Here is a 94909-nt window from a genome sequence, read left to right on the forward strand (position 1 = left end):
ACCGCACCCGTGCTCTCCAACCCGTCGCAGCTCATCCACCTTGACCCGCAGGGGGCATCCACACATGACGGACGTGACCGGACCCTGATCGGTATGCGTCCGCCCTGGCGTTCCCCGCGCACGCGGGGATGAACCGGTGCGACGGCGACCTACTACCTCGATCGGGCCGCGTTCCCCGCGCACGCGGGGATGAACCGCGGTCTTCCTCAGACATGGCTCCCCTCGCGGCGCGTTCCCCGCGCACGGGGGGATGAACCGACCCAGGCGCCGCTGAATCTGGTCGGCCAGATGCGTTCCTCGCGCACGCAGGGATGAACGGAAGATAGTCTTCGGCGAGGTTGCGACCGTCCGGCAGGTCGGTGACGAGCAGATCCTCGAACGCCGCGCCCCAGACCGTGGTGGCGGCGTACTCGCCCAGCACGTCCGCGATGTCTGCCGGGTCGATGCCGGCTGCGGCGCACGCCTTGGCAGTGTGACGGTCCAGGCAGCGCGCCATCGGCTCGCGCCATTCTTCGCGCCGCGTCCAGGCGATCAAGCCGTCGAGGTTGCGGGGGGCTACCACGCCGTCGTCCCTGCCGAGGAACCCGACGGCAAAGGTGCCCGTGCTGCGGCGTGATCGGCAAGGGCGATGCGGCACCTTGGGGATGATCCCGACGGCTTCGCGTGCGAGGTCAATTGGAGGGGCGATCGGAATGCGAACTTCCGTGTCGAAGCCACAACGCAATCCGCTGCCAGATCAACGAGTTAAGCTTGTAGACTAAATCGGCCCAGTATCAAGGTCCGGAGAGAAGCCGCCCTCTGGAGAGCAAAAACGGCCCTCGTTCCGGGGGCGTAGTATCAAGGCCGGCGCGCAAGGGCGCAGGAAACCTGCGGCCTTCGGCGGCGGTGACCGGTCGGGAGAAGGGTTGCATACGCGGCGACTGGAGCAGCAGTGGGAACCCAGAATAGGAAAGTCTCTGGGCGGCGTGCGACAGATATTGATCGCCGCGGCGGTCGGGCAGACCTCCAGTGGTCGGAGGTTGAAGACCCCGTGCGTGCAACCACCGCCTGGTGGACGTGAGTGCGTACGCCAACCAACTGCCAGTCAACACTGATGCCGGCAGCCGCTTGGCGTATCCCTACCATGGGGATAGCATCAAATGCATGGACGGCAGGATCCACACCTCCCAGCCCGCAGTGGTGAAGCGCCTGAGGCGTGTCGAGGGACATCTGCGCAGCGTGCTCGCCATGATCGAGAGCGGGCGGCCATGTCTTGACATCGCGCAGCAGCTCCACGCGGTCGAGCGCGCGGTGGCGGAAGCGAAGCGCACGTTGATCCGCGACCATCTCGACCACTGCCTCGACACGACCGGCAACACCGCGGCCGAGCGCCGGGCGTCGATCGCCGAGGTCAAGGCGATCGCGCGCTACCTATAGCCGCGGACGGGATCGGGACCGATCTCATGTTCAGCCCTCTCGCTGATCGCACCTACCGCCATCTGTTCGCGGCGCAGCTGCTGTCGCTGCTCGGCACCGGGCTGCTGACCGTTGCCCTCGGCCTGCTGGCCTTCGATCTTGCCGGTGCCCAAGCCGGTGCAGTGCTGGGGACGGCTCTGGCGATCAAGATGGTCGCGTATGTCGGGATCGCGCCGGTGGCGGGCGCCTTCGTGCACCTGCTGCCGCGGCGGACGCTGCTTGTGCTGCTAGACCTGGTGCGCGCTGCCATCGCACTGGCCCTGCCCTGGGTCAGTGAAGTCTGGCAGATCTACCTGCTGATCGGCTTGCTGCAGTCCTGTTCGGCGGCGTTCACGCCGACCTTCCAGGCAACCATCCCCGACGTGCTCGCGGACGAGGGCGAGTACACCAAGGCGTTGTCGCTCTCGCGCATCGCCTACGACATGGAAGCGCTGACCAGCCCGGTGCTTGCAGCCGCGCTGCTCTCGGTGATCGGCTACCACTGGCTGTTCGCGGGCACCGTGCTGGGTTTCGCTGCCTCGGCCGCGCTGGTGGTCTCGGTTCTGCTGCCGTCGCCGCAGCCGCCAGCCCGCGAGGAAGGCCCGTGGGGCCGCACCACGCGCGGCGCGCGCATCTACCTGGCCACGCCGCGTCTGCGGGGGCTGCTGGCGCTGAACCTTTCCGTCGCCGCGGCCGGTGCGATGGTGATCGTCAACACCGTGGTGCTGGTGCGCGGCACGCTCGGGCTCGGCGATGCGTATCTGGCCTGGACGCTCGCGGCGTACGGCTTCGGCTCGATGATCGCCGCCCTTTCGGTGCCGCGCCTGCTGGAGCGGATCGCGGACCGCGCGGTGATGCTGGCCGGGGCCGCACTGCTGGCGGGCGGGATGGCGTTCGGCCCCACCGCGGCCGCAGCCTGGATCACCCTGCTGCCACTCTGGGCGCTGCTGGGCTTCGGCAACGGGCTGGTGCTGACGCCGACCGGGCGGCTGCTGCGCCGATCGGCCGAGGCAGGCGACCGGCCGGCGCTGTTCGCCGCGCAGTTCGCGCTGAGTCATGCGTGCTGGCTGCTGACCTATCCGCTCGCGGGGCGGCTTGGCGCGATTGCGGGCACGGATCTGACCTTCCTGGTGCTGGCCGTGCTCGCCGCCCTCGGCGCGGGGCTCGCTTGGTCCCTCTGGCCGGCCGGCGACGAGGCACCACGCGAACACGTGCACCTCGATCTGCCGGCGGATCATCCGCATCTGGCAGGCGCGGAACCGCTGCCGTCTGGCGGCTTCCGCCACACGCATCCGCCGCTTGCCGACGGGCTGCACCGCTCGGTCTCGGCCGCCTGACCGGCGCTGTTACTCGATGGCGATCTCGCCGGTCATGCCGTGCGCGGCATGGGTGCGTCGGTCTGCCGCCAGGATGCCGCAGCGCAGATCGGTGATGCGCCCGGTGGCGACGGGAACGAACCACCACTCGGCGGCGTGGCCGGGATAGACTTCGATCTCGCGGATCGCGCCCTTGACCTCGGCCAGCGTCACCGTCCGCCCGTCCGGCTGGCGCTGGGTGACCTGGACCTTTCGGGTGAAGACGCGGGCGGCGAACTCGTCGGAGGTGAAGTAGTGTGGATCCAGACTGACATTTCGCAGGATCAGGCGATACAGCTTTCCCGTTTCGAAGCGCATGCGGTTCGGCACGAAGGCGTGGGTTCCGTCGGCTCGGCCGAGCTCGACGACGATGTCGATCGGGGGCTGGTTCGCAAGGTCACCGACGGCTTGTGCTGACGCTGTCGTCAAGAGCAGGGCGCCAGCAATTGTGGCGGCGAACCATTGGCGGCGTGCAGGCATGGTCGATCTCCTCCCGTGGTGCTGCGTGCGGATGCGAATCAGACCCGTTCTGCACCTCCGGGCGCGGCCTCAGACGAACAGCGCGGTCAGGTACATCACCGCGAGGCCAGCGCCGATGCCGCCGAGACTGCTCGGTGCGGTCAGCGCGCTTGGCCCGTCGCGGCGCGCGATCAGGGCCAACACCTCAAGGATCACCTGGAGGATTGCGCCGGCGCCGATGCCCAGGCAGATCGCGACCCAGAACGGGCTGACCGCCTGCGCGCCGATCCACACCCCGGGCACGGCCGGCAGGCCGGCGAGCGCTGCGAGGCCGACGAAGGTGAGCGGGCGCGGCCGGCGGCCGACCAGCGGCGCGGCGATGCCGAAGCCTTCACTCACGTTGTGGATGGTGAAGCCGATCACCAGGAAAGTCGCGAGCGCGGCCTCGCCGGCGGCGATCGCCGCCCCGACCGCGAGCCCCTCGCCGAGATTGTGCAAGCCGATGCCGAGGGCGATGAACGCCGCCAGCGCCGCGCCCTCCGGCGCGCGGCCGCCGCGGCGGCCGATCATCGTCAGTGCGCCGGCGGAGATCAGCATGGTCACCCAAACCGCGGCCTGCGCGCGCAGCCGGTCGAGCGTGCCACCCGCCTGCTCGAGCCCCTCGCCCAGCGTGTCGAGGAACAGGTAGCCGAGCAGGCCCACCGTGACCGCGAGCACGAAGCGCAGGCCGGCGGCGCTCAGCGCGGCGAGGCCCGGATAGGCGAGCAGCCCGGTCGCCACCGGCGCGACACCGAGCAGCAGCCCGACCGTGGCCAACAACCAGAGCGTCGGCACGTCCCAGCGCGGGGTCGCGCGCGCCACCTCGATTGCATGCTCGAAGGTCACGCCGGTCGAGGTCACGAGGACGATCTGGTGCGCCTCGCCGTCCACCCATGGATACGGGATGGTGATGCGCGCGGTGCCCAGGCGGTCGACCGGGCCGGGCGGATCGATCGTGAAGCTGCGATACGCGCCGTCCACCTGCACCTGGGCGATCCGGACAGGCTGCGAACCGTCGGCCCGGACCGAGAGGGTGATGAGTCCAGGATCAAGCCGGGTCCGCTCGACCGTGACCTGCTCGACCGGCGGCGCACCTTCGGTCAGCCGTTCGAGCGGCCGGCCGAGGATGAGCAGCGCCAGGATCGCCGCGAGCACGACCAGCGGCAGCGTGAGCCAGCCGGCCGTGCGCCAGGGCGCGGGACGCGTCGCCGGAAGTGCTGCCGATGCGACGGCAGGACCAGCGTCGGGCGCCATCACACCACCTCGAAGTGGCTCATCCAGCCGAGCTCGGCGAACTCCGACTGGTGGGCATGGAACATGTAGATTCCGGGCTCGTGCTCCGACCAGTCGATCTCAAGGATGCCGCGCTGGCCCTGGCACTGCATGATCGTGTCGACCGTGCGCAGCGTGGGCGTCAGCGTCGTGCCATGATCGTAGTAGTCGAAGAAATTGCCGTGCAGGTGGAACGAGTTGATCGGGTCGAACTCGGTGATGTTGATCAGGTAGATGCGCAGCCTGCGCTGCCGCTCCACGCGGATCGGCCTCTGCTGGTAGGCGAATGCGACGGTGTTGACGGCGTAGACCTCGTTCTCCTCGTCGAAGTTCGTGTCGAAGCCGTTCATGCAGAGCATGATCTCCTGCCAGGCGGCGTTGCGTGCCGAGCCGAGCAGGCGGGACTCCGCTGCCCCGCGCGCCTCCGGATGGCGCGCGGGGTCGGGATCGACGATGAAGGCGCCATACATGCCCTTGTGGATGTGCCGCTTCAGCGGCAGGGCGTGACAGTGATAGAGGTGACAGCCGAACGGCTTCGCCTCGAACTCGTAGACGAAACGTTCTCCCGGCTGCGCCAGGCCGGCATAGGGCACGCCATCCATCCGCCAGGAATGGATGCCATGGAAGTGCATCGTGTGCGGATGCGCGCTGCCGTTCTGGAAGATGATGCGCAGCTTCTCACCTTCGGTGCAGCGCAGCGTCGGGCCGGGGATGCGGCCGTCGAAGGTCCAGGCCGGGAACATGACCTCCGGCGCAATCTCGACCTCGGTGTCCACCGCCGTGACCACCCACTCGCGCACGCGCGTGCCGTCGGGGTCGGTCACCACAGTGCCGACGTCCCAGTCGGTCAGGATCGCATGTGGATCGAAGCCGTTGCGCGCGTGATCGACGACGCCGACGACGATGTTGTCGCCCGCCATGCCCGACACGCCGTGCGGACCGCCATGGCCGGACGCGGGGGCCGCATGGTTCGCGCCGATCGCCGAGCGGATCGCGAACCCGGCCCCCGCCGGCGCCGCCACCGCTCCCGCCGCCGCTCCTGCGCTGAGCAGCAACCGTCGCTTTGGGACCGTCAGCATCGCCTGTCCTCCGCCGGCCGTTCTGTCCGCCAGGCTCTTCAGTCTGGCCAACGCTTTATAATTTAGTACCAACTAAGTTACACGATGCTCGTTAGGATGCAAGTCGCGCCAGAACCAGCATCGGGGACGATCGTGGCCGCCGCCGTCCGCAAGCGCAGTCTCCCTCCCGCCGACGACCAGGCGGCGCGCTTCGTCCGCCAGCGCGAGGCGGACCGCACCTCTGTGGCGGAGGACTATGTCGAGCTGATCGCGGATCTGCTGCGCGAGGACGGCGAGGCGCGCGCCGTCGATCTGGCGCGGCGGATGGGCGTGTCGCAGGCGACCGTCACCGCCACGGTCGGACGGCTGCAGCGCGACGGGCTGGTGGACACCAAGCCCTATCGCGGCCTGTTCCTGACGCCGAAGGGCCAGGCGCTCGCTGAGGCTGCGCGCCGCCGCCACGACCTGGTCGTACGGTTCCTGCTCGCAATCGGCCTCGACCCGGAGACGGCCGAGGCGGATGCCGAGGGCATCGAGCACCATGCGAGCGAGAAGGCGCTCGCGGCGTTCGCGCGCTTTCTCGCCGAGCGGGAGGAGGGCCGGTGAGTGGCGGCATGCTGTCGATCGGCGGACTCGCCCGCGCGACCGGGGTGAAGCCGACGACCATCCGCTGGTACGAAGCGGAGGGACTGCTGCCGCCGCCGGCGCGCACGGAGGGTGGGCATGGTGCCTATGGCCGCGCTCATCTCGACCGGCTGGGGTTCATCCGCCACGCGCGCGAGCTCGGCTTCGGCCTGCCGGCGATCCGGGACCTGCTTGGGCTGGCGGACCGGCCGGATGCGGACTGCGCCGCTGTGCACGCGATCACCATGACGCAGATCGACGAGATCGACGGCCGCCTGCGCGGGCTGCATGCGCTGCGCGAAGAGCTCAGCCGGATGGCGGAGCGCCGCCGGGGCGGGACGGTCGGCGACTGCCGTGTCATCGAGACGCTCGCCGACTTCGCGCACGGCCACTGCCAGGACTCCAGGCACGGCAGGCACCCCGGCGACGGCTGACGATCAGACGCCGCCGGGCGCACCCGCAGGTCTGGTCCTTCGATCGGCCGCGCGTCTCGGGACGGCTCCCAAGCGCGCAGGGCCGGCTGCTCGGGGCGCTGGCGCAGTGGCCAGATCGACAAGGATCGGGCAGTGGGGACGGTCATCGCCATGGCAGTGGGCGGCCAGGTGGGACAGCGTCGCCACCATCGCTTCCAGCTCGTCGATCTTGTGCTTCAGCGCCGCGACATGGCCGAGCGCGAGGCGCTTGACGTCGGCGCTGCGACGCGAGCGGTGGCGCCAGAGCGCGAGCAGCTCGGCGATGCCCTCCATCGTGAAGCCGAGGTCGCGCGCGCGCCCGATGAAGCGCAGCGTGTGCACGTCCATCTCTGTGTAGTGCCGGTACCCGGCGTCCGACCGGGACGCCTTTGCGATCAGCCCGGTCGCTTCGTAGTAACGGATCATCTTCGCCGAGACGCCCGACGCCTTCGCTGCTTCGCCGATAGTCATCATCCGATCCTCCTTTCTTGATCACGTCGCGCCCAGGGCGCGACGGCTCCGCGCAACCGCGTCCGTCTGCTCTGACACTCGGCCGGGCGTCCCAGCCCGCGCCGAGGCGAGCCGGACACGACGCAGGCGCAGTGCATTCGCGAGCACGAAGACGCTGGAGAGCGCCATCGCGGCTGCGGCCAGCACCGGCGAGAGCAGCATGCCGTTGATGGGATAGAGCAGGCCGGCGGCCACCGGGATCAGTGCGGTGTTGTAGGCGAAGGCCCAGAACAGGTTCTGCCGAATGTTGCGGATGGTCGCGCGCGACAGTGCCACCGCCTTCGGCACGCCGGCGAGATCGCCCGACATCAGGACCACGTCCGCAGCCTCGATCGCGATGTCGGTGCCGGTGCCGATGGCGATGCCGACATCCGCCTCGGCAAGCGCCGGCGCGTCGTTGATGCCGTCGCCGACGAAGGCGGCGCGGCCGTGGCGCGCCTTGAGTTGCCGCAGCGCCTCCACCTTGCCGTCGGGCAGCACCTCGGCGACCACCTCGTCGATGCCGACCGTGCGCGCGATCGCCTGCGCGGTGCGCGCATTGTCACCGGTGATCATCGCGATCTTCAGGCCGAGCGCATGCAACGCGGCGATCGCTGCGGGCGTCGTGTCCTTGATGGGATCGGCGACGGCAAGGATCGCGGCCAGCCGGCCGTCGATCGCGGCGTAGAGCGGCGTCTTGCCCTGATCGGCGAGCCGCGCGGCATCCGCGGCGAAGGCTGAGAGGTCGACGCCCAGGCGGGTCATGAACCGGTCCGCGCCCACCTCGACGTCTCTCCCGCCGACTATGGCCCGCGCACCAAAGCCCGGAACTGCCTCGAACGAAGTGGTCTCGGCGAGATCGACCGTCTCGGCCGCCGCGGCCGCCACGATCGCGCGCGCGATCGGGTGCTCCGACTTCGCCTCCACCGCGGCCACCGCGCTCAGCACCTCCGCCCGCTCGAATCCAGCAGCGGTGGTCAGGTCGGTCAGTTCCGGATGGCCCTTGGTGAGGGTGCCGGTCTTGTCCAGCGCGATGACCCGCACGTCCTTCAGGAGCTGCAGCGCCTCGCCGCGGCGGAACAGGATGCCGAGCTCGGCCGCCCGTCCGGTGCCGACCATGATCGAGGTCGGGGTGGCGAGCCCCATCGCGCAAGGGCAGGCGATGATCAGCACCGCCACCGCGTTCACCAGCGCGAAGGTCATCGCGGGGTCCGGCCCGAACGCCAGCCAGACGAGGAAGGTCGCCAGGGCGACCACCATCACCGCCGGCACGAACCACAGCGTCACCCGGTCGACCAGCGCCTGGATCGGCAGCTTCGATCCCTGCGCCTGTTCGACCATGCGGATGATCTGCGCGAGCAGCGTGTCGCCGCCGACCTTGGTCGCGCGGAACGCGAAGGCGCCGGTCTGGTTCACGGTCCCGCCCACCACCGCCGCGCCGGCCTGCTTCTCGACCGGCATCGGCTCGCCGGTGATCATCGACTCGTCGACGAAGCTCGCGCCCTCGATCACCTCGCCATCGACCGGAAGGCGCTCGCCGGGCCGGACCTCGACGATGTCGTCGGGACGCACGGCGGCCGCCGGGACCTCCTGAACGACGCCGTCGCGGCGCACGCGCGCGGTGCGCGGCTGCAGCCCAACCAGGCGGCGGATCGCCTCCGAGGTTCGCCCCTTCGTGCGCGCTTCCAGGAAGCGCCCGAGCAGGATCAGGGTGACGATCACCGCCGCGGCCTCGAAATAGACGTTCACCGTGCCCGGCGGGAGGAACTGCGGCGCAAACGTCGCGACCACCGAATAAGTGTAGGCCGCGCCGGTGCCGACGGCGACCAGCGAGTTCATGTCCGGCGCGCCGCGCAGCAGGGCGGGGAAGCCCACGCGGTAGAAGCGCAGGCCGGGGCCGAACAGGACCAGCGTGGCGAGCACGAACTGGACGAGCCAGTTCCCGTGCAGGCCGATCGTGTCCACCACCAGGTGGTGGATGGCGGGAACGAGGTGCCGGCCCATCTCGAGCACCACCACGGGCAGCGTCAGGACGCCGGCCATCACGACCGCGCGCCGCAGACCGGCCAGCTCCGCCGCGCGCCGCTCGGCCTCCGCGTCCGACGACGCGGCGTCCGCCGCGACCGGGGCGGCGTCGTAGCCGGCCGCCTCGACCGCGCGGATCAGCGCGCCGACCGCCACCGCGCCGCGCGGCACGGACACCGAGGCCCGCTCGGTGGCGAGGTTGACACTCGCCTCGATCACGCTCGGCACGCTCCGGAGCGCGCGCTCGACACGGCCGACGCAGGAAGCACAGGTCATGCCACCGATCGTGATCTCGACCGTCTCGCGCGGCACGCCATAGCCGGCCGCATCGATCGCGGCGACGAGAGCCGCCGGATCGGGGGCGCCGGCGAAGGACACCTCCGCGCGCTCGGTCGCCAGGTTCACGCTGGCCTCGGCCACGCCCGGCACCGCCTTCAGCGCCCGCTCGACCCGGCCGACGCAGGAGGCGCAGGTCATGCCCTCGATGGCGAGACTGACCGTCTCCGTGGCGGCGGGCCTCTGAGGAACGGCGTTCATCGCTGTCTCCGTGCGGTCATGGACAACCGAGGCCACAGATGAGGCTTCCCATCGTTGGAAGGTCAAGCGCCGATTTCGGTCCGCGCCGAGGGCTTGACCTTGCCACTATGGCAAGCCCCACATCGCTCCTGACACGCGTTCCAGACGGGAGAGCCCCGATGATCTTCTCTGTCAACAACATGACCTGCGGCGGCTGCGTCCGCTCGATCACCAAGGCGATCCAGGCGGCCGATCCGAAGGCCTCCGTCTCCGCCGATCTCGAGACGCGCCACGTCGCGGTCGAGACCTCGCTCCGCACCGACGAGATCCAGGCCCTGCTCGCCAAGGCCGGCTACGAGGCGCGACCTCTGGCCGGATAGGCGAACGGCGTCCTGCCGGTCTGGGCGGCGGGAGCTCCGGCCCGCTCGGTCGGCCGCCGCAGCAATACTTTGTCACGAGCGGGACACTGGGCCGTCGTGTGCGGGTGGTAGACAGCCCGCCGTTGTTGGCGTCGGGGCTGTTCGTCATGCCTCGCCGCGCTACCGGTCGGCCATGGTCTGCCAGTGGAGCCTGCGATCCCGCGGCAGAGAGATCGTGATTCCGCTCGAGGCAGCAGCATCCGCTCCGGCGCAATGTGACCTCGACGCTCCGTTCTCCGAGTAGGGCTCGCGATATGAAGGAACTCTCATGAGCACGTCGAATGTCGTTCTTTGTGCCCCGACGCGCACCGCGATCGGCACCTATGGGGGCACCCTCAAGGACGTCCCCGCAGCCGATCTCGGCGCGACCGTGATTCGCGCCTGCCTCGAGCGCAGCCGACTGAACGGCGGCGACATCGGCACGATCGTCATGGGCCAGGTTGTGCAGGCCGGAGCCAAGATGAACCCGGCACGTCAGGCGGCGATCAAAGCTGCGATCCCGGTCGAGGTACCGGCGATGACGGTCAACCGCGTGTGCGGTTCGGGTGCGCAGGCCATCGCGACAGCGGCGCAGGAGGTGATGCTCGGTCTCGTCCAGAGTGCGGTGGCCGGCGGCATGGAGAACATGGACCAGGCGCCGTACCTGCTGTCGGGCGGGCGCTGGGGCTATCGCATGGGTGACACGCAGATCTATGACAGCATGCTGCGTGATGGTCTCAACGACGCTTTCTCGGATCAGCACTCCGGCTCGGTGACCGAGGATCTCGTCGCCAAGTTCCAGATCAGCCGTGAGGCTCAGGACCGTTGGGCGTACCGATCGCAGAAGCGGTTCGGCGCAGCGCAGGCGGCCGGGAAGTTCGAGTCCGAGATCGCGCCGGTCGAGGTGCCGAGCCGTAAAGGTCCGCTCCTCTTCTCCAGGGACGAACACAACCGCCCGGACACCACCCCGGAATCGCTCGCCAAGCTGACACCTGCCTTCCGCAAGGACGGGACGATCACGGCGGGCAACGCGCCAGGGCTGAACTCGGGCGCGGCCGCAATGATCGTCGCTGATGCGGCTTGGGCCGAGAAGCGTGGCCTCGAACCGATGGCACGGCTGGTCGCCTACGGCATCGGTGCGGTGGAGCCCGGCCTGTTCGGGCTTGGGCCGCTGCCGGCGGTCCGACAGGCCTTGGAGCGCGCCGACTGGACGCTGGGCACGGTCGAACGCTTCGAGATCAACGAGGCGTTCGCCGCGATCGTGCTGGCGATCATCCAGGAGCTTGGCCTGCCCGAGGACATCGTCAACGTCGAGGGAGGTGCCATCGCGCATGGGCATCCGATCGGCGCGACGGGTGCGGTCCTGACGACCCGCCTGCTGCATGCGATGCACCGCGACAACATCCACCGTGGCCTTGTCACACTCTGCATCGGCGGCGGCCAGGGCGTGGCTCTCGCCCTGGAAGCCCTCCGCTGACAGGCCATGCAGGCGACAGGGGCGACGAGGCACAAGGCAGAGCCACTAGCGGAGACATACCCATCATGAGGACGACTGAGGTGGGCGCAGCTCGCGCCGTTCAGAAGCGGGCGTCGAAGGCGGCGGACGACACGGCGCTCGGGCAACCCGGATCCATCACGCTCCAAGACTTCGTCGCTTATCAGCGAGACGTCCTCGAGCGGACGGTTCTCTTCTGGGACGCGTTGCGCCAGCGAGCGAACAACATGATCGAGCATGAGCGAGCCGGTCTGCCGCCGCTCCTGGACTTCAAGTACGAGATACTGATGGATGGCCGGCAGTTCGATCGTCCCGCCAACTACGCGCTGCTCAAGATCACGGAGAGTGCCAAGGTTCACGCTGACGAGTGCGTCGACCCCGCCAAGCCGCCGGTCATCATCGTCGATCCGCGTGCCGGTCATGGTCCCGGCATCGGCGGCTTCAAGCGCGAATCCGAGGTGGGCATGGCGCTCGGTGAAGGCCATCCGGTCTACTTCGTGATCTTCTTTCCAGAGCCTGCGCCGGCGCAGACGCTGGCCGACGTGCTGCACGCGCTCCGACGTTTCGTCGAGGAGGTTGCGCGGCGCCATCCCGGCAAGCCGCCTGTTCTCTATGGCAACTGCCAAGCCGGCTGGGCTGTCACCCTCGTCTCGGCCGATTGCGAAGGCCTGGTCGGGCCTGCCGTGCTCAACGGCTCGCCCCTCTCCTACTGGGCCGGCGCGTCGGGCGTGAACCCCATGCGCCTGACGGGCGGCCTGTTGGGCGGCGCCTGGCTTGCCCATCTGGTGTCGGACCTCGGCGACGGCCGGTTCGACGGTGCATGGCTGGCCCAGAACTTCGAGCATCTCAAGCCGGAGAAGGCGATCTGGGAGAAGTACGCTCACCTCTTCGCGAACATCGACTCCGAGCGCGAGCGCTTCCTCGAGTTCGAGCGCTGGTGGAACGGGTTCTACTTCCTGAGCCGCGAGGAGATCCTGGCCATCGTCGAGAACCTGTTCATCGGCAACAAGCTGGAGCAGGGCCGACTCCGGATCTGCGACGGCTGCTGGGCGGATCTGCGACGTATCAGGAATCCTCTCGTCATCTTCGCGTCTTACGGCGACAACATCACGCCGCCGCACCAAGCGCTCGGCTGGATCCCGGTCGTCTACCAGGACACCTACGATCTCAAGCGGGCCGGGCAGCGCATCGTCTATCTGACCAACCCGCATGTCGGACATCTCGGCATCTTCGTCTCCGCGAGCGTGGCTCGCCTCGAGCACCGCGCGATCCTCGAGAACCTTGAGGAGATCGAAGCGCTGGCCCCGGGCCTGTACGAGATGAAGATCGATAACCCGTCGGGCGATCCGGACTGCCACAAGCCATCCTACAGCGTCCGCTTCGAGCCGCGGAGGGTTGAAGATCTCGAGACAGATCCGCCACGCATGGCGTTCGAGCGGGTGCGACAGGTGTCCGAGTTCAGCGAAGCCCTCTATCGGACATTCATCAGCCCGTGGGTGCAGGCGCTTGCCAACCCGTGGACCGCGGAGACCTTGAAGTGGCTGCACCCGATGCGCAGCAGCCGCTATCTGCTGTCCGAGGCGTTCAATCCGTGGATGCGCACTGTTGCCGCGCTCGCCGAGATCATCACGAATGGCAGGCAGCCGCTGCCGCAGGACCATCCCCTCCTGGTGCGTGAGCGTGCCGCCATGGGAGACGTCACTCGCGCTCTCGAGAAGGTTCGAGAAGGTCGCGATACCGTCTACGAGGGGACGTTCAGGCTCCTGTACGGCCCTTGAGAGTGCCTGACATGGGTCCGTCCGGTGGCTCAGGCGAGGGCGACATGGATGGCTGCACGCGTGCCCCACGCGTGGAATAGTTGATGATTCGGTCTGGGGCGCCAGTCCGGACATCGACAACACGCGCTCGGCCGGCGGCGTTTAGGTGGACCGGGCGATGAAACTGAACGAGACACTCGGCGTGGCCAGAAGGCCAAGTGCACAGTCGCCTACACGGTCCGGCGGCTCGACATCCAGCGGCGGGATGGCCGACCCGAGCCTCGCCCGATGCGTTGTCGATGGTGCGATCGCATTATGGCCTGCAACAATTTGTCATGCAGGAGACACGGCGCCGTCGCATCCGGTTGGTAGTTGCCGAAAGGGATCGGCCCGAGGGATGCTTGCCATGTTTCGCTGTACGGCCAACCGGCCTGTCATTGCACGCACAACGGCGCTCACTTCGTGCCCGGTGCCATGAGCACGGCATCGGACATCGACGCGCGGCGGGACCTTGCGGCGGAGGCGCACATCCTCGTGGTCGAGGATGACGGCGAGATGCGCGCGCTGATCGCCCGCTTCCTGCGCCAGAACGGCTACCGCGTCACCGCCGTGCGCGACGGCCGCGAGATGTGGGAGACGCTGGCCGGCGCGCCGGTCGACCTGGTGCTGCTCGACATCATGCTGCCCGGGCAGTCGGGGCTCGATCTCTGCCGTGCGCTCCGGGCCAAGAGCGGCGTGCCGGTGATCATGGTGACCGCGCGCGGCGAGGAGACCGATCGCGTGCTCGGCCTCGAGCTCGGCGCCGACGACTACATCCCCAAGCCGTTCGGGCGTGCCGAGCTGCTCGCGCGGGTGCGTGCTTTGCTGCGGCGGGCCCGCGGCGAAACGGGCACACCGCAGGCCGGAGCGAGCGGTGTGTTCCTGTGCTTCGCCGGCTGGACGCTCGACACGCGACGGCGCGAGCTGATCGCGCCGGACGGCACCAGCATCGACCTCTCTGGCGGCGAGTACGACCTGCTGCTGGCGTTCTGCGAGCATCCGCAGCGCGTGCTGTCGCGCGACCAGCTGCTCGACCTCGCGCGCAGCCGCAGCGCGATCGGCATCGACCGCTCGGTCGACGTGATGGTCAGCCGGCTGCGTCGCAAGATCGAGCCGACCGACGACAGCCCGGCCATGATCAAGACCATCCGCGGCGCGGGCTACATGTTCGTGCCCGCGGTGACCCGGAGCCGATGATCCGGCGCGTCGCGACGCGGCTGTGGCCCGACACGCTGGCCGCGCGGGTCGTGCTGGTGCTGCTTGCTGGCCTCACGCTGTTTCATCTGGGCAGTCTCTGGTTGCACCAGGCGGACACCGAGACGGCGCTCGCTGCGACGCAGGAGGCGTTGCTCAGCGAGCAGATCGCCGGCGCGTCGCGCGCCATCATGAGCGTGCCGGTCGATCGGCGCGCTGAGCTCGCGCGTGCGCTCTCGACGCCGAATCTCGATCTCCGCTGGGCCGCGGAACGGGCCTTGCCGATCGCCGCCCCTGCCGATCGTCGCATCGCGGGGTTCGCGGCGCGGCTGCAGGCGGTTCTCGCGGGCGGGCAGGGCGTGCAGGTGAGCCTCGGCCCCGCTTCCGGCGACGAGGTGCGGCGCGTGTTCGGACCGGGCCGCAGCGACGCGATCGCAGGCGCGATCGCGCTCGCGGACGGATCGTGGCTGAACCTGCGGGTCGTGCGGGGCGCCTCGGCGGGCGCATCGCAGCATGCCTCCCTGCTCTCCACCACCGCCATGGCCGGGGGCATCCTGATCGTCGGTTTGCTGGTGGTGCGCACCCTCAACCGCCCGCTGCGCCAGTTGGCCGAGGCGGCGAACCGGATCGCTACCCCCGCCGCGCCGCCTGCCGTCCTTCCCGAGGAGGGACCGCGCGAGGTGCGGAGCGCTGTCCAGGCGTTCAACCGGATGCAGGCGCGCATCGACCGGCTGATCACTGACCGCACCCAGGCGCTCGCCGCGGTGAGCCACGACCTGCGCACGCCGATCGCGCGGCTCAGGCTGCGCGCGGGTTTCCTCGAGGACGCCGAGACGCAGCACGCGATCGATGCCGATCTCGACGAGATGGAGGCGATGATCGACGCCACGCTCGCCTATCTGCGCGGGGAGACCGAGAGCGAGCCGCGCCGCCCGGCCGATCTCGCGGCGATCCTGGAGACGCTGTGCGACGCTGCCGCCGATGCCGGTCATTCGGTGCGGTGGACCGGCCCCCGGCAGGCGCGCCTGGTCTGCCGGCCGATTGCGCTCAAGCGCGCCTTCGCCAATCTGATCGACAACGCGGTGAAGTATGGTGGGGGTGCTCGTGTCTCGCTGGACGCGGATGCTGCGGCGATGACCGTGCGCGTGGAGGATGACGGGCCGGGGATCCCGGAGGAGGCGCTGGAGGCCGTGTTCGAGCCGTTCCGGCGGCTGGAGGACTCGCGCAACCGGGGCACCGGCGGGTCCGGCCTCGGATTGACGATCGCGCGCCAGGTGGCGGAGGCGCATGGCGGGACGCTGGTGCTGGAGAACCGCGCGGGCGGCGGGCTTGCCGCCACGGTTCGCCTGCCGCGCAGTTCGCCGGCAGGGGATCCGGTCCCGTGCTGAGAAGGAGGTCCATCCGATGACGATGAGTCTTGGCAGGCGGCACGTCCTGGCCGGGCTGGCGGGCGCACCGCTGGCCGCGGCCGGACCGGCGGCATGGGCGCAGGGCGGCCTGCCGCTGCTCACGGTCTGGCGCGACCCGAACTGCGGCTGCTGCGGCGGTTGGCTGGCGCATATGCGCACGGCCGGCTTCCCGGTGCAGGACAACGTCGTGCCCTCGCCCGCGCCGGCGCGACGGATGCTCGGCATTCCGGCCGATCTCCTGTCCTGCCATGCGGCGCAGGTGGGCGGCTTCGCGCTCGAGGGACACGTGCCGGCGGCGGCGGTGAAGCGACTGCTGGCGGAGCGGCCCGCCGGCGTGCGCGGCCTCGCCGTGCCAGGGATGCCGCTTGGCTCGCCCGGCATGGAGGTGCCGGGGCAGGCACCCGACACCTACGACGTGATCGCCTTCGATGCCGGCCAGGGCCGGTCGATCTTCATGCGCTTCCGCGGCGGCGAGCCGATCTGACGCAACGGCATGGAGCGGGTTCCGGATGCGAACCCGCTCCCGCCTCTCGATTGGGCAGTGCCGTTCACAACCCGCGCATGGACATTCCGCGCAGGTGCTCGCTCGTCAGCTCATCGGCGATGCGCTTCTGCTCGTCCGAGAGTGTACCGTAGAGCGACCCCATGGCCGCGGCGACCGCACGCGTCGCTTCGAGCCGTGCCGCCAGCAGTGCCGCCCGGCGCTCGAGCTGCGCCGGTGCCGCCGCGGGCTGCGCCGCCGCCTGCATCGCCTGGGCATAGGCCTGCCGGAGCCGGTCGGCGGCGGCCCGGGCGGCATCAGAGAAGGCGCTCCACTGCGGCGTCTGCGCGTCGGTGATGCGGAGTGCTGCGCGGACATAGGCGAGGTGCGCGTCGATGCGGTCGAAGTGCCGGAGGGCGTCCGCGCCCAAGGGGTCGCCCCACCGCCCCATCTGGCCCATCATGCCGGGCCCGCCCATCATCATGCCGGGCCCACCCATCATGCCGGGAGCGCCGGGAGGACCCATCCCCATGCCCCGACGGCGGCCGCCACGCCCATCCTCGTCCTCGACGTCCACGCGGATGCCGGGCCCGACGTTGATGATGACGTTCATCGGCGCACTGCCCGCGCCGTGGCGCATCATCATCATGCGCCGGCGCTCGCCCTCGTCGGGTCCGCCCATCATGCCGGGTCCGCCCATCATGCCAGGCCCACCCATCATGCCAGGCCCGCCCATCGTTCCGGGCATCGCCTGAGGCGGCGTGGCGGGCGACGGCGCCGCCTGCGCCGTCTGCACGCTGCCCGGATGGTGCGCGCTGTGCTCCTCGTCCGTCGTTGCAGCCTGCGCCATCGCCGCGGTGCCGACCAGGGTCGCGAAGGCAATCACGGTGAGCGAAGGGCCGGCCGTCCGTATGGTGCGTGTCATGGTCTTTCCCTTTCGTGCGAGGTGAAGTGGCCCGATTTGGTCAGGCCGGGATCCAGGTGATGCCGTTCGGCGCACGGCCGACCGCAAAGCGGCGCAGCACGGTTTGCGTCCCGACATCGATCTCGGCGACGGTGTCGTCGAACATGTTGGTGACGAAGGCGCGGCTGCCGTCGGCGCACACCACCACGCCGTGCGCGCCGCGGCCGGTCTCGATCGTGGCCGCGACACGCCCCGCCGCGACATCGATCACCGAGGCGCTGGTGCCCGGTGCGGCGCGCGTCCCCTCGTTGGCGACAAAGACGAACCGCCCGTCGGGCGTCGCGAAGACCTGCACCGGCCCCGGTCCGACGGGAATCCGCCGCACCACCTGGCGCGTCGCCGTGTCGATCTCGGCCACGGCATCCGCGCCGCGCAGCGAGACGAAGACGCGGCTGCCGTCGGGCAGGAAGCCGACCTGCACCGGCGAGGGTCCGGCCGCGATCCGGGCGACCACCTGTGCGCGTGCGACGTCCACCACCGATACGCTGCCGTCCTTCACGTTCGCCACCCAGGCCTCGCGCCCGTCCGGACTGAGGCGCAGCCCGTGCGGGTAGCCGCCGACCGGAACCGTCGCGCGGATCCGTTCTTCGCCGAGATCGACCACCAGCAGCGCATCCGCCCCGGCGTCGGTGATGAAGGCGCGCCGCGCGGCGGCGTCGGCGACGACATGGGCGGGATGGCGCCCGGCCGGGAGCGCGGCCGTCACGCGCGGGGCGCCGCCCGGCACGGGTTCCAGCAGGATCAGGCGGCCCGGATCGCCGGCGTGGCGGCCGCTGCGATGCCCGGCCTCGTCCGCGCCGACGGCGAGCAGCAGCCGGCCGCCCGCGGCCGCATCGACATTGTGCGGCGCGACCGGCATGCGGACCGACGAGACGCGCCCGCTGGCCAGGTCGATCGCGCTGATGCTCGCGTCGCGCTCGTTGGCGGTGAACACCGTGCCGGTGCCCGGCGCGGCGCGGGCACCGGCGGGCAGCAGCGGCATGACGGCCGCTCCGCCGGCAAGCGCGGCGGCGAGGGTGCGGCGTGTGAGGACGGACATAGTCGGAACTCCCATTGCAAGAGACGTGGCGAGCCTTGCGTGCGGGGATGTCGTCCGGATTGCGCAATCATGACAAAGGATGACAGCACCCGCTCCAGGAACAGGCTGACAGACCGCGAGAGTCCGTGCAGGCGCGGCTCAGCGGGCGTCTTGCGGTGACAGCGCGGCCGCACCCGGTCAGCCCGAACGTCGCGAAGACTGCCCCGCTCCCATGGTTGTGATGCCCGAGGCCGCGTGGACTCTCAGCCCGGAGAGCTGATGAGGTCATCGTGCCGGCTCATATCGACGTCGTTGGCTTGGCGCGTTGTGAGGCCGACCGATGCGAGCGGAAGTGTGCCCGGCCAGGGCAGCGGCGCTCGGTTGCGTCCACCCATGCGTTGAGCGAATCGCGGACGGATGACGCGTGCATGACGGTGAACCCGACCCCTCACTCTCGCGATGGTTCCGAGCCTGAGGCCGTCAGCGCCACCGCCGACGGGGTGCTTCTTGTCTACGATCCGCAATGCCCGGTCTGCGATGCGTACTGCCGGCTGGTGCGGGTTCGGCCGTCGGCAGGTACGCTGCGTCTGATCGATGCGCGCGCGTCGACGGCGATCATGGACGAGATCACGGCGGCCGGGCTCGACATCGACCAGGGCATGGTGGTCAAGGCGGGCGGGCGCCTCTACTACGGCAGCGAGGCGATCAACGTCCTTGCGCAGCGAAGTGATCGGTCGCGCATTTTCAGCAAGCTGAACTACTACGTGTTCGGATCAGGCAGGGTCGCGCGGGCGATCTATCCGACACTGCGGGCGTGCCGGAACGTCCTCTTGAAACTGCTCGGCCGTACCCGGATCAACAACCTACGCATACCCGGAAGCGACCGCTTCTGACGGCCGCACTGGCCGGCGGGACGGCCGGTCTGACTGATCGCTGCAACACTTTGTCATGAATCGCTGACGCGGCGGACACATGTCCGGGCCACCTTCCGCATACGCTGGATGGAAGGAGTCCCACATGCGCCGTTCGATCGTCGTTGTTGCCCTGCTTGCCGCCACTATTGGTGGTGGTGCCGGCTATGTCCTAGCGCAGAGTATGCCTCCCGGCCATCGCATGCCGGGCGGGCAGATGATGCAGGGGCAGATGCCCATGCAGCACGGGCAGATGCCGATGATGCAGGGCATGCAGCCGCGCGGGCCCGGTGCGGCCGCGCCGTCTTCGCAGGCGTTCGCGCAGGCCATGGACAAGATGCACCGCGACATGGCGATCGAGTACAGCGGCAACGCCGATCGCGACTTTGTCGCCGGCATGATCCCGCATCATCAGGGTGCGATCGACATGGCACGAGTCGTCCTTGAGCACGGCACGGACGAGGAAGTGCGCAAGCTGGCGCGGGAGATCATCTCCGCGCAGGAGAACGAGATCGCGCAGATGCGCGCGATGCTGCAGCGTCTACCAGCGCGCTGAACGTCCCAGCGTGTGGTCGGTGACGACTGGCTAGAGTGGCAGCACGGTAGCCGGCCGTCACCGACCGGCTACCGAAGCCGCGCCGGCGCGACGGGAAAGATGGCGCTCGTGGGTGCCGGTCGTTGTGTGGAAGGTATGGTTATTTGCTGATGGGCAAGGAAGGCACGGAGCTGATGCGCCACCCTGGAGCGCGGCCGTCGGAGCCAAAGTTCTGGTCGTCGCGGACCGACGCGGTCTTCACGATCTTCGCGGCCGTCGCCGCGACCTATCTGCTGTTCGAGCACTGGTCGCACGTTGTGCGCTGGCTTCCCCTCGGCCTGCTGGTGCTGTGCCCATTGCTGCATCTGTTCATGCACGGCAGCCATGGCAGCCATGGCAGCCACGGGGGTCATGATCGTGCCCGTCGAGATGAACAACCGTGACCACCACAGACGGATACGGGCTGTGGCTGTTCGCGGCCGCCAACGCCGCGTTGTTCATCGCGTTCGCCTTCAGCTTCGCGCGTCCGCTGACAGGTCGGGACTGGCGCAGCTTCGGTGCCTTCTCGGCGTTCATCGTCGCCCTGTTCGCCGAGATGTACGGGTTCCCGCTGACGATCTTCCTGCTGTCGGGCTGGCTGCAGACGCGCTGGCCCTCGGTCGACTGGTTCAGCCATGACGCCGGTCACCTGTCGGAAATGCTGCTCGGCCTCGGCGTCGACCCCCATTTCGGGCCGTTCCACATTGCCAGCACCGTCCTGATCCTCGGCGGCTTCTGGCTGGTGGCGGCCGCCTGGCCGGTGCTGTGGCGGGCGGTGCGGACGGGAACGCTCGCGACCACCGGCCCGTATGCCCGGCTGCGGCATCCGCAGTATCTTGGCTTCATCCTGATCATGACGGGGTTCCTGCTGCAATGGCCCACCCTCGTCACGCTCGTGATGTATCCCGTTCTGGTCGTCATGTACGTGGTGCTCGCCGTCCGCGAGGACAGGGAGGCCGCAGCCCGCTTCGGTGATGCGCATACGCGGTGGCGCGCCGAGGTGCCGGGGTGGTTCCCTCGCCTGCGCCGTCCGTCGATCCAGCACGCCACCCGGCTATAGCGGCACGCGCGCCGGCCGCACCGGCCCGGCATGACGACAGGTCAACTGATCAGGCTCCGGAGAACACATCGCATGTCACCCGCTGACGATCATCACACCCATCACGGTCATCATCGCCACCACGCCGGGTCTGAGCGTCCGGCGACGGGGAATCGGGACGGCGCCACGGCGCAAATCGGCCATGCCGCCCACGGCGAGGAGGGCCACGACCACGCGGCGATGGTGGCCGACTTCCGCCGCCGCTTCTGGATCTGCCTGCCCGCCACGATCGTCGTGGTGCTGCTCTCGCACCACATCCAGTCGCTGTTCGGTGTCCCTGGCATCATCGCCTTCCCCGGCGATCGCGCGATCGAGACGATCGTCGCGAGCTTCGTCTTCTTCTACGGCGGCTGGCCGTTCCTGACCGGCCTTCAAGGTGAGGTGACGCGCGGCAAGCCCGGCATGATGACGCTGGTCAGCCTCGCCATCGTCTCGGCCTATCTCTACTCGCTCGCGGTCGTCGCGGGCCTCTCCGGCGAGGTGTTCTTCTGGGAGACCGCCACCCTCATCCTCGTCATGCTGCTCGGCCACTGGCTCGAGGCGCGCTCGGTGATGGGCGCCTCGGGTGCCCTGCAGGCGCTGGTGCGGCTGATGCCCGCGACCGCGACGCGGCTCGGCGCGGACGGGCGGCAGGAGGAGGTGCCGGTCGCGGAACTCCATGCCGGCGACCGGGTACTCGTGCGCCCGGGCGCGAAGGTGCCGGTCGACGGGCACGTGATCGAGGGCGAGTCCGCGGTGGACGAATCGATGCTCACGGGCGAGTCCCGCCCGGTGGGCAAGCGCCCCGGCGACCGCGTCGTCGGCGGTGCCGTGAACGGCGAGGGCGCGCTCACCGTCGAGATCGACCGCACCGGGGGCGAGACCTATCTGGCGCAGGTGATCGCGCTGGTCGAGCGCGCGCAGGCCAGCCGGTCGCGCACGCAGGACCTGGCGAACCGCGCCGCCGGGCTGCTCACCTGGGTCGCCATCATCGTCGGCGGCGGCACCCTCGGTGTGTGGCTCGCGCTCGGCGCGCCGCTCGCCTTCGCGCTCGAGCGCATGGTCACCGTGATGGTGATCTCGTGTCCGCATGCACTCGGCCTCGCGGTGCCGCTGGTGGTGGCGGTCAGCACGGAGCTCACCGCGCGCAATGGCCTGTTGATCCGCGATCGCGCTGCGTTCGAGCGCGCGCGCAACCTTCAGGCGGTGGTGTTCGACAAGACCGGCACGCTGACCGAGGGCGCGTTCGGTGTCGCCGCGGTGGTGCCGCTGGTGCCCGACCGGAGCGAGGCGGAGATCCTGCGCCTGGCTGCGGGGCTCGAGAGCGCATCGGAGCACCCGATCGCCAAGGGCATCCTGCGCGGCGCGGCAGAGCGCGGTATCGATCCGCCGCGCGCGGACGGGTTCCGCAACCTGCCCGGCGAAGGTGCGCGCGCGACCGTGGACGGTCGCGAGGTCGCCGTGGTCAGCCCGGGCACACTGCGCCGCGCCGGCCGCGAGCCAGATGACCCGCGGTTGGTCGAACAGAATGCGGCGGGCCGCACGCTCGTGTTCGTGTTGGAGTCCGACCGGGTGATCGGCGCGATCGCGCTCGCCGACGTGGTGCGCGCCGAGAGCCGCGAGGCGGTGCGCCAGCTCAAGGCGCAGGGCCTGCGCGTGATGATGCTCACCGGCGACACCCGCGCGGTCGCCGAGCAGGTCGGGCGCGAACTCGGGCTGGACGAGGTGCGCGCCGAGGTGCTGCCGCATCAGAAGGCGGAGACCGTCGCCGACATCCAGCGAAGCGGGCTCTCCGTAGCGATGGTGGGTGACGGCGTGAACGATGCACCCGCGCTCGCGCAGTCCGATCTCGGCATCGCGATCGGCGCCGGCACGGATGTGGCAGCCGAAGCGGCGGATGTGGTGCTTGTGCGCAACGACCCGCGCGACGTCGTCGCAATCATAGCGCTCGCGCGCGCGACCTACGCCAAGATGGGCCAAAACCTAATCTGGGGTGCCGGCTACAACGTGGTGGCGATCCCGCTCGCCGCCGGCGTCGGGATGCCCTGGGGTGTGCTGCTCGGCCCCGCGCTCGGCGCGGCGCTGATGTCGCTCTCGACCGTCATCGTCGCCCTGAACGCGCGCCTGCTCGGCCGCCAGGGCGAGCATCGCCTCGCCGAGCTGCGCCGGAGCCTTGCAGCGACGCAGGACTGAGCATGGCGGGATTCAAACGCGAGCAGAGCCGCCGCGCCGTCTTCAAACGGCGGATGCTCCTGGTCGGTGCCGGGCAGGTTGCGCTGATGGGCGCGCTTGCCGGCCGGCTTTACCAGATCCAGACGATCGAGGGTGACCGCTATGCCGCGCTGGCGGAGGAGAATCGTGTCAGCGTACGCCTGCTTCCGCCGCCGCGTGGCCGGCTGCTCGACCGCTTCGGCAAGCCGCTGGCGACCAACCGGCAGAACTGGCGCGCCCTGCTGATCGCGGAGCGGACCGACGATGTCGCCGCAACCCTGGCCAATCTCTCGCTGATCGTCCCCTTGACCGAAGTGGAGCGGGCCAGGATCGAGCGCGAGCTGCACCGCCGACGGCGCTTCGTCCCCGTGGTGGTGCGCGAGTCGCTGACCTGGGAGGAGATGGCGCGCATCGAGGTCAACGCGCCGGACCTGCCGGGCATCACGACGGATGTCGGACAGAGCCGGGTCTATCCGGGCGGCGAGGCCTTCGCGCATGTCATCGGCTACGTCGCCGCACCGGCGCAGGCGGATCTCGACGGTGACCCGATGCTCGAACTGCCGGGCATCCGCGTTGGTCGGTCGGGCCTCGAGCGCGAGCACGACCAGGTGCTGCGCGGACGTGCCGGAACTGCGCAGCTGGAGGTGAACGTAGTCGGGCGTGTGATCCGGGAGCTGTCCCGCGAGGAGGGGACGCCCGGCCAGGATGTGACGACCACCCTGGATGCCGGACTGCAGCGGTTGGCAGCCGAGCGCATTGCGGACCAGACGGCGGCGGCGGTGGTGCTGGATGTGAAGAACGGCGAGGTCCTGGCGATGGCCTCGGCGCCGAGCTTCGATCCGAACCTGTTCGACGGCGGGATCTCCGCGGCGCAGTGGCGGGCCTGGACCACCGCGCATGGCGCGCCACTGATCAACAAGGCCGTTGCCGGTCTCTACTCGCCGGGGTCGACCTTCAAGATGGTGGTTGCGCTGGCCGCGCTGGAGGCGCGTGCGGTGACGCCGGGCGAGCGGATCGTCTGTTCCGGCGTGATGCAGCTTGGCAATGCGCGGTTCCACTGCTGGAAGCGCGGTGGCCACGGCCCCGTGGAGCTGCACGAAGCGATCAAGCAGTCCTGCGACGTCTACTTCTATGAGGTGGCGCGGCGCACCGGCATCGACGCGATCGCCGCGATGGCCAACCGCTTCGGCCTCGGCGTCGCCCCGGAGATCGAGCTTGCAGGCGCCAAATCCGGCCTGATGCCGACGCGCGCCTGGAAGCAGGCGAAGGTCGGAGCGCCGTGGCAGCCGGGCGAAACACTGGTGCACGGCATCGGCCAGGGCTTCATCCAGACCACGCCGCTGCAGCTCGCGGTGATGACGGCGCGGCTGGTGAACGGCGGCCGGGCCGTCAAGCCCCATCTGACGCGCGCCATTGACGGAAGGCTGCTGCGCGGCACCCAACCCGAGGACTGGCCGCTGATCGGCATCCCCGAGGCGCATCTGCAGCTGATGCGGCAGGCCATGGCGGCGGTGGTGAACGAGCGCGGCGGCACCGCGTTCACAAGCCGACTGCCGGCGGAGGTCGGCGCGGAGATGGGCGGCAAGACTGGTACGACTCAGGTGCGCCGCATCACCCTGGCCGAGCGCGAGCGGGGGCTGCGTCGCGCCGAGGACCTTCCCTACGAGTGGCGTGACCATGCACTGTTCGTCGGCTTCGCGCCGGTCGCGCAACCGGCTTATGCCTGCGCGGTGATCGTCGAGCACGGCGGCGGCGGCTCGGCGGTCGCGGCGCCGATCGCGCGCGACATCATGGCCGAGGCCCTATCGCGCGATCCGGCGCGGCGCACGACACCGCCGGAGCCTTCGTACCACACCGTCGCCGCGCGCCAGGAGAGCCGGCGATGACTGGTCGCGGAGGAGGGCATGCGGGGGAAGTCCGGCACGGCTGGCTCCCGGCGTTGCGCCTCTATGTCGTGGTGCTGGCCCCGCTGATGCTGGTCTGGGAGACGGCGCAGATGCCGCTCTACACGCTCTGGCAAACCGGAACGGTCGGCGAGATCACCTATGCCATCGTGCACTGCACGCTGGGCGACGCGCTGATCGGGCTGGCGGCGCTCACATGGGCGCTGGTGCTGGTCGGATCGCCGGAGTGGCCGCGCGCCCGCTTCAGGAGTGTTGCTACGGCGACCCTGGCGATCGGCCTTGGCTACCTCGTCTACAGCGAATGGGTGAACATCGAGCTGCGCGGCAGTTGGGCATACACCGACGCCATGCCGCGCCTGCCACCGTTCCGGACCGGCCTTGCACCCCTGCTCCAATGGCTGGCGGTTCCTCCGATCGCACTTTGGGCAGCGCGGCGAGCGTGCTTCCGGCGGGACCGGGTCGCGGAGACTGTCCGGTAAGCGGCACCGTAGCGTCCGCGCCGCGACACACTTTGTCGTAAACGCGCAATGTGCAAGCCAAGGTCGGAGGCCATTCTTCGCGTCAGGTAGCAAGCGAAGGCAGTGGCGATGGACCCGACGATCTCCCGACGCGCGTTCCTTTCCGGTGCCACCGCGTTGGCAGCGATCCCGTCCCTCGACAGCCGAAGCGCCTGGGCCGAGCAACCGCCCGTTCGCCTGCGCGCCACGACCCGGACGCTTGACGTAAACGGGCGTGCCGCAACCGTGCTGGGGCTGCTGCGTGACGATGGTCGCCATGGCATCGAGCTCCGGCCCAATGAGCGGTTTCGTGTGCGGCTGGTGAATGCGCTCGACGAGCCGACCATCATCCATTGGCACGGCCAGATCCCTCCGGTCGCGCAGGACGGCGTTCCCGATGCGCCCCTGCCAATGCTGGTCCCCGACGAGGCGCGCGACTTCGACTATGTCCCGCGGCCAGGCACCTACTGGATGCACGCGCACGTGCCCCCGCAAGAGATGCGCCTTCTGGCCGCACCGCTGATCGTGCGCACCGAGGAGGATCTGCGTGCCGATCGGCAGGAGGTCGTGATCATGCTGCACGACTTCTCGTTCACGCCGCTCGCCGAGCATCTCGCGCGGCTGAACCGGCTCGAGGGTCATGGCCCGGCGAACCCCCACGCCGGCATGCAGGGTATGGGCGGCATGGCCGGGATGGCGATGGACCTCAACGACATCGACTTCGACGCCTATCTCGCCAACGACCGAACGCTCAGCGATCCGGAGGTCGTCCGGGTAGAGCCGGGGGCACGCGTGCTGCTCCGCATCATCAACGGTGCCGGCGCGACGGTATTCTGGATCGACACGGGCCGCCTGCGCGGCGCTCTGGTCGCAGTGGACGGTGACGCGATTCAGACCGCAGTCGGTAGCAGGGTTGGCCTCGCCATGGGCCAGCGCGCCGACATCGTCGTCGAGATCCCGCGCGACGGCGGAGCGTTCCCGATCCTGGCGCTGCGGGAAGGCGCGCGTGAGCGGGCCGGTATCATTCTCGCCACCGCCGGCGCACCGATCCGCCGGATCGCGTCGCTTTCCGAACGGGCGACGGAGGCATTCGACGCGACCCAGGAGATGCGGCTCCAGGCCGCGCGCCAGCCGCCGCGACGCCGGCCGGACGTGACACACCGGGTCACCCTGGACGGAACGATGTCTCCTTATGTGTGGTCGATCGACGGCCGCCCGTGGGGCCGCCATCGACCGATCCCGATGCGCAGCGGCCAGCGGGTGGAACTCGTGATGGAGAACCGCTCCATGATGGCGCATCCGATGCATCTGCACGGCCATGTCTTCCAGGTGGTGCAGGTCGGTGACCATCGCTTCTCGGGCGCCGTGCGCGATACCGTGCACGTCCCGCCGATGACCCGTATTGCCATCACCTTCGACGCGGGTGAGGTCGCACACTGGATGTTCCACTGCCACCACATGCCGCATCTCGCCACCGGCATGATGACGGAGGTCGTGGTGGAGGGTTGACCTTCACCGCGCCAGGACGACACGGAAGCGCGTTCCTGTCGCGGCGACGCCGTCAAGAACGAGCCGGCGGCAGCGATCGGTGCTGTCGGCTGGTGCCGTTGGTCAGCTCACGACTGCCACGGCCCTCAGGCGTGACACAGTCATCGGCTGAAGTCGACAGCAATCTCGGCTCTGGCGTCACCGACGACGATGCCGAGACGCCATCGTCCCTCCATGGCCAGCATCCCCGCCGCTCGAAATAGGCCGGGTGACGTTGGCTCGGCGCGGGAGACGACGATGCCCATGTCGTGATCCACCATCGCCGTCTGGATCAAAGGGGGTGGCGTGATCGCCGCTGGCTGACCAGTCTGATCGGTGAAGCGCAAGGTAAGCTGGTACTCGCCGGTCTCGGCCAGCGCGATCTCCCCGTCGAGACGCCACAGACCCAATTGCTCCCTGATGATCACGGGGCGTGCGGAGGTTGGCCGTGGTGTCACGCCATCCGAGCGGCTTGCCACCGAAGGTCGCTCCCGCGGTCCCATGATGCCGCCCGCGACCAATACACCGACGATCGCGAGGAAGACGATCAGTATCCCGACCCCGACCCAGCGTGCGGCCATCGCGATCTCCCAGACTGTCGAGCGATGCGGCGCAGCGTTCCATCACCGATGGCTGGCGGCTCATCGGGCCGCATTCCCGCGTTCCGCTCTGGTTCGCAGCTCCTGGTACTGACGCTCGCGCTCCGGCCACGTGCCCTTGATGAAGGTCAGTACAGCGCGGATCTCGTCATCGGACAGGACGTTCTCGAAGCCCGGCATGTCGCTCTTGTATCCATCGACGATCGCGGCTGGCCCAAGCTTGGTAATCCGGAATAGCACTTCGTCGCCATGGTGCCAGGTGTGGCCGGATGCATCATGTGGAGGTGCAGGTAGGCGCCCGTCCGGCTTTCGCTGCTGCCAGCTTGGCTGTCCTTCCAGTCGAGCACCGTGGCAGGCTGCACAGAACTCCGCATAGAGGCGCACACCATCCATGGTTTGTGAGGCAGCCGTCGCACCATCAGTCCGCGAACCTGCCTCATCGCCCGCGGAGGAGAGTACGAGGTAGCCTCCAATCAGGACCGCGGGCGCGAGGCCGACCACGACGGCAAGCGTGATGTGAGAGGCTGGTTTCATCGCCGGGAATGGGAATCGCGTGATGCCATTGACGAGCCCACGGAAATGTCCGATATCGCAATGATCGGCAGCGCGCTCATGACACGCGGAGTGTCGCCATCATCCCGGCGGCCTGATGCTCCAGGATGTGGCAGTGGAACATCCAGTTTCCTGGGTTGTCCGCAACGAAAGCGATATCGGCGCTGCTCCAGGAAGGCACCAAGACCGTATCCTGCCACTCACGGCGCGGTGTCGCTCGGCCGTTCCGTGCGATGACGCGGAACGCGAGGCCGTGCAGGTGCATCGGGTGCGGCCACGCCGTGTCGTTGCGGATCGTCAGCACATAGGACGCAAGGCGACGCAACACTGCCAAAGGTTCGTGCGCATGCCGGTCTTGGGGGACTGCAATGCCGTTGATCGACCAGGCTATGCCACGGCGGAACAGCTCGCGAGCGTCGAACCGCTGCCCGTCGACCATCGCATGCGTCATGCGACCCATCATCCCGCCACCGAGCATCACCTCATGATGTTCCGCAGTAAGGAGATCAGGCTCCGAGAGCGGGTTGGGCGGCAGGGGCCGCGGAGGCGTTTCCCACGTGCGATCGCGCCGTGGAGAAGATGCGTAGGTGAGATCGAGAAGCCGATACGCGGCGCGCTCGTAGTAGGTGTCGAGAACACGGGTCTGGGAACCGGGGTCGCCATTCAAGTCCAAGACGAGGTCGATGCGCATTCCGGGACCAAGCACGATGCGGCCTCCTTCGGGACTGTGAGGCTCCGTTGGGTGCCCGTCGATCGCAACGACGACCGGCTCGTGATCCTCGAACACGAGACCGAAGATCCGCGCGTTCGCGACGTTGATGAGCCGAAGCCGCAGGCGTTCACCTGAGTGGACCTCAAAGCTCTCAGTAACCCGGCCGTTCACGGTGACCGTGTTGCCGATGCGGCCGCTGTGGGTGAGATCGCGCAAGCTGCCGAAATCGGCGCTGACCGACGCATCGGACATCAGGCGCCAATCGTCGAGCACCCATGTCACATCGCGATTGCACGGCAACGCATCTGGATCGTCCTCTTCGACGATCAGGGCTCCGTATAGCCCACGGCCGACCTGCTCTGCACTTCGAGCATGCGGGTGGTACCAGAAGGTACCAGCGTCCGGCACATCGAACTCGTAGAGGAAGGTTCCGCCGGGTGGCACAGGGGGCTGAGTGAGATGCGGCACGCCGTCCATGGCGTTCGGCACGCGCACCCCATGCCAGTGGATCGTCGTCTCCTGGGGCAGCTGATTCTCGAATTCGACGCGCAGCCTTGACGCCTGGCGAACCCGGATTTCTGGCCCCGGCACGCTGTCGCCATAGGTCCAAACGTCGGTGGCCGGATGGCTTGCCCCAACCAGCGCAACGCGGCTCGGGTGGGCCTTTAGTCGGATTGTCGCATCAGCCCGGGCGGAGCCCTGTGCACGGGCGGCAGTGGACAACCCGGCGGCGACAAACGAGCTGACAGACGCCGCATGTAGGAATGCTCGGCGTCCAAGGCCTGAGAAGAACGGGGTGGGTGCCATTGGTGCCATCCACAGTGGCCATCCATGACCGGTAGCGATGCCAGCCCGAGGTCACACACGGAGCCGCGCCACCGGCGCCTGGTCGTCAATCGATGGCAGATGGTCGCGGCGGCGGCGGATCGGGCGAGCTGGCCAAACCGTGGAGGAGGGCCACGATGAAAGGATGGGTTGGGGCCGGCCGAGGCGGGCCCAGGCTTATGAATGGCACAAATGGTAGCATGACGTGCACTGGCGCGCAGATCGCCTTGCACGTCGCTATGCCATCCGTTGATCGATCGGTCTGGTCGTCACGATGCTCGTGGCCTTGAGGACTGTGCGCTAGCAACGCGACAATACCGTTGGGCTGCCCCCCGTCGTTGGTCAGTGGCGCTGCGTGGGCAGGTTGGGGCTCGGCACTGACCGCGAGGGCTAGTGCTGCGAGAATCATCAACAGGCGCCGCACTCGCGACATATGGCAAGGCTAGATTCAGTCCGTGCCGACGTCCATGCCGGACACGGGCTTCTGATCTCCGTAGGCCGTGGCTATGGAGTGGTGCTGCTGACTGAGGCGCCCCAGGAGATGCGATCGGAAAGCTGTGCTGCCCAGGACGTGCGAAATGCCCCGCCGGCGCGTCCCGGATCGGGCTCCCAGCGCGCTCGCGCGCTGGGGTCCCGGAGACCGCCGGCGGGGCCATTGATGTGAACGGGCGGCGTCGCCGCCAGCGGATCAGACGAGCCTTGGCTTGACCACCTGTCCGAACAGCGTGCCGGCACCGAGATCGACGGTGGCGCCGCTGCGGTTCCAGGCGACGGCGGTGACGGTGTCTGAGGCGCCGATGGTGCCGAGGAAGACGACGGCGGTGCTGGCGACAGAGAAGCCGACCTGCACGGCGTCACCAGGCACCGCGCCAGCAACGGCGATATTGGTCTGGTGCGATGCCCCGGCGGCGAGGCTGGGTGGATCATAGGCGGCGGAGAACGGGATCTCGCGGCGCCCCCAGCCGTGCGTGGGCCCTGCGAGCACGGCGGGCGCGGCCTCCGGCAGGCCGTAGAGGCGCAGCGTCTCGAGCTCGATCTGTCCGTCGAAGCCGACGATGCCGATCTGGGCGAACGCGATCGCCGCACCGATCACGCGCACCGACTGGCGCCGGTTGAGCGAGGCATCCGCCATGCCGGCACTGGCGATCCACGCCTTCGCTGCCGCGTTCCAGCTCATGGTCGCGCCGGAGGCGAGCACGTTGGCGCTCGCGTCGGTGAGCAGGGTGTTGGCGGCATCGAAGCAGCGGACGAACAGCCGCCCGCCATCGGCACCACCGACCAGCCAGTGCGCGAGGGCGAACTCCCTGGCCTGGGAGGCATCGACGACGAAGACGAGGCCGCGGTTGGCATTGAGCAGCAGCCCGCTCGCGGTCGGCGTGAGGCCGCTGAGCCCGGCGAAGGAGACGCCCGCCAGGGTCGTGGCCGCGGTGGTGCCGGTCGAGACCACCGCGAGGCCTTCGACGCCGATATCGGTCGCACTCTCACGGTACGCGGCGCTGCGCAGGCTCGGCACCGCGGCGAGCAGCCGGACGTGGCGCGTCGCGGCGGCGCGGTAGCGCGTCACCACCGCGTTGCCCGCCCGCGTCGCCGTCGCGGCGTAGTCGATGCCGACGCCGTAGCCCTGGCTCGCCCAGGCGACGTCGTAGAGGCACTCGGTCGCGCCGGCGGTGTGCCGGGCGACCAGCGGCGAGCAGGCCTCCATGCGCACGCTGCGGGCGATCACGGCCGAACCGGAGGTCTCGTTCAGGAACGGGATCGCGACGTTGGCCCCGCTCTGGGCGAGCTCGAAGTTCGGTCCCTCGAAGACGTGGTGGTTGTGGTTGATGTAGGCGCCGGGCTCGGCGGAGAGCCGCACGCCGAAGCGGTCGCTCGCCGTGTTCACGCCCGAGGAGACTGCGAAATGCCCGCCGAGGTAGCGGATCGCGTTGTTCCAGGCGGTGTCGGTGGCACAGCGGATATCGAGGCCGATGTGGTTGTCCACCAGGCGGCCGAGATGCAGCGTGCTGTCCTCGCAGCCGCGCCCGTCGCCGAGGGAGCGCACGCCGATGGTGAAGCCCTGCGCCCGCCGCACCTCGATCCAGGAGGCGTCGAAGTTGCGCAGCAGGATGCCGATATCGGCCTCGGAGGACCAGTCGGACTGGACGGCACGGATCACGTCGAGCCCGGTCCAGAGCTTCTCGCCGTTGCGCGTCGCCCCGCCATCGCCGAGCGTGAGCACGGTGGCCGGCGCGGCGCCGGTGTAGCGCAGCGCGCCGTGCATGATCAGCCCGCGCGCGGCGCCACCGAGCCCCACCCCAGACGCGACGTTCCAGATGCCCTTGGGGATCAGGGCGATCTTGCCATCTGCGGCGGCGCGGTCGAAGCAGGCCTGCACGGCGGCGGTGTCGTCGGCCACGCCGTCGCCGATGCCGCCGAAGTCTGAAGGCGTGGGGTGCTCGCGGTCGCGCAGGTATTTTCCGAGTTCGGTCTTGGAGATGTGCTGGTCGAGCACGAGGATGTCGTCGATGCGCGCGGGCATGGCGTCTCCTCAGAGAGCTGTTGCAGTGATCGGGCCGGCGAAGCCCGAGACGTTGCCCTCGGCGGAGACCGAGCGGAGCCAGTACCAGCGCTCGTCGCCGGTCCCGAGGCCGGTGCGATCGAAGGGCAGCGCGGTCGGCTCGTCCGGCAGCTTCGTTGCCGCGGCGAGGTCGGCGGCCGCCGCCTCGAACACCTGGAGCTTCACAGCATCGGCCGGGAAGCCACCGTCGATGCGGATGCCGCCCGCAATCCCATCCGCAGACGGCGACGCGACGAGCGCCGGGGTCCCGGCCGTGCGCCAGGCGGAGACCGCACCGCTGGTCGAGCGCGCCCGCACGCGGAACGCGGTCGGCACGCTCGTCGGCACGGTCGCGCTCGTGGCGGTCAGCCCGGACGCAAAACCCTGCCAGAGCACGTTGCCCTGCGGCTGCGTCTCGAGTTCGTAGCCCGCGAGATACGCCGAGCCGACGGCTGCCCAGGAGACGCCGAGCGCGGCGAATGCCACGCCCTGCGGCGTTGCGACGATGATGGACGCCGGCGCCGCGATCACGCCCGGGTTCGGCAGCACGACGCTCGGGCTGTCGCCGGCCTCCCGCTCGTCCGTGCTGGCATTCCAGTCCCAGACGGACGGATCCTCCTCGGCGAGCGCCAGGTCCACCCCGCCCTCGGGCGCGAGCGACCAGCCGGTCACGCGGGCGGGAAACGACGGCATCCGGTCGAGCGCCACCGTCACGCCGTCCCAGAGGCGCAGGCGCAGCGCCGAGAGCTTCGCCGGGAACGCCACCGAGCGCTGGCGGCGGTTGCGCTCGAGCTCGATCTTCATCAGCCGCTGCACGGTGCTGACCGAGGTGGTGAGCGGGAACTCGAGGTCGCGGTAGATCGCCTCGCCGCCGTCCTCCGCGACGTAGTTGGACGCCAGCAGCGGCGGCGCGTCCGTGGGCTGCCAGTTCTTCGCCGGATCGACATGGACCGCGCGCACGCCGTTGAAGAGATCCCGCCGCGGCCGCGCGCTGGCGATCGTGACGTCGCCGCGCAAATCGTCCCCATGCAGCGTGGCCGCGGGCAGCGCGGGCGCGCCGGCATGGATGAAGAACCGTCCGCCCGAGACCACCAGGACGCCGGCCATCGCCGCGACCAGCTTGCGGGTGATCTCGATCTTGCCCTCGGCGAGCGAGAGCGTGCCGTTCACGGTGTAGCGCCGCTCATGCACGCCCGCGCGCGTGCCGACCAGCTCGTCGCAGACGTTCGCCGCGGCGATCAGCGATGGCAGGTCGATGTCGTGCCACGAAGCCTTCCACCCGAACGGAGCGGTCAGGTACCAGGCGAGGCAGAGCGCGGCGTTGTCCGTCCAACCCGTGGCGCCGGTCCGTGGATCGAGGATGGTGTCCGCACCGTCGACGATCGCGCTGACGTTGGGCGGGCCGGACGGGAAGGCAGCGTTCTTCAGCTTCAGCCGCACCGCGAGATAGGCGCGCCCGCGGCCGCGATGATCTGCGGTCCATTTGCCCGGGATCTCGGCGAGCAGGTTCGCATCCGCTGCCTGGTCCGGATCGCCGAGATGCCGGTCGATCCGCACCAGCCCGGCGAAGCTCGCGTCGGTCTCGGGCTTGTCGCCGAGATACGCGGTGCCGATCGCGCGCACCCGGTGCGCGGCCAGCACCACGACCATGTGGAAGAAGCCGAACGCGCGGCCCTCGTCGTCGGTGGCGGAGTGCAGGAACACGATGGGTCCGGAGACCTTGGCGCGGCCGAGCACGATGCGGTGCTCGGTGATCGGCTGGCGCAGCGACTGGGTGCGCCCGGCACCGGGGGCCGAGAAGTTGAGCGCGGCCAGCTTCGGCTTCGGCGCCGGCAGCACCGAGCGGCCGATCGCGCTGACCACGATCGCGGTGCCGGCAGCGGCGAGCGCGCCGATGATGCCGCCGCCCACCGCGGCCGAGACGGCGCCGGCCGCCACCACGGCGATGATCGGCACGGCCGCGGGCACTATCCGATTCTCCAGGCAATCGCGCAGGTGGTGATCGGCTCGCGCACCAGGCCGCGCGGGCCGACGAAGGCGACGCGCCCGGCATCGACCACGACGCCGAGACGCGCGGGCTCGCCCGCCAGGGCGATATCGCCCGCGCGCGCGAACAGCGGCGCGATGCGCGGGAAGCCGGCGCTGTCGGCAGACGCTTCCAGCACCGGCAACACACGGAACGACGGCCGCGCGCCCGTCACCGCCTCGACCGCGGCGAGCGCAAAGGCCGCGCAGGTCCAGCGCGGCGGATCGAACGGACGCGCCTCCGAACCCGACAGCAGCGCCGCCAGCCGCGTCGCCCAGCAGGGATGACGCATCACGTGCTGGGGAGACGGATCTCCGCCTCCTGCAGGGCGGGGACGAACTCGAAGAAGCGGTCGCCCGGGAACTCGGCCTGGTGGTCGGCATCGGTGTAGCGGCGCACCTCGGCGCGCTCGAGATCCACCAGCCGGCTCTCGCAGGCGAGCGAGACGCGCGGCTCGGCGCCGTCCACCACCTCGATGGTGTCCATCAGGCCCGCCCAGAGCGGGAACGGCTCCGCGGCCAGGGCACCGTGCGCGTCGAGCAGCGCGCCCCAGAGCCGCGCCGGGCGCAGCCGGTAGCCCTGCTCGGCGAGCGCGATGTCGACGACGTCCTGTGGCACCGGCGAGAGCACCAGCGTGACGCGCACCGCGCGCAGCTCCGCCGTCTCCTCGATCTCGCTCACCGCGCCCAGCGTGCCCACGCCGTCGAAGCTCATGCCGGCCCAGCTGAGGGGGCCAAGGCCGGACCAGACGCGGAACGGACCGGAGGTGAAGTCCAGCTCGCACAGGATGACGGGCGCGGCCTCGGGTGCTGCCGCAGACGCGGCCGTCTGCGGTGAGAGACGAGTCACGGCAGCGCCTCCTCGAGACGGATGGTGATCGCGGTGAAGCGGCCGGGCCGCGTCGGGTTCGCGGCCTCGTCGTCGGAGACCAGCCGCATCGGCACCGTGGGTCGCGTCAGCACGAGCGCGGTGTCCGCAGGCAGGTCCGCGCGCAGCGGCGGCGCGAGCGGGATCGTCGCCGTGCCGGTGCCGGACGCCACGGCCGTCTCGGTCGCCATGTAGAGCCGCCCCGCCAGGCCGAGATGATCGCCGGCGGCGAGCGCGACCGCGTCCGGATACCAGCCCTCGGTCTCGATCGTGAGCGCGCCGCGCAGCGCGCCGACAGCGAGCGATGGATTGCCCGAACCGACGATCAGCCCGGTGCCGTCGGTGAACAGCGTCTGGTCGTCGAAGCTGTACGGGCCGGGCGGCACGTCGCCCTGGATGCGCGGATCGCCGCTGCGGAACTCGCGGCGCCAGTCCCAGATCCGCACCGTGTTGACCGAGCCGGCGAGCGCGGCGAGCAGCCCTTCCAGCACGCCCGCGCGCACGCGGTCGAGCGGGTCGAAGGTCGCCTCCGCCACCCAGCGCGCGCCCTCGCGCCGCAGCGCCTGGGTCGTGCGCGTGAGCGGCGAGACGAAGCGCAGCGTGTTGTGCTGGAGGTAGAACACCAGCCGCGAGGGGCGCAGCAGCTCCGGCCAGGTGTACTCGGTCATGCGCGAACCGTGTCGTAGGCAGCGCCGCCGCGGCGGATCGCGTCCAGGGTGAGCGCCGAGGCCTGGCGCGCGATCTGCCCGGCCATCAGGCGCAGCCGCGCCTCGACGCCAGCGTCCGCACCGCGCGCATCGATCGCGACCGAGGTGTTGATCACCACCCCACCCGGTGCCGTGCCGTTCGGCAGCACCACACCGCTCTGCCGCGGCACGAACCATTCCGGCCCGCGCTCGCCGACGATGTAGGGCCGCCCCGCCACCACCGGCCCGCCCTCGGCGCGGAACAATCCACCGATGCCGGAGAACAGGCTGCTGAAGGAGAACCCCTCGAACACGCTGCCGATCAGGCTGCTGAGCGCGCCGCCGAGCGGCTCGGTGATGGTCCGCCGGGCGATGATGCGCGCGACGTCCTGGGCGAGGCCTTGCAGCACGCCCGAGAGCCGCTCGCCGCGCACGATCGCGTCCTCGAACGCGCTGCTGAACGCGAAGCCGAGCTCGCGCGCGGCCTCGCGCGCGTCCCTGGTGCGGTCCTCTGCTTCGCTCAGCGCCTTGAGCGCCGCCTCGGCCTCGCGCTGGATCGCTGTGTTGAACTGCTCCTGCGTCACCCCTTCCGGCAGGCCGCTGCGCTCGGCGCGTTCCGCCAGCCGGCCGAGCTCCTCCAGCCGGCGCTGGTACGCCTCGTAGGCGGTCTCGGTGCTGCGGATCAGTCGCTCGACCTCGCGCGTGACCGCCTGGCGTTCGCGCTCGGCCTCGGTGTTCTCCCGCACCGCCCGCGTCACCGCCCGCTCGCGCGGCTCGAGGCGCGCCAGGGCCGCGTCCCGCTCACGCACCGCCAACGCCGCCAGCCGGTCGCGCTCGGCCGCGTCGATCGCACCGGCACTGAGCGCCTCGTTGAGGGTGCGCACGCGCTCGCCATACTGCTGCTCGATGCGTGCGCGCCGGTCGACGTCCTGCGCCAGCTCGGCGATCTCGCGCGCGGCCCGCTCGCGCCGGGACTGCAAAGCGCGTTCCTCGGCGCGCTCGCGCTCCTCGATCCCCCGGAGCGCCGCGTCGCGCTCGGCCAGCTCGATCTCCGCGAGCAGGCCGATGTACTGCTGGCGCAGCTCGGCGAGGCGCTGCTGCGGCCCCACGCCCGTCTGGCCCATCGCGGTCGCCACTGCGCCACGCTGGATCGTGCCGCGCCGCGCCGGGGGAAGGAACTCGCCCGCCTCCAGCCGCGCGATCTCGCCCGCCAGCGCCTGCGCCTGGCGCCGCCGGTCCTCCAGCACCTCGGACGGCGAGAGCAGCCCGACCCCGCCGCGCACCCGGTCGAGCGCCTGCGCCGCGCCCGAGATGCCCCGCGCCAGCGCCGAGGTCAGCCCGACCGCCTGGTCGAGCTGGGCGAGGAAGTTCCCCGCTGCCGCCTCGAGCTGGCCGAACGCCCGGCCGAGCGTCAGCGGCGCGCGCTCGAACTCCGCATTGAGCCGCTCGCTCGCGCGCAGGAGTGCGGGGAAGATGCGCTCGGCGGTGAGCTGGCCTTCCGATCCCAGCTCGCGCAGCTGCCCGACCGAGACGCCGAGCTCCGCCGCCAGCGCCTCCGCGAGCAGCGGCATCGCCTCCAGCACCGCGCGCAGTTCGTCGCCCTGCAGCCGGCCCGAGGCCAGCGCCTGCGCGAGCTGCAAGGTCGCACTGCCGATCTCCTGCGCCGAGGACCCGCCGACGATCGCCGCGCGCTGCAACCCGCCGACGAGCTGCGCCACCTGGTCGCTGGTTGCGCCGATCGCCCGCGCCGCGATCGCGAAGCGCTGGAACGCGTCCACGCTCTCGGTGACCGCCACGCCGGTCTGCAAGGCGTTGCGGTAGAGCGTCTCGTAGAGGTCGCGGGCGCGCTCGATGCTGCCCGTGGCCTGCGTGAGCCGCCCGAGCGAGGCGGTATAGGCGTCGCCGGCCGAGACCAGCGAGCGCACCGCCTGGCCGAGCGCGAGCGCCCCCGCAGCACGGCGGGCGAAGTCCAGCAGGTCGAGCGCGCGCGAGGCACCCTGGGCGCTGTCGCGGATCCGGCCCAGGGACTCGTCGCCCGCGCGCCCGACGTCGCGCAGCTGCCGCTCGACGATCCCGCCGTCCACCAGCGACAGCCGGATCGACAGACGCCGCACCGCGTCAGTCATGCGGGGTTCCCTTCCGCATCGTCGCGAAGCCCTCGTCCATGCCCTCGCGGATCATCCCGAGCAGGGTCACGGCGACCCGCGTGTCCGCGCCGAGGCTCTCGGCGATGCGCAGCGCGGCGGGGACGTCGAGATGAGGGCCAGCGAAGCCAGAGACGAGGCAGAGCATCGCCGCCTGCCAGCACGAAGCGCCCTCGATCGTCGTGGGCGCATGCTGCGCGTAGGGACAACGCGTGAAGCAGTCGCGCCCGGTCGCGTCACAGCCGCGGCAGTATTCAGGCCCGCCGCCGCAGTGCCAGGCGGCGCGAGCCTTCAGCCGTTTCCCTCCGTGTCCACCGGGTCGGACCGGTTCACGACGCGGTCCCAGAAGGCGAGGAGCATGTCGTCGCGGTCCAGCAGCGCATCGAGGGCTTCCGGCGTGACCGCGAGCGGCGCACCGTCTGGGTCGCCCACGCCCTCCCACGCCAGCACCGCGTGGCGCGCAAGGAGTCGGGAGAGGATAAGCAGGTACAGCGTCTTGAACGCCGGCGAGTCCTCCGGCGCGCCTGCCTCTGCCAGCGCCTGCTTGGCCTTGTCGAGCGCCGCGCCCTCGGCCGCCGCCCGCACGATCCGATCGATCGGCCGCACGCGCAGCCGCACGCCCGAAGGCAGGTCAAGCCAGACCGGCTCGCAGGGAAGGTCGAGGGTGAGCATGGAAAGTCGGCCCTCCATGGGTTATGTATCTTGCGGAAACCAAGGATACCCACCGATGCCCGAGCCCATGCTCAAGGTCCCGGCGGCCGAGGCGCAGCGGAACTTCGGCCTCTATCAGGACAAGGCCCTGACCCAGCCTGTGGCGGTCACCCGCAATGGCCGGCCACGTGTCGTGATGATCTCGGTCGAGGAGTACGAGCGGCTGAAGCGGCGCGACCGGCAGGTCTACCGGACCGAGGACGCCCCACAGGAACTGGTCGACGCGATCCTCACTGCAAGGCCGCCCAGGGGGAGCAAGCGGTTTGACGACGAGATCCGCTAGGTTGGCACTGCCGGCCGTCGGCGACGTCATCCGTTACGCCTACCTCTGGAGTCACGAGCAGGAGTCCGGCCGCGAGGAGGCCTCGAAGGATCGGCCCGCGGCCGTCGTGGCGCTGGTGCGCGTCGCCGATGATCACCACGAGGTTGCGGTCATTCCGATCACCTCCTCCGCGCCGGATGATCCACGCGCGGCGGTCGAAATCCCGCCAGCGACACGAGCCCGGCTCGGGTTGCAGGAGGAGGCCTGTTGGGTCGTCGTCTCTGAATTCAATGTGTTCGCGTGGCCGGGGCCGGACCTGCGTCCCGTCACACCGGGGAGCAGCTCGGTCGTCTATGGCGCGCTGCCGCCCAAGCTGATGGCCCGCATCCGTGAGGCCTTCGCCGCGTGGCGGAAGGAGCGTCCACAACGGACGATCCGCCGAACCGAATGATCGTCACCCGTAGCTCTCGACGCCGTTCCTCAGCGTGACCGTCATCATGCGCCCGGCGGTGGCATTGTAGGCGGCGCGGAGGTCGAAGGTCGCCTGCACTCCTACCGGTCCCTGGATCGGCGTCTTGGCGAGCGAGAGATAGGCCTCGTGCAGGGTGACGGTAAGCCGGCGCGTGTCGCTGATGCGGTACTCGAACTCGAGCTCGATCGCGGCAGTGCCGGTGGCGTCGTCGAGCAGCAGCGTGTCGGCGAAGCGGTTGGTGACCTGGCCGGTGGCGCGCGCGAGGCCGGGATCGGCACCCTCGATCCTGAGGTCGTTTCGGATCGTGCGCACGACCTCGATGCCGTTGGCGAAGGTGAGCGAACCGCCGGTGATCTGCGCCAGTGCCGCACCGTTGCGCTTGATCGCACCCTGCGCCTTGTTGAACGCGGTGTAGGCACGCGTGGTGGGTGTACCTGCCGACGAGGAGCCAGAGCGTGTCGAGCCCTGGCCGATCAGGCCGAAGGTCGCGGTGGCGGCACCGGAGGGGGAGAAGTCGATCTCGAAGGTGTCCGCGCGCACGCCGGCGATCACGTCGAAGTTCGGCACGTCCGGATAGGCGAGTTCGATGCTGTTGGAGGGCAGCGATGCCACGCCACTGCCGAACACGTGCAGGAAATCAGGAGTGACGCCAGTCGTCGTGGGCGGCCCAAGGAGCAACCGCAGCCAGTCGCCGATGAACTCGAGGTCCACGGGCACCACGGCCTGGCCCTGCACGGTGACGATGTCGCGGAACGGCGGGGCGACGTCGCGGTTGGGGGCGAGGCCGATCACGTCGGCATCGATAAAGGGCTGCTCGGCGCCGAGGTCGCAGGAGACGAACGGCATGAGCCGCCAGTCGCCGGAGGGCGGCGCGCCGTACGCCGCCTCGACGGCCATGTGCAGCTTGCTGTTCGCGCCGATGGCACGCGGCATAGGAACCTCCGATGGTCAGGAGAGCGGCGTCTCGCCGGTGGTGAACCAGAGCGAGACGGGGATGGAGGCAGCGCGCACGGCAGCGGCCCCTTCGAACTCGAGGTCATCGAAGGAGGGGCTCTCGGGCTGCGCCCACTCGACCGCGCCGCCGAGCGTGCGATCCGCGGCGATCGCATCGGCGACGTCCACGAGCAGCGCGTCGAGCAATGCGGCGCGCGCCTCGGGCGATGCTCCAGGCGCTGCGACCACGATCTCGGCGACGTGACGCACCTGCCAGCGCAGCGGTGAGAGGATCGCGGTCTCCTCGACCGTCTCGCCGTCCTGGATCATCACCAGCCCGCCGGGGGCGATGCGCTGCGGCACGGTCTCGCCCCGCAGCACCTGCGGTGCAGGCGACCGCGACGCGAGTGCGGTCGAGATGGCGGCGTGCAGCGCGGCGACCGCCGCCTCGCGGCTGCTCACAGCCATCCAAGCACCTCGGCAGCCCAGCGTCCGAGCTCGTGGAACACCGCGAGGGCGACGAAGGCGACGAGCCAGCTCAGCGCAACGCCGCCAGCGAGAACCGCGAGGCAGACACGCGGCGAGAACCGGTCCGTCATGGCGCGATCACCTCCCACTCCCGCACGATCGCCGCCGGCAGGCGCGCGAGCGCCCGCTCGGCGGCACCGCGCACGTCGAGCCGCCTGGTGAGCTGCACCTGGGGCACGAGCAGGAACATCGGTACGAAGCCCTGGCGCAGCAGCTCGGCCTGCCACGCGGCAGCGCCACGGCGCCGGGCGGTGGCGACCGCAGCGAGCCCGCCGGCGATCAGCGGTGCGCGGCGGCGGCCAATACGCTCGCCACGCCGGACCGGCAGGCACCAGACGAAGCCCCGGCGGGAGCGGAACGGAAGCAGGAAGGCCTGCCGGCTCGCCACCATCTGCTGCGGCGTGACGCGCAGGCCACCACTGGCTCGGCCCCGCCGACCACCCACGGCGTTGAAGCCGGTCGGGATCGCCAAGAACCGGCCGCCACGGGCACGGATCAGCGCGCCGTGCTCGAAGGCATGGATGATATGGATGATGGTGGGCACCTTGCTCCAGACCAGGCCGGCCGCGTTCAGGCTCTCGCCGGTCTCGGGGAACACGCGCGAGCGCCAGGCATTGGCGATGCCGCGGCCGCGAGTACCGAAGGCGGAGACCACCTGTTCGCGCAGCTCGCGTTTCAGCCGATCGGTCTCACTGCGCACACCGCGCGTGACGGCACGCTCGCCCGCGCGGACCTCTGCCGCGAGGATCGTGGCCAGGCTGCCCGCGACCGCGGCAGCGAGCCGCATCAGCGAGGACCGCGCAGCGCGCTGGAGAGATCCCGCACTGCGTCACGGACGTCGTGCATGGCCTGCAGGGTCTCGCGCTGCAGGGCGATGATCTGCGCGTCCTTCTGCGTGAGCCGCTCCTCCATGCGGTAGTGCCAGCGCAGCAGCAGGCCGATGAAGAAGAAGCAGACCAGGACGATGACCGGGCTGCTCTCAACCAGCCGGCTGAGCAGCGCGATGTTGGTCTCGGTCATGTCCCGCATGTTCCGCGGATGCGTGCGCGCAACTCGCCGTAGTCCTCGATCATGCGCGCGAGCACAGAGTCAGGGGGCAGTGCGGCAAGCTCGTCGGCGGCACGCTGCTGCATCGCCGGGGAGTACGGCACGAGCGCGGGGCAGATGGGCCCGTCAGAACCGGCCGTCGCGCAGCCGGCGAGCAGCACCGTCGCCGCGATAGCGAGCCGCTTCCGCATCGGCCTTCTCCCTGGCTTCCGCCTCGCGCCTCAGCGCAGCACGTTCGGCGTCGCGCGCGGCGTCACGCCGGCCCTTCAGGTAGATCGTGCCCACGGCGGCGACGGCCGCCGCGAGCGCCGAGAACTCACGCCAGAACCGGCCGAGCAGCGCCCAGATCACAGGGCGATCCGCCGTTGCCGGCGCCAGCGCTGCCAGAGGAACCAGGCAGCGACGGCAGCGACCGCGCACGCCACGGTCCAGGGGCCGAGCGCGCGCAGGATGGCGGCGATACCCTCCGCGTGCGGCGCGATGGCCGCCGCGGCCTCGAGCACCGCCGTGGTGCCGAGCGCGGCAGCCGCTGTGCCAGCCGCCGCCTTCGCCGTGCCGCTGTGCGCGAGGCCCGGCTGCACCAGCCCGGCCATGCGTAGCCCCTCGGTGAGGGTGGCGTCGTCATAGGGCTGGCCGCCGAGCTCGACGCTGATGATCGCCTCGACCAGCGCCCGCATGGTCGCCGGGTCGTGCACGTCGATCACCGCGTCGCGCCCCACCCCCATCCGGCGCGCCACCGCGGTGACGTAGGCGTCCGTCGGGTTCTCATGGCCCGGCGCGTAGCGGCCGATGATCGCGCGCACCGTGCGGAGTCCGTGCCGGTCCTGGTAGGCCTGCAGCAGCACCGCCAGCGCGCGGATGCCGTGCTCGTGCGAGACGAAGCGGCAGAACCGGCCATCGCTCGGTGGATCATCGAGCCCGAGCCATTTGTTCGCCGGGCTGTGCTCGATGTTGCCGGGATTGCGGTTGCGGAAGCCGCGGCTCTTGCGCGGATCGGGTCGGCTCATGGCTCTCTCCGGCAGTACACGCGCCACGCCACGCCGATCGCATCGCGCTCGGCGTGGGTGACGACGAGGGTGTCGGGACCAAGGGCGAAGCTGTCGCCCGCGGCGAGGTCGGGGAGGTCCGCCACCGCGACCGTCAGCACGTCGGTGGCCTGGACCACGGCGGTGTCGAAGGCGGTCGCCACCCGGTCGGGCAACGACCGCACCACGCGCACGGCGACGGCTGGGCCTGCGCCGCCCTGGCGCCACTCCGCATCCACCCCAACATGCGGGTCGGCGAGGATGTCGCCGAGCGCCGCAGCAAAGACGCCCACCTCAGTTCGAGGAGAAGATTCGCACCGCCAGGCGCGGGCGCTTGTTGATCGGCAGGATCGAGGCCTCGGTCTTGACGTCGATCCCGGAGCCGTCGCGCCGCGGCAGCTGGCGCGCATAGATCGGCAGCCCGACCGTGTTCACGGTCTCGATCAGGTTCGCCGGCGCGCCGTAGGTGACGAAGGTGTCGAGCGTGCCGAGCGGGAACGCGATCCCCTCGCCCGCCGGCACCAGCTTCTCGGTGCCGCCGGTCGAGAGCGTCACCGTCGCGTTGTACTCCTCGAACACCACGCCGGAGAACGGGAAGCGCCGGCGCGTATCCTCGCGCAGCGGCTGCGCGCCCGTCGAGGCGTAGTACTTGTACGCCTCCTCGACCTTGGCGTGGCCGATCAGCTTGTCGAAGAACTCCGGGCTGACCAGCGCGTGCACGCCGGTCATGGTCTCGCCCTTCAGCTCCTCCTCGACCAGCCGCAGCAGGGTCCGCACCTTGGCCTGCACGCTGGTCGTCGCGGTGCCGAGCAGGAAGTCCACTGCGAGCTGGGTCAGGCCGAACTCGGTGAAGTAGTTGTAGAGCGTCACCCCGGCGCCGTCCTTGACGATGCCGCGCAGCGCGTTGACCTCCATGTACTCGCGCGTCTGCGCGTGCTTCACCCGCATGCGGGTGAGCTTGCGCTCCATCACGGTGGCGAGCGGATCGGCCGCATCGGCCACACCGAAGCCGCGCACGCCCTGGATGTCCTGGGGGGTGATGACGTCGTCGTGCGGGATCCAGGGCACGGTGAAGGAGCGCATCGAGCGGAGGTCGCGGTTGGCGACCGTGGCCGGCCCGCCGAGCGGCACGGTGGGGAGCAGGTTCAGCACGCCCTCGGCCTGCTCGATGATCACCGAGCGCTGGGTGACGCCGTCGAAGCGGAACAGGCCCATCTGCCCGAGGCGGGTGTAGACGTTGGGCAGGATGTTGATGGCCTGGGTCATCTCGGCGAGCGAGTAGCCGCCGGCGTCGAACGGATTGATGATGGCGACCATCGGTCGGCCTCCTGTGTGGGAAACAGATGCGGCGCCACGAGGGCGCCGCCGGGGGTCAGGCAGTGGGGGACGGACTACGCGGTGTCGCGCGGGACGACGCCGGCGGCGCTGAGCTCGGCGTGCTTGGCGGCGATCTCGGCGGGCTGGTCCACCGAGGCGTCGAACACCAGGGCACCCTTCGAGACGATCGCCGGGCCACGCGCGACCACCAGGCCGCTGCGGTCGCCGGCCGTGGCATCCACCGCCTCGATCAGCACCGCGACCGCGCTCTCGGCCCCTTCATCGCCGGTCACCGTGGCGGCGGGCGAGAAGCGGTAGATGCCGGAGGCGGTGATCCTGCCGAGCACGGCACCGAGCGGATAGTTGGTGCCGCCCTTCAGGGTCACGACCTCGCGGGTGTAGTTGCCGTTGAGCTCGTACTTCAGCAGGTCGCCGAGCGTCGGATCCTTGGTCAGAACGGGCATGGGTTGGGTCTCCTGATCAGCTGCGTGCTGCGGCGGCGCGCTCGCGCGCACGCCGGACGATCGGGCTTTCGTCGGCACTGCCCGGCTTGGGTGCGGCGGCGATCACCGCGCTCGCCTCGGCACGCGAGGCGAGCGTGTCGAGCACGGAGCGGCGCAGCACGTGGGCGGCGACGCCGCGTCGGATCGCATCTGCTGCATCGACCGTGACGCCGAGCCGCGCCGCCTGCGCCGCCACCTCGGCGATCTCCGCCGCCGCGGCACGCGCGGCGTCGTCCGGCGGTGCCGGCGCAGGCTCGGGCGGTGCAGCCTCATGCACCTCCTGCTGCGGCTCGTCCTGGGTCTCCGGAACGGGCGCGTCGTCGGGTTCGACCGGGTGCGTCATCGTCACTCTCCTGGCAGGGGTCTGGGTGGTGGCTCCACGCCGAGGGGCGGGTGCAGCAAGGGCGGTGGTCATGTCGGCAAGCACGGTCTCGATGGTGCCGACGCGGTCGGCGAGGCCGAGCGCGATCCCCGCGCGGCCGCGATAGATCGCCGCCTCGGTGGCGCGCACGGCCTCGGGTGTGAGGTTCCGGTTGCGCGCGACCAGGCTGACGAGCTCGCCGTACAGCGCATCGACGTCCGCCTGGATTGCCATGCGTGCCGGATCCGAGAGCGGCTCGTGCGGGTTCCCGTCCAGCTTGCGCGCGCCGGCGTGGATGAACGTCCAGGCGAACCCCGCCTTGGCATCGGCGCCGCTCTGATCGATGTGCGCGGCGACCACACCGATCGAGCCGACCTCGCCGGTCCGGGTGACGTAGATCCGCTCCGCCGCACTGGCGATCGCGTAGGCCGCCGAGGTCGCGCTCTCGCTCGCCACGGCCCAGAGCGGCTTGCCCACGGAGCCGCGCAGCGACGTGAGACGGTCGGCGAGATCGAACATGCCGGCGACCTCGCCGCCCGGGGAGTCGATCTCCATCACCACGCCGCGCACGGACGGATCGGCCAGCGCGGCCTCGACCGCCTCACCGATCTCGCCATAGACGGAGGCGCCGAACAGCTCGGTCAGCCAGTCGCCACGCGCGACCAGCGGACCCAGCACCGGTACCACGGCGATGCCGGCATCGCTGACGGCGTAGCCGCGACCGCGCGTCGCAATCTCCCCGGGAGGAGCAAGCGCCACACGGCCGGCGACCAGCAGTGTCTCGAGTGCGCGCGGCGCGATCGCCAGCGGCCGGCTCGCGAGCCGGAGCAGTGCAGCCTCAACGGTCATGCTGGATCCTCAGGCCGGCGGGGCGGTCGTTTCGTCTTCCGCAGGCGCCGGAGCCTCGCTCGGGGCGCTCGGCGCGGTTCCGAACACCAGCCTGAGGCGCTGCTCGCGGGCACGATCGGCGGCGATCTCGGCATCGACCTGCTCGGCGTCGTAGCCACGCTCGGCGAGCGCCTGGGTGCGGCTCTTCAGCCCGGCGATGATCTGCTCGATCTCCGCCCGCGCGTCCTTCAACGGGTCCACCCAGTCCCAGCGCGGCGGCAGCCAGGCACAGGCGACGTACTCCCGGCGCCGCGCCTCGTAGCCGGGCAGATCGAGCGCGCCCGAGACCACGGCTACGTCCATCCAGCGCGCCCAGACGCGCCGGCAGACCTGCCACACCATCACCGCGTGCTGGTACGCCTCGATGCGCCGGCGGAACTCGAGCAAGGCGAGCCGCGAGTTCGAGTAGTTCGCCTTCAGCATGTCGTTGGAGAGATAGGCGTAGGGGATGCCCAAGGCCGCCGAGACCTGAAGCAGCGTGCGGTACTGGAACGGCTCGTAGGTCTGGCCGACGTCGGCCGGTGCCGAGGTCTGGATCTCCTCGCCGGGCTCCAGCATCACCACCTGGCCCGGCTGCAGGTCCATGGTGCGCTCGCCATCGGCACCGTCGCTCTCGGCGACGTCGAACGGCTCGGCCGGTGCGGGGGTGGTGATGAACAGCGCGTGCATCGCCGCGACCTTCTTTCGGTCGAGCTCGGCGTCGTCGTACTGGTCGAGCAGGAACAGCTTCACGATCCCCGGCGCGAAGCGGGAGATGCCGCGCAGCTGGCCGGCATCGACCGGGTCGATCACGTGGATCACCTCCGAGGCCGGCACGCGCACGGTCTCGCCGGCTAGCCCGGGATCGGTGACGTCGCCGGGGTGGCGGCGCAGGAAGTGATAGGCGACGCGCCTTCCGATGCGGTCGAACTCGATCCCCTGGCGGATCGTGTTGCCATTGGCCGCCCGTTCATTCCGATGCAGCGGCAGCATCTCCGAGGGCAGCATCTGGATCTGTAGCGGCACCACGAGCCCGTCCTCGGGGCGGCGCGGGCGGAAGCGCAGGAACACCTCGCCGGCGATGAACACCTCGCGCGCGGCGCGGCGCTGCTGGCCGTAGAAGTCGGTGAAGCCCTCGGCGTCGCTCTCGTCGGTCCAGTCCAGCCAGATGCGCTGCACCGCGGCCTTCAGGGCAGAGTCGCCGATCAGGGACGACGGCTTGATGCCGTTGCCCACCACGTTGCCGGCCCAGGACTCGATGGCGTTGCTGGCATAGCCGTTGTTGCGCACCAGCCAGCGGGCGCGCGCGGTGATGTCCGGGCCGGCGGCGGCGATCAGGGTGTTGAGATGCGCGCGGCTGGGCTGGAAGTGGCGCAGCCGGCGGCTCGCCTCGCCGGCCTCGAAGCCACCGAGCAGCGCGCCGACGCGCCGGCGCCAGCGGGAGAGCGTGCCGAGCACGGTGACTCAGAGCCCCTTGCTCGCGGCGGTGCGGACGATGCGGCGCCGCGCGCCCGCGGAGGTGTCGGCGATGCGGCGTTCCAGGTCGGCGATCGCCGCCGCCATCTCGGCGTCGGTCGCGTAGGTGATGCGCCGTCCGTCGATATCGACCGTGCGCACGCCGCGCCAGCGCGCTTCCAGCAGCGCATCGCGCCGCACCGTCATCTGCTCCAACGTCATCGGCGACCTCAACGAAGGTAGGACGGCGTGAAGACACGGCGGCCGCGCGACGCACGACGGCGGAGCATGCCGGCAGAGGGCGGCACGGGATCGGCGGCATCCGTCTGTTCCGGTACCGGTGCAACTGGCCCATCCTCGGTTCCGTCAGCCGCCACCTGCGCCTCGAGGTCACGCCACGTCGCCTCGGTCCAGCGATCCGCCCCGGCGATCCACGCCGCGGCACGCGCATACACGCGGCAGTCCAGGACCTCGTTGCGCTCCCTCAGCTTCTGCCACTCCAGCCGGGCGAAGCCGCGCTTGGTGCGCACGCTCACCAGCTGCTCCGCCACCAGCTGCTTCACCCACTCCGCTTCCATGCCGCGCGGCAGGTGGACGTAGCCGGCGGGGTACACTGTGCCGGCCGCGAGCTCCTCGTCGGTGGGCCGGCTCAGCCGCAGGAAGCGATAGGTCTCGCTCTTGAACGTGGCGACGGCGACGGTCCAGAGCCGCGCACCGCGGCGCAGCTTGCGCCCACCCTCGGTCACATCGACGTAGCTCGGCCCGACGATCGGCGCGGCACGGTTGAACCCGTCCACGCCCTTCACCGGCACGACCTGGGCATGCCCGGCTCGGCGCGCCCAGGCATACACCGCCGGCGCCTCGTAGCCGGTGTCGATCGCGAGCTTCGCCAGCCCGAGCCGCGCGCCACTGGCGTGCGGCCAAGTGCGGCCGAGCAGTGCGGTCAGGCTCGCCCACGTGCCGGCGTGACGGGACCCCATCGAACTCTGTTCGATGGGAGCCCGATCGGGCCCGCCGTCGATGATGACGTGGTCGACGAACCAACTCTCGAGGCCACGGCCCCAGGCCCAGATCGAGACCTCGATGCGGTCGCGCTGCACGTCGGCGCCGGCCGTGAGGAACAGCGCGCCCGCCGGCACGATGCCGATCGGCCAGTCCTCGCGGCGCTCATAGAGGCGCTGCCAGTCCGGCGCGTCGCCGCTCTCCTGCCAGGTCTCGCCGAGCACCGTGTTCTTGAACGTCTTCAGATCCTCGGGCTTGCCCTGCGCGGCCTCCCAATCGCGCGCGATCTGCTCCCACGACAGCCACCCCACCGGCGAGTAGAGCGCCGAGATATGGAAGCCTACCGTGTGCGGATCCTCCGCGACCGCGGTCGGGCGCCACTCCCCGCCGGCGAGCATCGCCGTCTTGTGGTGCTCCTCGATCGCGCCGTCACACGACTCGCAGCGGTACGCCACCGACCGCGGATTGCCCTTCTCCCACCGCAGCCGCTCGAACGTCAGGACCTGCATCGTCCCGCACTGCGGGCACGGCACGAAGAAGCGGCGCTGGTCGGAGGCGAGGTACTCGCGCTCGATGCGCGACAGCCCGGTGATGGTCGGCGTCGAGACCAGGAAGGTCTTGCGGCGCCAGCCGAAGGTGCGGGCGCGGGCCTCGGCGAGCGCGATCGGATCGCCCTCGCCCTCGACGTCGCCCGGATAGGCGTCGATCTCGTCGAGGAACAGGAACCGCGCCGTCATCGAGCGCAGGCCCACGGCGCTGTTCGCCCCCGTCATCACCAGGATGCCGCCGGGGAACTCCTTCGAGAGCAGCGTGTTGCCGCTGTCGCGGGCGCGCGCCGGGGCGACGCGCTCGCGCAGCACCGGCGTCTCCTCGATCAGCGGGTCGATGCGCTGGCGCGAGAACCGCTTCGCCAGCTCGACCGTCGGCTGCACCGCCAGCACCGGCGCCGGCACGTGGTGCAGGATGTAGCCCAGCCAGTTGTTTCCCCCCTCCGTGCCGCCGGTCTGCGCCCCTTTCATGAACACCACCCGCCGGGCGGGATGCACCGCCGAGAGCGCGTCCATGATCGCGCGCAGATACGGCGTGCGGCTGGTACGCCAGGGACCCGGTTCCGAGGAGGCGCGGCTGCCGAGGATGCGGTGCCGCTCGGCCCACTCCGAGACCGTGAGCTGCGGCGGCGGGCGCAGCATCGCGCCCATGCGCCGCCGCACATGCTCACGCGTCCGGCTGCCGATCTCCGCCGAGACCTGGGGGGTCGAAGCGATCGGCGGCCTCCGTCAGCAACTCGGTGATGTGCTGCTGCAGGATGGTCTGCAGCAGGTGCGGATCGACGCCGAGCTCGGCGGCGATCACGCCGGCGACGCGCGCGGGCCAGTTCAGCAGCGCGTCGCGCATCGCCCCGGCGACCTCGTCGATCGTCGCATCCGCCTCGGCGACGTCCACCAGCCGGCGCTTGCTCTCGTCCAGCGCGAGCCGCTGTGCCTCGACCTTGAGCGCGAGCTGCGCGACCTTCAGCCGCGCGAACGGCGTGCCGTCGGCGGACGCGCTGCCGCCCAGCGGCGAGCGGCTCGGGTCCGCGGTCTCGACCAGGCGGCGGCGGGTCTTGTCGATGTCCCACTGCCCGTCCGGCTCGCGGGCGATACGCCCGGCACTCGCGGCCTTGCGCAGCGCCGTCTCGGTGATGCCGATGCGGCGCGCCGCCTCACGCGTCGACGGAGTCAGCTCTGGCATGGCGGCGACTCGGGCTCCGGGCGCCCATCGCGGCCTGCCGCGATCCTCCGCCGCGCGCGGTGATGGACGAGGATGCTGCTGGCGAGAGTCGAGAGGCGGATGGGACGATGCGCCGATCACACCGCCGCCCGCGATCTGCGAGCGGCGGTGCGGTCAGACGATCAGGACGGGCGGCCGCCGAGAGAAATATGGATCGCGCGCTGGATCACGTCCTCGTCGGTCTCGCCGGGCAGGCGCATCGCCTGGATGCGGTCCCAGGTGTCCTGTTCGATCGGCACCAGCCAGGTGCCGTCGGCCTGTCGCTGCCCGGTGGAACGGAACGTGCCGATGGTGATGCTCGCGATGGTCTTGTACGTCGCGTCGCTCATGCGGATCAGTGGCATTGGGGCCTCCATCACGGCGAGGGCCATTCCCCGCCGTGACGGACCATTCGCGCTGGTGCGCCGCGCAGCCAAGTTGAGTACGTGATCATAACATTGCGTTCTCGCCGAACGCAGCACCGCCGCCCGCGGTGCGCGAGCGGCGGCGTGGGAGTCGGAGATCAGGCCTCGCCGGGTTCCCAGCGCGCGAGCGCGCTGGGGTCCCGCGGCGGCGTGAAGGTGAACTCCGCCTGGCCGACGCGATTGCCGTCGCTGTCGTGCAGCGGGCGCGGCCACGCGCCGGCGAAGCCGAGCCGGTCCATCTCGTCGGCCAGCCGGCGCAGGATGCGCGCGATCTCCGCGGTCGGGCTCGCCATGAAGGCCGCGCCGTCGGTGCGGATACGCAGGAGGAACTCGCTCATCGTCCGCCTCACCCCGCGACCCGATAGACGGAGTAGGACCCCTTCGCGCCCTCCTTGTTGGGGCCGACCTGGCGCACCCGCTCCAGCACCTCGACGGTGATGCCCTTGCGCTTCAGCCCGGCGAGGAAACCGCGCACGGTGTGCGACTGCCAGCCGGTGGCGTCGATGATCTGGGCGATCGTCGCGCCCTCGGGCCGGCGCAGCAGGGCCAGCACCGCCTCCTGCTTCGTGCCCGCGCCCGCCGTGCGCGGCGCGGTGGGCTCGCGACGGGTGCGCGTGGTCCCGGCGAGGGCGACACGCAGCGCCTCCATCGGCCCTTCCAGGGCGGCGACGATATCCGTCTCGCGGTTCCCCTCGTCGTCCCAGGCGTCGAGCACCGCCTGGGCGGCGGCACGCAGGCCGCCCCGCGTTGGCGCCATCGTGGCCGCGGGGGGCGCCTCGGACTCCGTCCCAGCGGTGGTCGCCCCCGCCGCGTCCTCCGCGCCCGTGGGCGCCGTGTCGGCCTCGTCGGGCGGGTTGTTGTCCGGGCCCTCGATCAGGAACGGATCGACGCCCGCGCGCACGTCCTTCGGCACGTCCTCGCCGTAGGGCGAGTCATCATCGACGCCGATCGCGGCGAGCCCGGACGGCGTGATCGCGTATTCGGTCATGCCGAGCTCCGTCTTCACGTGCAGCACGTCCGGATCGCGCGAGACGCCGGTCAGTTCGGCGAGCAGACCGCGCTTCACCAGCGCGGCACACACCTTCTGCAGCGACGCGCCGGGCAGCCGCTTGTGCTTCGTCACCAACTTGTCCGGGCGCGCGGCGGCGGCGTTCAGGACCAGGAGGTGGGTATCGGAGAGTGCCATCGTTCGGGGCTCCTGTGTCGGGGCGGCCCCATGCCGCCCCTACCGCCCCGAGCCCCGCGGACCAGCGGCCCGTCGGGGCGGTGCGGGCGGGACCCGCGTCAGGTCAGGCGGCGGTGCTTGCCGGCGCGGATCTCCGCGATCCGTCGCTCCGCATCCGCGGCCGCCTCGGCGGCAGTGGCGAAGGCCCGGTCGCCGTCCTCGTAGCGGCTGGGGATGTGCGCGGCGGGGCCGTGGTCGACCTCCTGGTCGATCCCCCACACCCAGCCGTCCCGCGCCGGCTGCAACTCGATGCTGTAGCGCACCGTCGTCGTCTCCCTGCTCACTGCGCGTACTCGCCGCGGCGGTGACGGGTCCCCATCGCGGCTTGCCGCGATGGGATCCCGTAGGCGTCGGTGATCTGGCGGAGGCGGGTGTTCCAGTCCTTCAGCATCTCGGCGTGCTCCCAGACCACCGCCTCGGGGTCGGCGCCGAAGTGGTCCGCACTCATCGCCTGCAACTCCGCCACCAGGGCGTCGAACTCCGCCTTCGCCGCCATGAAGGCCTCCAGGCTCTTCTGCTGGTTGGCGGCTTCGCGGGCTTCCTGCTTCTCGGTCCGGGCCATCGCGATCTCCGTCTGGCGGGGGCCATTCCCCCGCGCGTGACGGACCATTCGCGCTGGCGCGCACACGAGCCAAGCGGAAGGCACGATCCGATGATTGCGATGATCAGGCCGCGTCGATCACATCATGATCCGCGCCGCGCGCGGCCGCGAGCTCCTGCATCACGGCGAGCGCACGTTGGAACGAGGCGCCCTCGAACTCCCGCTCGCCCTTGCCGCCAGGGCCGTAGCGACCGCCGGGAATGCGGAGCGTGATCAATTGCGAGGGAAGCTCTGCCTTCGCAAAGTAGCCGATGAGCCTCCGGTCCAACGCGACCAACGCATAGATGTCGAACTCATCATGGCGATACACGCGCGCTGCACCACGACCCGCCCGCCTGACGTTGAAAAAGTACGCGGGATTGGCGCGCATGCTCGGCTGAGGATGCCGCGGGTGAAGCGTCGCCTTCACCTGAACGCGGATCACGCGATCGCCGATATCGACGGCCAGATCGTAGGCCATGCCTTGAGCGGTGGGAAACGCTCGCCAGCCGCCGAGCAAGAGATCAGCGCAGACGAGATGCTCTGCAGCACGTCCAAGCTCAAGTTCATGGCTGACCTGCCGCACGGAGCCGGCGTGCTGTGGAACCCGCGGCGGCACCGCGAGCGGGAGTGCGCTCTGATCGAACAAGAGACCGAGCTCGCGCGTCACGCGGCCACATCCCGCCGACGCACCGTCGCGATGTCTTCGAATGTGCGGTCTTCCCCCGCCAGCACGGCAGCCTCGCCCGTGGCCTCCTGCCAGCGCTGCACCGCGACGTCGCAGTAGCCGGGGTCGATGTCCATCGCGAAGCAGGTCCGCCCGATCGTCTCGGCAGCGATGATGGTGCTGCCGCTGCCACAGAACGGCTCGTACACCGCGTCCCCAGGCCGGCTGTTGTTCAGCATCGGCCGGCGCATGCACTCGACCGGCTTCTGCGTGCCGTGCACGGTGGCGAGATCCTCGGCGCCGTTGCCGATCGACCACAGCGTGGTCTGGTCGCGCGCGCCCTGCCAGTGACCGGTCGCGCCCTTGCGCACCGCGTAGAGGCACGGCTCATGCTGCCAATGGTAGTCGCCGCGACCGAGCACCAGCCGCGGCTTGGCCCAGACGATCTGGCTGCGCACTGCGAAGCCGGCCGCCTCGAGGCTCTCGATCACGGTGCGCGCGTGCACGCCCGCGTGCCACACATACGCAACGTCGCCGGGGAACAGCGCCCAGGCCTCACGCCAGTCGGCGCGGTGGTCGTTGGCGACACGGCCGGTGCGCAGCGTCGCCGAAACGCCCGCCTCGTTGCGCCAGGACGGGTTGTAGTCCACCCCGTAGGGCGGGTCCGTGACCATCAGGTGCGGCTGCACGCCGACCAGCAGGCGGTCGACGTCGGCGGGATTGGTGGCGTCGCCGCAGAGCAGTCGATGCCGCCCGAGCAACCAGAGATCGCCGGGACGCGTCACCGGCTCGGTCGGCGGCTCGGGCGCCGGCGCATCGAGGTCGTTCTGCGCGAGGTCGTTGCCGATCCCGGCGTCCAGGCTGGCGAGCAGCCGGTCGAGCTCCATGCCGGAGAAGCCGAGCACGTCGAGATCGACCGCCGCCTCGTCGCGGATGCGCGCGATCTCGGCGGCGAGCAGGGCCTCGTCCCAGCCGGAGTTGAGCGCGATCTGGTTGTCGGCGAGGCGGAGCGCGCGCGCCTGCGCGGGCGAGAGGTGGCCGAGCCGCAGCGCCGGCACGGTGGCGAGGCCAAGCCGGCGTGCCGCCATCACCCGGCCATGGCCGGCGATCAGCACGCCCTCGGCATCGACCAGCACCGGATTGACGAAGCCGAACTCGGCGATCGAGGCGGCGATCTGCGCCACCTGCGCCGCCGAATGCGTGCGCGCGTTCTCGGCGTAGGGCAGCACCCGGTCGAGCGGGATGCTCTCGACCTGGAGGCTAGGCCGCATCGGCGAGGGTCTCGGCGCGCTCAGCCGCCACGGCGTCGTACTCGCGGCCGTCGCCCGCGAGCGTGACCGGCAGATCGGGATGCAGCATGCGCCAGCGCGCGATCGCGAGATCGACGTACTCGGGCGCGAGCTCGATCGCGCGCACGCGACGCCCGGTGCGCTGCCCGGCCAGGACCGTCGTGCCCGAGCCGGCGAACGGCTCGAACACCACCTCGCCCGCGTCGGTGTAGGCGCGCATCAGGAACTCCGGCAGCGCGACCGGGAACACCGCAGGGTGCTCGGTCTCGATCCCCCGCGCCTTGTGCCGGGTGATCCGCAGCACGCTGTCGGGGACGCGGAACGGCTGGATCGGCCGCCCCTCATGGGTGCAGCCGCTCATCGTCCCGTCGGCCCGCCGCAGCCCGGTCATGTGCAGCGGATCGCCCGCCCACTTGCAGGGCACGATCTTGTTCGCCTGCCGCGCCGTGCGGTTGAGGTGGAACACCAGCTCGAAGGCCGGTGCGAGCCGGCCGTTCCAGTCGCCCGGCAGGCCCGGCCCCTGGTCCCAGGCGTAGAGCGCGAAGCGGCGCCAGCCCTGGGCGCGCATCCACTCGAGCCAGCCACGCCAGTACGGCACCCACTCGCCATCGCGATGGATCAGGCCGAGGTTCACCAGCACCTGGGCGTCATCCGCCATGGCGGTTGGCAGGTGGCGGAACACGCCCTGCATCAGGGCGTCCCAATCGGAGACCCCACCGATGGTGTACTCGCGCTGGCTGCCATAGGGCGGCGAGGTGAACAGCAGCGCTGCCCGGTCGTCGGCTATCACGCGCGCCACGCTCGCCGCGTCCGTGCTGTCGCCGCACAGCAGCCGATGCTCGCCGAGCAGCCAGAGATCGCCCGACCGCGTCACGGATTGACGTGGCGCCTCCGGCTCGGCGTCCGCCGGGTCGTCCTCCTCGGTCCCCGCTGCGCCGTCGTCACCCTCCCGGACCGCGGGCGCCGACAGGGCCCCGGGCGCGTCGCCGTCGGTCACGGCCTCGCCAGCCGCCGCGAGGATGTCGTCGAGCTCCGCGGCCGAGAAGCCGAGCGCAGCGAGGTCGAGGTCCGGCGCCGCCTGCACTGCGGCCAGCGCCTCGCGCAGCAACGCCTGGTCCCAGGTCGCGTTCTCGGCGATGCGATTGTCCGCGAGCCGCAGCGCCTCCTTCTGCGCCGCCGAGAGATGCTTGAGCACGATCACCGGCACCCGCGCGATGCCGAGCGCGAGCGCCGCTTCGAGGCGGCCATGCCCCGCGATCAGCGTGCCGTGCTCGTCCACCAGCAGCGGGTTGGTGAAGCCGAAGGCCAGCATGCTGGCCTTGATCTGCTCGATCTGCGCCGCGCTGTGCACCCGCGCATTGCCGGGATGCGCGCGCAGTTCCGCCACCGGGCGCAGCACGATCTTCGCTGCCATCCAGGGGAGCTGCATCGGCACCATCCAGGCTGTGAAGGAGTGCGAACCACGTGCGAACCATGGCGGCCGCAGGTGCGAACCATGCGGCCCATGGTTCGCAGCTAACCGATTGAGATCACGCGGAAAGAGTGCGAACTGCGAACCATATTTTCAGACTGGCGCTAGGCCCGTCCGGCGCGCCCGCCCCCGGCATAAGGAACGGTGCCAGAAGGAACCATGTTTTCTGCGGCTTACCGAGCCGTCCGTTGCGCTAGCGTCTCTCGCCGTTCGTTCCGTGCTCCGAAGTGTCCAGGGTTCCTGCGGCTTTCCGGGAGGGCGTCGTTTCCGCTCCAACACGCGGGACTACGCTCACTCGAGTCCCGCACCCGATCCGTGCGCCCGCAGGCGCGACTTCACCGAGTAGCGACAGGGTACGAGATATGAGTTTCACTCGACAACACGACATTCTTTCGCGCGAGCACGTTTCTCTTCGCTCGCGAAGGATGATCGGGCGTCGCCACGCTGACGACGCCCGACGCGGACTCAACCCTTCGCCGCCTTGCGCTTCGCCTTCTTCGCGCCAGCGAGCGCCGCCGCCTTCAGCGCAGGGCTCGCCTTGAACCGCACCGTCGCGCCCGCCTTCACCTGCACCTTCTCGCCCGTGCGCGGATTGCGCCGCGTGCCCTTGGGCGTCTCGCGCAATACGAACGCACCGAAGCCGGGGATGGTGAACCGGCCGCTCGTGACGATCTCGTCGGTGATCGCGGTGATGATGGCATCGGCGAGGTGCCCGGCCGTGGCCTTCGGCATTTCAGCGGCCTCGATGATCACGTCCGTGAGGAACTGCTTCGACATAGTCTCGATTCTCCGTTACGGGGGCGCGAGGCATAGCGGAGCGGAGTGGCTTTGTCAGCCAGCCAATCTCCGCTCGATCCGGCGCATCAGACCGTAATGCGCAGCGAGCACGGCCAGCGCCGCGACCAGCATGCCCTGCGCCTGCGAGGTGGGGACGGGCCTGCCGCCCCAGCCCTGGCGCATCGCCCACTCGCGCACGGAGGTCTCGCAGCCGACCACGTGCCAGATGCAGGAGCCGGCCGGGCTGCCGGCGCCACCGAGCGCCGCCAGGGCACGGCCGACGCGTTGACGTGCCGCTGCCTGGTGCTCGGTGACGCTGTCGCCCGTGCTGCCCGGCAGGCGGATCAGCGAGCGCGCCCGCAGCGGATCGAGCGCGGCCAGCCGGAACTGGGTGCGGAAGATGCAGCCGGCCTCGTGCATCTCCGGCGTGATGGTCGCGTTCGCCAGCATCTGGCCGAGCGTGTCGATGGCGCGCCGCACGGCCACCGGCGTGCCGGTCTCGGGATCGGCGATGCGCTGCGGCTCGCTCACCGCGCCGTGCTGCAGCCGCCACGTCGTCGGCTCGTCGAGACGCGCCGGGCGTGCGGCCTGCTTCCCCTTACGCGCCATGACGGCCTCCGCGCGGCCGGGACCCCATCGCGCTGGCGCGATGGGAGCCGGCGCCCCAGCGCTTCGTCGCCTCGTTGATCAGCGCCTGGCGCAGCCAGGGATCGGTGACGTCGTCGATCGCGAGCGAGACCACGCCCTGCTCGCGCCACACGCGGCGACGGAGCGCGTCGAGCTCCGCCGCAGTGGTGGGGCTCGTCGCGCGATGCAGGCACGAGCGCGGCGGCATGGGAGCACCGGGGAGCATCAGGCGTGCCCTCCGTGGCTCTCGGTGGCCCAGAGCAGCAGCGCGATCGCGTCCGCCTCATTGTCGTCGGCGGGAGCGAAGCCGCGCGCGCGGATCGCCGCGATCATTGCCGCCTTGTCGGCATTGCCCCTGCCGGTGGCGAAGCGCTTGATCGTGCCGACCGGGACGCCCTCGTAGGGCACACCGCGCTGCTCGCACCACGCGGTGAGGAGGCCGAGGAAACCGCCATAGATGTGCCCCGCGTCGGTTCCCGCATGGGCTCGCACTTCCTCGAACACGACCCGCTGCAAGCCACGTGCGAGCCAGGCCATCTCGCCGAGCCAGCGGTGGAAGCGCAGGTAGCGCATGCCGCCACCTTCGAACCGGCTCGGCTTGAAGGTCATGGTGCCGGAGGTGATGCCGCCGTCGCGGGAGCGCAGCGCCCAGCCGGTGGTGGTGCCGAGGTCGAGGGCGAGCACGGCGCGGTGTGCGAGGGCGACAGGCAGCGGGGCGATGATGCCGCCGCTTGCCAGGGGCGCGCGCGGAGTCAGAGTCGCGAGAGCCATGATGGTCTCCGAGAGGGGATCGTCGTGGTGAGGGCGGCGACGGCGCGGTTCTTGGCGGAGCTCGCCGTCGCTGCCCGGCTGCTGGTGGGGTGTGGCGGATCGGGCGGATCACGGACGCGCCCCCTACGCCCAGGGTGCGGTGCGCGCGCGCCGCTGAGGCGCGCACGCGCACCCGCCGTAGGAGGATGGCTGAGCCATCTCACTCCTCGCGCGCGCGCAACGAGTGAGGCAGTCCAACACGCCCTCCGGATGGCGTTGATCTGGGCCTCGTTGATGACCGCCTCGCGGAGCCAGGGGTCGGTGATGTCCTGGATTGGGAGCGAAGCCACGCCCTGCTCGTGCCAGGCGCGGCGGCGAAGGGCCTCCATCTCAGGGTTCATCGTGACGCTGCGCGTGTGCTGATGCAGGCACGACCGCGGCTCGTGGGGGGAGCCAGGCCCAGTCATGCCGGCACCATCAGGACGTCGAACGACCCCGGCCTGCCCTTGCATGCCAGGATGGCTTCCGCGGTGGCCTCGTAAACCTCTACGCCGTGCGACCGTAGCCACGTGACCTTCCAATGCGGCGTCACGTTGGTCTTCACCACCTCCACCGCCGTCGTGACCTTCCCGCCCGCGATCAGCACCATGTCGCAGATGCAGATCAGCGCTCCCCACCGCTTGCGCAGCGTGGGGAGGGTGGGCTTCCGGCTGAACCCACAAGCGTCCCAGGCGGTCACGCCACCGCCACCCTCGGTGAACGGATACTCGACCACCACGCGGAAGGGCGCCGGCTCGCTTGCTTCGGCAGCGAAGGAGGTCAGCCACTTCGCCAAGCGGAGCTTTGCGCGGGTGTGCTCCGCGCTCTCGTTGATCTGCAGAGCACGGCGATGTCGACCGGGAGGTGCCATCTACGCAATCCCTCCGAGCGCGACAGAACCCCCGGCTATCTCATTGATATATATATTATTGTTGTTTCTGTTATTATGTAGCGGGGTGTCCTGGCCTGCACCCGCGCACGCGTGGCAGCGGGTCTTTCCCCCGCGCCCGCGCACGAAAGCACAGAACCCACAAAAGCCTGATTTCAAGGACTTGGAGGTAGGGCGCGGCGTTTCGTTATTCATCGCTGCCGGCCTCCTCCCCTGCCGGGTCCTGGGACGCCTGGACCAGCACATAGCGGGGGCCCGGCGGACGGCCGACCCCGGTGTAGGGCGGCGGTGCTGTCTCCATGACCACCCCGTTCGTCACCAGCGCGTCGATCACCTCGCCGAACTCGCGTGCGGTCAGCTTCAGCCCCTTGTGGAACAGGTCGCGCCGGCTGCACGGGCCGTGCTTGCTGATGATGTTGATGGCCTTGTTCAGCCGCTTCTCGAACTCGCTGTCGGCGAGGAAGCGTTGCGCGTCGCGGAGCACGGTCCTGGTGCAGTGCTCGGCCAGCGCCCAGCCCCAGGACAGCTCCGCCTCGGTGATCGCTGGATGCGCGGGGTTGCGGCTGATGGCGCAGATCAGCGCGAGCTTGCTGGCGTTCTCGCCGAGCCGGTTGACGATGGCGGCTTGCGGCGTGCCGGCCACCTTCGTTGCCCAGGCGTCCTCCTCGGCCAGCTTGCGGTCGTGCAAGACCTCGGCCGCGGCGGTCATCGGCACGGTGTAGGGCGCGGGCTCCTCGGTCGCCGTCATCGGCGCCACATGCACGTCTGGCAGGTTGCCTCGCGGCAGCGCATCGCCGTGCCCGCGCGCGATCGCTTTCAGCGCTTCGAGCAGTTCCGCCGGCGGCGTGATGATCCCTGCATCGCGGTTCCGCTCCGGCCGATCGGTGTCGGTGACGAACACCAGGAAGCGTGCGAGGGAGCCGTCCATCATCGCGCCGCCCTCAAGCGCCTTCCAGAATGTCGAGGGAGTGGTGGTGCCGAAGAAGCAGACGCAGGGCTGGTGGATGTCGACGCGGGGCGCGTCCTTCTTGTTGGCGTACTCCGTGCCGCGATAGATGCCCTTCGCCCGGCTGTAGAGCTTCATCAGTTCGGACCAGATGTCCGCTTTGTGCGCCGGGGCCCTGCCGCCCGTGACGGTGCCGAGGAACAGGCCGAACTCGTCGATCTGGAACAGCCGCGCCGGATGCTGCTCCAGGGCGGAGAGCATGCCGCGCCCCGAGGCGAGGTTCTCGCCGCCGAGGTAGTGATCCAGCTTCGCCAGATCGAAGCAGCGGCGGATCACCTCCGGCGCATGGTCCTTCCCGCCGCCGCTCTCGGCGACGGCCGCGACGTAGACGTTGGTGCGGAGGTCCGTGCGGGTGCGATACTTCCGTCCGGCCAGTGCCCCGACGGCACAGATGGCCGCGCCGAGGGCGAGGAAGGGCTGCGGCCGCAGCGCGGTCCTGCAGCACTCGTCGACGAGCATCTGCAAGACGCCGCCGGGCTGCATGATGTTGGCCGGAACGGGCAGCGGCTTGGCCTGCTGCTTGGCGCGGCTTGCGTACAGCGAGGACAGGAACGGTGCTGCGGGATGGATCGCGTTCTCGTGCGGCGTCAGCTCTGCCCTGGCGAGCAGCGCGGCCGCCGGATGCGGCTGCGCCATCTGGCTGGCCACGCTGCCGTTGAGGATCATCGCTGGCTCCGGCACCCAGCCACGATCGATCGCGAGCTGGTAGATCGTGCCCGCACCGACGCTGTGGGGCCGGAAGCCGGCCCAGCGGCGTTCCGGTGTGTCGGCGCGGCCGGACTGGCCGGATTTGCGTGATTGGCGCGACCAGTCGAGCCAGAGCTCGCGCCCGTCCTCGCCGAGCGCTGCCTTGATGGCGTTGCCGATGGTGATCCATTCGTTGCCGGGCAGGTCATGGTTCGGCAGCCAGGCCAGCGCCGCGGCGATCGCCTCGCGTGTGCCCTTGGGATCGCCCGGGCCATTGCAGGGCCGGCTCGCAGCGTCCTGGGGCAGCAGAGATGCCGTTCTGGCCTCGGCCGGCACGAGCGCGCTGGCGGCATCCAGGAAAGCGTGGCAGGCGGCTTCGTCCACCGCCGGCAGCCGATCGCGCGGCACGTCCAGCAGGCTCGCCTCCGGCCAGGCATAGGGCTGGCCGGTGTCGGGGTGGATGGCGTGGGCGACGAACTGCTGGCCGCGCGCCAGGAGCTCGATCGGGTGGCGCTTGCGGCCGGCAAACGCGCTCTCGGCGCGATAGACCAGCAGCCGCTTCGGCGCGCGGCCGATGCGCCAGCACGGCGTCTCGCCGAGCATGGTGGTGGCAAGAGTGGTGAGCTCGATCGCCAACGCGGCATCGAGGACGTCGATGTCGATGCCGACCACCGAACCGGTGGCGATGCCGATGCCGCAGCCAGGCCAGCGCGACCAGATCTCGATCTCGGCGCTGGTGGTCGCGCGGTCGCAGTGCCGGGCCCAGCCAGGATAGGGCTGCCACGCGCCGCCGCGGAACCGGCCGGGCACCTTGCTCGCCGGCATGATCGGGATCACCGGATAGCCGTTGTCGGCGAGGCGCGCGCCGTGCTCGGCCATGAAGCAGCGATCGGTCATGGCAGGGCCTGCCCCCTGTGAGGCAGAGCCAGATGCCGCCCCTGCTCCAGACGCCGCGCAAGCTCGTCCTGGTAGGCCGTGACGATCACCTCGAGCAGCGTCAGCCACTCCGCCTCGGTGAGCCGCGCGAGATCGGTCTTGCCGATGCTCTCCAGGTACTCGCCGGCCAGCGGGCTGGCGGCGGCGATCGCAGCGATCTCGTGCTCGTCGGGGTCAACCATGCCCCAGCTCCGGCAGAGCGCGTTCATGCAGCGCATGGAGCAGGCCGGCAGGATCGTGGAGGGCAGCACCAGCGGGTCGAACCAGCCGAAGCCGCGCGCGGTTCTGAGCCGACACGCGCTGCATCTCACCCGAACCTCGCCGCGGTGATCTCGGTGTATTGCCCGGTGGGGCGCACCTGGATGGCGACGGGCTGGCGCAGGGCGTTCGACGCCGCGAGCGCCTCGTCGACCGAGCACGGGACGGGCAGGTGCGGTGCGCGCCTCCGCCACCAACCGACCGCCTTCTCGCGCGGATAGCCGGTGTGCTGGAGGCAGACCCATTCGCTGTGTCGTGCCAGCCCGCATTCGTAGGTGACGCGCAGCGAGGGCGGCCTGCCGGGCTTCTCGTGGCGGGCGTAGCTGACGCCGGTGACGTCGCACCACGCCGCCTGGATCTGCGTCGAGAGCAGCGCGTCCGCCGCCGCCCGCGGTGCCACCTTCACCACCGGTGGCGGGAACTCGTGATCGCACGCGATGCAGCGCCGCACGCTGGCATGGTTGATGGTCTGGCATTCCGGGCAGACCTTGATCGGTGCCTCGCCGTCGCCGGCCGGCTCCTTCTTCCGCCCGTCCACCATGTCGATGGGGCCGTGCCGCGACGTGTTGCCGGCGAAGTCGAGAACGAGGCAGTCGTCCTTGCCCTCGGCGAGGCGGGTGCCCCGGCCGACCATCTGCACGTAGAGCCCGACGCTCTTCGTCGGCCGCAGCAGCGCGATCAGGTCGGTGCCCGGCGCATCGAAGCCGGTGGTCAGCACGTTGGCGTTGGTGACGCAGCGCAACCGCCCGGCCTTGAAGGCCGCGAGGATGCCGTCACGCTCCGGCGCTGGCGTGTCGCCGGTGACGGCCTCGCAGGAGATGCCGTGCTCGCGGATCGCGTCCCGCACGTGCCGCGCATGCGCGACCCCGGAGCAGAACACCAGCCACGATCCGCGGCCCTCGCCGTGCTGCACGATCTCGGCGACGGCGGCGCGCGTAACCTCGTCGCGGTCCACTGCCGCCTCGAGGTCCTTGGCGATGAACTCCCCGCCGCGCGTGCCCACACCCGCGACGTCGAGCTGGGTCTCGGTCTGCTTCGGCACCACGGGACAGAGATAGCCCTGCTGGATCATGTCCAGCACGGGCACCTCGTAGGCGATGTCGGTGAACAAGCGATCCTTGCCCTCATGCAGCAGGCCGCTGTCGAGCCGATACGGCGTGGCGGTGAAGCCGACGACCTTCAGCAGCCCGGCATTGATCTCGTTCAGCTGCGCGAGGAACGAGCGGTACATGCCGCTGTCGCTGCGTCCGAGCAGGTGCGCCTCGTCGATCAGCACCAGGTCGCAGCGCTGCACCTTGTAGGCGTGACGGTGGATCGACTGGATGCCGGCGAACAGGATCTGCGCGTGGATGTCGCGGCGGGACAGGCCGGCCGAGTAGATGCCGGCCGGCGCCTCAGGCCAGGCGCGAATGAGGGCCTGGAAATTCTGGGAGATCAGTTCCCGCTGGTGGGTCAAGACCAGCACACGCGTATCGGCGTAGGCCGCGATCGCCTCGCGGATGAAGCCGGCGATGACGACGCTCTTGCCGGTGTTATGGTGAACCGTGAAATCCGCGGTCAGGTAGAGATGATCGCCATCGAGGCTGAAGCCGAAGAAGTCATCCTCCGGCAGTGGCCGTAGATCGAATCCGGTGACCAGCGGGTTCTTCTTCTGGCGTCGCGGCGCAGCGCGTTTCCGTGCGACGCGGGTCGGGATCATGTCCGTGTCGCCGCTTATGGTGACGCGCCAGTAGGTGCCGCCGGATCCATTCTGATCGAACTTGCGACATGGCTGGCATGATGCGGCCAGTCCAAGACTGCGCGCGACGAACGTCACATCGCGGGCCAGCCTCTCCGACTTGCTGATGAAGTCGAAGCCGGTCCCGCCGAACAGATGCCCATCGGTGTCGAGAAGCCCCGCGAGGACACCGAGCCGGACATCCCTGCTGCCCAGCTTGTAGATGTCAGGGATGAACTTCTCGGCTGCGTTACGACCGGAGACGCCAAGCTGCCGCAGGATCGCAGTCACCCTGTTGGGCGTGCTGCGGCTCGCCTGGTCGTCGGCGAATGCGACCTGCCAGCATGTGGAGCGATCGTTCTCGCTCGCTCGGTATCGCAGACCGAGGCGCTCCATCTCGGCCCATAGGCCGTCCAGCACTTCGACGTCGGGACTGCTGATCGCCACCCCGTGGATGAGGCACCCATCGCCGAGCAGGGCGCCGAGTGCCCAAGCGTCAAGCTCCGGGGCGGGACGCGGAGGGAAGTCGATGGCCACACGCCGGAGCTTCCGGAGATGGCGCCACCACTTGGACCTCGTCAGGAACTCCCGCACCGTGATGTTGTCGATGCGTGTGCCGTCCTGTGCACAGCGATGCGGCTTTCCCTCACTCGTGGTGGCGAGGGACAGGATATGCCCTTCGTTGACCACGAACGGATCGCCGGCCCGCTTTGGTGTCACCCGCCACATGCGCTCTCTGCCGCGCGCGAGTGCCAGCACGCGGCGGGGCTTGCTGTCCGGACCCATGAGGCAGTCGCCCGGCGCGACGTCTTCGACGCGCTTGGTCGAGCCGTCGTGCATCAGGATCATGGTGCCAGCCGCATGGCAGCCGGTCGGCATCACCACGAGGGGATTGCCGGTGTTGCCGCCGAAATAGTCGTAGAGCGCGTCGATGGCGGCGCGCTGATAGGGGCGAAGCGAGAGGCTCATGCGGCGATGCCCAACGCCTCGGCATCGCCTCGCGCGAGCCACCGGCCACGGTGGCCGCAGCCGATACAGGTCAGGCCGAAGGCATGCGGACCGCTCCCCGGCCGCACGGCGTAGCGATCGCCGCCGCAGCGATGGCACGCGCCATGCGTGACGATGCGCGTCTCATCCGTCTCGGCCGGCACGCCATCCTGCCAGACGGTGCCATCGGGCAGCCGGTAGCTGACCCAGTCCTCACCGGCGTCGATCTGCTCGGCGGCAACCAGGTCAGGGATGAAGAGATGCGTGCCGCAGCCGGCGCGCTGCTCGTGCCGCGTCAGAACCTGCTGATGCCGGGCGCACTGCCAGGCGCCATGCGCGACGGGCGTGGCGTGCAGGCAGGAGCGGCAATGCCGGTCCGGCACCGCACCCGCATGGCAGACCGCGTGATGGTCGCAGAGCCTGCACTCCCACCAGGTCGGATCGTCGCTGATGCGCGCCGGCGGGCGTGCGGCGGCGATGATGCGCGCCGCCTTGGCCAGGATCCCCGCACCGGCCTCGGTGTCGTGGTGGATGCGCTCCTGGTAGAGCTCGTCGGTGTCCTTGCAGACCGCGAGATAGAAGGCGCGATCGAGGCCGGCGAGCTGCATGTAGGCCTGCATCTGCGCCCAGTGCAGCGGCTTGGCCGCCGCGACGCCCTCGGCTTTCAGCGCCGCGAACGATTTCACGCTGTGCGTCTTGAACTCGCAGACGTGCCAGGTCTTCGGCGCCTCAAGCAGCCCGAGCGCCACCGCGTCCATGCTGCCGCCGAAATGGCCGCTGGCGTCGCGCAGCGTCCACTGCCGGCCCGTCGCCGGATCGACGTCGAGCACCGTGACGCCGATGCGGCGGAGATCCGCCACGAAGCGCGCCTCGGCGAGGTGCCCGGTCTCGAACAGCCGCAGCAGCCTGCCCGCGTGGCGCGCCCGCGTCGCCCAGCGGAAGCTGTACCAGATCGCCCGCTCGCACGCGCCGCCGATCAGCGAGGCGCCGAGATGGTCGCGATAGCCATCGTCCGAAGCTGCCTCGTAGGCGGCATAGATCGCCTGGACGGTCGGGCTGGACGGCGCCGGCAGCGGAGCCATGCTCACCCCGCCCGACGCCAGGGCGGTGTCGCCGAGGCGGGAGGCGCGGGACGCGCCGGGGGCGGCGCGGCGGGCCGCGGCGCGGGAGCCGGGTTCGGCGCCGGCCGCGCTGGCGCGGCGCCGCCGAGCGCGGCATAGCCCTTCACCCGGTTCTGCTTCCGCTGCTCGTGCGGCGGCAGGTGCTTGTCGCGGCTGTCAGGCTCGACGGCGAGCGTCACCAGCAAGGGGCGGAAGTGCAGCTGCTCGCTGTCGCTCACCTGCATCTGCCCGACCGCATGGCAGATCGCCGAGAGCGTGCGCTGGGCGATCTCGACCGTCTGCTGGTTCGGGTTCACCAGATTGAGCTGGTCCCAGATCTTGCGGCCCTGGTGCGGCCCCTCGATCACGTCCAGCTCGAGCCAGAGGTACTGACCCGTGCCGGTGCGCGTCGCGCGCATCTCGCTGTTGACGATCTGCGCGGGATAGCGGCCGGGTGGCAGCAGCTCGAGGGGGGCGGCGGGAGCGACGCCGGTGGCGTCGAAGGTGTCGTGCAGCTGGGCCATGGATCAGCTCCGCGGGCTCGGGGTGGCGTCGGCGTAGAAGGGGACGGCAGCGGCGAAGTCCGGCCAGGAGAGCGGCAGCGTCTCCGGCAGGCCGAAGCGGTTCTTCGCCAGGAAGGCTGGGCGCTCGACGGTGTGCAGGAGCCGGTCGCCGCCGCTGACGCCGCGCACCACCTTCTTGTTGAAGCCGACCTCCGATTTCAGCGTGGTGACGCGATAGTTCGCGAACAGCACGGCATCGACGTGCTCCTGCACCAGCGCCGAGGCCCGCGCGTGCAGCTTCGGCTGGTAGCGGTCGTAGGGTTCGGTCTCCGGGCTGTCGAAGCGCCGGATCTCGGCATGGGCGATCATGATCACGCCCATGCCGCGCTCGTCGCGCAGCGCATTGATGCCGTCGAGGAAGCTGCGCCAGGTATCCAGTGCCGCCAGATAGCCCTTGCCATAGCCGAACGCTTCGATGTTCGGCTGGCCGTGAAGCTGCGCGGTGTGCTGCCACACCAGCGGCTCGAGCCAGTCCAGGCTGTCGATGACGACGGTCTTGAAGTCGTTCGGCTCGCTGTAGAGGCAGGCCAACGCCTCCATCACCGCCTCGAAGCTGCGCAGCAGGCCGAAGGTCGGCGCCTCGATCAGGCCGAGCCCATCCTCGGTCTGCAGCACGATCGGGTTCGGCGACGAGGTGCCCCACAGCGTCTTGCCGACGCCGGCGACGCCGTAGAGCAGCAGGCTGGGCGGACGCGTCGCGCCGCCGCGCCGCAGCGATGCAAGCGAGATCGCCATCAATGCGTCTCCTTCACTGCGCGCGGCTTGGCCTTGATCACGTCGACCTTGATCTCGCCGCCGGCGCGGGCGACCGCCTCGGCGAACGCATCGAGCGTCGGCTCGAAGGCAGCGACGTCCTTGGCACGCGCCATGGCGTCGCCTCCCAGCGGGATCGCAACGAGGATGCGGAGCTCGTGGGCCATCAGGCAGGATCCTTCAGTTCGAGGCTGTAGGAGGGACGGCCGGCGGCGACGGTGCGGGCTGGCTCGAACAGGGCGCGGATGCGCGGCGGCCAGGCGCTGAAGCGGGCCTCGGGGACGCGCAGCTCGGTGGCGACGTAGTCGGCCGGGTCCTCGCCCCAGCCACGCAGCGTGGCGATCGCCTCGGCCAGCTTCGGCTGATCCCACCGCACCTTCTTGGGAAGGTCCGCCAGGATCTCGAACCCATCCTGCTCGAGGCGGACACGGCCGGTGTCCTTACCCTCCGCGCGGCGCGCTGCCGTGGCCGCCTCGCCGAAGCGCACATGCAGCGCGTCGTGCAGCAGATCACCGAGACGCTTCGCGTCCGCCTTGAGGTCGCCGACCTCATCGAGCAGCAGCGCAAGCTGGTCGAGCGGCAGGCGCGCCACCTCGGCAGCCGTCATCGCGCGCAACTGCGCGAGTGTGGTTCGGTTGGGGATGCTCATCGTGTCACCTTCATGAGTCCGATCACCCACAGCAGGGCGAGGCAGCTCGCGACGTACAGCATGCCGCCGAGCAGCAGACGGAACGGTTCGCGCAACCGGCTGTGCCTCACGCGGTACTCCGCGTGATGGCGTCGGCGGGCGGGGTCGGCCCCTGCTCGATGGCGCTGCGGCGCTTGCGACGCTGCGCATCCGAATCGGCATCGAGGCGGGCGCTGCGGCCGGCGATCTCGAGCCAGACGTGCAACGGCACCACGACGAGCGGCGCGGCCCGATCACGCCACAGGAACAGCGCGTCGTTCTTGCCGAGCCAGCGTTCGAGCGTCTTGAACCCACCGCCTTCGCCGCGAGCCTTCACCTCCGCCTTCAGCGCCTGCGGCCCGCGCACATGCAGGTCGAGGTCGGCCCCGTTGCCCTGGTAGTGCAAGGCTCCGGACAGCGGCACGCGCTCGGCGCGGATGCCGCAGGCGGTGTGAAGCTGCACCAGCGCGCGCTCGCGCCGCAGCCCCTTGTCGCGGGAGGACTTGCCCATGGCCGGCCTCACCGCAGCCGCGTCATCAGCGCAGCCAGGCAGATCAGCTGATCGCCGCGGCGGCGGCTCTCCTCTGCCGCGCGGATCAGTGCCTCACCGCGCTGCGCAAGGTCCGCGGCCTCATCTGCGAACACCATCTCACCCTGCGCGGGCACGAGGTCCGACAGCACCGAGACGAGGCCACGCAGCGCAAGCTGGCGCAGCAATGGCGGGAGCTGGACCGGATCACCGAGCAGATCGAGGTCACGCAGAAGCTCATCCAGCGTCACGACTGGACTCCTTTCGGATCGAGGGCGAAGGGGGGCCGTGAAGGCCTCCGGCTAGGCGGCGCGCCGTCCTGCGACGCGCCGGGGCCGTGGGCGGATCACCGCGAGATACGCGACGCTGTCAGGCGCGACGCGGCGCTGCACGAGATGCACCAGCCCCTCCTCGTGCATCCGCCACGCACGGCGCGCGAGGCGATCGAGCTCGGCGCGCTGCGGTGCCGGCAAGGTCGAGACGATCGCGTCGCGATCGGCCGGAAGGTGGCCGATGTGATAGACGAGCGGATCGCCGGGCGATGCGTCGGCGAAGCGGTCGCACAGCTCGTTCTCGGTCAGCACGAGGGCAGCCAGATCGGCCGTGCTCAGCCGGGTCGCCTTGGACGGGGTAGCGGAGGACGTGAGGCGCATCGTCTGGTCTCCCTGCGACGCGTGGGGGCTCACTCAGTCATTTACGGATCAGCGCGGCGCCGTTCTCACGCCCTCGGCGTCCGCCGTTTCGATTGGCGAACGCCGGTGGTACGCTGAGGCCGTGCACCGCGCGCGCGCAGCCAGAAGCGGAGCTCCGTGAGCTCGCGATAGAAGCTGGCCGATGACGCCGAGTGCGCCTCGCGCGCATCCACCACGTCGGCGTGCGCAAGGATCTCGCGCAGCAGCCCGCGTGGTCCGCTCGGCAGGTCAGCCGCTGCGCTCAGGAAGGCGAGGCGCGCGTCCACATCCGTCTGGTCCGCGCGCAGCGTGCGTCGCGCATCGCGCCCTTCCTCGGCGTCGAGGCTCACATGCGGCGGTAGGTGTGGCTGTCGCGCACGGTCGATGACGACGCGTCGCGCCAGCACCCCGACGAAGGTCGCCCAGGAGCCCCGCGCGGCATCGAATCGCGGGCTCGCCTCGACGATGGCGAGCAGGATGTCCTGGATCAGATCCTCCCGATCCGCTCGCGACAGGCGACGCTGTCGGGCGAATCGGGCGGCCAGGGCCCGGGCACAGCCAAGCGCCACGCGCAGCTGACTATGGTCCCACGCCTGCGGCGCGTGTGTGCGGGGCTCCTGTTTTTCGATCACCATGCGGCACCTTCGGCTCGGTCGGTTGCGATGCGCCGAGATGACCGCCCGGGCGGGGGGTGCAGCTAGTGCCGAGGGGTGCGCAGGGGTGCGCTGAGACCCTCAGCGATCATCGCACCCTTCGCAAATTCAATGCCTTGGCGTGCTGCATCGTGTCCTGGCCGTGATGGGGTGCGGCGGTGCTCGATCACCGCACCCCCTGCCGCCTGAGGCGCTGGACTTCCCCTTGGGCCGGAACATAGAGTGAACACGCTGTTTCCTGATCATCTCCAATCGAGGGACTTTCGTCCTTTGCCGATCGCGATCGCCTACCGCCCAGAAGCGGCTCTGAACCCGCATGCCGACGCTGCGGCCGGGACCATCCGTGCCGTCGCCGCGCAGGTCCGGCGCCAAGTCCCGCGCGACCCGGACAGTCTCGCGCTGGCGCTGCCAGCGCTGATCGATGCCTGCCGGGTTGTCGCGGTGAACGGGCGGCGCCTCGCGGTCTCGTGGGACCTCGGCCGCGCGCTGCACGACGAGGTCGGCAACGCTGTGCTCGGCCTCTGCGATATCGATGCCGATGAGCCGGGGTGGGCCTACATCGCCGTCAACGGGCCGATGACGGCGCACCGACCGGACCTCGCACTGAGCACAGCGGCGCACGAGCTCGCGCATCTTCTGTTCGACGTGCCCGCAGCCTTGGCGCGCGGCGAGCAGCGCTACCACGCCGTGGCGCGCTCCCCACGCGCTCTCGATCGCCTTGGCCGGGGCGCCGAGGCGCGGGCGAACGAATTCATGGGTGCGCTGCTGGCACCGCCAGTGCCGCTGCACACACGGTTGCTGGCTCATGCGCGCAGCGAGGCGTTGCGCCTCTGTCGCCGGCCGCATCACGGCAGGCCGGGCAGTCCGGTCGTTGCTGCGGGCAATTGCCCAGAGGCGTTGGCCGGTGTGCTCGCTGCGCTCGCGGCAGATTTTGGCGTCTCGGAGCGGTTCATCGCCGTGCGTCTGTCGCGCTACGGCCTGGTGGAAGGAGGGGTGTGATGGCGTTCGGCGACGTGGTGCGAGCCCGACGCACCGAGCTTGGCATCGGCCTGAACGAGCTGGCCGAGCGGCTGGAGATCTCCCCAGGCTATCTGTCGCGGGTCGAGCGCAATCTCGACAAGCCACCGAGTGACGAGATCGTCCAGCGCGTGGCGGCGATCCTCGGCATCCCGCTCGACGCGCTCTTCGTTGAGGCGCAGCGCCTGCCGCCTGACATGCGCAGCGACATGGGCAGCGTGGTGCTCGCCTATCGGCGCATGCGCACCCTCCGCGCCGGCCGACGGAGCCTGTGATGGCGAACGCGCCGAAGAAGAAAGTGTTCTATCAGATCGACGAAGTCTGCGAGCGGCTCGGCCTCTCCTTGCTGGACATGTCCGTACTCGCCTCGGAGGGCAAAGTGCGGCTCTGCACGGCCGTTCCCGGCGTGCGGGTCGAGGAAGGGCACTACGAGATCGCCCCGGATGGCAGCACAACGTGGATCGCGGCGGTCGAGAGTTACGTCCGCGGATTGGTGGATCTTCGCCCTGAAGACGCCTGGTATGTGCTGCGTTCCGGATCGCAGGTGATCTTCTGGCTCGCTGCCGAAGCTGGCCGCTATCGGCGCCTGATCAGCACGAGCGAGGACGATCGTGGGTACACGGTGATCCGCGAGGAAGTCGGCGTGCGTCACGAGGAGCTCAAGCGCTATGTGGCTCTGGAGGAGTCGCTCGACGATTTCGGGCATGGTGCAAGGGCCGGCGGTCGCGGATCGCAGCCCCACTATGATTGGGATGCCGCGCGCCTCGAAGCGTTCCGCCGGATCTACTTCGAGGGGGTTCCCGAGTCCTTCGGCGCTCTCATCCGTCACATCCAGGCGTGGTTCGCCCGCCAGGGAGGCAGAGTTCCGGATGAGAGCACGCTGAAGCGCCGGCTCCGCGACATCTGGGCGGTGTTCGGCACGGAGGCGACGCAGAAGGCAGCGTAACCTCGGGGCCGCGCTTGGCCGGTGAGAACGGGAGAGGGCTCGATCCGTAGATGACAGGCAGGACGATGCGTGAAGGATCACGATGGCCCTGCCGAGCACGAATCACCACCTCCCACCCCACCTGCGCGAGGTGTGTCAGATCCTGGCGCGTGGGATCGTGCGGCTCAGGAGCCGCAGCATCGCCGCGATCGATGCCCAGGCTCGGGACTGCGGAGAGAGTTCGCTACCCGCGACTCCCCGCCAGCGCCGTCATGCGAACCCCCGAGAGACGGAGGACGCATGACACGACGATCGAAGCCGCCGGTGGCCGAAGCGGAGGCCCCGGTGTTCCCCACCATCCCGCCGGCGCAGGTGCTGTCGCGGCTGGCGGCGCTGCAGACGGCATCCACGCCGGAACTGAAGCAGCAGTGGCGCGAGCTGTTCGGCAAGGAGCCGCCGGCGTTCAACCGCGCCTACCTGCAGAGCCGGCTCGCCTACCGGATCCAGGAACTCGCCTATGGCGGCCTCAAGCCCGAGACGCGGGCGCGGCTCGAGGCGCTCGGTGAGCAGCTCGACGGCGGCAACGCGGTGCTGCGGCGGATCCGCGCCGACAGCCGACCGCTGCCCGGCACGCGGCTCGTGCGCGAGTACGGCGGCGTCCAGCACGTCGTCACCGTGCGCGCCGACGACTTCGAGTACGAGGGCCGCCGCTACGCCTCGCTCTCCGCGATCGCGCGCCACATCACCGGCACGAGGTGGAACGGCTGGACCTTCTTCGGTCTCAAGGGGAGCGCGTCGTGAGCCGCCGCAAGCTCCCCGACCTGCCGGCGTCGGTCACCCGCAAGCGCTGTGCGGTCTACACCCGGAAGAGCACCGAGGAGGGGTTGGACCGCGAGTTCAACACCCTCGACGCCCAGCGCGAAGCCTGCGAGGCCTGCATCGCCAGCCAGCGCGCCGAGGGCTGGACCCTGGTCGCCGACCGCTACGACGACGGCGGGTTCTCGGGAGGGAGCCTGGACCGCCCCGCCCTGAAACGCCTGCTCGCCGACATCGAGCGCGGCCTGGTCGACGTGGTGGTAGTCTACAAGATCGACCGCCTCTCCCGCTCGCTGATGGACTTCGCCCGGCTGGTCGAGGTGTTCGACGCCCACGAGGTGACCTTCGTCTCGGTGACGCAGTCGTTCAACACCACGACCAGCATGGGCCGGCTGACCCTGAACATCCTGCTCTCCTTCGCCCAGTTCGAGCGCGAGGTGATCGGCGAGCGCATCCGCGACAAGGTCGCCGCCTCGAAGGCACGGGGCATGTGGATGGGCGGCAAGGTGCCGCTCGGCTACGACGTGCGCGACCGCAAGCTGCTGGTGAATGAGGCCGAAGCCGCGCGCGTGCGGCGCGTGTTCGAGCTCTTCGCCGAGACCGGCTCGGGCATCGAGACCATGCGCCGGTGCCGGGCCGAGGGCATCGCGACCAGGAGCGGGCGCCTGATCGACAAGGGCGACGTCTACAAGATCCTGCATCTCCGGACCTACGTCGGCGAGGTCGCGCACCGCGGCAGCATCTACCCCGGCGAGCACGCGGCGATCGTCTCGCGCGCGCTCTGGGACCGCGTGCACGCGCTCCTGCAGGTCAGTCCGCGCGCGCGGGCGCAGGCGAACCGGTCGCAGTCGCCAGCGCTGCTGAAGGGGCTGATCTTCGGCGCCGACGGCCGCGCGCTCTCGCCCACGCACAGCCGCAAGAACGGCCGCCTATACCGCTACTACGTGGCGCAGCGCGCGCTGAAGGGCGAGGCCGACGACGGGATCGTCCGGCGCGTCTCGGCGGCGCAGATCGAGGCAGCGGTGATGACGCAGCTGCGCGCCCTGCTGCGCCAGCCGGAGGTGGTGGTGGGCACGTGGATGGCGGCGAAGGTGGAGGATCCGGACCTGACAGAAGCTGACGTGCGCGAGGCGCTCGGGCGGCTCGAGCCGTTGTGGGACGAGTTGTTCCCCGCCGAGCAGCAGCGGATCGTCCGCTCCCTGGTCGAACGCGTCACGGTCGGGCTCGACGGTGCGGAGATCCGCCTCCGGGTCGAGGGCCTCGCGAGCCTGGTGCGCGATCTCGGGCTGGTCGGTGCCGAGAGGGTAGCGGCGTGACCGGACCCACGCACATCACCGTCCGCGTGCCGCTCAGGATCCGCCGCCGGCCCGGGCGCAAGACCGTCGTCACGCCCGTAGTGGACGGACTGCCCGCGGAGGCCACCACCCGCGCCGATCCCGCGCTGCTGAAGGCGCTCGCCCGCGCCTTCCGCTACCAGCGCATGCTCGACGATGGGCGCTACGCCTCGATCAGCGAGATGGCCGCGGCGGAGAAGCTGGATCGCGGCTACCTCGGACGGCTGCTCCAACTCACCCTGCTCGCACCGGACATCGTCGAGGCGATCGTCGAGAGGAGGCAGGCGGAGGGAGTGACGCTGCCGGAGTTGATGGAGCCGTTTCCGGTGGCCTGGTCGGAGCAGCGCCTCGCTGTGCAATCTGACTGCGGAGTCGCCCCCCGGCTCACGCGGGTCCGGCCTTCCCCGCCTGGCACAGCAGCTTGCGCGCCTGCCCCTCCCTGGCCGCCGCTGCGGTGAGCATCCGGCGAGGCGACAAGGCTGCGCAGCCGCGCCCGCCGTATCATGCGCCCGGGGGCGGCGCGACGCTGCTCCAGGCTCGCTGGATGCCACGGCAGGCGGCGCGCAGATTGGCCTCGCGGGTGAGATACTGGCTCGACGCCCGGTGCCGCTCCCGCCGCTGGACGTCCACCGAAAAGCAATGCGCGGGAGAGGGCATACCTAGCCCGGCGAGCTGCTCCGCGCAGGCCATGTACACCAGTGTCGCGGCGTACATCCCCACGTCCCTACGCCGTGCGCTCGCCGCCTCGCTCTCGCCGTCCGCCCCCTTGGAGAGCCGGAGGAGGACGCCGCCCGTCAGGTCTCCGCGCCTCCGATCGCTCGCCCTGACGACGAGGTCCAGCGACACGGTCACCGCCACGCCCTCAATGTCCAACGGGCCGAGACCTTGCGGCGGGGCCTCGAAGTACATCCCCCCGAAGCCGAAGCTGTTCAGCCCGGCCTGGAAGGCATCGATGGCGCCGATCGAGGCCCGCGCGTCCTCACGCGCGAAAGGGCGCCCCGTGGGATCTTCGGCCAGCATCTCAAGGCGGGCTCTGGCCTCGAGAAGGATCTGCGCGCTCCGGTGAGGATCCGCCAAGAAGCGAACAATGGCGCGCCTCGCATCGCGATACCGCACGACCGGAGCCGCAGGTTGCCAACGCGCCCGCTGGATGATTCCCTCCCTCCCCACGTCGCTGGCAACCATGTAGGCGGCCAGTTCGTTCGCGGAGATTGTGGGCGTGCTGCGCTCCCTGATAGGGGATCTAGCCATGGACGACCTCTTCTGGTCTGCACCGCTCGGCGCGAATCGGACGCTCTGCGTATCGACTCTATCTCAAGCCGCGCTCGCGCAGTGCGAGGTAGAGGCGTTCGGTAGCGATTTCGGCTATTTCGTATACGAAGTGGATGAGCGGCCGCGCTCCGCCGGCATCTCGGTGCTCGCCAAGGCCACGTCCGAGGATGCGGCAGTGCGGCTCGCCGAGATACTCGCCCTGCGTTTTGCGGCGGATGCAACCGCGCCCCCGCTTACCGCAGTCTAGCTACGGGCGCTGGTCCATTCCTCCCGCGCCTCGCAGTGCCTCTGCCACCAGTCTCTGAGCTCCTGGAGCCGGTCGGCCGGCGCGAACGGTAGGTCCAGATACCGGAAGTGATCGTGCTGCGGCACTGGGACCGCACCGCGGCTGCTACCCCACAGAAGGTCGAGCTCGATGCGCTGAGCAGCTTGCACCAGCGAGCGTTGGGCAGCCTCCAGCCCGTTGAGGGTGACGCCAAAGCGCTCGATACCGGCACGCCGCCGCGATAACTCGTCGGCGGCTTGCACCACGAACTTGTGCCGCAACTCGACCAACGAGGTGACCGTCTGGTCCTCCAGCAACGCGCGGATTCCATCGAACATCGCGGGCTGGATGGTGTCCGTGCGCGACCGGTCCGCCGGCGCCTTCCCGGACAGCGCATCGAAGGCTCTGTGGCCCCTCTCGGCGGTGTCGAACGCCTCCGGGCCCTCGGTGGGCAGATACATCGTCACCACACCCGTGGTCGGCCGCGGCGCCTTGGCCCACAACGCCCGCTCCGCTGCCGCGGCCTCGTACGGCAGTCCGTCGTGGCAGACGAACACCTCGCGCGTGACGAGTGCTGGTGGGCCTCAATGTCGTCGAGAAGGCGGCGTAGGCTGATGACATCCTTGCGCTTGTCCACGAGCCTGCTGACCGCGAGGATCTACGTCGCCACGAAACCCTGGTCGAGCATGGATGCAAGCATCGGCGCGACCGCAGAGGTCGGCTGTTCCTTCGTGGCAAAGCGCCGGGCCTCGTTCAGCAGCCTGAATACGGCATCGTCCTACATCAACCCGTAAAGTTGCCTGTTGATGCTGTTGTGCGGGTCTCCCTGAAGCCAGCCGAGCCATGCGGTCCGCTTGCGGCGGTACGCCAGGAGACCCAGGCAGTCGTGCACGTCGCACTGCTCGGTCGGGTAGGCAAAGGGGGACGATGCGGTACTCATAGGCATCCAATGAATAAGAGAGGAGCCCACCTACGCAAGCCGAGCTGGAAGCCGGAGGGCGGTTGCCCGGCGCCGGACACGTCCGGTGGTTCCTGAGCGGCACGATCCTCGGGAGCGTCCGTCGTGGCTCCGCAAGGTGTGGTCTGTGCTGGAGATTGCGCGCACCCAGCATCCTCCGCCACGATTGCAGGCGCGCCGAGCGATTCGGCTGCCAGCCCCGCCCGGGACCGCCCCGATGCCCTACTTCGTCGAAGACCACCTTCGCCACGCCCTCGACTACATGGCGGACGGCACACACCCGCTGCTGATCAGCTTTCTCGCCATGCTGCGGCTGCAGATCCCGGTCGGCGACGGCCCCCCTGGGCTGCCCTTCGGCGCGCCACAGGAGCATGATCTGCTCGGCCAGTACTTCAGGCCCCAAGGCGGCACGCCGGAGCGGCCATACTATCTGCCGTTTGGCCCACCAAGGGAGGGCGATCCCCGGTGGAAGCCGGCTAACTATGGCGGGACAAGTCTGCAGCGGATGCGGACTGGGCGACCTGACTTCTTCAAGAAGGAAACCGTAGCGGGCTCCCCGCGGAAGCTCTTCCGACTCGCCGAGAACTTCCGGGAAATCCTTGCACGTGACCACAGATCGATCGTGGGCGTCCGTCCGCTTTCGGTCCACAACTTGGCCGTCTGGTTCTACCGCACGGAAGAGTTTCCCGACCAGACCGCGGCGATCACGAGGTTCGCTGAGGAGTTCCGACTGAGCGACTACGGCCTCATCGGCTCCGTATTCACGACGGCCCCGGACCCGGGACTCAGCGTCATCGCGATGGGCGCCGCGCCGCTCACTGACCAGGCTATTCTCGACCTCATCGGCGGCCCCGCCCCAGCAGCTGCCCTCGGGGCCGCCCCTGCTGCGCCACTCCCGGATGCCGAAGAAGAGGAAGGTGAGGAGGCGGCGGGTACACCGCCGCCCGCCGAGGCCGCGCCGGTCGTCGCTGGGACGTGGGACATCTCGAAGACGGAAGTCCTGCGCGCCATCGACGGTCTCAAGGGCGTGGAGGAGGCTGCCCTGCGCGCCATGGCTGCACTGCGTGCAGGCATGCACGTCGTCTTCACTGGCCCCCCAGGTTGCGGCAAGACGCAGCTGGCGCAGCGGCTCTGCCGGGCGAGCGGCTTCGCTTGGTCGCTGAGCACGGCTACGGACGCCTGGACAACGTTCGAGGCGATCGGCGGCTACTTCCCGCTTCCTACCGCCACGGGCGGGGAGCGCTTGGACTTCATGCCCGGCGCCATCGTCGCCGCGATGCAGGCCCAGCGCATCCTGATCCTCGACGAGATCAACCGGGCCGACATCGATAAGGCGTTCGGCGAGCTGTTCACGCTCCTCTCGGGAAACGACGTGGACCTACCCTTCCGGCAGAACGGTAGCGCCGAGGAGGGGGCGTCTGGGCGCCGCATCCGGCTCGTGGTCCGCGACGCGGCGGCCGAACCGGGGGTGGAGCAGATCCGGATGCCGTCCTGGTGGCGGCTGATCGGCGCCATGAACGACGCCGACAAGGCCAGCCTCAAGCGCCTCTCGTTCGCCTTCGTCCGCCGCTTTGCCTTTGTCCCCCTCGACCTTCCGCCGTGGGGCGAGTACGCAGCGCTTCTTACCGCGGCCGCAGGCGAGGGCGGCGGCGGCCTTGGCGCGACCCACCCCCGGTTCGTCCAGGCCGTGCAGTCGCTCTTCGCTACGAAGGACGGTTTGGCCTCGATCGGCATGCCGATGGGCTTCGCGATCCCGCAGGCCATGATGCGACAGGCCAGGAGCGAGGTCGCCCTCGATGCCGAGCGCAGTGAGGCCGCGCTCCTGGCCTCGACGTTGGAGCTCTACGTTGCACCGCAGTTCCAGGGTCGCGCCGACAGGCACGCCGAGCTGCTGGACCTGCTCAAGAAGATCGAGTGGTTTGGTGACGGCCCCCGCAGGGAATTCGGCCGCCGCTTGGCGGTGTGGACCGGTTATGTGGAATGACACTGCGGCGGCGATGGCGCGACTTCATATGTGACCCAGGCCGCGCCGGACGGCACCTGGGCGGCCTGGGCCGAGCGTCGGCAGCGGCGTCTGGCCCGCCCATTGAACCAGAGGTCCTCGCGCGCTTCGTGGAGAAGCTCGGGCGCGGTCCAGATGCCGTCGAGCTACTCGCAGACGCGATCGATCTGGCGCACCCGGGCTACGAGGAGTTCTGCCGTAGGCACCTCGTAGGCCTCCTCGATTCCCTGGCCAACGAGACAGCGGTCCGGCAAGAGGTGATAGGCCCGGCCCTCCGCGGCGCCCCCCGTTGGGACCTGACGGCGGTCGGGAGGCGCTCGGGCCGGCTTCGCCCTGACCAGTTCGTTGCTTGCCTCCCCGCCCGCAGCTTCGCCTTGGCAGAGAACATGGTGGTGCGCTGGCTCGTCGGCTCCCTGTCGCGCGGCGTCGCGTCGCTCGAGCGGCGCCTCGGCTCGTCTGGCATAGCCGCGCGCCACGAGGTGATCCGGAGGGCGTGCGCCGATGCGCTCGGGCACGAATGGTTTCGCGCTGTGCCTGAAGTGGCTGTCCCCTCGGCCTCGATGCTGCTCGCAGCTGCCCGTCAGCGGCTGCCCGCCTACCGGGCGGCGGCAACACTGGCAGCGCGCCGGGCGGCGCGCGAGAGCGGCGGGCGGGCGGCGAGGCACCTCCGGACGCTCGATCTGCTGGCCGCGGAATGGCTAGAGCCCGTCAGCGACGACGAGATTTTCGAGCTTTACACGCTCACGCTGGTGCTCGACGTGTTGGAGCACGAGCTTGGCCTCGGCGCGCCTGTCGAATTCGGGCTGGCAGTTAGTGGACGGGACCACGTCGCCCGGTTCCGTGCACCGTCCGACGAGGAGGTGCTGGTGTTCTTCGACCAGTCGCCGGCATCTGTGCTTGGCGTCCCGTCGCGCTACCTCGGCCTCCTCGACGCGCACGAGGGCGTCAGCGGCAGCCCCCGGCGGCCGGACGTCACCGTCGTCCGGGTCGGGCGTGCCCATCGGGTCGCCATCCTGGTCGAGGCCAAGCAATCCGCGGACGCCGGCTACATGAGCGACAGCGTGTATAAGACTATGGGCTACGTGCACGACTTCCATGCCCTCTGGGACGAGGCACCGGGGAACCCGAAGGTCGTTGTGCTCTTCCCCGAGCGGGTGTCCCCCCGCCCCGCGGCCGACCTCCGGGTCCTTGAGGTGGCGCTCGTGCACTCGTTCGACCGGCCGGTCCTCGCCCGAGCAATCGCCACCCGCCTAGGGCTCGAGATCACGTAGCTGGCAGATACGTCGGCAAGAAATGACCACTGTTGACCGCTGTTGAACTCACCTGGCACCCTGACCTGGAGCCGCGTCGTTGCGGCCCGAGTCGGAGGAAGTTCCTGTTGCTTCAGACCCTGCACACCCCGAAGGAGCTGGCCGCCTCCCTTAAGTTGTCGTTGTCCACCATCCGCCGCGCGATCCGGTCGGGCGATCTAGCTTGCGTAAGGGCCGGAAAAGGCCGGCAGATCCGGATCAGCCAAGCCGCGGTCGAGGAATGGCTGGCGGGTAGGTCCTCGGCTCCAAGCTCGGCGGACCCGAGCGACAAACGGCGCTTACACCAGCCCAGCGCGGTGCTTGCTCCGGTAGCAGGCGTCCGGAAGACTCGAGAGGGGGACGTCGGCAGAGGTGTGTGCTATTCGCTTCTGACTGCCGACGTGGTGGCCGGACTCCGATCCTTGGCGGCCCGATCGGTCAACACGATCTGCACCTCGCCCCCCTATTTCTGGCAGCGCGACTACGGCGTGGACGGCCAGATCGGCCACGAGGAGACGATCGAAGGCTACGTGTCGAGCCTGGTGACGGCATTCTCGGAAGCCAAGCGGGTCCTGACCGATGATGGGCTGCTGTTCCTGAACCTCGGCGACGTCTTCTACAACGCGAAGGGACAGCCCCACGGGCGCGACCGAAAGCATGCGGCGCGGCAGCTGGCCAGGCGGAAGCTTCGGGCCGTGGATGGGCCTGGCCTTGGGCTTCCTAGGAAGTCCCTGATCGGGCTGCCCTGGCGGGTTGCCCTCGGCCTGCAGGCAAAGGGGTGGATTCTCCGCAGTGCGGTCATCTGGCACAGGCCGAACTCCTTGGGCGAGCCGACAAGCCACGATCGGCCGTGGCGGACCTACGAGTTCGTGTTCATCCTGGCCAAACAGCCAAGATACTGGTTCGATCGATCTGCGCTCGGTGCCGAGGAGGACATCTGGACGATCAAAGCGCGGCCAGACAACCCCTACGCGCATTGCGCGCCGTTCCCAGCTGAGCTGGTGGAACGCTGTCTGGCCTGTGGTTGCCCGCCCGGCGGTACGGTCCTCGATCCGTTTGTCGGCTCGGGCACGACGATGCTGGTCGCCCTCAAGTCCGGACGGTCGGCGGTCGGCATCGACATCAATGACGACTACTGCGCTCTTGCCGCACGCAGGATTCGCGAGGAGGTCGCCCCGAGGCTCATCGTCGACGATGCCGCGGCAGAGGCCGCCTGAGCGGAGCTTGAGCCTCCGGCGCCGGGCAATCGGAGTCAGAAGGCAGTTCCGTTCGCATTCAGCTCGGACCGGGTGAGCGGTGTCCCCGCCAACCCGCACCGGTGGTAAGCGTGCATTGACGGCTACGGCATCGGTGGCGCGGCGGAGGTCAGGCCGCGTTGGGCCGCAGGATCCAGGGCGCGAGTTCGCCGATGCGGTTGATTGGGTGATCGGCGATGCGGTCGAGAAGGATGCGCAGATACGCCTGCGGATCCCAGCCATTCATCTCCGCGGTGCCGACCAGGGTGTAGATGATCGCGGCCCGCCTGCCGCCGTCGAGCGATCCGGCGAACAGGTAGTTCTTCCGGCCCAGCGCGAGCGGACGCATCTGCCGCTCGGCGGCGTTGTTGTGCAGGCAGGCGCGGCCGTCGCGCAGCACCGTGGTCAACGCGGTCCACTGCGCCAGCGTGTAGCGGATCGCCTTGGCCAGGTCCGATTTGCCGGAGATGCGGCGCAGCGTCGCTTCCAGCCAGGCGTGCAGCTCGGCCATCAGCGGCGCCGCGCGCGCCTGGCGGGTGGCGAGGCGCGCCTCGGGCGGCTGGCCGTGGATCTCCGCCTCGATGGCGAACAGCGGCCGCATGCGCTCGATCGCCTCGCGCGCGACCGGGCTGCCATTCGCCAGCAGCTCGTCGTGGAAGTGGCGCCGCGCATGCGTCCAGCACGCCGCCTCGACCACCCGGCCGCTCTCGTACAGCACGTTGAACCCGGAATAGGCGTCCGCCTGGAGGATGCCGCGGAACGCGTGCAGGCGGCGTTGCGGATGCTCGCCCTTCCGGTCCGGCGTGAACTCGTAGAACACCGCCGGCGGGTCACGCCCGCCGAAGGGTCGGTCGTCACGCAGATAGGCCCAGAACCGTGCCGCCTGCGTCCGGCCGCGGCCGGGCGCGAGCATCGGCATCGGCGTGTCGTCGGCATGCACGCGCGGCCCGGCCAGGGCATGGCGACCGATGAACGCCGCCATCGGCTCCGCCAGCTCGGCCGATCTGCCGACCCAACCCGCCAGCAGCCCGCGCGGCAGATCGAGGCCGTCGCGGGCGTAGATCTCCGCCTGGCGGTAGAGCGGGAGGTGGTCGCAATATTTCGAGACCAATACGTGCGCCAGCAGACCCGGGCCCGGCCGGCCGCGCTCGATCGGTAGTGAGGGCATTGCCGCCTGCGTCATCGCCTCGCAGGTCCGGCAGGAGAAGGCGGGCCGAACATGGCGCACCACCTCGAACCGGCCGGGGCGGTACTCCAGGATCTCGGTCACGTCCTCGCCCACCTTGCGCAGCGCGCCGCCGCAGGAGCGGCAGGCGCAGCCCTCGACGGGCAGGTGTTCGACGTCGCGCCGCGGCAGGCTGTCCGGCAGCGGCTTGCGGCCGCGTCGCCGCGCCTTCTCCTCCGGCGCCTTGGCGCTGGCCGCCTCGTCCTCGGCGTCGTCCGCGCCACCCGACGCGGCGATCTCGGCCAGCACCTCGTCGAGCCGTAGCTCCAACTGCTCGACCTCGCCCGCCAGGCGCTCCGATGACCGACCAAACCGCTCGTGCCGGAGGCGCGCGATCTGAACCCGCAGCCGCTCCGCCTCCAGCGTCTTCGCCTGCAGACCGAGTTCCGCGATGCGGCGGGCCGTACGCTCCTCGGCCAACTCCCCGCGCAGCGCCGCGATCATCGCCACCAGCGCGGCGGGATCCTCGGGCAGGGCGCTCTCGGCATGCGGCGTCATGGCGGAATCGTCCCAGACGCCGCCGCGTCGCGGCAAGAGGCTACACCGCGATCTCGGGCCTCCAACTCGGCATCGGCGTGCGCCAGTCCAGACCCTCCAGCAGCATCGCCAGCTGCGCCACCGTCAGCGTCACCACACCCTCGCGCGCGATCGTCGGCCAGATGAACCGGCCCTTCTCCAGACGCTTCGCCAGCAGCACCAGGCCCTGGCCGTCCCACCACAACGCCTTCAGCAGATCGCCACGCTTGCCACGGAACAGGAACAAATGGCCCGAGAACGGATCCGCCCCCAGCACCGTCTGCACCTGTGCGGCCAGACCGTCGAAGCCCTTGCGCATGTCCGTCGCGCCAAGCGCGAGATGCACACGCACACCAGCGTGCAGCGCCAGCATCAGCCGTCCAGCGCCGCCGCCAGACGCCCCAGCACCTCCGGCCCGATCGCCTCAGCTACCCGCAGCACCCGGCCGTTCCGCAGCACCACCTCGACCGTCGCCGCCGACTTGCCCGGCCGCCCGCCAGGCCCGCGTGATGGCGGTGACGGCCGCGACGCCTCCCTCGGCGATGCGGCCGCCACGACGCGAACCGGCACCAGCGCCGGCGCCCCCTCGGCGCGCACCACCCCCGGCATCGTCCCCTCGCGCACCTGGCGCCGCCACGCGAACAACAGGCTCTGGCTCATCCCATGCCGGTCCGCCACCGACGCCACCGAGGCACCCGGCCGCAACACCTCCTCCAACAGCGCCAGCTTCTGCTCCAGCGTCCAGCGACGACGGCGCGCCACAACGCTGATCACCTCGCTCACACGACCGTCCGCCACCGTCCTTACCCCTAGGCTTAAGGGCGATAACGGACTTCCGCTCCACCCCGCAGCCAGGCACGTCAACCGATCAGCGCTGCACGCCGCAAGGCAGTCGAGGGAAGACGTTTACGCTGGCGATCGCACTGCCCGTCCGGGGCGAGATCGCCTTGACGCTTTGTGCGCCGTGACGCCGCCGCGGTGCCGCGGGAGCCCACCTCTCATACCGATTCCTGCTGGCTCTGACTCACGAGGGGGGATTCCCCGACGCGGGCCGGATCTGATTCAAGCTGGCGAGCAACGGAGTCTCGCCATGGGTCAGCCGCTTCCCCTTCGTCCCGACTACGATGCGCCGGATCTGCGCGCCCTGGCACGGCGCTCGAAGGACGCGGCGCAGTCGCGCCGACTGCTGGCGCTGGCGGCGATCTACGACGGTGCGTCGCGGACGGATCCCGCACCATCCGCACCGCGCGCTCGCGGACCTCAGGCGAGAACTTGTTCGTCGTCTTGCTCATGCAGGCTCCAGCCTCTCAGGAGTTGGAGCCTCCGGCAAACCCGGGGCGGTTCAATGCGGCGGCTTGGGGGTGATCCCTACGGGTTCGCGTGCGAGGTCTATTGGAGGGGCGATCGAAATGCGAACTTCCGTACCGCCATCAAAACATATTGCCCAGTCAAATCAATGTGTTAACCTTGTAGACTAAATCGGCCAAGTCCCAAGGTTCGGAGAGAACCCGCCCTCCGGAGAGCGAAAACGGCGCTCGTTCCGCCTGCGCAGTATCAAGCCCCCCGCGCAAAGGCGCAGGAAACCTGCGCCTTTCGGCGCCGGTCACCGGCCGGGAGAAGGGTTGGATACACGGCGACTGGAGCGGGCGAAGGGATTCGAACCCTCGACCCCAACCTTGGCAAGGTTGTGCTCTACCCCTGAGCTACGCCCGCCCGGTCGCAAGACGCTACCCGCGACGTTGCGGCGCACTATACGGAGCGGAGCCGGCTTTGCAAGCCACGCCGTGACACGGCGTGCACGCATCGGCACACCCTACTCCGGCTCAAGCCCCATGGCGCGCAGGCGCGCCCGTTCCTCGTCCCAGCGCTCGCGCACCAGCACATGCAGGAACAGGTGTACGCGGCGATCGAGCTCGCGCTCGAGTTCGGCCCGCGCGGCCGCGCCGATCGCCTTCAGCCGCGCGCCCCCCTTGCCGATCACGATCGCCTTCTGCCCCTCGCGCGCCACCACCACGGCCGCGCGGATGGTGACCGAACCGTCGGGCCGCTCCTCCCAGGTCTCGGTCTCGACCGTGGTGCCGTAGGGCACCTCCTCGTGGGTCTGGCGGTAGATCTGCTCGCGCACGATCTCGGAAGCCAGCAGCCGGTCGGGCTGGTCCGAGAGCTCGTCCTCGGGGAACAGGAACGGCCCCTCGGGCACGGCCTCGGTGAGCCGGTCGAGCAGACGCTCGACCCCGTCGCCCGTCTCGGCCGAGATCATGAAGGTCTCGGCGAAGGGCGCCAGCGCGTTGAGGTCGCGCGCCAGCGGCAGCAGCGCCGGCGGGGCAACGAGATCGACCTTGTTCAGCGCGAGCCAGAGCGGCCGACCGGCCTCGCGCAGCCGCTCGACGATCATGCGAACCGCGTCCGTCAGCCCGGCCTTCGCGTCCACCAGCAGGAGCGCGATGTCGGCGTCCGCGGCCCCCGACCAGGCGGCTCGCACCATCGCCCGGTCGAGCATCCGGCGCGGCGCGAAGATGCCGGGCGTATCGACCAGCACGATCTGGCTCGTCCCGCGCAGGACGATGCCGCGGATGCGGAAGCGCGTGGTCTGCGCCTTGGGCGACACGGCGGCCAGCTTGGCACCGACCAGCCGGTTGAGCAGCGTCGACTTGCCCGCATTGGGCGCGCCGAGGATGGCGACGAAGCCCGCACGCGTCGCCGTCATCGGCGCGTCTCCAGCCGCGCGAGCAGGGCTGCGGCGGCGGCCTTCTCGGCTTCGCGCTTGGTCACGCCGGTGCCGTCCGCGCTCGTCTCGCCGACCGTCACCGCGACCGTGAAGCGCGGCCGGTGCGACGGCCCCTCGGAGGACAGCGTGCGATATTCCGGCAAGGCCAGTCCCCGCGCCTGCGCCCATTCCTGCAGCGCGGTCTTGGGGTCCCGCGGCGCGACCGCGACGCTCTCGACCTCCTCCGCCCAGTGGGCGCGGATGAAGTCGCGCGCCGCCTCGAGCCCGCCGTCGAGATAGAGCGCGCCGATCACCGCCTCGCAGGCGTCGGCGAGCACGGTGGCGCGGCGCTTCACCCCCGTCGCAGCCTCGGAGGGCGGCACGATCAGTGCCTCGCCGAGGCCGATCCGGCCGGCGATCGCAGCGAGCGTCTCCTGGTTCACCAGATGGGCCAGCCTTCGGCCAAGCCCCCCTTCCCGCTCCTGCGGGAAACGTTCGACCAGCCATTCGGCGATCACCAGGCCGAGCACCCGGTCGCCCACGAACTCCAGCCGTTCGTTGCTGGCCAGTCCCCGGTCGCGCCCCTGGGTCAGGCTGCGATGGGTCAATGCCTGGCGCAGCAGGCCCGGATCCGCGAAACGGTGCGCGAGACGGTCGACGAACGCCGCACTCACCTGATCACGTCGAGGAAACGGCCGAAGCGCCAGTTCCAGACCTGCCAGAACGGGCCCTCGTGGCTGAAGAAGATGATCTCGGCCCGGCCGATCAGGTTCTCGATCGGCACATAGCCGACGCCGGCCGGGCCAAAGTCGCGGCTGTCGGAGGAGTTGTCGCGGTTGTCGCCCATCGCGAAGACGTGGCCGGCAGGGACCCGATACTCCTCGGTGTTGTCGAAGCGCTCCTGGTCCGAGAACTCGCAGATGAAGTGCGTCCGCCCGTTCGGCAGGGTCTCGCGGTAGCGCCGGCTGCGGATGCGCACGCCCGTGCCGTCCTGTTCGCACAGGCCGGCCGCCTCGCGCCGCACCGGCGTGCCGTTGATGTAGAGCAGGCCGCCGATCACCTGGATCCGGTCCCCGGGCAAGCCGATGATGCGCTTGATGTAGTCCGTGCTGTCGTCGCGCGGCCAGCGGAACACCGCGACGTCGCCGCGCTCGGGCATAGCGCCGAGCAGACGTCCTTCCCACAGCCGCGGCGAGAACGGCATCGAGAAGCGCGAGTATCCGTAGGAGTACTTGGAGACGAACAGGTAGTCGCCCACCAGCAGCGTCGGCACCATCGATGCCGAGGGGATGTTGAACGGCTCGAAGGCGACGGTGCGGATGCCGATCGCGATCAGGCCGGCATAGACGACGGTCTTGACCGTCTCGAGCCAGCCGCCCGATTTGCGCTTCGCCATGGAGTTCCCGGGGGCCTGCGACGAGGGGGCGCCCGTGGTCCCAGGCGCTGCGGTCGCGCCGGATTGCCCGGCGGTGGAGGGCTTGTCAAGCAAGGGGACGGCTCACGCCGACGGCACCGCGCTGATCACGACGATCGCCTGGGCGTAGGGGGGCTCGTCGGTCATGGTCAGGTCGATGCGCGCGGCCATGCCGGGGGGCGTGATGGCGGCGAGGCGGCGGGCCGCGCCATTCGAGAGGCGCATCGTCGGCTGGCCCGAGGGCAGGTTCACCACCTCCATGTCGCGCCAGTAGACCCCCTGGCGCAGCCCGGTGCCGAGCGCCTTGGCGCAGGCCTCCTTGGCGGCGAAGCGCCGCGCATAGGTCGCGGCGCGGGCGGCACGCCGGTCGGCCTTCGCCTGCTCGCCCGGCGTGAAGACGCGGGCGGTGAAGCGGGCACCGTAGCGGGCGAGTGTCGCCTCGATCCGGCGGATGTCGCAGATGTCGCTGCCGAGACCGATGATCATCGGAGCGTGGAGGTAGCACGCCGGCGTGGCCACGACGAGGGTTCGTGCGGCTCGACGGCGGGCCGGCGTTGACCGCCAGCGCCCCTGCGCCCAGGCTGCCGCCCCGTCCCGACCAGCATGGCAGGACCAGCATGAGCGACTTCGTCCTCAGCCACACGCACGGCGCGATCGGCGTGATCACGCTGAACCGGCCCGAAGTGCTGAACGCCTGGCACCGGCCGATGCGCGACAGGCTGGTCGCCGCCCTGGAGACGATGGAGCGCAACGCGGCGATCCGCGCGATCGTGCTGACCGGCGCCGGCGAGCGCGCTTTCAGCGCGGGCCAGGACCTGAACGAGAGCAAGACCTTCGATCCCGACGGCGCGGAGGCCTGGATCCGCGAGTGGGAGCGGCTCTACGGCCTGCTGCGGTCGCTCACCAAGCCGCTGGTGATCGCGCTGAACGGGCTCGCCGCCGGCTCGGCCTTCCAGGTCGCCCTGCTCGGCGACCTGCGCGTCGGCCACCCCGGCGTCACCATGGGCCAGCCCGAGATCACCTCCGGCTTCGCGAGCATCACCGGCCCCTGGATCATGCGCGAGATCCTCGGGCTGGCGCGCACCACCGACCTCGCGCTCACCGGCCGGATGATGGATGCGGCGGAGGCGCACGCGATCGGCCTGATCAGCCGACTGGTTCCCCGCGAGGCGGTGATGGACACGGCCCTCGCGCTCGCCGAGGAACTGGCCGGCAAGCCCCCCACTGCCCTCCGGCTGACCAAGGCGTGGCTGCGCGAGATGACCGAGCCGGGCTTCCGCCAGGCGATCGAGGCCGCGATCCGCTTCCACCGCGAGGCCTACGCCACCGACGAGCCGTCGACGACGATGCAGCGCTTCCTCGACGCGCGCGCGCACCGGCGCGCCACGCCCGATTGCTGACGCCGTGATCCCCGACACCGAGGACGGCTTCCTGCCGCGGTTCCGCGCCGCCGCCGCGGCCGAGCCGGAGCGCGTGTTCGCGCGCATCGACGGCGCCGTGACGTTCGGTGCGCTGAGGCGCATGGCGGACGGTGTCGCGCACGGCCTTGCGCGGCGCGGCGTGATTCCTGGCAGCCGGGTGGCGGCGATGCTGCGCAACGGGCGGCTGTCGCTCGCGCTCATGCACGCGCTCGCCGCGCTCGGCGCGGTCTGGGTGCCGCTGAACGTGCAGGCGCGCGGGGCAAGCCTGCGCCACGTGCTCGACCACGCCGAGCCCTGCCTCGTGCTGGCCGAGACCGATCGTCTGCCCGTGATCGCGGAGACCGGCGCCGCACTTGCGGGCGCCCAGGTGCTCGACGCGGCCGCGCCGGAGGTGCGCGCCTGGCTCGCCGCGACGGATCATTTCGAGTCCGCCGCGCCGCCGGCCGACGCGCCGTTCGGCATTCTCTACACCTCGGGCACGACCGGCCGCCCGAAGGGCGTGATCGTCACGCACCGGATGCTGCGGCTCGCCGGCGAGGCGGTGGCGATCGTCTCGGATGTCACCGACGGCGACGTGATGCTGGTGTGGGAACCGCTCTATCACATCGGCGGCGCGCAGCTGATCGTCGTCCCGCTGCTCCGTCGCGTGGAGCTCGCCTTCGTGCCGCGCTTCAGCGCGAGCCGGTTCTGGCATGACGCGGCGGCTGCGGGGGCGACCCATATCCACTATCTCGGCGGCATCCTGCAGATGCTGATGGCGCAGCCGCCCGGCCCGCACGAGCGCGCGCACCGCGTGCGCGTCGCCTGGGGTGCGGGCTGCCCGGCCGATGCCTGGCGCGCGATCGAGGCGCGCTTCGGCCTCTCGTTGCGCGAGTGCTACGGCATGACCGAGGCCTCCAGCATCACCACCTGGAACGCCGACGGCACGCCGGGCGCGATCGGCAAGCCGGTGCCCTGGTTCACGGTGACGCTCCATGATGCCGAGGGGCGGGTCGCCCGGCGGGGCGAGATCGTCGTGCGCACGCGCCTGCCGGGCGCCCTCTTCCCCGGCTACTTCCGCGATCCCGACGTCACCGCCGCCGCCCTGCGCGACGGCGCGCTGCACACGGGCGATCTCGGCACCTGGGATGAGGCCGGCAATCTCGTCTATGCTGGCCGTCTCTCCGACAGCGTGCGCTGCCGCGGCGAGAACGTCTCGGCCTGGGAGGTCGAGCAGGTCGCCGCCGCGCACCCGGCGGTCGCGGCCTGCGCCATGATCGGCGTCGCGGCCGAGATCGGCGAGCAGGAGATCAAGCTGTTCGTGCAGCGCCGTCCGGGCGCCTCACTGACGGCGCCGGAGCTCGCGCGCTGGCTGGCCGAACGGCTCGCGCCCTACCAGACCCCGCGCTACATCGCCTTCGTCGAGGCCTTCCCGCGCACGCCGAGCGAGCGGATCGCCAAGCACGCGCTCTCGCCCCGCCTCGACGACTGCTGGGACCGGCTCGCCGCTCCGCCGCGGTCCCGCGCCGCCCCCTGACCGGCGTCAGCCGAGCGGCACCAGCCGGATGCGCCGCCCCTCGGCCGCCAGCGCCACCCGTCCGCCCTTCAGCGCCAGCGCATCCTCGCCGAACACGCGTCGCCGCCAGCCATGCAGCGCAGGGATGTCCGGTTCGTCCTCGCTCGCCAGCCGCTCGATGTCGTCGGCGGAAGCGACGAGCCTCTGCGCCACGTGGTGCTCGTCGCACTTCGCCGCCAGCAGCACCTTCAGCAGCGCGACCAGCGCTGGGCTCGGCCGCATGCCGTTGCGCTCGGGCGCGGGCGGCAGCGCATCGTCGGGCAGCGCCTTCGCCTCGGCGATCGCGGCGAGCAGCGCGGCCCCCGCCTTGCCCTCGGCGAGGCTGCGCGGGAAGCCGCGCGCCCGCGCCAGCCCCGCCGCATCGGCCGGCGCCTGGGCGGCGATCTCGAGCAGCGTCTCGTCCTTCACCAGGCGCTGGCGCGGGATGTTGATGCGCTGCGCCTCGCGCTCGCGCCAGGCCGCGACCGCACGCAGCACGGCGAGGAAGCGGCGGTTGCCGCTGCGGCTGCGCAGCCGGAGCCAGGCGTCCTCGGGCGCGGTGCGGTAGGTCGCCGGGTCGGCGAGCGCGGCCATCTCCTCCGCCACCCAGTCAAGCCGCCCCTCGCGCTCGAGCCGTGCCCGGAGCTTGGTGTAGACCCGGCGCAGATGGGTCACGTCGGCCGCCGCATAGGCGATCTGCTGGGCCGTGAGCGGACGGGCCGACCAGTCGCTGAAGCGGAACGCCTTGTCGATCACCGCCCCGGTCAGCGCGCCGACCAGCGCGTCGTAGCCCACTTGGTCGCCGAACCCCGCCACCATCGCCGCGACCTGGGTGTCGAACAGCGGCGCGGGCACGCGCCCCGTGCGCAGCACGAAGATCTCGATGTCCTGGCGCGCGGCGTGGAACACCTTGGTGACGGCCGGATTGTCGAACAGCGCGTAGAGCGGCGCGAGGTCCAGCCCCTCGGCCTGGGCGTCGATCACCGCCACGTCCTCGGGCCCTGCGATCTGGATCACGCAGAGTTCGGGCCAGTAGGTGCGCTCGCGCATGAACTCGGTGTCGACGGTGACGAAATCGGCCGCGGCGAGCCGATCGCAGAGCGAGGCGAGCGCCTCGGTGGTCTCGATCAGGACCGGCGGGGGGAGGGCCACCTTGGCAGGACGATTCATGGGGCTGCGCTTCTACACGGCGTTCCGGCCCGGACCAAGCCGCGCGGCTTGACTTCCCGCCCGCCGGCCGGTTCCTTCCGGGCCTTCGCACCTGGCCGGACCGGTTCTCGCCCCATGCATCCCTACCGCACCCATACCTGCGGCGCGCTGCGCGCCGAACACGCCGGCCTGACGGTCCGCCTCTCCGGCTGGGTGCACCGCAAACGCGACCATGGGGGCCTCCTGTTCATCGATCTGCGCGACCACTACGGCGTGACGCAGGTGGTGATCGACGCGGGCTCGCCGCTGATGGCGGAGGCCGAGCGCATCCGCCCCGAGAGCGTGATCACCGTCACCGGCGAGGTCGTCCGGCGCAGCCCGGACACGGTGAACCAGAAGCTGCCCACGGGCGAGATCGAGCTGCGCGCCGCGACGCTGGCCGTGCAGTCGGCCGCCGAGGTGCTGCCGATCCAGGTCGCGGGCGACGCCGAGTTCCCCGAGGAGCTCCGGCTCAAGTACCGCTTCCTCGATCTCCGCCGCGAGCGGGTGCACCGCAACATCGTGCTGCGCAGCCGGGTGATCGCCTCGATCCGGCGTCGGATGATCGAGGCCGGCTTCATCGAGTTCCAGACGCCGATCCTGACCGCCTCCTCGCCCGAGGGGGCGCGTGACTTCCTCGTCCCCTCGCGGCTGCATCCCGGCAAGTTCTACGCGCTGCCGCAGGCGCCGCAGCAGTTCAAGCAGCTCTGCATGGTGGCCGGCTTCGACCGCTACTTCCAGATCGCGCCCTGCTTCCGCGACGAGGCCAGCCGTGCGGACCGCTCCCCAGGCGAGTTCTACCAGCTCGACTTCGAGATGAGCTTCGTCACGCAGGAGGACGTGTTCGAGACGATCGAGCCGGTGCTGGCCGGCGTGTTCGAGGAGTTCGCGGAGGGGCGCAAGGTCACGCCGCCGCCCTTCCCGCGCATCCCCTACGACGAGGCCATGCTCGCCTACGGCACCGACAAGCCGGACCTGCGCAATCCGCTGCGCATCCAGGACGTGACGGCAGCGTTCCGGGGGGGCGGGTTCGGGCTGTTCGCACGCGCGATCGAGGCCGGCGCCGTGGTGCGCGCGGTCCCCGCCCCCGGTGCGGCCGGCCGTCCGCGCAGCTTCTTCGACAAGCTGAACGAGTGGGCCAGGAGCGAAGGCGCGGGCGGCCTCGGCTACATCGTCTTCGAGGGCGGCGAGGCGAAGGGGCCGATCGCGCGCAACCTGGAGCCCGCACGCTGTGCTGCGATCAAGGCCGCGTTCGATCTCACCGACGGCGATGCGGTATTCTTCACCTGCGACATGCCGAGGGCGGCCGCCGTCTTCGCCGGCAAGGTGCGCACGCGCATCGCCACCGAGCTCGACCTGATCGAAAAGGACGCGTTCCGCTTCTGCTGGATCACCGACTTCCCGATGTACGAACGCAACGAGGAGACCGGCGCGATCGAGTTCAGCCACAACCCGTTCTCGATGCCGCAGGGCGGGCTCGAAGCGCTGAACACGATGGACCCGCTCGCCATCAAGGCGTTCCAGTACGACATCGTCTGCAACGGGGTGGAGCTCTCCTCGGGCGCGATCCGCAACCACCGCCCCGACATCATGATCCGCGCCTTCGAGATCGCAGGCTATGGCCGCGAGGAGGTGGAAGCGCGGTTCGGCGGCATGCTCAACGCGTTCCGCTACGGCGCGCCGCCGCACGGAGGCTCGGCACCGGGGATCGACCGGATCGTGATGCTGCTGGCCGATGAGCCCAACATCCGCGAGGTGATCCTTTTCCCGATGAACCAGCAGGCCGAGGACCTGATGATGGGAGCGCCTGCACCGGTGCCGCCCGAGCGGCTGAAGGAGCTCTACATCCGCCTCGATCTGCCGCCGCCACGCAAGGGCTGAGCCGTCCGGCGGCGGGCCAGAGCGATCAGCCCGGCACGGCGGTGTCGCCGCTATGGCGTGCGAGCAGCGCGGCCGCTTCCTCGCCGCTGGCATACGAGGCGATGCCGACCGAGACCGCGATCGGCACCGAGGCGTCCTGCCACTTCAGGCGCCGGCTGCGCACCGCGGTGCTGATGCGCGCGGCGATCGCGAGCGCCTGGTCGGCCGGGATCCTGCCCAGCAGCACCGCGAAGCGCCCGCCCTCGATCCGGGCGACCGTGTCGATCGCCCGCACGGCGCTGCGGATCGCCTCCGCGGCCAGCCTCAGGGCGGCCTCGCCCGCCGCGGTGCCGTAACGCTCGACGATCGCGCCGAACATCTCGAGATCGCAGAGGATCAGGGCGCCGGGCACGCCTTCGGCGCCGAGCGCATCGAGCCGGCGTTCGAGCCGGCGCTGCAGCGTCCGCCGTGTGCAGAGCCCCGTGACCGGATCCCTCTCCACGGCCGGTGCCGGCATCAGCGCAAGACCAGGAGGTCGGCCCCCGTGCGGGCGATCGGCCCGGCCCGGCTCCATGCCGGATCGTGGCGCGCGCGCGGGGGGAGGAACGAGGGTGACGGCATCGACCGACATGGGGCACCTTCCCGAAACGTGTCCGACCTTCCCTCAGGACGCGCTGCAACACGCATTCGCGACCTTAGGTAGTAGAACCGACTCGGTCAATCTCTCGACCGGGCAAGGAAGAACAAGCAAGCTGCGTGCCGGTCATTGGACCCGAGAGGGCCGCCGCGGAGCCGGTGCCCGCCTCGCCGGCGGCGCACGCGCCATGCCCCACCCGGCAGGTTCTGCCGCGCGCACCGCTCGCCGCCCGGCAGGCTTGGACGCGCGACCCGGCATCCCCTAGTCTCGTCGCGACACGCCAAGGAACCCCGCCGATGCGCCCGCCTTCCGGACCTGCCGGCCTGATCGCCGCAGCCCTCATCCTCGCCGCCCTGCCGGCGCAGTCCGTCGAGCTCGCCTCGCACCGCGCCGCCTACCGCCTCTCGCTCGACACCTCGCGCCCGAACCAGGACGTCGAGAGCGCCTCGGGAGCCATGCTCTACGAGGTGGTCGACCGCTGTGGCGCCTGGACGGTGCAACAGCGCTTCACCCTCCAGGTGGTGGGACGCGGCGGCCAAGCCTACGAGATGTCGTCCGACTATGCGACCTGGGAGGCGGCCGACGGCACGCGGCTCAGGTTCCGTCTGCGCCAGGCGACCGACGGGACGGTCACCAAGACGATCGCCGGCGAGGCCCGGCTCGAGGCCGTCGGCGGGGCGGGGGTGGCACGGCTGACCGCGCCCGAGGACCGCGAACTCGGCTTGCCGCGCGGCACGCTGTTCCCGATGATCCATACGGTGCGGCTGATCGAGGCGGCCCGGCGCGGCGACCGGGTCCTTGCCGCACCGCTGTTCGACGGCACCTCCGACGACGGGCCGCAGGACACCAACACGGTGATCGCCTCGCCGATCCCGCCCGATCCGGCGATCGGCCATGCCGCGCTGCGCGACCTGCGCTCCTGGCGCGTGCGCATCGCCTTCTTCGAGCCCGGCGGCGGAAGCCAGCCCGACTACGAGGTTGGCATCCGCTACTTCGAGAACGGGGTGGCGGACGAGCTGAAGATGGATTTCGGCGAGTTCGCGGTCGCGGGCAAGCTCGCCGAGTTCGAGCGCCTGCCAGGCCAGTGCGACTGACCCGCGCTACCCCAGGCTGCGCCCGCGCCGCACCACGCCGGCGCCGAAACGCGCCCTGAGCGCATCGAGGGCGCGGTCCATCGCCACGCGGCGCGGCGCGTCCGGATCGGCGAGGTCGCCGCGATCGGCCGTCTCGCCCGGTACGAGCGGCTCGGCCCCGATGCCGATCAGGCGGAAGCGCGCACCGGTCGCCTCCTTGGCGAGCAGGGGACGGACGGCGGCGAACAGCGTCTCGGCCAGCTGGGTCGGCACGGCAAGCCGCGTGTGGCGCGTGCGCAGGACGAACGCGGCCGTCTTCAGCTTCAGCACCACCCCCGCGGCGGCGAGCCCCCTCGCCTTCAGCCGCGCCGAGAGCTTCTCGGCGAGCGGCCAGAGCGCCCGTTCGAGCTCGGCCAGGCCGGCGAGGTCGATCTCGAAGGTCGTTTCGGCCGAGAGCGAGCGCGCCGCACGCTCGGGCACCACGGCACGGCGGTCCTCGCCGCGGGCGAAGGCGGCAAGCTCCGGCCCGTGCTCGCCGAGCCGCGCCGCCGCCTCGGCCGGCGTCAGCGCGGCGAGCGCGCCGAGGGTCGCGAAGC

At 70.4% G+C, this 94909-nt stretch carries 104 protein-coding genes, 1 tRNA gene and 2 pseudogenes; 35 read left to right on the top strand and 72 right to left on the bottom strand.

Features of this window, described 5'->3' with window-relative positions; all coding sequences use genetic code 11:
* The first annotated feature begins 1143 nt into the window (after window positions 1-1143).
* The gene (locus FK498_RS00480) at window positions 1144-1416 is read left to right on the top strand and encodes a metal-sensing transcriptional repressor (protein ID WP_141850860.1); all 273 of its coding nucleotides are present in this window, start codon (window positions 1144-1146) and stop codon (window positions 1414-1416) included.
* A gap of 26 nt (window positions 1417-1442) precedes the next feature.
* Window positions 1443-2771, top strand: coding sequence for an MFS transporter (locus FK498_RS00485; protein WP_141850861.1), 1329 nt, complete (start codon window positions 1443-1445; stop codon window positions 2769-2771).
* 9 nt (window positions 2772-2780) lie between these two features.
* Here the strand turns inward: FK498_RS00485 and FK498_RS00490 are convergent, their stop codons facing one another.
* From FK498_RS00490 to FK498_RS00500, 3 genes are all read right to left on the bottom strand, one after another.
* On the bottom strand, window positions 2781-3269 hold the full coding sequence (locus FK498_RS00490) for a biphenyl 2,3-dioxygenase (protein ID WP_141850862.1): 489 nt from the start codon (window positions 3267-3269) through the stop codon (window positions 2781-2783).
* Window positions 3270-3338: 69 nt separating this feature from the next.
* A complete protein-coding gene (locus tag FK498_RS00495) occupies window positions 3339-4541 on the bottom strand; it encodes a ZIP family metal transporter (RefSeq protein ID WP_202614686.1) in 1203 nt (400 codons plus the stop codon).
* On the bottom strand, window positions 4541-5638 hold the full coding sequence (locus tag FK498_RS00500) for a multicopper oxidase domain-containing protein (protein ID WP_141850863.1): 1098 nt from the start codon (window positions 5636-5638) through the stop codon (window positions 4541-4543). Before FK498_RS00500 ends, FK498_RS00495 begins: the two co-directional genes overlap by 1 nt.
* 132 nt (window positions 5639-5770) lie before the next feature.
* On the opposite strand from FK498_RS00500, the gene mntR reads away from it, so the two are divergent.
* Window positions 5771-6223 (top strand): manganese-binding transcriptional regulator MntR, encoded by a 453-nt coding sequence (mntR, locus tag FK498_RS00505; RefSeq protein ID WP_237560786.1) that lies wholly within the window; start codon window positions 5771-5773, stop codon window positions 6221-6223.
* A gap of 8 nt (window positions 6224-6231) precedes the next feature.
* On the top strand, window positions 6232-6675 hold the full coding sequence (locus FK498_RS00510) for a helix-turn-helix domain-containing protein (RefSeq protein ID WP_141850938.1): 444 nt from the start codon (window positions 6232-6234) through the stop codon (window positions 6673-6675).
* Between the two features lie 3 nt (window positions 6676-6678).
* On the opposite strand, the gene cueR is transcribed toward FK498_RS00510, so the two are convergent.
* Together cueR and FK498_RS00520 are read right to left on the bottom strand one after the other, a co-directional pair.
* Complete coding sequence (cueR, locus tag FK498_RS00515) at window positions 6679-7164, bottom strand: Cu(I)-responsive transcriptional regulator (RefSeq protein ID WP_141850939.1); 486 nt, start codon at window positions 7162-7164, stop codon at window positions 6679-6681.
* Window positions 7165-7185: 21 nt separating this feature from the next.
* Window positions 7186-9744 carry a heavy metal translocating P-type ATPase gene (locus tag FK498_RS00520; RefSeq protein WP_141850865.1) on the bottom strand — a complete coding sequence of 853 codons (2559 nt, stop codon included), beginning with the start codon at window positions 9742-9744 and terminating at the stop codon, window positions 7186-7188.
* A gap of 158 nt (window positions 9745-9902) precedes the next feature.
* On the opposite strand from FK498_RS00520, the gene FK498_RS00525 reads away from it, so the two are divergent.
* The 6 genes from FK498_RS00525 (at window position 9903) to FK498_RS00550 (ending at window position 16499) form a co-directional block, all read left to right on the top strand.
* Window positions 9903-10103: a heavy-metal-associated domain-containing protein gene (locus FK498_RS00525; protein WP_141850866.1), complete on the top strand. Its 201-nt coding sequence runs from the start codon at window positions 9903-9905 to the stop codon at window positions 10101-10103.
* 307 nt (window positions 10104-10410) lie between these two features.
* On the top strand, window positions 10411-11598 hold the full coding sequence (locus tag FK498_RS00530; protein ID WP_141850867.1) for an acetyl-CoA C-acetyltransferase: 1188 nt from the start codon (window positions 10411-10413) through the stop codon (window positions 11596-11598).
* Between the two features lie 65 nt (window positions 11599-11663).
* A complete protein-coding gene (locus FK498_RS00535; RefSeq protein ID WP_141850868.1) occupies window positions 11664-13394 on the top strand; it encodes a DUF3141 domain-containing protein in 1731 nt (576 codons plus the stop codon).
* 453 nt (window positions 13395-13847) lie between these two features.
* Entirely contained in the window at window positions 13848-14609 is a 762-nt protein-coding gene (locus tag FK498_RS00540; RefSeq protein ID WP_141850869.1) for a response regulator, read from the top strand.
* Window positions 14606-15994 carry an ATP-binding protein gene (locus FK498_RS00545; RefSeq protein WP_141850870.1) on the top strand — a complete coding sequence of 463 codons (1389 nt, stop codon included), beginning with the start codon at window positions 14606-14608 and terminating at the stop codon, window positions 15992-15994. Before FK498_RS00540 ends, FK498_RS00545 begins: the two co-directional genes overlap by 4 nt.
* A gap of 16 nt (window positions 15995-16010) precedes the next feature.
* Window positions 16011-16499 (top strand): DUF411 domain-containing protein, encoded by a 489-nt coding sequence (locus tag FK498_RS00550; protein WP_141850871.1) that lies wholly within the window; start codon window positions 16011-16013, stop codon window positions 16497-16499.
* A 64-nt stretch (window positions 16500-16563) separates the two neighbouring features.
* Here the strand turns inward: FK498_RS00550 and FK498_RS00555 are convergent, their stop codons facing one another.
* Together FK498_RS00555 and FK498_RS00560 are read right to left on the bottom strand one after the other, a co-directional pair.
* Window positions 16564-17421 carry a Spy/CpxP family protein refolding chaperone gene (locus FK498_RS00555; RefSeq protein ID WP_141850872.1) on the bottom strand — a complete coding sequence of 286 codons (858 nt, stop codon included), beginning with the start codon at window positions 17419-17421 and terminating at the stop codon, window positions 16564-16566.
* Window positions 17422-17461: 40 nt separating this feature from the next.
* Window positions 17462-18499, bottom strand: coding sequence for a YncE family protein (locus FK498_RS00560; RefSeq protein WP_202614687.1), 1038 nt, complete (start codon window positions 18497-18499; stop codon window positions 17462-17464).
* Between the two features lie 407 nt (window positions 18500-18906).
* Here FK498_RS00560 and FK498_RS00565 point away from each other — a divergent pair, with 407 nt between their 5' ends.
* From FK498_RS00565 to FK498_RS00580, 4 genes are all read left to right on the top strand, one after another.
* On the top strand, window positions 18907-19371 hold the full coding sequence (locus FK498_RS00565) for a DCC1-like thiol-disulfide oxidoreductase family protein (protein ID WP_141850873.1): 465 nt from the start codon (window positions 18907-18909) through the stop codon (window positions 19369-19371).
* 124 nt (window positions 19372-19495) lie between these two features.
* Window positions 19496-19945 (top strand): DUF305 domain-containing protein, encoded by a 450-nt coding sequence (locus tag FK498_RS00570; protein WP_237560787.1) that lies wholly within the window; start codon window positions 19496-19498, stop codon window positions 19943-19945.
* A gap of 149 nt (window positions 19946-20094) precedes the next feature.
* Window positions 20095-20367, top strand: coding sequence for a DUF2933 domain-containing protein (locus tag FK498_RS00575; protein ID WP_237560788.1), 273 nt, complete (start codon window positions 20095-20097; stop codon window positions 20365-20367).
* Window positions 20364-21023, top strand: a complete 660-nt coding sequence (locus FK498_RS00580; protein WP_141850874.1) for an isoprenylcysteine carboxylmethyltransferase family protein — start codon at window positions 20364-20366, stop codon at window positions 21021-21023. Before FK498_RS00575 ends, FK498_RS00580 begins: the two co-directional genes overlap by 4 nt.
* A 75-nt stretch (window positions 21024-21098) precedes the next feature.
* Here FK498_RS00580 and FK498_RS19115 read toward each other — a convergent pair whose 3' ends face one another.
* Window positions 21099-21236 (bottom strand): hypothetical protein, encoded by a 138-nt coding sequence (locus FK498_RS19115; RefSeq protein ID WP_161988261.1) that lies wholly within the window; start codon window positions 21234-21236, stop codon window positions 21099-21101.
* Between the two features lie 6 nt (window positions 21237-21242).
* Here FK498_RS19115 and FK498_RS00585 point away from each other — a divergent pair, with 6 nt between their 5' ends.
* From FK498_RS00585 to FK498_RS00600, 4 genes are all read left to right on the top strand, one after another.
* Window positions 21243-23234 (top strand): heavy metal translocating P-type ATPase, encoded by a 1992-nt coding sequence (locus FK498_RS00585; RefSeq protein WP_141850875.1) that lies wholly within the window; start codon window positions 21243-21245, stop codon window positions 23232-23234.
* Window positions 23235-23236: 2 nt separating this feature from the next.
* Window positions 23237-25138, top strand: a complete 1902-nt coding sequence (gene mrdA, locus FK498_RS00590) for a penicillin-binding protein 2 (protein ID WP_141850876.1) — start codon at window positions 23237-23239, stop codon at window positions 25136-25138.
* The gene (locus tag FK498_RS00595; RefSeq protein WP_141850877.1) at window positions 25135-25635 is read left to right on the top strand and encodes a hypothetical protein; all 501 of its coding nucleotides are present in this window, start codon (window positions 25135-25137) and stop codon (window positions 25633-25635) included. Before mrdA ends, FK498_RS00595 begins: the two co-directional genes overlap by 4 nt.
* Window positions 25636-25743: 108 nt before the next feature.
* Window positions 25744-27162 (top strand): multicopper oxidase family protein, encoded by a 1419-nt coding sequence (locus FK498_RS00600; protein ID WP_141850878.1) that lies wholly within the window; start codon window positions 25744-25746, stop codon window positions 27160-27162.
* A gap of 140 nt (window positions 27163-27302) precedes the next feature.
* Here the strand turns inward: FK498_RS00600 and FK498_RS00605 are convergent, their stop codons facing one another.
* From FK498_RS00605 to FK498_RS00650, 11 genes are all read right to left on the bottom strand, one after another.
* Window positions 27303-27761 (bottom strand): hypothetical protein, encoded by a 459-nt coding sequence (locus FK498_RS00605; protein WP_141850879.1) that lies wholly within the window; start codon window positions 27759-27761, stop codon window positions 27303-27305.
* A gap of 60 nt (window positions 27762-27821) precedes the next feature.
* Window positions 27822-28280, bottom strand: coding sequence for a cytochrome c (locus FK498_RS00610; RefSeq protein WP_237560789.1), 459 nt, complete (start codon window positions 28278-28280; stop codon window positions 27822-27824).
* Window positions 28281-28389: 109 nt separating this feature from the next.
* A complete protein-coding gene (locus tag FK498_RS00615; protein ID WP_141850881.1) occupies window positions 28390-29850 on the bottom strand; it encodes a multicopper oxidase family protein in 1461 nt (486 codons plus the stop codon).
* A 706-nt stretch (window positions 29851-30556) separates the two neighbouring features.
* Entirely contained in the window at window positions 30557-32386 is a 1830-nt protein-coding gene (locus tag FK498_RS00620; RefSeq protein ID WP_141850882.1) for a hypothetical protein, read from the bottom strand.
* Between the two features lie 9 nt (window positions 32387-32395).
* Window positions 32396-34372 carry a phage tail protein gene (locus FK498_RS00625; RefSeq protein ID WP_141850883.1) on the bottom strand — a complete coding sequence of 659 codons (1977 nt, stop codon included), beginning with the start codon at window positions 34370-34372 and terminating at the stop codon, window positions 32396-32398.
* Window positions 34372-34722, bottom strand: a complete 351-nt coding sequence (locus FK498_RS00630) for a DUF6950 family protein (protein WP_141850884.1) — start codon at window positions 34720-34722, stop codon at window positions 34372-34374. Before FK498_RS00630 ends, FK498_RS00625 begins: the two co-directional genes overlap by 1 nt.
* On the bottom strand, window positions 34722-35279 hold the full coding sequence (locus FK498_RS00635) for a hypothetical protein (RefSeq protein ID WP_141850885.1): 558 nt from the start codon (window positions 35277-35279) through the stop codon (window positions 34722-34724). The genes FK498_RS00630 and FK498_RS00635 overlap by 1 nt, the downstream gene beginning before the upstream one ends.
* Complete coding sequence (locus FK498_RS00640; RefSeq protein ID WP_141850886.1) at window positions 35276-35965, bottom strand: hypothetical protein; 690 nt, start codon at window positions 35963-35965, stop codon at window positions 35276-35278. The genes FK498_RS00635 and FK498_RS00640 overlap by 4 nt, the downstream gene beginning before the upstream one ends.
* Window positions 35962-38109, bottom strand: coding sequence for a tape measure protein (locus FK498_RS00645; protein WP_141850887.1), 2148 nt, complete (start codon window positions 38107-38109; stop codon window positions 35962-35964). The genes FK498_RS00640 and FK498_RS00645 overlap by 4 nt, the downstream gene beginning before the upstream one ends.
* Complete coding sequence (locus FK498_RS19120; protein WP_019013907.1) at window positions 38102-38275, bottom strand: hypothetical protein; 174 nt, start codon at window positions 38273-38275, stop codon at window positions 38102-38104. The genes FK498_RS00645 and FK498_RS19120 overlap by 8 nt, the downstream gene beginning before the upstream one ends.
* 143 nt (window positions 38276-38418) lie before the next feature.
* A complete protein-coding gene (locus tag FK498_RS00650; protein WP_019013908.1) occupies window positions 38419-38799 on the bottom strand; it encodes a hypothetical protein in 381 nt (126 codons plus the stop codon).
* 55 nt (window positions 38800-38854) lie between these two features.
* On the opposite strand from FK498_RS00650, the gene FK498_RS00655 reads away from it, so the two are divergent.
* A complete protein-coding gene (locus FK498_RS00655) occupies window positions 38855-39121 on the top strand; it encodes a type II toxin-antitoxin system Phd/YefM family antitoxin (protein ID WP_019013909.1) in 267 nt (88 codons plus the stop codon).
* 1 nt (window position 39122) lies between these two features.
* Complete coding sequence (locus FK498_RS00660; RefSeq protein ID WP_019013910.1) at window positions 39123-39551, top strand: type II toxin-antitoxin system PemK/MazF family toxin; 429 nt, start codon at window positions 39123-39125, stop codon at window positions 39549-39551.
* A gap of 3 nt (window positions 39552-39554) precedes the next feature.
* Here the strand turns inward: FK498_RS00660 and FK498_RS00665 are convergent, their stop codons facing one another.
* From FK498_RS00665 to FK498_RS00865, 40 genes are all read right to left on the bottom strand, one after another.
* Window positions 39555-40505 (bottom strand): phage tail tube protein, encoded by a 951-nt coding sequence (locus tag FK498_RS00665; protein ID WP_019013911.1) that lies wholly within the window; start codon window positions 40503-40505, stop codon window positions 39555-39557.
* A gap of 15 nt (window positions 40506-40520) precedes the next feature.
* Entirely contained in the window at window positions 40521-40973 is a 453-nt protein-coding gene (locus FK498_RS00670; protein ID WP_019013912.1) for a hypothetical protein, read from the bottom strand.
* The gene (locus FK498_RS19125; protein ID WP_019013913.1) at window positions 40964-41104 is read right to left on the bottom strand and encodes a hypothetical protein; all 141 of its coding nucleotides are present in this window, start codon (window positions 41102-41104) and stop codon (window positions 40964-40966) included. Before FK498_RS19125 ends, FK498_RS00670 begins: the two co-directional genes overlap by 10 nt.
* Complete coding sequence (locus FK498_RS00675; protein ID WP_019013914.1) at window positions 41101-41820, bottom strand: DUF6441 family protein; 720 nt, start codon at window positions 41818-41820, stop codon at window positions 41101-41103. Before FK498_RS00675 ends, FK498_RS19125 begins: the two co-directional genes overlap by 4 nt.
* Window positions 41820-42053: a hypothetical protein gene (locus FK498_RS00680; protein WP_019013915.1), complete on the bottom strand. Its 234-nt coding sequence runs from the start codon at window positions 42051-42053 to the stop codon at window positions 41820-41822. The genes FK498_RS00675 and FK498_RS00680 overlap by 1 nt, the downstream gene beginning before the upstream one ends.
* 153 nt (window positions 42054-42206) lie before the next feature.
* Entirely contained in the window at window positions 42207-42431 is a 225-nt protein-coding gene (locus tag FK498_RS00690; protein WP_019013916.1) for a hypothetical protein, read from the bottom strand.
* Window positions 42428-43087, bottom strand: a complete 660-nt coding sequence (locus FK498_RS00695; protein ID WP_019013917.1) for a structural protein — start codon at window positions 43085-43087, stop codon at window positions 42428-42430. Before FK498_RS00695 ends, FK498_RS00690 begins: the two co-directional genes overlap by 4 nt.
* Complete coding sequence (locus tag FK498_RS00700) at window positions 43084-43398, bottom strand: hypothetical protein (protein WP_019013918.1); 315 nt, start codon at window positions 43396-43398, stop codon at window positions 43084-43086. Before FK498_RS00700 ends, FK498_RS00695 begins: the two co-directional genes overlap by 4 nt.
* Before the next feature lies 1 nt (window position 43399).
* Window positions 43400-44422: a major capsid protein gene (locus tag FK498_RS00705; RefSeq protein WP_141850888.1), complete on the bottom strand. Its 1023-nt coding sequence runs from the start codon at window positions 44420-44422 to the stop codon at window positions 43400-43402.
* Window positions 44423-44496: 74 nt separating this feature from the next.
* Window positions 44497-44886 carry a head decoration protein gene (locus FK498_RS00710; RefSeq protein WP_141850889.1) on the bottom strand — a complete coding sequence of 130 codons (390 nt, stop codon included), beginning with the start codon at window positions 44884-44886 and terminating at the stop codon, window positions 44497-44499.
* Between the two features lie 16 nt (window positions 44887-44902).
* A complete protein-coding gene (locus FK498_RS00715) occupies window positions 44903-46135 on the bottom strand; it encodes a S49 family peptidase (protein ID WP_141850890.1) in 1233 nt (410 codons plus the stop codon).
* Between the two features lie 9 nt (window positions 46136-46144).
* Complete coding sequence (locus FK498_RS00720; RefSeq protein ID WP_141850891.1) at window positions 46145-47611, bottom strand: phage portal protein; 1467 nt, start codon at window positions 47609-47611, stop codon at window positions 46145-46147.
* A 6-nt stretch (window positions 47612-47617) separates the two neighbouring features.
* Window positions 47618-47830, bottom strand: a complete 213-nt coding sequence (locus FK498_RS00725; protein WP_141850892.1) for a phage head-tail joining protein — start codon at window positions 47828-47830, stop codon at window positions 47618-47620.
* 8 nt (window positions 47831-47838) lie between these two features.
* Window positions 47839-49809 (bottom strand): phage terminase large subunit family protein, encoded by a 1971-nt coding sequence (locus FK498_RS00730; RefSeq protein ID WP_141850893.1) that lies wholly within the window; start codon window positions 49807-49809, stop codon window positions 47839-47841.
* Between the two features lie 16 nt (window positions 49810-49825).
* Window positions 49826-50341 carry a hypothetical protein gene (locus FK498_RS00735; protein ID WP_141850894.1) on the bottom strand — a complete coding sequence of 172 codons (516 nt, stop codon included), beginning with the start codon at window positions 50339-50341 and terminating at the stop codon, window positions 49826-49828.
* Window positions 50342-50502: 161 nt separating this feature from the next.
* Complete coding sequence (locus FK498_RS00740) at window positions 50503-50751, bottom strand: hypothetical protein (RefSeq protein ID WP_141850895.1); 249 nt, start codon at window positions 50749-50751, stop codon at window positions 50503-50505.
* A gap of 131 nt (window positions 50752-50882) precedes the next feature.
* The gene (locus FK498_RS00745) at window positions 50883-51122 is read right to left on the bottom strand and encodes a hypothetical protein (protein WP_141850896.1); all 240 of its coding nucleotides are present in this window, start codon (window positions 51120-51122) and stop codon (window positions 50883-50885) included.
* Window positions 51123-51130: 8 nt separating this feature from the next.
* The gene (locus FK498_RS19685; protein WP_202614688.1) at window positions 51131-51970 is read right to left on the bottom strand and encodes a DUF3489 domain-containing protein; all 840 of its coding nucleotides are present in this window, start codon (window positions 51968-51970) and stop codon (window positions 51131-51133) included.
* A 98-nt stretch (window positions 51971-52068) separates the two neighbouring features.
* Entirely contained in the window at window positions 52069-52272 is a 204-nt protein-coding gene (locus FK498_RS00755; RefSeq protein WP_141850897.1) for a hypothetical protein, read from the bottom strand.
* A 17-nt stretch (window positions 52273-52289) separates the two neighbouring features.
* On the bottom strand, window positions 52290-52571 hold the full coding sequence (locus tag FK498_RS00760) for a hypothetical protein (protein WP_202614689.1): 282 nt from the start codon (window positions 52569-52571) through the stop codon (window positions 52290-52292).
* A gap of 103 nt (window positions 52572-52674) precedes the next feature.
* Window positions 52675-53259 (bottom strand): group I intron-associated PD-(D/E)XK endonuclease, encoded by a 585-nt coding sequence (locus tag FK498_RS00765; protein ID WP_141850898.1) that lies wholly within the window; start codon window positions 53257-53259, stop codon window positions 52675-52677.
* Complete coding sequence (locus tag FK498_RS00770; RefSeq protein ID WP_141850899.1) at window positions 53256-54527, bottom strand: site-specific DNA-methyltransferase; 1272 nt, start codon at window positions 54525-54527, stop codon at window positions 53256-53258. The genes FK498_RS00765 and FK498_RS00770 overlap by 4 nt, the downstream gene beginning before the upstream one ends.
* A complete protein-coding gene (locus tag FK498_RS00775; RefSeq protein ID WP_202614690.1) occupies window positions 54517-55974 on the bottom strand; it encodes a site-specific DNA-methyltransferase in 1458 nt (485 codons plus the stop codon). The genes FK498_RS00770 and FK498_RS00775 overlap by 11 nt, the downstream gene beginning before the upstream one ends.
* Window positions 55975-56481: 507 nt before the next feature.
* Window positions 56482-56793 carry an HU family DNA-binding protein gene (locus tag FK498_RS00780; RefSeq protein ID WP_141850900.1) on the bottom strand — a complete coding sequence of 104 codons (312 nt, stop codon included), beginning with the start codon at window positions 56791-56793 and terminating at the stop codon, window positions 56482-56484.
* 54 nt (window positions 56794-56847) lie between these two features.
* The gene (locus tag FK498_RS00785; RefSeq protein WP_141850901.1) at window positions 56848-57402 is read right to left on the bottom strand and encodes a DUF6456 domain-containing protein; all 555 of its coding nucleotides are present in this window, start codon (window positions 57400-57402) and stop codon (window positions 56848-56850) included.
* Window positions 57392-57628, bottom strand: coding sequence for a hypothetical protein (locus tag FK498_RS00790; RefSeq protein ID WP_237560790.1), 237 nt, complete (start codon window positions 57626-57628; stop codon window positions 57392-57394). Before FK498_RS00790 ends, FK498_RS00785 begins: the two co-directional genes overlap by 11 nt.
* Before the next feature lie 17 nt (window positions 57629-57645).
* Window positions 57646-58191 (bottom strand): crossover junction endodeoxyribonuclease RuvC, encoded by a 546-nt coding sequence (locus tag FK498_RS00795; RefSeq protein ID WP_141850903.1) that lies wholly within the window; start codon window positions 58189-58191, stop codon window positions 57646-57648.
* 442 nt (window positions 58192-58633) lie between these two features.
* Entirely contained in the window at window positions 58634-59080 is a 447-nt protein-coding gene (locus FK498_RS00805; RefSeq protein WP_141850904.1) for a hypothetical protein, read from the bottom strand.
* 205 nt (window positions 59081-59285) lie between these two features.
* Complete coding sequence (locus FK498_RS00810; protein ID WP_141850905.1) at window positions 59286-61688, bottom strand: bifunctional DNA primase/polymerase; 2403 nt, start codon at window positions 61686-61688, stop codon at window positions 59286-59288.
* Window positions 61685-62038 carry a DUF6511 domain-containing protein gene (locus FK498_RS00815; protein WP_141850906.1) on the bottom strand — a complete coding sequence of 118 codons (354 nt, stop codon included), beginning with the start codon at window positions 62036-62038 and terminating at the stop codon, window positions 61685-61687. The genes FK498_RS00810 and FK498_RS00815 overlap by 4 nt, the downstream gene beginning before the upstream one ends.
* On the bottom strand, window positions 62035-64671 hold the full coding sequence (locus FK498_RS00820) for a Hint domain-containing homing endonuclease (RefSeq protein ID WP_141850907.1): 2637 nt from the start codon (window positions 64669-64671) through the stop codon (window positions 62035-62037). Before FK498_RS00820 ends, FK498_RS00815 begins: the two co-directional genes overlap by 4 nt.
* Window positions 64668-65771: a PD-(D/E)XK nuclease family protein gene (locus FK498_RS00825; RefSeq protein ID WP_202614691.1), complete on the bottom strand. Its 1104-nt coding sequence runs from the start codon at window positions 65769-65771 to the stop codon at window positions 64668-64670. The genes FK498_RS00820 and FK498_RS00825 overlap by 4 nt, the downstream gene beginning before the upstream one ends.
* A gap of 2 nt (window positions 65772-65773) precedes the next feature.
* Entirely contained in the window at window positions 65774-66313 is a 540-nt protein-coding gene (locus FK498_RS00830) for a DUF669 domain-containing protein (RefSeq protein ID WP_141850908.1), read from the bottom strand.
* Window positions 66314-66316: 3 nt separating this feature from the next.
* Window positions 66317-67087: an ATP-binding protein gene (locus FK498_RS00835; protein ID WP_141850909.1), complete on the bottom strand. Its 771-nt coding sequence runs from the start codon at window positions 67085-67087 to the stop codon at window positions 66317-66319.
* Complete coding sequence (locus FK498_RS00840; protein ID WP_141850910.1) at window positions 67087-67272, bottom strand: hypothetical protein; 186 nt, start codon at window positions 67270-67272, stop codon at window positions 67087-67089. Before FK498_RS00840 ends, FK498_RS00835 begins: the two co-directional genes overlap by 1 nt.
* A complete protein-coding gene (locus FK498_RS00845) occupies window positions 67272-67754 on the bottom strand; it encodes a hypothetical protein (protein ID WP_141850911.1) in 483 nt (160 codons plus the stop codon). The genes FK498_RS00840 and FK498_RS00845 overlap by 1 nt, the downstream gene beginning before the upstream one ends.
* A gap of 106 nt (window positions 67755-67860) precedes the next feature.
* The gene (locus FK498_RS00850) at window positions 67861-68283 is read right to left on the bottom strand and encodes a hypothetical protein (RefSeq protein WP_202614692.1); all 423 of its coding nucleotides are present in this window, start codon (window positions 68281-68283) and stop codon (window positions 67861-67863) included.
* 8 nt (window positions 68284-68291) lie between these two features.
* Window positions 68292-68552 (bottom strand): hypothetical protein, encoded by a 261-nt coding sequence (locus FK498_RS00855; protein ID WP_141850912.1) that lies wholly within the window; start codon window positions 68550-68552, stop codon window positions 68292-68294.
* Between the two features lie 51 nt (window positions 68553-68603).
* A complete protein-coding gene (locus tag FK498_RS00860) occupies window positions 68604-68954 on the bottom strand; it encodes a hypothetical protein (RefSeq protein WP_141850913.1) in 351 nt (116 codons plus the stop codon).
* A gap of 65 nt (window positions 68955-69019) precedes the next feature.
* Window positions 69020-69607 (bottom strand): sigma factor, encoded by a 588-nt coding sequence (locus tag FK498_RS00865; RefSeq protein WP_141850914.1) that lies wholly within the window; start codon window positions 69605-69607, stop codon window positions 69020-69022.
* Between the two features lie 240 nt (window positions 69608-69847).
* Here FK498_RS00865 and FK498_RS00870 point away from each other — a divergent pair, with 240 nt between their 5' ends.
* The 6 genes from FK498_RS00870 to FK498_RS00895 all read left to right on the top strand — a co-directional run bounded on the left by FK498_RS00870 (window position 69848) and on the right by FK498_RS00895 (window position 74175).
* A complete protein-coding gene (locus FK498_RS00870; protein ID WP_141850915.1) occupies window positions 69848-70624 on the top strand; it encodes an ImmA/IrrE family metallo-endopeptidase in 777 nt (258 codons plus the stop codon).
* Window positions 70624-70917: a helix-turn-helix domain-containing protein gene (locus tag FK498_RS00875; RefSeq protein WP_141850916.1), complete on the top strand. Its 294-nt coding sequence runs from the start codon at window positions 70624-70626 to the stop codon at window positions 70915-70917. The genes FK498_RS00870 and FK498_RS00875 overlap by 1 nt, the downstream gene beginning before the upstream one ends.
* Window positions 70917-71588: a hypothetical protein gene (locus FK498_RS00880; protein WP_141850917.1), complete on the top strand. Its 672-nt coding sequence runs from the start codon at window positions 70917-70919 to the stop codon at window positions 71586-71588. Before FK498_RS00875 ends, FK498_RS00880 begins: the two co-directional genes overlap by 1 nt.
* Window positions 71589-71867: 279 nt before the next feature.
* Window positions 71868-72368 (top strand): DUF2924 domain-containing protein, encoded by a 501-nt coding sequence (locus FK498_RS00885; RefSeq protein WP_141850918.1) that lies wholly within the window; start codon window positions 71868-71870, stop codon window positions 72366-72368.
* Window positions 72365-73699 carry a recombinase family protein gene (locus tag FK498_RS00890; protein WP_141850919.1) on the top strand — a complete coding sequence of 445 codons (1335 nt, stop codon included), beginning with the start codon at window positions 72365-72367 and terminating at the stop codon, window positions 73697-73699. The genes FK498_RS00885 and FK498_RS00890 overlap by 4 nt, the downstream gene beginning before the upstream one ends.
* Entirely contained in the window at window positions 73696-74175 is a 480-nt protein-coding gene (locus tag FK498_RS00895; RefSeq protein WP_237560791.1) for a hypothetical protein, read from the top strand. The genes FK498_RS00890 and FK498_RS00895 overlap by 4 nt, the downstream gene beginning before the upstream one ends.
* A 43-nt stretch (window positions 74176-74218) precedes the next feature.
* Here FK498_RS00895 and FK498_RS00900 read toward each other — a convergent pair whose 3' ends face one another.
* A complete protein-coding gene (locus FK498_RS00900; protein WP_141850920.1) occupies window positions 74219-74968 on the bottom strand; it encodes a hypothetical protein in 750 nt (249 codons plus the stop codon).
* Between FK498_RS00900 and FK498_RS00905 the strand changes: the two genes are divergently transcribed.
* Complete coding sequence (locus FK498_RS00905; protein WP_141850921.1) at window positions 74967-75236, top strand: hypothetical protein; 270 nt, start codon at window positions 74967-74969, stop codon at window positions 75234-75236. The genes FK498_RS00900 and FK498_RS00905 overlap by 2 nt on opposite strands.
* On the opposite strand, the gene FK498_RS00910 is transcribed toward FK498_RS00905, so the two are convergent.
* On the bottom strand, window positions 75233-75715 hold the full coding sequence (locus tag FK498_RS00910; protein ID WP_141850922.1) for a hypothetical protein: 483 nt from the start codon (window positions 75713-75715) through the stop codon (window positions 75233-75235). The genes FK498_RS00905 and FK498_RS00910 overlap by 4 nt on opposite strands.
* Window positions 75716-76429: 714 nt before the next feature.
* Between FK498_RS00910 and FK498_RS00915 the strand changes: the two genes are divergently transcribed.
* From FK498_RS00915 to FK498_RS00925, 3 genes are all read left to right on the top strand, one after another.
* Window positions 76430-78196, top strand: coding sequence for an AAA family ATPase (locus FK498_RS00915; protein WP_141850923.1), 1767 nt, complete (start codon window positions 76430-76432; stop codon window positions 78194-78196).
* Window positions 78197-78600: 404 nt separating this feature from the next.
* Complete coding sequence (locus FK498_RS00920; protein WP_141850924.1) at window positions 78601-79485, top strand: hypothetical protein; 885 nt, start codon at window positions 78601-78603, stop codon at window positions 79483-79485.
* Window positions 79486-79592: 107 nt separating this feature from the next.
* Window positions 79593-80720 carry a DNA methyltransferase gene (locus FK498_RS00925; RefSeq protein WP_141850925.1) on the top strand — a complete coding sequence of 376 codons (1128 nt, stop codon included), beginning with the start codon at window positions 79593-79595 and terminating at the stop codon, window positions 80718-80720.
* A 148-nt stretch (window positions 80721-80868) separates the two neighbouring features.
* On the opposite strand, the gene tnpC is transcribed toward FK498_RS00925, so the two are convergent.
* From tnpC to tnpA, 3 genes are read right to left on the bottom strand one after another with little or no spacing between them, the layout of a single operon-like run.
* A complete protein-coding gene (gene tnpC / locus FK498_RS00930; protein ID WP_141850926.1) occupies window positions 80869-82461 on the bottom strand; it encodes an IS66 family transposase in 1593 nt (530 codons plus the stop codon).
* Between the two features lie 40 nt (window positions 82462-82501).
* Window positions 82502-82852 (bottom strand): IS66 family insertion sequence element accessory protein TnpB, encoded by a 351-nt coding sequence (tnpB, locus tag FK498_RS00935; protein WP_141850927.1) that lies wholly within the window; start codon window positions 82850-82852, stop codon window positions 82502-82504.
* Window positions 82852-83262: an IS66-like element accessory protein TnpA gene (tnpA, locus tag FK498_RS00940; RefSeq protein WP_161988262.1), complete on the bottom strand. Its 411-nt coding sequence runs from the start codon at window positions 83260-83262 to the stop codon at window positions 82852-82854. Before tnpA ends, tnpB begins: the two co-directional genes overlap by 1 nt.
* Window positions 83263-83569: 307 nt before the next feature.
* Between tnpA and FK498_RS00945 the strand changes: the two are divergent.
* Window positions 83570-83713 (top strand): annotated as a pseudogene (locus FK498_RS00945) (IS630 family transposase); the annotation flags it as partial.
* A gap of 404 nt (window positions 83714-84117) precedes the next feature.
* Here FK498_RS00945 and FK498_RS00950 read toward each other — a convergent pair.
* From FK498_RS00950 to acpS, 5 genes are all read right to left on the bottom strand, one after another.
* Window positions 84118-84192 (bottom strand) — tRNA-Gly (locus FK498_RS00950).
* Between the two features lie 100 nt (window positions 84193-84292).
* The gene (gene era / locus FK498_RS00955; RefSeq protein ID WP_141850929.1) at window positions 84293-85186 is read right to left on the bottom strand and encodes a GTPase Era; all 894 of its coding nucleotides are present in this window, start codon (window positions 85184-85186) and stop codon (window positions 84293-84295) included.
* Complete coding sequence (gene rnc / locus FK498_RS00960; RefSeq protein ID WP_141850930.1) at window positions 85183-85860, bottom strand: ribonuclease III; 678 nt, start codon at window positions 85858-85860, stop codon at window positions 85183-85185. Before rnc ends, era begins: the two co-directional genes overlap by 4 nt.
* The gene (lepB, locus tag FK498_RS00965) at window positions 85857-86582 is read right to left on the bottom strand and encodes a signal peptidase I (protein WP_141850931.1); all 726 of its coding nucleotides are present in this window, start codon (window positions 86580-86582) and stop codon (window positions 85857-85859) included. The genes rnc and lepB overlap by 4 nt, the downstream gene beginning before the upstream one ends.
* A 102-nt stretch (window positions 86583-86684) precedes the next feature.
* Window positions 86685-87086 carry a holo-ACP synthase gene (acpS, locus tag FK498_RS00970; protein ID WP_141850945.1) on the bottom strand — a complete coding sequence of 134 codons (402 nt, stop codon included), beginning with the start codon at window positions 87084-87086 and terminating at the stop codon, window positions 86685-86687.
* 131 nt (window positions 87087-87217) lie between these two features.
* Here acpS and FK498_RS00975 point away from each other — a divergent pair, with 131 nt between their 5' ends.
* Together FK498_RS00975 and FK498_RS00980 are read left to right on the top strand one after the other, a co-directional pair.
* A complete protein-coding gene (locus FK498_RS00975) occupies window positions 87218-88000 on the top strand; it encodes an enoyl-CoA hydratase/isomerase family protein (RefSeq protein ID WP_141850932.1) in 783 nt (260 codons plus the stop codon).
* 4 nt (window positions 88001-88004) lie between these two features.
* A complete protein-coding gene (locus tag FK498_RS00980; protein ID WP_237560792.1) occupies window positions 88005-89537 on the top strand; it encodes an AMP-binding protein in 1533 nt (510 codons plus the stop codon).
* Between the two features lie 6 nt (window positions 89538-89543).
* Here FK498_RS00980 and rnd read toward each other — a convergent pair whose 3' ends face one another.
* Window positions 89544-90725, bottom strand: a complete 1182-nt coding sequence (rnd, locus tag FK498_RS00985; RefSeq protein WP_141850933.1) for a ribonuclease D — start codon at window positions 90723-90725, stop codon at window positions 89544-89546.
* 114 nt (window positions 90726-90839) lie between these two features.
* On the opposite strand from rnd, the gene aspS reads away from it, so the two are divergent.
* Entirely contained in the window at window positions 90840-92624 is a 1785-nt protein-coding gene (gene aspS, locus FK498_RS00990) for an aspartate--tRNA ligase (RefSeq protein WP_141850934.1), read from the top strand.
* Window positions 92625-92649: 25 nt separating this feature from the next.
* Here aspS and FK498_RS00995 read toward each other — a convergent pair whose 3' ends face one another.
* On the bottom strand, window positions 92650-93105 hold the full coding sequence (locus tag FK498_RS00995) for a GGDEF domain-containing protein (protein WP_161988263.1): 456 nt from the start codon (window positions 93103-93105) through the stop codon (window positions 92650-92652).
* Between the two features lie 431 nt (window positions 93106-93536).
* Here FK498_RS00995 and FK498_RS01000 point away from each other — a divergent pair, with 431 nt between their 5' ends.
* On the top strand, window positions 93537-94334 hold the full coding sequence (locus FK498_RS01000; RefSeq protein WP_141850936.1) for a cell envelope integrity EipB family protein: 798 nt from the start codon (window positions 93537-93539) through the stop codon (window positions 94332-94334).
* Window positions 94335-94340: 6 nt separating this feature from the next.
* Here the strand turns inward: FK498_RS01000 and FK498_RS01005 are convergent.
* Window positions 94341-94909 (bottom strand): annotated as a pseudogene (locus FK498_RS01005) (DNA polymerase IV); the annotation flags it as partial.

It is taken from the genome of Elioraea sp. Yellowstone (assembly GCF_006704265.1).
In the GTDB taxonomy this organism is placed as follows: Bacteria; Pseudomonadota; Alphaproteobacteria; order Acetobacterales; family Acetobacteraceae; genus Elioraea.

Coding starts and splice junctions, on each gene's coding strand:
- FK498_RS00480 (WP_141850860.1), top strand. CDS start 1,144: ATGGACGGCAGGATCCACACCTCCCAGCCCGCAGTGGTGAAGCGCCTG.
- FK498_RS00485 (WP_141850861.1), top strand. CDS start 1,443: ATGTTCAGCCCTCTCGCTGATCGCACCTACCGCCATCTGTTCGCGGCG.
- FK498_RS00490 (WP_141850862.1), bottom strand. CDS start 3,269: ATGCCTGCACGCCGCCAATGGTTCGCCGCCACAATTGCTGGCGCCCTG.
- FK498_RS00495 (WP_202614686.1), bottom strand. CDS start 4,541: ATGGCGCCCGACGCTGGTCCTGCCGTCGCATCGGCAGCACTTCCGGCG.
- FK498_RS00500 (WP_141850863.1), bottom strand. CDS start 5,638: ATGCTGACGGTCCCAAAGCGACGGTTGCTGCTCAGCGCAGGAGCGGCG.
- FK498_RS00510 (WP_141850938.1), top strand. CDS start 6,232: ATGCTGTCGATCGGCGGACTCGCCCGCGCGACCGGGGTGAAGCCGACG.
- cueR (WP_141850939.1), bottom strand. CDS start 7,164: ATGACTATCGGCGAAGCAGCGAAGGCGTCGGGCGTCTCGGCGAAGATG.
- FK498_RS00520 (WP_141850865.1), bottom strand. CDS start 9,744: ATGAACGCCGTTCCTCAGAGGCCCGCCGCCACGGAGACGGTCAGTCTC.
- FK498_RS00525 (WP_141850866.1), top strand. CDS start 9,903: ATGATCTTCTCTGTCAACAACATGACCTGCGGCGGCTGCGTCCGCTCG.
- FK498_RS00530 (WP_141850867.1), top strand. CDS start 10,411: ATGAGCACGTCGAATGTCGTTCTTTGTGCCCCGACGCGCACCGCGATC.
- FK498_RS00535 (WP_141850868.1), top strand. CDS start 11,664: ATGAGGACGACTGAGGTGGGCGCAGCTCGCGCCGTTCAGAAGCGGGCG.
- FK498_RS00540 (WP_141850869.1), top strand. CDS start 13,848: ATGAGCACGGCATCGGACATCGACGCGCGGCGGGACCTTGCGGCGGAG.
- FK498_RS00545 (WP_141850870.1), top strand. CDS start 14,606: ATGATCCGGCGCGTCGCGACGCGGCTGTGGCCCGACACGCTGGCCGCG.
- FK498_RS00550 (WP_141850871.1), top strand. CDS start 16,011: ATGACGATGAGTCTTGGCAGGCGGCACGTCCTGGCCGGGCTGGCGGGC.
- FK498_RS00555 (WP_141850872.1), bottom strand. CDS start 17,421: ATGACACGCACCATACGGACGGCCGGCCCTTCGCTCACCGTGATTGCC.
- FK498_RS00560 (WP_202614687.1), bottom strand. CDS start 18,499: ATGTCCGTCCTCACACGCCGCACCCTCGCCGCCGCGCTTGCCGGCGGA.
- FK498_RS00565 (WP_141850873.1), top strand. CDS start 18,907: ATGACGGTGAACCCGACCCCTCACTCTCGCGATGGTTCCGAGCCTGAG.
- FK498_RS00570 (WP_237560787.1), top strand. CDS start 19,496: ATGCGCCGTTCGATCGTCGTTGTTGCCCTGCTTGCCGCCACTATTGGT.
- FK498_RS00575 (WP_237560788.1), top strand. CDS start 20,095: ATGGGCAAGGAAGGCACGGAGCTGATGCGCCACCCTGGAGCGCGGCCG.
- FK498_RS00585 (WP_141850875.1), top strand. CDS start 21,243: ATGGTGGCCGACTTCCGCCGCCGCTTCTGGATCTGCCTGCCCGCCACG.
- mrdA (WP_141850876.1), top strand. CDS start 23,237: ATGGCGGGATTCAAACGCGAGCAGAGCCGCCGCGCCGTCTTCAAACGG.
- FK498_RS00595 (WP_141850877.1), top strand. CDS start 25,135: ATGACTGGTCGCGGAGGAGGGCATGCGGGGGAAGTCCGGCACGGCTGG.
- FK498_RS00600 (WP_141850878.1), top strand. CDS start 25,744: ATGGACCCGACGATCTCCCGACGCGCGTTCCTTTCCGGTGCCACCGCG.
- FK498_RS00605 (WP_141850879.1), bottom strand. CDS start 27,761: ATGGCCGCACGCTGGGTCGGGGTCGGGATACTGATCGTCTTCCTCGCG.
- FK498_RS00615 (WP_141850881.1), bottom strand. CDS start 29,850: ATGGCACCCACCCCGTTCTTCTCAGGCCTTGGACGCCGAGCATTCCTA.
- FK498_RS00620 (WP_141850882.1), bottom strand. CDS start 32,386: ATGCCCGCGCGCATCGACGACATCCTCGTGCTCGACCAGCACATCTCC.
- FK498_RS00630 (WP_141850884.1), bottom strand. CDS start 34,722: ATGCGTCATCCCTGCTGGGCGACGCGGCTGGCGGCGCTGCTGTCGGGT.
- FK498_RS00640 (WP_141850886.1), bottom strand. CDS start 35,965: ATGACCGAGTACACCTGGCCGGAGCTGCTGCGCCCCTCGCGGCTGGTG.
- FK498_RS00645 (WP_141850887.1), bottom strand. CDS start 38,109: ATGACTGACGCGGTGCGGCGTCTGTCGATCCGGCTGTCGCTGGTGGAC.
- FK498_RS19120 (WP_019013907.1), bottom strand. CDS start 38,275: ATGCTCTGCCTCGTCTCTGGCTTCGCTGGCCCTCATCTCGACGTCCCC.
- FK498_RS00650 (WP_019013908.1), bottom strand. CDS start 38,799: ATGCTCACCCTCGACCTTCCCTGCGAGCCGGTCTGGCTTGACCTGCCT.
- FK498_RS00655 (WP_019013909.1), top strand. CDS start 38,855: ATGCCCGAGCCCATGCTCAAGGTCCCGGCGGCCGAGGCGCAGCGGAAC.
- FK498_RS00665 (WP_019013911.1), bottom strand. CDS start 40,505: ATGCCGCGTGCCATCGGCGCGAACAGCAAGCTGCACATGGCCGTCGAG.
- FK498_RS00670 (WP_019013912.1), bottom strand. CDS start 40,973: ATGGCTGTGAGCAGCCGCGAGGCGGCGGTCGCCGCGCTGCACGCCGCC.
- FK498_RS19125 (WP_019013913.1), bottom strand. CDS start 41,104: ATGACGGACCGGTTCTCGCCGCGTGTCTGCCTCGCGGTTCTCGCTGGC.
- FK498_RS00675 (WP_019013914.1), bottom strand. CDS start 41,820: ATGCGGCTCGCTGCCGCGGTCGCGGGCAGCCTGGCCACGATCCTCGCG.
- FK498_RS00680 (WP_019013915.1), bottom strand. CDS start 42,053: ATGACCGAGACCAACATCGCGCTGCTCAGCCGGCTGGTTGAGAGCAGC.
- FK498_RS00695 (WP_019013917.1), bottom strand. CDS start 43,087: ATGAGCCGACCCGATCCGCGCAAGAGCCGCGGCTTCCGCAACCGCAAT.
- FK498_RS00705 (WP_141850888.1), bottom strand. CDS start 44,422: ATGGTCGCCATCATCAATCCGTTCGACGCCGGCGGCTACTCGCTCGCC.
- FK498_RS00710 (WP_141850889.1), bottom strand. CDS start 44,886: ATGCCCGTTCTGACCAAGGATCCGACGCTCGGCGACCTGCTGAAGTAC.
- FK498_RS00715 (WP_141850890.1), bottom strand. CDS start 46,135: ATGACCGTTGAGGCTGCACTGCTCCGGCTCGCGAGCCGGCCGCTGGCG.
- FK498_RS00725 (WP_141850892.1), bottom strand. CDS start 47,830: ATGACGTTGGAGCAGATGACGGTGCGGCGCGATGCGCTGCTGGAAGCG.
- FK498_RS00730 (WP_141850893.1), bottom strand. CDS start 49,809: ATGGGCGCGATGCTGCGCCCGCCGCCGCAGCTCACGGTCTCGGAGTGG.
- FK498_RS00735 (WP_141850894.1), bottom strand. CDS start 50,341: ATGCCAGAGCTGACTCCGTCGACGCGTGAGGCGGCGCGCCGCATCGGC.
- FK498_RS00740 (WP_141850895.1), bottom strand. CDS start 50,751: ATGGCCCTCGCCGTGATGGAGGCCCCAATGCCACTGATCCGCATGAGC.
- FK498_RS00745 (WP_141850896.1), bottom strand. CDS start 51,122: ATGAGCGAGTTCCTCCTGCGTATCCGCACCGACGGCGCGGCCTTCATG.
- FK498_RS19685 (WP_202614688.1), bottom strand. CDS start 51,970: ATGGCACTCTCCGATACCCACCTCCTGGTCCTGAACGCCGCCGCCGCG.
- FK498_RS00760 (WP_202614689.1), bottom strand. CDS start 52,571: ATGGCCCGGACCGAGAAGCAGGAAGCCCGCGAAGCCGCCAACCAGCAG.
- FK498_RS00770 (WP_141850899.1), bottom strand. CDS start 54,527: ATGCGGCCTAGCCTCCAGGTCGAGAGCATCCCGCTCGACCGGGTGCTG.
- FK498_RS00775 (WP_202614690.1), bottom strand. CDS start 55,974: ATGCAGCTCCCCTGGATGGCAGCGAAGATCGTGCTGCGCCCGGTGGCG.
- FK498_RS00780 (WP_141850900.1), bottom strand. CDS start 56,793: ATGTCGAAGCAGTTCCTCACGGACGTGATCATCGAGGCCGCTGAAATG.
- FK498_RS00785 (WP_141850901.1), bottom strand. CDS start 57,402: ATGGCGCGTAAGGGGAAGCAGGCCGCACGCCCGGCGCGTCTCGACGAG.
- FK498_RS00790 (WP_237560790.1), bottom strand. CDS start 57,628: ATGCCGCCGCGCTCGTGCCTGCATCGCGCGACGAGCCCCACCACTGCG.
- FK498_RS00795 (WP_141850903.1), bottom strand. CDS start 58,191: ATGGCTCTCGCGACTCTGACTCCGCGCGCGCCCCTGGCAAGCGGCGGC.
- FK498_RS00805 (WP_141850904.1), bottom strand. CDS start 59,080: ATGGCACCTCCCGGTCGACATCGCCGTGCTCTGCAGATCAACGAGAGC.
- FK498_RS00810 (WP_141850905.1), bottom strand. CDS start 61,688: ATGACCGATCGCTGCTTCATGGCCGAGCACGGCGCGCGCCTCGCCGAC.
- FK498_RS00820 (WP_141850907.1), bottom strand. CDS start 64,671: ATGAGCCTCTCGCTTCGCCCCTATCAGCGCGCCGCCATCGACGCGCTC.
- FK498_RS00825 (WP_202614691.1), bottom strand. CDS start 65,771: ATGGCTCCGCTGCCGGCGCCGTCCAGCCCGACCGTCCAGGCGATCTAT.
- FK498_RS00830 (WP_141850908.1), bottom strand. CDS start 66,313: ATGGCCCAGCTGCACGACACCTTCGACGCCACCGGCGTCGCTCCCGCC.
- FK498_RS00835 (WP_141850909.1), bottom strand. CDS start 67,087: ATGGCGATCTCGCTTGCATCGCTGCGGCGCGGCGGCGCGACGCGTCCG.
- FK498_RS00840 (WP_141850910.1), bottom strand. CDS start 67,272: ATGGCCCACGAGCTCCGCATCCTCGTTGCGATCCCGCTGGGAGGCGAC.
- FK498_RS00845 (WP_141850911.1), bottom strand. CDS start 67,754: ATGAGCATCCCCAACCGAACCACACTCGCGCAGTTGCGCGCGATGACG.
- FK498_RS00850 (WP_202614692.1), bottom strand. CDS start 68,283: ATGGGCAAGTCCTCCCGCGACAAGGGGCTGCGGCGCGAGCGCGCGCTG.
- FK498_RS00860 (WP_141850913.1), bottom strand. CDS start 68,954: ATGCGCCTCACGTCCTCCGCTACCCCGTCCAAGGCGACCCGGCTGAGC.
- FK498_RS00865 (WP_141850914.1), bottom strand. CDS start 69,607: ATGGTGATCGAAAAACAGGAGCCCCGCACACACGCGCCGCAGGCGTGG.
- FK498_RS00875 (WP_141850916.1), top strand. CDS start 70,624: ATGGCGTTCGGCGACGTGGTGCGAGCCCGACGCACCGAGCTTGGCATC.
- FK498_RS00880 (WP_141850917.1), top strand. CDS start 70,917: ATGGCGAACGCGCCGAAGAAGAAAGTGTTCTATCAGATCGACGAAGTC.
- FK498_RS00885 (WP_141850918.1), top strand. CDS start 71,868: ATGACACGACGATCGAAGCCGCCGGTGGCCGAAGCGGAGGCCCCGGTG.
- FK498_RS00905 (WP_141850921.1), top strand. CDS start 74,967: ATGGACGACCTCTTCTGGTCTGCACCGCTCGGCGCGAATCGGACGCTC.
- FK498_RS00900 (WP_141850920.1), bottom strand. CDS start 74,968: ATGGCTAGATCCCCTATCAGGGAGCGCAGCACGCCCACAATCTCCGCG.
- FK498_RS00910 (WP_141850922.1), bottom strand. CDS start 75,715: ATGTATCTGCCCACCGAGGGCCCGGAGGCGTTCGACACCGCCGAGAGG.
- FK498_RS00915 (WP_141850923.1), top strand. CDS start 76,430: ATGCCCTACTTCGTCGAAGACCACCTTCGCCACGCCCTCGACTACATG.
- FK498_RS00920 (WP_141850924.1), top strand. CDS start 78,601: ATGGTGGTGCGCTGGCTCGTCGGCTCCCTGTCGCGCGGCGTCGCGTCG.
- tnpC (WP_141850926.1), bottom strand. CDS start 82,461: ATGACGCCGCATGCCGAGAGCGCCCTGCCCGAGGATCCCGCCGCGCTG.
- tnpB (WP_141850927.1), bottom strand. CDS start 82,852: ATGCTGGCGCTGCACGCTGGTGTGCGTGTGCATCTCGCGCTTGGCGCG.
- era (WP_141850929.1), bottom strand. CDS start 85,186: ATGACGGCGACGCGTGCGGGCTTCGTCGCCATCCTCGGCGCGCCCAAT.
- lepB (WP_141850931.1), bottom strand. CDS start 86,582: ATGGCGAAGCGCAAATCGGGCGGCTGGCTCGAGACGGTCAAGACCGTC.
- acpS (WP_141850945.1), bottom strand. CDS start 87,086: ATGATCATCGGTCTCGGCAGCGACATCTGCGACATCCGCCGGATCGAG.
- FK498_RS00975 (WP_141850932.1), top strand. CDS start 87,218: ATGAGCGACTTCGTCCTCAGCCACACGCACGGCGCGATCGGCGTGATC.
- rnd (WP_141850933.1), bottom strand. CDS start 90,725: ATGAATCGTCCTGCCAAGGTGGCCCTCCCCCCGCCGGTCCTGATCGAG.
- aspS (WP_141850934.1), top strand. CDS start 90,840: ATGCATCCCTACCGCACCCATACCTGCGGCGCGCTGCGCGCCGAACAC.
- FK498_RS01000 (WP_141850936.1), top strand. CDS start 93,537: ATGCGCCCGCCTTCCGGACCTGCCGGCCTGATCGCCGCAGCCCTCATC.